Annotated in this window: 80 protein-coding genes, 1 pseudogene and 1 riboswitch; of the genes and pseudogenes, 35 read left to right on the forward strand and 46 right to left on the reverse strand. The window is 68.9% G+C overall.

Translation table 11 applies throughout. From position 1 onward, the window contains the following. Positions 1-185 precede the first annotated feature (185 nt). Complete coding sequence (locus ACWGID_RS00760; RefSeq protein WP_452193102.1) at positions 186-413, forward strand: hypothetical protein; 228 nt, start codon at positions 186-188, stop codon at positions 411-413. A gap of 10 nt (positions 414-423) precedes the next feature. Here the strand turns inward: ACWGID_RS00760 and ACWGID_RS00765 are convergent, their stop codons facing one another. Further along, a complete protein-coding gene (locus ACWGID_RS00765) occupies positions 424-1851 on the reverse strand; it encodes an alpha/beta fold hydrolase (RefSeq protein ID WP_452193104.1) in 1428 nt (475 codons plus the stop codon). A 97-nt stretch (positions 1852-1948) separates the two neighbouring features. On the opposite strand from ACWGID_RS00765, the gene ACWGID_RS00770 reads away from it, so the two are divergent. Both ACWGID_RS00770 and ACWGID_RS00775 read left to right on the forward strand, forming a co-directional pair. Further along, a complete protein-coding gene (locus ACWGID_RS00770) occupies positions 1949-2302 on the forward strand; it encodes a DUF3817 domain-containing protein (RefSeq protein WP_452193106.1) in 354 nt (117 codons plus the stop codon). Then, positions 2300-2392, forward strand: a riboswitch (glycine riboswitch). (Overlaps the previous gene by 3 nt.) Positions 2393-2471: 79 nt before the next feature. Further along, on the forward strand, positions 2472-3845 hold the full coding sequence (locus tag ACWGID_RS00775) for an L-serine ammonia-lyase (protein ID WP_452193108.1): 1374 nt from the start codon (positions 2472-2474) through the stop codon (positions 3843-3845). Here the strand turns inward: ACWGID_RS00775 and ACWGID_RS00780 are convergent, their stop codons facing one another. After that, positions 3846-4541, reverse strand: coding sequence for an SDR family NAD(P)-dependent oxidoreductase (locus ACWGID_RS00780; protein WP_452193109.1), 696 nt, complete (start codon positions 4539-4541; stop codon positions 3846-3848). A gap of 103 nt (positions 4542-4644) precedes the next feature. Here ACWGID_RS00780 and ACWGID_RS00785 point away from each other — a divergent pair, with 103 nt between their 5' ends. Both ACWGID_RS00785 and ACWGID_RS00790 read left to right on the forward strand, forming a co-directional pair. After that, on the forward strand, positions 4645-5475 hold the full coding sequence (locus tag ACWGID_RS00785; RefSeq protein WP_452193111.1) for a helix-turn-helix transcriptional regulator: 831 nt from the start codon (positions 4645-4647) through the stop codon (positions 5473-5475). A 141-nt stretch (positions 5476-5616) separates the two neighbouring features. Then, positions 5617-6228 (forward strand): hypothetical protein, encoded by a 612-nt coding sequence (locus ACWGID_RS00790; RefSeq protein ID WP_452193113.1) that lies wholly within the window; start codon positions 5617-5619, stop codon positions 6226-6228. Here ACWGID_RS00790 and ACWGID_RS00795 read toward each other — a convergent pair. Both ACWGID_RS00795 and lysX read right to left on the reverse strand, forming a co-directional pair. Continuing rightward, complete coding sequence (locus tag ACWGID_RS00795) at positions 6225-7142, reverse strand: hypothetical protein (RefSeq protein WP_452193114.1); 918 nt, start codon at positions 7140-7142, stop codon at positions 6225-6227. The genes ACWGID_RS00790 and ACWGID_RS00795 overlap by 4 nt on opposite strands. A 57-nt stretch (positions 7143-7199) precedes the next feature. After that, positions 7200-10556 (reverse strand): bifunctional lysylphosphatidylglycerol synthetase/lysine--tRNA ligase LysX, encoded by a 3357-nt coding sequence (gene lysX, locus ACWGID_RS00800; RefSeq protein WP_452193116.1) that lies wholly within the window; start codon positions 10554-10556, stop codon positions 7200-7202. A 108-nt stretch (positions 10557-10664) separates the two neighbouring features. Between lysX and ACWGID_RS00805 the strand changes: the two genes are divergently transcribed. The 3 genes from ACWGID_RS00805 (at position 10665) to ACWGID_RS00815 (ending at position 12468) form a co-directional block, all read left to right on the forward strand. Beyond that, the gene (locus ACWGID_RS00805) at positions 10665-11339 is read left to right on the forward strand and encodes a DUF998 domain-containing protein (RefSeq protein ID WP_452193118.1); all 675 of its coding nucleotides are present in this window, start codon (positions 10665-10667) and stop codon (positions 11337-11339) included. Beyond that, positions 11336-12088 (forward strand): alpha/beta fold hydrolase, encoded by a 753-nt coding sequence (locus tag ACWGID_RS00810; RefSeq protein WP_452193120.1) that lies wholly within the window; start codon positions 11336-11338, stop codon positions 12086-12088. The genes ACWGID_RS00805 and ACWGID_RS00810 overlap by 4 nt, the downstream gene beginning before the upstream one ends. A gap of 203 nt (positions 12089-12291) precedes the next feature. Further along, positions 12292-12468, forward strand: a complete 177-nt coding sequence (locus tag ACWGID_RS00815; protein WP_452193122.1) for a hypothetical protein — start codon at positions 12292-12294, stop codon at positions 12466-12468. Between the two features lie 6 nt (positions 12469-12474). Here ACWGID_RS00815 and ACWGID_RS00820 read toward each other — a convergent pair whose 3' ends face one another. After that, positions 12475-13707 (reverse strand): ROK family transcriptional regulator, encoded by a 1233-nt coding sequence (locus ACWGID_RS00820; protein WP_452193124.1) that lies wholly within the window; start codon positions 13705-13707, stop codon positions 12475-12477. Positions 13708-14201: 494 nt separating this feature from the next. Between ACWGID_RS00820 and ACWGID_RS00825 the strand changes: the two genes are divergently transcribed. Further along, the gene (locus ACWGID_RS00825) at positions 14202-15662 is read left to right on the forward strand and encodes an NAD-dependent succinate-semialdehyde dehydrogenase (RefSeq protein ID WP_452193126.1); all 1461 of its coding nucleotides are present in this window, start codon (positions 14202-14204) and stop codon (positions 15660-15662) included. On the opposite strand, the gene ACWGID_RS00830 is transcribed toward ACWGID_RS00825, so the two are convergent. The 5 genes from ACWGID_RS00830 to ACWGID_RS00850 form a co-directional block, all read right to left on the reverse strand. Further along, positions 15649-16320, reverse strand: a complete 672-nt coding sequence (locus tag ACWGID_RS00830) for a polysaccharide deacetylase family protein (protein ID WP_452193793.1) — start codon at positions 16318-16320, stop codon at positions 15649-15651. The genes ACWGID_RS00825 and ACWGID_RS00830 overlap by 14 nt on opposite strands. A gap of 255 nt (positions 16321-16575) precedes the next feature. Continuing rightward, the gene (locus tag ACWGID_RS00835) at positions 16576-19014 is read right to left on the reverse strand and encodes a glycoside hydrolase family 2 protein (protein WP_452193128.1); all 2439 of its coding nucleotides are present in this window, start codon (positions 19012-19014) and stop codon (positions 16576-16578) included. A 72-nt stretch (positions 19015-19086) separates the two neighbouring features. Beyond that, entirely contained in the window at positions 19087-19695 is a 609-nt protein-coding gene (locus ACWGID_RS00840; RefSeq protein ID WP_452193130.1) for an SGNH/GDSL hydrolase family protein, read from the reverse strand. A 10-nt stretch (positions 19696-19705) separates the two neighbouring features. After that, the gene (locus ACWGID_RS00845; protein WP_452193132.1) at positions 19706-20803 is read right to left on the reverse strand and encodes a Gfo/Idh/MocA family protein; all 1098 of its coding nucleotides are present in this window, start codon (positions 20801-20803) and stop codon (positions 19706-19708) included. Continuing rightward, positions 20800-21549: a sugar phosphate isomerase/epimerase family protein gene (locus ACWGID_RS00850; protein ID WP_452193134.1), complete on the reverse strand. Its 750-nt coding sequence runs from the start codon at positions 21547-21549 to the stop codon at positions 20800-20802. The genes ACWGID_RS00845 and ACWGID_RS00850 overlap by 4 nt, the downstream gene beginning before the upstream one ends. A gap of 333 nt (positions 21550-21882) precedes the next feature. Between ACWGID_RS00850 and ACWGID_RS00855 the strand changes: the two genes are divergently transcribed. Then, the gene (locus ACWGID_RS00855) at positions 21883-22899 is read left to right on the forward strand and encodes a LacI family DNA-binding transcriptional regulator (RefSeq protein WP_452193136.1); all 1017 of its coding nucleotides are present in this window, start codon (positions 21883-21885) and stop codon (positions 22897-22899) included. Between the two features lie 41 nt (positions 22900-22940). Here the strand turns inward: ACWGID_RS00855 and ACWGID_RS00860 are convergent, their stop codons facing one another. The 3 genes from ACWGID_RS00860 to ACWGID_RS00870 all read right to left on the reverse strand — a co-directional run bounded on the left by ACWGID_RS00860 (position 22941) and on the right by ACWGID_RS00870 (position 26256). Further along, positions 22941-25028, reverse strand: coding sequence for a molybdopterin-dependent oxidoreductase (locus ACWGID_RS00860; RefSeq protein ID WP_452193138.1), 2088 nt, complete (start codon positions 25026-25028; stop codon positions 22941-22943). 35 nt (positions 25029-25063) lie between these two features. Beyond that, on the reverse strand, positions 25064-25576 hold the full coding sequence (locus ACWGID_RS00865) for an AAA family ATPase (RefSeq protein WP_452193140.1): 513 nt from the start codon (positions 25574-25576) through the stop codon (positions 25064-25066). A 71-nt stretch (positions 25577-25647) separates the two neighbouring features. Next, positions 25648-26256 (reverse strand): TetR/AcrR family transcriptional regulator, encoded by a 609-nt coding sequence (locus ACWGID_RS00870; protein WP_452193141.1) that lies wholly within the window; start codon positions 26254-26256, stop codon positions 25648-25650. 76 nt (positions 26257-26332) lie between these two features. On the opposite strand from ACWGID_RS00870, the gene ACWGID_RS00875 reads away from it, so the two are divergent. The 3 genes from ACWGID_RS00875 to ACWGID_RS00885 are packed head-to-tail and all read left to right on the forward strand — an operon-like array spanning position 26333 to position 28228. After that, entirely contained in the window at positions 26333-26890 is a 558-nt protein-coding gene (locus tag ACWGID_RS00875; RefSeq protein ID WP_452193143.1) for a 2TM domain-containing protein, read from the forward strand. A 40-nt stretch (positions 26891-26930) separates the two neighbouring features. Then, entirely contained in the window at positions 26931-27572 is a 642-nt protein-coding gene (locus tag ACWGID_RS00880; RefSeq protein ID WP_452193144.1) for a Pr6Pr family membrane protein, read from the forward strand. A gap of 5 nt (positions 27573-27577) precedes the next feature. Continuing rightward, positions 27578-28228: a class I SAM-dependent methyltransferase gene (locus ACWGID_RS00885; RefSeq protein WP_452193146.1), complete on the forward strand. Its 651-nt coding sequence runs from the start codon at positions 27578-27580 to the stop codon at positions 28226-28228. Between the two features lie 148 nt (positions 28229-28376). Here ACWGID_RS00885 and ACWGID_RS00890 read toward each other — a convergent pair whose 3' ends face one another. Next, a complete protein-coding gene (locus ACWGID_RS00890) occupies positions 28377-29024 on the reverse strand; it encodes a transglycosylase family protein (protein WP_452193147.1) in 648 nt (215 codons plus the stop codon). Between the two features lie 281 nt (positions 29025-29305). After that, on the reverse strand, positions 29306-29977 hold the full coding sequence (locus ACWGID_RS00895; protein ID WP_452193148.1) for a DUF5946 family protein: 672 nt from the start codon (positions 29975-29977) through the stop codon (positions 29306-29308). On the opposite strand from ACWGID_RS00895, the gene ACWGID_RS00900 reads away from it, so the two are divergent. Then, the gene (locus ACWGID_RS00900) at positions 29946-30545 is read left to right on the forward strand and encodes a response regulator transcription factor (protein ID WP_452193149.1); all 600 of its coding nucleotides are present in this window, start codon (positions 29946-29948) and stop codon (positions 30543-30545) included. The genes ACWGID_RS00895 and ACWGID_RS00900 overlap by 32 nt on opposite strands. Here the strand turns inward: ACWGID_RS00900 and ACWGID_RS00905 are convergent. From ACWGID_RS00905 to ACWGID_RS00950, 10 genes are all read right to left on the reverse strand, one after another. Continuing rightward, positions 30524-32221, reverse strand: a complete 1698-nt coding sequence (locus ACWGID_RS00905; RefSeq protein ID WP_452193151.1) for an ABC transporter ATP-binding protein — start codon at positions 32219-32221, stop codon at positions 30524-30526. The genes ACWGID_RS00900 and ACWGID_RS00905 overlap by 22 nt on opposite strands. Continuing rightward, positions 32218-33870, reverse strand: coding sequence for an ABC transporter ATP-binding protein (locus ACWGID_RS00910; protein WP_452193154.1), 1653 nt, complete (start codon positions 33868-33870; stop codon positions 32218-32220). Before ACWGID_RS00910 ends, ACWGID_RS00905 begins: the two co-directional genes overlap by 4 nt. Continuing rightward, on the reverse strand, positions 33867-35699 hold the full coding sequence (locus tag ACWGID_RS00915) for a prolyl oligopeptidase family serine peptidase (protein WP_452193156.1): 1833 nt from the start codon (positions 35697-35699) through the stop codon (positions 33867-33869). Before ACWGID_RS00915 ends, ACWGID_RS00910 begins: the two co-directional genes overlap by 4 nt. Positions 35700-35876: 177 nt before the next feature. Next, entirely contained in the window at positions 35877-36014 is a 138-nt protein-coding gene (locus tag ACWGID_RS00920) for a SapB/AmfS family lanthipeptide (RefSeq protein ID WP_130387812.1), read from the reverse strand. A 4-nt stretch (positions 36015-36018) separates the two neighbouring features. Beyond that, positions 36019-38574: a class III lanthionine synthetase LanKC gene (lanKC, locus tag ACWGID_RS00925; RefSeq protein WP_452193157.1), complete on the reverse strand. Its 2556-nt coding sequence runs from the start codon at positions 38572-38574 to the stop codon at positions 36019-36021. A gap of 624 nt (positions 38575-39198) precedes the next feature. Further along, positions 39199-40134: a hypothetical protein gene (locus tag ACWGID_RS00930; RefSeq protein WP_452193159.1), complete on the reverse strand. Its 936-nt coding sequence runs from the start codon at positions 40132-40134 to the stop codon at positions 39199-39201. 43 nt (positions 40135-40177) lie between these two features. After that, positions 40178-41266 carry an ABC transporter ATP-binding protein gene (locus tag ACWGID_RS00935; protein WP_452193161.1) on the reverse strand — a complete coding sequence of 363 codons (1089 nt, stop codon included), beginning with the start codon at positions 41264-41266 and terminating at the stop codon, positions 40178-40180. After that, positions 41263-42069 (reverse strand): molybdate ABC transporter permease subunit, encoded by an 807-nt coding sequence (modB, locus tag ACWGID_RS00940; RefSeq protein WP_452193163.1) that lies wholly within the window; start codon positions 42067-42069, stop codon positions 41263-41265. Before modB ends, ACWGID_RS00935 begins: the two co-directional genes overlap by 4 nt. Further along, complete coding sequence (modA, locus tag ACWGID_RS00945; RefSeq protein WP_452193165.1) at positions 42066-42860, reverse strand: molybdate ABC transporter substrate-binding protein; 795 nt, start codon at positions 42858-42860, stop codon at positions 42066-42068. The genes modB and modA overlap by 4 nt, the downstream gene beginning before the upstream one ends. Further along, a complete protein-coding gene (locus tag ACWGID_RS00950; protein WP_452193167.1) occupies positions 42860-43255 on the reverse strand; it encodes a TOBE domain-containing protein in 396 nt (131 codons plus the stop codon). The genes modA and ACWGID_RS00950 overlap by 1 nt, the downstream gene beginning before the upstream one ends. Before the next feature lie 99 nt (positions 43256-43354). Here ACWGID_RS00950 and ACWGID_RS00955 point away from each other — a divergent pair, with 99 nt between their 5' ends. Next, positions 43355-45277 (forward strand): acyl-CoA dehydrogenase family protein, encoded by a 1923-nt coding sequence (locus tag ACWGID_RS00955; RefSeq protein ID WP_452193169.1) that lies wholly within the window; start codon positions 43355-43357, stop codon positions 45275-45277. Then, positions 45270-45893: a hypothetical protein gene (locus ACWGID_RS00960; RefSeq protein ID WP_452193171.1), complete on the forward strand. Its 624-nt coding sequence runs from the start codon at positions 45270-45272 to the stop codon at positions 45891-45893. The genes ACWGID_RS00955 and ACWGID_RS00960 overlap by 8 nt, the downstream gene beginning before the upstream one ends. Before the next feature lie 487 nt (positions 45894-46380). Here ACWGID_RS00960 and ACWGID_RS00965 read toward each other — a convergent pair whose 3' ends face one another. Continuing rightward, the gene (locus ACWGID_RS00965) at positions 46381-48948 is read right to left on the reverse strand and encodes a bifunctional FO biosynthesis protein CofGH (protein WP_452193173.1); all 2568 of its coding nucleotides are present in this window, start codon (positions 48946-48948) and stop codon (positions 46381-46383) included. A 91-nt stretch (positions 48949-49039) separates the two neighbouring features. On the opposite strand from ACWGID_RS00965, the gene ACWGID_RS00970 reads away from it, so the two are divergent. Together ACWGID_RS00970 and ACWGID_RS00975 are read left to right on the forward strand one after the other, a co-directional pair. Further along, on the forward strand, positions 49040-49594 hold the full coding sequence (locus ACWGID_RS00970) for a TetR/AcrR family transcriptional regulator (RefSeq protein ID WP_452193174.1): 555 nt from the start codon (positions 49040-49042) through the stop codon (positions 49592-49594). A gap of 103 nt (positions 49595-49697) precedes the next feature. Next, entirely contained in the window at positions 49698-51524 is a 1827-nt protein-coding gene (locus tag ACWGID_RS00975) for an ABC transporter permease (RefSeq protein WP_452193176.1), read from the forward strand. On the opposite strand, the gene ACWGID_RS00980 is transcribed toward ACWGID_RS00975, so the two are convergent. Continuing rightward, a complete protein-coding gene (locus ACWGID_RS00980; RefSeq protein ID WP_452193178.1) occupies positions 51481-51978 on the reverse strand; it encodes a DUF2867 domain-containing protein in 498 nt (165 codons plus the stop codon). The genes ACWGID_RS00975 and ACWGID_RS00980 overlap by 44 nt on opposite strands. A gap of 10 nt (positions 51979-51988) precedes the next feature. Next, positions 51989-52519, reverse strand: coding sequence for a TetR/AcrR family transcriptional regulator (locus ACWGID_RS00985; protein ID WP_452193179.1), 531 nt, complete (start codon positions 52517-52519; stop codon positions 51989-51991). Between the two features lie 160 nt (positions 52520-52679). Here ACWGID_RS00985 and ACWGID_RS00990 point away from each other — a divergent pair, with 160 nt between their 5' ends. Continuing rightward, positions 52680-52865: a hypothetical protein gene (locus ACWGID_RS00990; protein ID WP_452193181.1), complete on the forward strand. Its 186-nt coding sequence runs from the start codon at positions 52680-52682 to the stop codon at positions 52863-52865. Between the two features lie 99 nt (positions 52866-52964). On the opposite strand, the gene ACWGID_RS00995 is transcribed toward ACWGID_RS00990, so the two are convergent. The 7 genes from ACWGID_RS00995 to ACWGID_RS01025 all read right to left on the reverse strand — a co-directional run bounded on the left by ACWGID_RS00995 (position 52965) and on the right by ACWGID_RS01025 (position 62010). Next, a complete protein-coding gene (locus tag ACWGID_RS00995; RefSeq protein ID WP_452193183.1) occupies positions 52965-55385 on the reverse strand; it encodes a GH116 family glycosyl-hydrolase in 2421 nt (806 codons plus the stop codon). A 104-nt stretch (positions 55386-55489) separates the two neighbouring features. After that, the gene (locus ACWGID_RS01000) at positions 55490-56704 is read right to left on the reverse strand and encodes an MFS transporter (protein WP_452193185.1); all 1215 of its coding nucleotides are present in this window, start codon (positions 56702-56704) and stop codon (positions 55490-55492) included. Continuing rightward, positions 56701-57147 carry a MarR family winged helix-turn-helix transcriptional regulator gene (locus ACWGID_RS01005; RefSeq protein WP_452193186.1) on the reverse strand — a complete coding sequence of 149 codons (447 nt, stop codon included), beginning with the start codon at positions 57145-57147 and terminating at the stop codon, positions 56701-56703. Before ACWGID_RS01005 ends, ACWGID_RS01000 begins: the two co-directional genes overlap by 4 nt. Positions 57148-57219: 72 nt before the next feature. Continuing rightward, entirely contained in the window at positions 57220-57831 is a 612-nt protein-coding gene (locus ACWGID_RS01010) for a hypothetical protein (protein WP_452193188.1), read from the reverse strand. A gap of 107 nt (positions 57832-57938) precedes the next feature. Next, on the reverse strand, positions 57939-59258 hold the full coding sequence (locus tag ACWGID_RS01015; protein ID WP_452193189.1) for a glycosyltransferase: 1320 nt from the start codon (positions 59256-59258) through the stop codon (positions 57939-57941). After that, positions 59255-61465, reverse strand: coding sequence for a glycoside hydrolase domain-containing protein (locus tag ACWGID_RS01020; RefSeq protein WP_452193190.1), 2211 nt, complete (start codon positions 61463-61465; stop codon positions 59255-59257). The genes ACWGID_RS01015 and ACWGID_RS01020 overlap by 4 nt, the downstream gene beginning before the upstream one ends. 248 nt (positions 61466-61713) lie before the next feature. After that, positions 61714-62010, reverse strand: coding sequence for a hypothetical protein (locus tag ACWGID_RS01025; RefSeq protein WP_452193192.1), 297 nt, complete (start codon positions 62008-62010; stop codon positions 61714-61716). 173 nt (positions 62011-62183) lie between these two features. Here ACWGID_RS01025 and ACWGID_RS01030 point away from each other — a divergent pair, with 173 nt between their 5' ends. After that, positions 62184-63344 carry a cation:proton antiporter gene (locus ACWGID_RS01030; protein WP_452193194.1) on the forward strand — a complete coding sequence of 387 codons (1161 nt, stop codon included), beginning with the start codon at positions 62184-62186 and terminating at the stop codon, positions 63342-63344. Here ACWGID_RS01030 and ACWGID_RS01035 read toward each other — a convergent pair. The 3 genes from ACWGID_RS01035 to ACWGID_RS01045 are packed head-to-tail and all read right to left on the reverse strand — an operon-like array spanning position 63333 to position 65322. After that, the gene (locus ACWGID_RS01035) at positions 63333-63749 is read right to left on the reverse strand and encodes a lasso peptide biosynthesis B2 protein (protein WP_452193196.1); all 417 of its coding nucleotides are present in this window, start codon (positions 63747-63749) and stop codon (positions 63333-63335) included. The two genes, ACWGID_RS01030 and ACWGID_RS01035, sit on opposite strands and share 12 nt — an antisense overlap. Next, positions 63746-63997, reverse strand: coding sequence for a lasso peptide biosynthesis PqqD family chaperone (locus tag ACWGID_RS01040; RefSeq protein ID WP_452193198.1), 252 nt, complete (start codon positions 63995-63997; stop codon positions 63746-63748). Before ACWGID_RS01040 ends, ACWGID_RS01035 begins: the two co-directional genes overlap by 4 nt. Further along, a complete protein-coding gene (locus tag ACWGID_RS01045; protein WP_452193795.1) occupies positions 63994-65322 on the reverse strand; it encodes an asparagine synthase-related protein in 1329 nt (442 codons plus the stop codon). Before ACWGID_RS01045 ends, ACWGID_RS01040 begins: the two co-directional genes overlap by 4 nt. Between ACWGID_RS01045 and ACWGID_RS01050 the strand changes: the two genes are divergently transcribed. After that, positions 65243-65581 carry a hypothetical protein gene (locus ACWGID_RS01050; protein WP_452193199.1) on the forward strand — a complete coding sequence of 113 codons (339 nt, stop codon included), beginning with the start codon at positions 65243-65245 and terminating at the stop codon, positions 65579-65581. The genes ACWGID_RS01045 and ACWGID_RS01050 overlap by 80 nt on opposite strands. 109 nt (positions 65582-65690) lie before the next feature. Here ACWGID_RS01050 and ACWGID_RS01055 read toward each other — a convergent pair whose 3' ends face one another. Next, positions 65691-65819 (reverse strand): keywimysin-related RiPP, encoded by a 129-nt coding sequence (locus ACWGID_RS01055; protein WP_452193201.1) that lies wholly within the window; start codon positions 65817-65819, stop codon positions 65691-65693. Between the two features lie 98 nt (positions 65820-65917). After that, on the reverse strand, positions 65918-66454 hold the full coding sequence (locus ACWGID_RS01060; RefSeq protein ID WP_452193203.1) for a hypothetical protein: 537 nt from the start codon (positions 66452-66454) through the stop codon (positions 65918-65920). Between the two features lie 150 nt (positions 66455-66604). On the opposite strand from ACWGID_RS01060, the gene ACWGID_RS01065 reads away from it, so the two are divergent. The 3 genes from ACWGID_RS01065 to ACWGID_RS01075 are packed head-to-tail and all read left to right on the forward strand — an operon-like array spanning position 66605 to position 69138. Further along, positions 66605-67207 (forward strand): TetR family transcriptional regulator, encoded by a 603-nt coding sequence (locus ACWGID_RS01065; protein WP_452193205.1) that lies wholly within the window; start codon positions 66605-66607, stop codon positions 67205-67207. After that, positions 67204-68814 (forward strand): MDR family MFS transporter, encoded by a 1611-nt coding sequence (locus ACWGID_RS01070; RefSeq protein ID WP_452193207.1) that lies wholly within the window; start codon positions 67204-67206, stop codon positions 68812-68814. The genes ACWGID_RS01065 and ACWGID_RS01070 overlap by 4 nt, the downstream gene beginning before the upstream one ends. Positions 68815-68838: 24 nt before the next feature. Further along, the gene (locus ACWGID_RS01075) at positions 68839-69138 is read left to right on the forward strand and encodes a thiamine-binding protein (protein WP_371405488.1); all 300 of its coding nucleotides are present in this window, start codon (positions 68839-68841) and stop codon (positions 69136-69138) included. Here ACWGID_RS01075 and ACWGID_RS01080 read toward each other — a convergent pair. Beyond that, positions 69127-69867: an SDR family oxidoreductase gene (locus ACWGID_RS01080; RefSeq protein ID WP_452193210.1), complete on the reverse strand. Its 741-nt coding sequence runs from the start codon at positions 69865-69867 to the stop codon at positions 69127-69129. The genes ACWGID_RS01075 and ACWGID_RS01080 overlap by 12 nt on opposite strands. 99 nt (positions 69868-69966) lie before the next feature. Here ACWGID_RS01080 and ACWGID_RS01085 point away from each other — a divergent pair, with 99 nt between their 5' ends. The 5 genes from ACWGID_RS01085 (at position 69967) to ACWGID_RS01105 (ending at position 75588) form a co-directional block, all read left to right on the forward strand. Then, positions 69967-70833 (forward strand): helix-turn-helix transcriptional regulator, encoded by an 867-nt coding sequence (locus ACWGID_RS01085; protein WP_452193212.1) that lies wholly within the window; start codon positions 69967-69969, stop codon positions 70831-70833. Between the two features lie 43 nt (positions 70834-70876). Further along, complete coding sequence (locus ACWGID_RS01090) at positions 70877-71761, forward strand: ThuA domain-containing protein (protein ID WP_452193214.1); 885 nt, start codon at positions 70877-70879, stop codon at positions 71759-71761. A gap of 155 nt (positions 71762-71916) precedes the next feature. Then, a complete protein-coding gene (locus tag ACWGID_RS01095; RefSeq protein WP_452193216.1) occupies positions 71917-72987 on the forward strand; it encodes a WD40/YVTN/BNR-like repeat-containing protein in 1071 nt (356 codons plus the stop codon). Between the two features lie 94 nt (positions 72988-73081). Beyond that, entirely contained in the window at positions 73082-73906 is an 825-nt protein-coding gene (locus tag ACWGID_RS01100; protein WP_452193218.1) for an endonuclease/exonuclease/phosphatase family protein, read from the forward strand. Positions 73907-74163: 257 nt separating this feature from the next. Continuing rightward, positions 74164-75588: a C40 family peptidase gene (locus tag ACWGID_RS01105; protein WP_452193220.1), complete on the forward strand. Its 1425-nt coding sequence runs from the start codon at positions 74164-74166 to the stop codon at positions 75586-75588. A 56-nt stretch (positions 75589-75644) separates the two neighbouring features. On the opposite strand, the gene ACWGID_RS01110 is transcribed toward ACWGID_RS01105, so the two are convergent. The 4 genes and pseudogenes from ACWGID_RS01110 to ACWGID_RS01125 form a co-directional block, all read right to left on the reverse strand. Continuing rightward, a complete protein-coding gene (locus ACWGID_RS01110; protein WP_452193222.1) occupies positions 75645-76031 on the reverse strand; it encodes an SDR family oxidoreductase in 387 nt (128 codons plus the stop codon). 136 nt (positions 76032-76167) lie between these two features. Then, a pseudogene (locus tag ACWGID_RS01115) lies at positions 76168-76314 on the reverse strand (NAD(P)-binding domain-containing protein); the annotation flags it as partial. A gap of 85 nt (positions 76315-76399) precedes the next feature. Further along, positions 76400-77290: a LysR family transcriptional regulator gene (locus ACWGID_RS01120; protein ID WP_452193223.1), complete on the reverse strand. Its 891-nt coding sequence runs from the start codon at positions 77288-77290 to the stop codon at positions 76400-76402. A gap of 37 nt (positions 77291-77327) precedes the next feature. Beyond that, the gene (locus ACWGID_RS01125; protein ID WP_452193225.1) at positions 77328-78290 is read right to left on the reverse strand and encodes a quinone oxidoreductase family protein; all 963 of its coding nucleotides are present in this window, start codon (positions 78288-78290) and stop codon (positions 77328-77330) included. 87 nt (positions 78291-78377) lie between these two features. Between ACWGID_RS01125 and ACWGID_RS01130 the strand changes: the two genes are divergently transcribed. Next, positions 78378-78809, forward strand: a complete 432-nt coding sequence (locus ACWGID_RS01130; RefSeq protein WP_452193226.1) for a MarR family winged helix-turn-helix transcriptional regulator — start codon at positions 78378-78380, stop codon at positions 78807-78809. 4 nt (positions 78810-78813) lie between these two features. On the opposite strand, the gene ACWGID_RS01135 is transcribed toward ACWGID_RS01130, so the two are convergent. Continuing rightward, complete coding sequence (locus ACWGID_RS01135) at positions 78814-79302, reverse strand: inorganic diphosphatase (protein WP_452193228.1); 489 nt, start codon at positions 79300-79302, stop codon at positions 78814-78816. A gap of 50 nt (positions 79303-79352) precedes the next feature. Between ACWGID_RS01135 and dacB the strand changes: the two genes are divergently transcribed. The 5 genes from dacB (at position 79353) to ftsH (ending at position 85851) form a co-directional block, all read left to right on the forward strand. Continuing rightward, entirely contained in the window at positions 79353-80729 is a 1377-nt protein-coding gene (dacB, locus tag ACWGID_RS01140) for a D-alanyl-D-alanine carboxypeptidase/D-alanyl-D-alanine endopeptidase (RefSeq protein WP_452193230.1), read from the forward strand. A gap of 202 nt (positions 80730-80931) precedes the next feature. Beyond that, on the forward strand, positions 80932-82026 hold the full coding sequence (locus ACWGID_RS01145; RefSeq protein ID WP_452193232.1) for a zinc-dependent metalloprotease: 1095 nt from the start codon (positions 80932-80934) through the stop codon (positions 82024-82026). A gap of 43 nt (positions 82027-82069) precedes the next feature. Next, positions 82070-83086 carry a tRNA lysidine(34) synthetase TilS gene (gene tilS, locus ACWGID_RS01150; protein ID WP_452193234.1) on the forward strand — a complete coding sequence of 339 codons (1017 nt, stop codon included), beginning with the start codon at positions 82070-82072 and terminating at the stop codon, positions 83084-83086. Between the two features lie 5 nt (positions 83087-83091). Beyond that, positions 83092-83643 carry a hypoxanthine phosphoribosyltransferase gene (gene hpt / locus ACWGID_RS01155; RefSeq protein WP_452193236.1) on the forward strand — a complete coding sequence of 184 codons (552 nt, stop codon included), beginning with the start codon at positions 83092-83094 and terminating at the stop codon, positions 83641-83643. A gap of 174 nt (positions 83644-83817) precedes the next feature. Then, positions 83818-85851: an ATP-dependent zinc metalloprotease FtsH gene (gene ftsH, locus ACWGID_RS01160; RefSeq protein ID WP_452193238.1), complete on the forward strand. Its 2034-nt coding sequence runs from the start codon at positions 83818-83820 to the stop codon at positions 85849-85851. Positions 85852-85943 lie beyond the last annotated feature (92 nt).

Here is an 85943-nt window from a genome sequence, read left to right on the forward strand (position 1 = left end):
AAACAAAAATCACCCCACACCACAAAAAACCCCCCCCCCCGCCCCCACTTTCTACCGGGGGGGGGCGGCGCCCCCGGGGCCGGGCGCGGGGCGGGGGGGGGCCCCCCCCCCCCGCCCCCCCCCCCCTCGGCCCCGACTGGGGACCACGGGGTACTCAGGAACCCCGGGTACGGGGAGCAGTCAGCATGAATCTTCGAGTCCGAGTGGTGCACTGCGGACACCGGCACTGGTACGCCGACATCGACGACGCCGACGATCCGCAACCGGACGATCCGTTCTGGTACGTCGACAACTGCCGGACCCAGGCGCAGGCGCTGGAGACCGCCTGCGCCGAGCTCCGGCTGCTCGCGGGCCGACTGGTCCGCGGCGACCACCTGGACCGCGTCCTCGACGTGATCGGCGTTCCGGTCTGACGCCGGCTCGTCACCCCGCCGGCGGTACGGCGGCACAGGTGCTGCCGCGCGTCGGTACCTCCCGGGAGATCAGGTAGTCGTCGATCGTGCCCTGCATGCACGGACTCTTCGAGTAGCTGCCGTGTCCCCAGCCCTCGTAGGTCAGCAGAACGCCGTACCGGCCGAGCTGGCGCGTGACGCTCTGGGCCCAGGGGTAGCCGGTCGCCGGGTCGTGGATCGCGTTCGCGACCAGCACCGGTGTCTTGAGGCCACGGACCTTCAGGTTGTGCTGCGGGTTGTTCGCGGGCGGTGCGCCGAGACAGATCGACACGGCCATCAGCGGACCCGGGTAGCGCATGTCCGGGTTGTTCCGCGCGACCCGCTGCAGGTGGGCGGCGTACTCGCGATAGTCGCGCACCGGCAGGTTCCAGTCCTGACAGAACACCGCCAGCGGGTACGACGTGAGCCCGGTCGCGGCGGCTGTCTTCGCGGGCGCACCGGCGGCGAGCGTGTCGGCGAGCGCGGACCACTGCGGCGCGTACAGCAACTTGAACACGGAGTAGCTGAGCTTGAACGGATCAGCCGACTTGGCGAGCAGGTCGGCCCACAGCGCGCGGACGTCGCGACCGTGCAGTGCACAGCTCGTTGTCGCGTCGCACCACTTCACGAACTCGTCGAACGAGTCCTGCGCCGCGGCGGCCTGGTCGTCGATGAATCCTCGGGTCGTGGCCGTGGCGTGGTCGATCGTGCTCTCCAGCACCATCGCGCGCACGCGGTCCGGGTACGTCTCGGCGTACTGCCCTCCGAGCAACGTGCCGTACGAGCTGCCGTGGAACGAGATCGTGGACTCGCCGAGCGCCCGGCGGACCGCGTCCACGTCGCGGACCGTCTGCCAGGTGTCCAGGTGGTCGTAGACCGGGCCGGTGTGTTCACGACAGTCCGTGGCGAGCTGGCGGTTGTACGTGAGCGTCGTACTGAACTCGGCCGCGCTCTTGACGATCGGCGAGGGTTGCTTCGCGACGAGGTCCGCCGAGCACTTCACCGGGTTGCTGCGGGCCACGCCGCGCGGGTCGAAGCTGACGATGTCGAAGCGGTCCTGCAGGTCGGTGCTGAACCGGCTGATCCCGGTCTTGATCCGGTCGACGCCGGAGTCGCCGGGACCACCCGGCCCGAACACCAGGACGCCGACGCGCTCGCCGGGCGCCTTCGCCGTACGGCGGGCGATCGCGAAGTCGAACGTCGGACCGCCGGGGTTTCGCCAGTCGACCGGCAACTGGAGCGTCGCGCACTGCGAGCCCTGCACTGCGGCGGGATCGTCCTTACCCTCGGGTTTGCAGTCGGACCACTGCACCGTGCTCGGTGGTGCGGCGGTTGCGGGCAGTGTTGTCAGTGTTGGCAGTCCGGCGGCCGCGACGCCGAAGAGTGCAGCGCCGATGACGGCGCGTTGGATGAGAACCATGCCGACGATCCTTCGGCAATCGCTTGCTTGCGGCATCGGGGAGCAGCCCCGCAGGACCCCGAACCCGGCTTGGGGGGCTTGTTAGGGTCGGGCATTGATGAGTACCAAACATGCGCAGTGGTTCCGGGTCGTGGCGATCGCCGAGGCGCTCTCGTGGACCGGACTGCTGATCGGGATGCTGTTCAAGTACGTGCTGTCCGACAACGAGATCGGGGTCAAGATCTTCGGCCCGATCCACGGCGGCATCTTCGTCGCCTACGTGATCACCGTGCTCGCGGTCCGCGGCCCGTTGCGCTGGTCCTGGCCGGTCACGCTGGCCGCGCTTGCCGCCAGTGTTCCGCCGCTGTTCACCTGGTTCTTCGAGCTCTGGGCAGTGCGCACGGGCCGGATTGACGCCGGGCGTGAGACCGCCGTACCGTCCACAGCGGAAGCTAACTCAACAGCCGCATGAACCCGTGCGGGAGAGACCCGGACCTGATCCGGGCGCCGTAGGAGCAACTCTCCCCAAGAATCTCTCAGGCACCTTCACCGTACGGGCGAGGCACCTCTGGAGGGCATCAGCCTGACAGAGCGGGGAGGACACCACTCGGTCAACGACGACCGGAAGGGACCTCCACACAATGGCGATCAGCGTCTTCGACCTGTTCAGTATCGGGATCGGCCCGTCGAGTTCCCACACCGTGGGACCGATGCGAGCGGCCCGCACGTTCGCGCTCGGCCTCGCCGCCGACGGTCTGCTGGCCGCGACGACGACCGTCGAGGCGCAGCTGTTCGGCTCGCTCGGCGCCACCGGGCACGGCCACGGCAGCAACAAGGCCGTCCTGCTCGGTCTCGAGGGTGCCGACCCGGAGACCGTCGTCACGCATTCGGTCGACGCCCGCGTCGAGACCATTCACGAGCGCGGCCGGATCCTGCTGGCCGGGACCCACGAGATCGCGTTCGACGAGAACACCGACCTGGTGATGCACCGCCGCAAGGCCCTGCCGTACCACCCGAACGGGATGATGTTCGTCGCCCGGGACACCACCGGCGCCGTACTGCGGGAGCGCACCTACTACTCGGTCGGTGGTGGCTTCGTGGTCGACGAGACCGCCGCGGCCGGGGACCGGATCGTCCCGGACACCACCCCGCTGAAGTACCCGTTCACCACCGGCGCGGAGTTGCTCGACCGGTGCCGGGAGTCGCAGCTGACGATCAGCGAGGTGATGCTCGCGAACGAGCTCGCCTGGCGCACCGAGGACGAGATCCGCGACGGCCTGCTGCACATCTGGCAGGTCATGCAGGACTGTGTCCGTGAGGGCTGCGAGACCGAGGGCATCCTGCCCGGCGGGCTGAAGGTGCCGCGCCGCGCACACTCCCTGCACCGCCGGCTGAGTGCCGACCCCTGGTCCGTCGATCCGTTGAAGGTGATGGACTGGGTGAACCTGTTCGCGCTGGCGGTCAACGAGCAGAACGCGTCCGGCGGCCGCATCGTCACCGCCCCGACGAACGGTGCCGCCGGCATCATTCCTGCCGTACTGCACTACTACCGGCGGTTCGTGCCGGGGTCGACCGACGACGGCGCGGTGCGGTTCCTGCTGGCCGCCGGCGCGATCGGCGTGCTGTACAAGGAGAACGCGTCGATCTCCGGCGCCGAGGTCGGCTGTCAGGGCGAGGTCGGCTCGGCCTGCTCGATGGCGGCGGCCGGCCTCTGCGAGGTCCTCGGCGGGACGCCGCAGCAGGTCGAGAACGCCGCCGAGATCGCGATGGAGCACAACCTCGGCCTGACCTGCGACCCGGTCGGCGGCCTGGTCCAGATCCCGTGCATCGAGCGGAACGCGATGGCGTCGGTGAAGGCGATCAACGCGGCCCGGATGGCGATGCACGGCGACGGCGTCCATGTGGTCACCCTGGACAAGGTGATCAAGACGATGCGCGAGACCGGCGCCGACATGAAGATCAAGTACAAGGAGACCTCGCGCGGCGGCCTCGCCGTCAACGTCATCGAGTGTTGATCACCACGGAACGGTGCCGTGGATGCTCAGGTACTCCGCGGTCGGGCCGTCCTGGTCGATCGTCGCCAGCCGCACGATGATCTCGGCGCCTTCCTCGACGGTCTGGTAACCGCTGCGTCCGTTGAAGTCGGTCGCGGTGTACCCGGGGTCGACGGTGTTGATCCGCAGGTTCGGCAGCTGCTTCGCGTACTGGACCGTCAGCATGTTCAGCGCCGCCTTCGACGCGCCGTACGCCGGAGCCGGGACCCACACCGGTACGGCGCCGGTGTGCGCCGCCGGGTCCACCGCCGTGGCGATCGAACCCAGCCCGCTCGACACGTTGACGACCGCCGGGTTGGCGCTGCGCTCGAGCAACGGCAGGAACCGGCGGAGCATCCGAACCGGTCCGTACACGTTCAGGTCGAACACCTGGTGGAGGTCCGCGGCGGTCAGGTCGCGCGCCTCCTTGCGCGGCCCCGGAATGCCGGCGTTGTTGATCAGTACGTCGAGCGCGTCGAGCTGTTCCGCGGCCGCGTCGACCGATTCGTCGCTGGTGACGTCGAGCGGCAGGTAGTGCGCGCCCAGATCGCTCGCCGCCTGCTTGCCGCGCTGCGGGTCCCGGGCGCCGATGTACACGGTGTGTCCGGCCTCGACCAACTGGCGGGCCGTTTCGTAGCCGAGGCCTCGGTTGGCCCCGGTGATGAGTGTCGTGGTCATGGGTTCACCCTCTCGCCGCGGTGGTCGACCAGGTAGTACCCACGATGTCCTAGGGAATGGCAGTACCAGGCTGGGACACGGCGGACGCGGAATACTGGCAGGTATGGGTGAGCTCGGGAGAACGCTGCACGCCTGGCGCGATCGGGTGACGCCGGAGCAGGTCGGCCTGCCGGCCGGCGGGAATCGGCGCGCTCCGGGGCTCCGGCGCGAGGAACTGGCGCAGCTGGCCGGGCTGTCGGTGGACTACATCGTCCGGCTCGAGCAGGGCCGGTCGGACTCGCCGTCCGTGCAGGTGCTGACCGCGCTGGCCCGGGCGCTCCGGCTGTCCGATGCCGAGCGCAACCATCTGTTCGTGCTCGCGGGCGAGGTCGAGCCGACGCCCGGCCGGATCTCGGCGTACATCCCACCGGGGGTGCAGCGCATCGTGGACCAGCTCGAGGGCGCGCCGCTGTGCGTGTGTGACGCGGCCTGGACGATCATCACCTGGAACCCGCTGTTCGCGGCGGTGATCGGCGACCCGTCGCCGTGGCACGGGCGCGAACGGAACATCATCTATCGGCATTTCGCGGCACCGGGCGACCGAATTGTCCAAACTCCGGAACAGCGACGAGAATTCCGGAACGCAATGGTAACGGATTTGCGTGCGGCGCTCGCCCGCTATCCGCACGACCCGGACCTGAAGGCGCTGATCGACGAACTGCGGGCCGGTGACGACGAGTTCGCGGGACTGTGGGACCGGCCGGTCGTCGGTTTCCACCGGTCCGAACGGAAGACCATCCGGCATCCCGAGATCGGTGACTTCGGCATCGATTGCGACGTTCTCGCCGTACCGGGCAGCGATCTGCGGATCGTGGTGTACACGGCGGCGCCGAACACCGAGGCCGCGGAGAAGCTCCGGCTGTTGTCGGTGATCGGGCTGCAGGCGTTGTCCTGAGCAATCAGCTAACGCAGTGCATTCCTACCCTCGCGTAATGCTGTATTCACCTGACTAATGATTTCACTTCGGCGGGGAATTTCTTCCAGGGGCTGTTTCAATCGGTCCACGAGCCGATACCCTTCCGGACTTGTGAGACCGATGTCTGCCACGGCTTCCCGCCGCCCGCCCTGGCAGCACGCGCGGCGGCTCCGCCAGGCCGCCACCGGCGCCGGCGTTCTGCTGCTCGGCTACCTGGTGCTGGTCTTCGTCGGCCTGCCCGGTGGTGGCCCGAAGCCGACGGTGCCGATCGCCGGTCCACAGCCCGGCCAGCCGACCCAGAACCTCCCGATCGGCATCCGTAGGACCACGACGGCACCGGCCACCACTCCCGCCCCGACGCCGGGTGTGACCACCGGGCCCACGACGTTGCCGACCGCAACGAAGCCGGGAGAGCCGGTCGATCGCCCGATGACGCCGTACCCGACCGGGACGCCGTACCCGACGGGTACGCCGACGCCGCAGATCGTCGAGACCACCGGGCCGACGATCCCGGTGGTGACCGATCGCCCGCCCACCGACCGGCCTGTCGTGCCGCCGCCGGCAACCCCGACCGTCACCCCCAGCGGACGGCCGACCACGACGGCCACGCCCACCGAGCCGCCGCCGACCACCACCACGCCGAGCACCCCGACGACACCGCCGGACGACCCTGACAAGCCTCACGGCCTGGGTGGGCTCCTGGGCTCGCTGCTCGACAAGCTCGGGCTCTAGTAGGCCTCGACCTCGGTCGTGTCGGCGTTGCCGCCGGTCATCGGCTGCAGGTTGACCTTCCAGCCCTGGTTGCGGCCGAACGTCTGGTCGAACTTGGTGAACGAGCAGTCCGACTGGAACTTCTGGTGGTCCAGGTCCCAGTCCGCGCCGCTCTTGTAGTAGAGGTGGTACGCGCCGCCGATCCGGTTCACGGTCGTGCTCTGCTTCGCCCGGACGTAGACCATCACCTGGGGTTGTCCCGGCGGTTGACCGTCGCCGACGATCGAGACCGCGACGTCCTTCGCCGTACCGTTGGTGATCTTGAGCTGGCCCAGCCCGTTGGAACCCCGGCGGAGCAGTACGTCACCGCTGTCCGGGCGGACCGATGCGGGCGCGGGACCTGGGTCGGGCAACGTCGCACCGAAGGTCAACTTGAGGCGTTCCAGCTGGGCGAGCGCCGCGTCGAGATCGGTCCGCAGCTGACGCTGCATCTTCTGCGAGGTGAACGCGACGCCACCGCACCGCGCGTCCTCCTCGGACCTCGCCTCGGTGCTCGTCAGCCGCAGCGCCGCCACCCCGACCCGCTCCTTCAGCAGCTCGTGTACGGCGCTCAGGCGCGACGTCACCGAGAGCGCGGCCAATCGGACGTCGATCGTGTTGAGCGACTCGGCCAGCGTGCTCATCGCCTCGGCCAGCCCCTCGGCCGTCCGTACGCGGGTCAGTTTCCGCGCCGGTTCCGACAACACCTGATCGATCCGCGTCAGCTCGGCCTGGTACGCGCCCAGGCCCAAGGGCGCCGCCGCCGAGACCGACTGTGCCGGCGCCGGCACCGCGCTACTGGACGCCGGGGCAGACGGGATCGACGGAGTGTCCGGCTTCGCACCGCACCCCGCCAGCAGCCCGATCCCTGCGCACAGCACAACCCAGCACTTCATCCCCACCCCCTGGGTTCCCCAACCCGTGAGCTGCCAAGGGTATGTCATCGCGGCGGGTCAGTCCCGCGGGGCGGGCCTCACGAACGGGAACGCCAGCGTGCTGCGGATGTTCTGCCCGGTGAGCATCATCATCACCCGGTCCACGCCGACCCCCAGACCGCCGGTCGGCGGCATCGCGTACTCGAGCGCGGACAGGAAGTCCTCGTCGAGCGACATCGCCTCGGGGTCGCCGGCCGCGGCCTTCAGCGACTGCTCGGTGAGCCGCCGGCGCTGCTCGACCGGGTCGACCAGCTCGGAGTACGCCGTCCCGATCTCGGCACCGAAGGCGACCAGGTCCCAGCGTTCGGCGAGCCGTGGTTCGGAGCGGTGCGTGCGGGTCAGCGGTGACGTCTCGAGCGGGAAGTCGGTGTAGAACGTCGGGAGCGTGGTGTTCGGCTCGACGAGTTCGTCGTACAGCTCCAGCACCAGTTCACCGGCGGACATCTCGAAGGTCGTGTGGACGCCGTGCTCCGCGCAGAGCTCGCGGAGCCGCTCGAAGGGCGTGTCCGGGTCGATCGCCGTACCGGCGGCGCGGCCGACCGCGTCGTGGACGGTGATCACCGGCCACTCGCCCGAGATGTCGATCTCCTCACCGTCGCGGCGTACCACCGGCTTGCCGTGTACCGCGGTCGCAGCCTCGATCAGCAGTTCGCGGGTGAGCTCGCGCATCACGTGGTAGTCGGCGTACGGCTGGTAGGCCTCGACCGAGGTGAACTCCGGGTTGTGGGTCGCGTCGGCGCCCTCGTTGCGGAAGTTCCGGTTCAGTTCGTAGATCTTGCCCATGCCGCCGACGCTGAGCCGCTTCAGGAACAGCTCCGGCGCGATCCGCAGGAACAGGTCGGTGTCGTAGGCGTTGATGTGCGTGAGGAACGGCCGCGCGTTCGCGCCACCGTGCACCGCCTGCAGCATCGGCGTCTCCACCTCGATGAACCCGCGGGTGTCGAACCCGTTGCGCAGTGCCCGGACGGCGGCGCTGCGCTGCTGCATCATCCGCAGCGAGTCCGGGTTCGTCACGAGGTCGATGTGCCGCTGCCGGACCCGGGCCTCGGGGTCGGTGAAGCCCTTCCGCTTGTCCGGCAACGGGTGCAGGCACTTCGCCGCCATCGTCCACGACGTGGTCGCGATCGACAGCTCGCCGCGACGGCTCGTCACGACCTCACCGGTCACACTCACGTGGTCGCCGATGTCGACCAGCCGCCGCCACTGCTCCAGCGGTACGTCGCCGCAGCTGTCCGCCGACAGCATCACCTGCAGCTGGGTGAGGCCGTCCTGCAACTGCGCGAACGCGAGACGTCCGTGGTTGCGCATCCGCATCACCCGGCCGGTCACGGACACGGTGTGGCCGGTGTGGTGGTCCGGCGGGAGGTTCGGGTAGAGCTCCCGCACCCGCTCCAGCGTCTCCGTGAGCGGCACGCTCACCGGGTACGGGTCGATGCCCGCGGCAACGAGCTCTGCGAGTTTGGTACGTCGGATCTGCTCCTGCTCGGTCAGTTTCCGGGTCGGCAACGCGGGCCGCAGCAGCTCTTCCTCCTGCTCGCGGACGGCGGTCGCGAACGCGCGCCCGTCCGCCGAGATGATCGCGTGCCGCTCGGCAGTCACCGCGACGTCGACGCGGGTCCACGGGCGCGGTGCCGGCAGGAAGCCCTCCGCCGTACCGGCTGCCAGCGCCACGTGGGCCAGCGATGCTCCACGCGAGTAACACATCAGTCGGGGTGACCAGCGCGGCAGATACTTCTCGTTCGACTGGTACAGACTCTCCAGCTGCCAGAAGCGCGAGGCCGCGGTCAGCAACGCGTTCGTCATCCGCAGCACCGGCCCGGCGCCGACCCGCTCGGCGTCGCTGAAGATCTCCCGGAACATCGCGAAGTTCAGCGAGATCCGGTGGATGCCGAGATCGCCGCCGGCGTCGATCAGCGACGTCACCATGAACTCCATCAGGCCGTTCACGGACTCGGGATCGCGCCGCATCAGGTCCAGCGAGACGCCGCGCACACCCCACGGCACGAACGACAGCAGGCCGCGGACGGCGCCGTCGGCGTCCCGCGCGATCACCATCACGCACCGGGCGTCGGCCGGATCGCCGAGCCGGCCGAGCGCCATCGAGAACCCGCGCTCGGTCCGCGCGCCACGCCACTTCTCCGCGAGTTGCACGTACTGCGCCAGCGCCTCGGGGGACAGGTCTCCGTGCCGCACGACCTCGGCGTGGTAGCCGGCCCGCTGGACCCGGGTCACCGCCTGGCGCACCGGTCGCATCGTGCGGCCCTCGAGGGTGAAGTCGGCGACGTCGATGATCGCCTCGTCGCCCATCGACAACGCGCGCAGACCCGCCTCGACGTACGCCTCGGCGGCCTCCTCGCTGGCCGAGATCACGGCCGGCGACCAGCCGTAGAGCCGGGCCTCCGCGAGCCATTGCTGGATGGCCCCGGGCCAGGCCACCGGGTCGCCGAGCGGATCACCACTGGCCAGGCTGACGCCGTTCACCACCCGGTACGCGATCGCGGCATTGTTGTCCGGGGCGAACACCACCGCCTTGTCGCGGCGAGTGGCGAAGTACCCGAGGGAGTCGCGTTCGCCGTGCAGCAGCAGCAACCGGCGTACTTCGAGCTCCTCGGGCTGGGTCAGGTACCGGACCCGCTGGACGGAGCGGAGGAAGATCCAGAACGCGACCACCAGCGATGCGGCCGAGATCGCGCCGACGCTGAGGCCGATCCAGCCGTGGCCGTCGTGGCCGCCCATCTTGCTCCGGGACTGGCCGAGCGCGGCGATCACGGCCCAGCCGATCTTCTGCCGCTGACCGGTCAGCGTCTTCGGGAAGATCTGCGTCAGCGTGATGCTGACCGCGATCGAGATCAGCATGCCGGCCACCAGCGCGCCGATGGCGAGCCGGCGGGTACCGGGTGCGAGCCGCGCCGGGAAGGCGCCACGGATCTTCCACAGCAGCACGATCAGGCCGGCGACCACGACCCACTGGACGATCGCCCACTCGAGGTCCGCCACGGTGGTGCGGTCCAGGTCGGCCAGCCACTCGGTGCTCTTCGGGCTGCTCAGCCGCACGGAGCTGAACGCGATGTACCCGGTCAGGCCGAACAGCCAGAGCCCTTCGAACACCCACAACACCCAGAGCAGGGCGGCCCGCTTGCCCCGCAGCAGGGCGCTGCCGACCACCGCGAGGTACACCGCGGAGAAGATCGTGTGCCCGGCCGGGATCCCGATGAAGTCGAACACCATGTCGACGTGCTTGACGAACAGCGGCGCCGGAACATGCAGTGGAATGGCAAGGAACGACCACACCGAGGCGAGTACGACGACGCGGCCTACCCACACCGCGGCGCGTTGCTGCCAGACGGGGATCACTGCTGTTTGTTCCGACCGCACCAGCCGATCATCCCATTAGTTCGCTGAGAGGTCGGTCGACCTAGCACTACCCTGACACTACAGCTGACGCCACAGTCAACGGGTCGGTTGTCATGCCACGCTGCCTGCATGGCCGCCGTCCCGTACCGCCTGCTCCGCAACCTCATGCTTGCCGCCGGCGTGCTCTACTGCAGTCTGTTGCTGGAGGCGGCGGCCGGTTTCCCGCTTGGCGTTCACGACTCGTTCCTCAGCGAACTGGGCGCGAGAGACCAGTCGACCAGCCTGTACGCGCGGGGGATGGACCTCACGACCGGTGTGCTCCTGCTGGTCTCTGTCGTGCTGGCGTGGCCGGCTGGACGAGCACAGTGGCAGCTGAGCGGTCTCCTGATCAGTACGGCGGTGTTCGGGCTCGGCACGCTGTTCGACTCGTTCTCACCGATGGACTGCGCGCCATCGACCAGCGCGGCGTGTCGGGCCGCGGAGGCGAACGGCCAGACCGGTGTGGCGCTCGTGCTGCACGAAGTGACCTCGACGCTCGCAGGCGTCGGCAGCATCGCCATGGGGGTCTTCGCGGTGCTGGTGATTCGGCGCTGCGGCTGGGGCGGTACGTGGAGCAAGGTGGTCGCCGTACTCGCGGGGGCGGTCGCGGTGACGCAGACGTGGCTGGGGCTGCAGACCGGGCGTGATGTTCTCCTGGGTGACGAGCTGGATGCGCCGGGCATTCTGCAGCGGGTGTCGGTTTTGCTCGTCTGCTTAATGTTGGCGACAGTGCTACCGGGGCTGAGGCAGGCTTTCTCTCGATGACCGTGACATGGATCGTGGTGCCCGGCCTGGCCGAGACTCCTGAGGAGTTCGCCCGGGTCGTCGAGCTGTTGCCGGATCACGACATCCGTGTCATCGATCCGTGGAGTACGCCGGTCACCTCGGACGTCGACGTGCTGCGCGCGGCTGCCGACGTACCTGCTGACGCGGAGATCGGACTGGTCGGTCATTCGATCGGTGGGCTGGCCGTACTGCGCTGGGCGCTGACTCGGCCGCTCGAAGTGAGCCGTCTGGTCCTGGTCGACAGCAGTCTGACGTCGGAGACGGGCTGGCGGGAGTTGTACCCGGGAACGCGGGGTGACCGGGCGATCCGCGCGGTCGTGCGGTTCCTCGGGCGCGTCGGCGTACCGCAGCTGATCGGTCCGGCGATCAGGCGGCTGAGCGTGCGGCTCGGGAGCCGGTCCAATCACGACCTGCTGTCGAAAACGACGGCACAGGCCCGGTACGGCGCGAAGACGTCCTGGTTGCTGTTCTGGGACGAGCTGGCGAGTAGCTGGGAGCTGGCGGCCGAGTTGGCGAAGCTGATCACCGGTCCGGTCGCTCACGTCGCTCCGGCCACGCTGCTGGTCGCCACGGGCGGTAGCTCGCGCTTCACCGCCGACCGCTGGCTCGCCGGTCAGCAACGCCTCGCGGACGCACTCGGTGGAACGGTAGAGGTACTGCGGGACTCCGCGCACCTCGTGCACCTGGACCGCCCCGACGCCATCGCCACCGCGGTCCGCCGCGGATAACCCCTTCCACTGACGGACCGGGGTGCCGTACGCTCACTACTGAAACAGTCGTGGCAGTATCTTCCGTAGTGGAAGTGCACAATGAGTGATCGCATAGTGATAAGCCGCAGCCTGTGGTGGAGATGGTTCCTCGATGACGCCCGGACCCACTGGCGACTGATCTGGCGCCTGTACGTCGACCGCGCCTACCGCTGGCACCGGCGATGATCGTCGTCACCTGCTCGGTGTGTGACCGGCGCACGCTGCTGCCGATGAGCATGGTCACCGGCCTGGATCGCCGGATCGACCTGGCGGGTCAGGTGCTGTACGAACTCACCTACACCTGCTGGTGCGGTGCGGCCGGTGTGAAAGTGGTGAAGGGTCCGGCCCTGGCCAAGTAGTGCTGGTCAGGACGTGGTGCTGGTCATCGCCGGCGTCGGGAGCTTGCGCTGCCAGACCTCGTCGAGAGCCATCCGCATCGCACCGGTGACGACCGCGTCCTCGGCCAGCGCGGAGAGCTCCAGCTTCGGGTGGTTGAGCGTCAGAAGCCGGAGCTGGTCCGAAATGGCGTCCAGCAGTACGGCGCCCGCGCGCGCAACGCCACCGCCGATGACGACGGCCGTGGGGTCCAGCACCAGGATCGACGGCGCCAGAGCCCGCGCGAACGATCCAGCGACCTGCTGTACGACGGCCTGCGCGACCGGGTCACGCTCCGCGGCGGCGGCGAAGACGTCCGCAGTGTCCAGCTGATCGCCACCGAGCTCGGCCAGCCGTGACTCGGGGTTGTCGAGCGCAGCCTGACGTCCAAGCGCCGCGATCGCCTCTGAGCCAACCGCACGCTCCAACGGGCCGCGGCTGTCCTCGGGGTTGATTACGTCGTCGGGGCCAGTGGCGATGAACCCGATCTCACCAGCCGCACCGGTGCCGCGGTGCAGTCGGCCGTCGATGACGATGCCGGCGCCGAGACGCTCACCCCACTGGACGGCCAGCAGCGTGCCAGTGCCACCCCGGGCGGCGGCGATCGCCAGCGCGGCCAGGTTGGCGTCGTTGTCCAGCATCACCGGGCAGTCGAGCAGGCCGCGGACATGCTTGATCAGGTCGATCGCCGACCAGCCGGGCACACTCGGGACGAGCTGGACCCGACCGGTGTGCTCGTCGACGATGCCCGGGCTCGCGGCGACCACGGCCGCGACGTCTTCGGCTGGTACCTCTGCCTCGGCGAGCGCCTCGTTGATCACCTCACCGATGACACCGAGCAGCTCCTGTGCGGTCCAGCCGGGGCCGGAGCGGCGTACCAGGGACAGCTTGCGGCCGGCCAGGTCGGAGACGCCGACGGTGACCCGGTGCGGGCCGACGTCCAGCCCGAGCACCGGCGCCGCACGGCCGCGCAGCGAGACGCGGATGGCGGGGCGGCCGAGTGACCGGTCCGCGGAGTCCGGCCCGTGCTGCTGCAGCCAGCCAGCGTCGAGTAGCTCGTCAACGGCCTGCGCGACCGTCGGCCTGGCCAGACCGGTCCGCTCGACCAGCTCGGCGACGCGCAACGGTGCGGGCGCGGACCGACGGACCGCATCCAGGACCGAGGCGACATTGATCCGCCGCAGCATCGTCGTACCGCCGCCGCCGACCGTTCCCTTGCTCATGTCCGACCCCTTGCCTGCCACTCACCCAGTATAGATAGCGAGCGTTCATAAATACCGTCCATGGTCACACCGATTGGCGGGTACCGGTGCGTGAGTCGACAACTATCACCCATCAGGCACCGGATGTTCCAGCACACGCACCCCTGCCCGGAATCGGGCCGGTCCCCACACCTCAGTCTCGCAGGGCAATCGCACAGGGCAATCTCGTAGGGCAATCTCGTAGGGCAGTCGGACGGGCTTCGCGCCCAGCGCCGCATCTGCCGCCGGTCCGTGCCGGACCCAACCGCTGGCGCCTGTGCCTCACGTGACATGGATGCTGGAGACAGCGGTCCCTGCAGGGTCTCTACCGGCGGCAGATGCAGACCTCCAGTATCTCGGTCAGGTCCCGCGCCGGGGATTGCGGCGATGGCTGTAAAAGCTGCAATGGCTGCAAGTGGCCTGCCCGCGGCCACCACCGCCTACTCTGGGCTTGCCGACTAGTGAGAGGCAGCGTTATGGGACGCGAGCGGGACGTCGTCGAGGCTTGTCCGACCGAGCTGTTCATCGGCGGCAAGTGGGTCGCCGCCGAGGGCGGCAGGACCCTCGCCGTCGAGGACCCAGCCACCGGTACGACGCTCTGCGACGTGGCCGATGCGAGTCCGGCGGACGGCATGGCGGCGCTGGACGCGGCCGTCGCGGCGCAGGCCGACTGGGCAGCGACCGCGCCGCGGGAACGTGGCGAGATCCTCCGCCGTACCTATGAGCTGATGACCGAGCGGGCCGACGACCTCGCGCTGCTGATGACGCTGGAGATGGGCAAGCCGGTCGCCGAGTCCAAGGGCGAGATCGCCTACGCGGCCGAGTTCTTCCGCTGGTTCGCCGAGGAAGCGGTGCGGATCGACGGCGGGTACCAGATCGCGCCGAACGGGTCCGGCCGGTTCCTGGTGATGCGGCAGCCGGTCGGGCCGTGCCTGCTGATCACGCCGTGGAATTTCCCGGCGGCGATGGGTGCGCGGAAGATCGGTCCGGCGGTCGCGGCCGGCTGCACGATGGTGATCAAGCCGGCCGCCCAGACGCCGTTGTCGATGCTCAAGTTGGCCGAGCTTATGACCGAGGCCGGTCTCCCCGCCGGTGTGCTGAACGTGGTCACCACGCAGGACGCCGGCGGCGTGATGGAGCCGCTGATCCGCGACGGGCGGGCCCGCAAGCTCTCCTTCACCGGGTCCACTCCGGTCGGCCGGCGGCTGATCGAGCAGGCCGCGGAGCAGGTGCTGCGGACCAGCATGGAGCTCGGCGGCAACGCCCCGCTGCTGGTCTTCGAGGACGCCGACCTGGACAAGGCGGTCGACGGCGCGATGCTGGCCAAGATGCGCAACGGCGGCGAGGCCTGTACGTCGGCCAACCGGATCTACGTGCACTCCTCGGTGATGGACGAGTTCGCGTCCCGGCTGACCGCGCGGATGGCGGCGCTCAAGGTCGGCCGCGGTACCGAGGACGGCGTCGACGTCGGGCCGCTGATCGACGGCAAGCAGCGGGACAAGGTGGCGGACCTGGTCGCGGACGCGATCGCGCGCGGCGCTCGGCCGCTGACCGGTGGTGCGATTGCCGAGGGCAACGGGTACTTCTACCAGCCGACGGTGCTGGCCGACGTACCGGCGACCGCGCGGTTGCAGAAGGAGGAGATCTTCGGGCCGGTGGCGCCACTAACCGCGTTCGAGACCGAGGACGAGGCGGTGCGGATGGCGAACGACACCGAGTTCGGGCTGGTGTCCTACCTGTTCACCCAGGACGTGAGCCGGGCGCTGCGGGTGTCCGAGCGGCTCGAGGCCGGGATGATCGGGCTCAACCAGGGCATCGTGTCCAACCCGGCCGCGCCGTTCGGCGGCGTGAAACAGTCCGGCCTCGGCCGCGAGGGCGGCAGCGTGGGAATCGACGAGTACCTGGAGATCAAGTACGTCGCTGTCAATGTCGACTGACCAGCTGGGTCACCGTGACCAGCTGGTAGCCGCGGGCGCGTAGTTCACGGACGATCGGGCCGACTGCCTGAGCGGTGTACGGCGCGTTGTCGCCGCCGTGCATGTGGAGTACGACGATCGACCCGTTCTGCACGTGGTCGAGTACCTGCTTGATGACCGGCTGCGCTGACTTGGCGAACCCGTCCGCACCAGGAACGTCCAGCCCGACCGCAGTGACACCAGCAGGCGCCAGCTCGTGCAGCGCGGTCGCGTCGTAGCACCCGCCCGGGAAACGGAACCACCTGGTCGCATGCGGAGCCAGCTTGTCCAGGTCGACGATGGCCCGCCGTACGTCGGCCAGCATGTCCTGCTTCGGCACCGTGCCCAGCGTGTAGCAGTGCTTGGTGAAACCGCGGTGGTCGTAGGTGTGCGTCCCCAGCTCGAACAGCGGGTCGTTCGCCAGCTCCTTGGTGATCTGCGGGTACTGCTCCATCCACATCCCGGTCAGGAACATCGTCGCCGGCACGTGCAGCGTGCGCAGCTCGTCGATCAGCGCCTTGTTGTAGTACGACTTCACCGTCCCGGCCACCAGGCGCCGCCGCATCAAGGCGGTCAGGTCGGCGTCGAACGTCAACGCGACCTGCTTCTTGTCCCGCGGCCCATGGTCCAGCACGGGCATCACCGTCGCGTTGCTAGAGGCACCGGGTTTGGCCTGCACCGGAGCCAGCGTGGGCCGGACCGTACGCACCGGAGCCGCGGGCGCACGTGTCTGCGGAGTCTCGGTGACCACTCCAGCCGTCGGTGTGCTGTCACTACACGCCACAAGCGTCAGCGCCAGGGCGCCAACCGCAACACACTTCCCCCAGGTCACGCCGCCCACTCTACGGTCTGGGCGGGACCCTGAAATCGTGGGTCCCGCCGCGTCGTTGGGAGTTCAGTTGACCAGGTCGTTCGCCGAGCGCAGGACCGGTACGTCGACCTGCTCGGGTGCTGCCGCGCCGGTGACGTGGAACGTGTGGCTCTCGCCGGCGGACAGGGTCACCAGACCCGAGTCCACCCGCGCCGCCGCGTCCAGCCGGTCCGGGAACAGCGCGAGGTCCTTGGCCAGCGCGGTCGCCGTCACGGTCACGTCGTACCCGCTGTCGGTCGGTGCAACGGTGGCCGAGTAGGCGTCGTCCGCGAGCTGCAGCGCGGTGTCCTCGACGAAGTACCAGTCCGCCGTCGTGCCGTCGGCCGCCCGTACCTCGAGGTACTCGGACGACTCCTTCGTGGGCACCGCGACCGACTCGGGAAGCCCGTTGACGACGGCCGAGCGAGCCGCGATCTCCACCGCGAACGTCTCGCGGGCGAGCACCTCACCACCCTTGCCGGTCGAGCGCCGTGTCACGGTGATCTCGGTCGACCACGCCTCGTCCGTGTCGTTGTGAGCGACAACGACAAGGTCGTCTTCCCGAGGCTGGACGGTCAGCAGCCGGTCGGCGTACACCTGCTTGAGGGCGAACCACAGAGGCTTGCGGATCCCGTGCCCGTCCACGGCGGCCCAGGAAACCACCGGCCAGTTGTCGTTCAGCTGCCACACGACGGCGCCGGTGTTCAGCGGGAACAGGCTGCGGAAGTGCTCGATGCCGTAGGCAACAGCGCGGGCCTGGTTCAGCTGCGTCGTCCAGTGCCAGTCGTCGATGGTCTTCCAGAGCGGCAGGTGCTCACCGAGTCCACGCTCCAGCTTGAGGTTGCCCTCGAACGCCTTCTGGTGCACGAGCATCTGCCGGCCGTACGGGTCGAGTGGCTCGTCGTGCACGACCGACGTCAACGTCGACCAGGCCGGCGGCCCCTGGAACCCGAACTCCGACACGAACCGCGGCTTGTACTTGCGGTACGTCGTGTAGTCCACCTGGTTCCAGACGTCCCAGATGTGCATCGTCCCGTGCCGCTCGTCGTTCGGGTGGATGAACTGGTCGTAGGAGTACGGGCTACCGGCGGAGTACGGCGTCCGCGGGTCGAGCTCGGCGACGATCTTCGGCAACAGCTCGAGGTAGTACCCGGCACCCCACGGCCGTCCGGCCAGCGGGACCCGCCAGCTCCACTCGACGTACCCCCAGATGTTCTCGTTGTTGCCGTTCCAGACCGCGAGGCTGGCGTGCTTGCTCAACCGCGTGACGGCCTCCCGTGCCTCGGCCTCGACCTCGTTCCAGAGGTGCTCCTCCTCGGAGTACGCCGCGCAGGCGAACAGGAAGTCCTGCCAGACCAGGATTCCGAGCTCGTCGCAGATGTCGTAGAAGTCTTCGCTCTCGTAGATCCCGCCGCCCCACACGCGCAGCAGGTTCATCCCGGCGTCGATGGCGTCCTGGATGCTGGTCCGGTAGGTGTCGGCGTTCAGTCGGGTCACGAACGCGTCGTCGGGGATCCAGTTCGCGCCGCGGACGTAGATCGGCTTGCCGTTCACCGACAGCACGAACGGCGAGCCATCGGTGTCCGGGGCAACGTTCGTGGTGATGGTCCGGAAGCCGACGCGCCCGGTCCACTCCTCGTCGGTCAGCTTCACCACCACGTCGTACAAGGGCTGCTCGCCATGACCGCGCGGCCACCAGAGGTCCGCACCGGTGACAGTGTTGGTGAGGACAACGGTGTCCCAGCCGGGCTTCACGGACGCGGTCTGCGTTGTGCCGCCGACCTCCACCGTGACGGTCGCGTACTCGTTGGCGGTGTCGCTCCAGGCCAGCGAGACATGGGTGTTCAGTACGCCGTCGGCGCCGGCCAGCGGGCGGACCGAGGAGATCCGGACGCCGGACCAGGACTCGATCCGCATCGGTCGCCAGATGCCTGCGGTCGCGACGTCCGGACCCCAGTCCCAGCCGAAGTTCGAGGCCATCTTGCGGAGCTCGTTGTACGGGTGCAGGTTGGTGTGCGGCCAGCTGCCGACCTTCGCCCGCTCCGCCTCGGCCGCCGCGACCGGACCCTCGAACTCGATCACCAGTTCGTTGTCGTCGTCGACCAGGATGCCGGTGACGTCGAAGCGGTACGAGCGGTGCTGGTTCGCCGTCCGGCCGAGCTCCCGGCCGTTCAGCGTCACCGTGGCGACCGTGTCCAGACCCTCGGCGACCAGCTCCTGCCGGTCGTTGCCGTCAGCAACCCACGAAAACGTGTTCCGGAAACTCCAGCGGGTGCGGCCGATCCAGTGCAGCTTCGACTCGTTGTCACCGTCGAAGGGATCCGGGATCTCGCCCGCCGCGAGCAGGTCGGTGTGCACCTCACCCGGAACGGTCGCGGCGATCGTCCGGCCGACCAGGCCGTCGGGCACCGGGCCCTCGACCGCGTGCACGGTCCAGGCGGCACCGCCGGCGGTGGTCAGGTCGAGGGTCTTGAGTGATGTCACGTCTGGCTCCAGGGAGATGAACCGGTTTAGTGGAACGGCAGAACTCCCCACGGTGCAGGGGGAGCGATGCCGTCAGTCGTTCAGGACGTACCGTCGCCACAGATCGGCGAGGGCACGGTGTCCGGTCGCGGACGGGTGCACGCCGTCGCCGGCGAGCGCCGCCGGCCCGACGGAGGCGGCCTGCTTGGTCAGCTCGACATCGGTCGGCACCAGGAGCGCGCCGTACTCGACGGCGAGTTTCCGGACCACCTCGAGCTTCGGGTCGAGATCCTCGCGCCAGGTGTCCTGTCCGTCCTTCACCGGCAGCAGGAACGGCTCCATCAGCACCACCGGGCAGGACAGTGAGTCGAGCAGGACCCGGTACGACGCCTCGAAGGACTCCGGGGTCGTCGGGTCGTTCTCGTCGTACCGCCGCCAGACGTCGTTGATCCCGATCAGGATCGACACCAGCGCCGGGTCGTGGGCCAGCACATCGGTCGACCACCGCGCGGCCAGGTCGGCCGCCCGGTTGCCACTGATGCCGGCGTTGACGATCGTCGGCCGGCGTTCGCCGAGATCGTCGTACAGGTTGCGGACGTAGCCGTCCCCGAGCCCGTTCGGGTCGGTACGGCGTCCGCAGTCGGTGACCGAATCCCCGGCGAACACAACGGTCCGCCGGGGATCGAGAACGATCTTCCTCACAGTGCCCGCTTCACAGGGTCGCCGCGGTGACGTCCCAGTCGTCCGGCAGGATCGCCGCGACCTCCACCGTGCTCTTCACGTCGACGAACGCGCCGGTGTCGATCGAGTCGGTGATGGAGGCCATCACGTCGACGATGTGGAACGCCAGCGCCCCGGTCGCCCGGTGCGGCCGGTCGGCCCGGATCGCCCGCGCCATCTCCAGCACACCGGTACCGCGCTGCGCGACCGCCTTCGTCTCGGCGATCGTCTCCCAGTCCTCGGCGCCCCGGCGACGGATCTTGATCGCACCGTCGAACCCGTTCGGGTCCGGTACGGCGAGGGTCGCATCGGAGCCGGTGATCTCGACGAACCCGGCCCGCCCGAGCGGCGAGTCGAAGCTGAAGATGCTCTGCGACGACTGTCCCGACTCGAACTTCGCGATCGTGCTGACGTGCGTCGGCACGGTCACGTCGAAGTCGGTCCCCGCCAGCGGACCGGAGCCGATCGTGCGCTTCTCCTTGGACTTCGACCCGATACCCGCGACCGCGGCCACCGGACCGAACAGCTGCACCAGAGTGGTCAGGTAGTACGGGCCGATGTCCCACAGCGGGCCCGCGCCCTCCTGGAACAAGAACGCCGGGTTCGGGTGCCAGGACTCCGGGCCGGGGGACTGCATCAGGGTGAGCGCGGTCAGCGGCGTACCGATGTCACCGCGCTCGATGATCCGGCGGGACTCCTGCAGGCCCGGACCCAGGATGGTGTCGGGCGCGCAGCCGAGCCGCACCCCCGCGTCCTGCGCCGTGGCCAGCAGCTTGAGGCCGCTCTCCTGGTCCAGCGAGAAGGGCTTCTCGCTCCAGACGTGCTTGCCGGCGGCAACCGCAGCGAGGGCCACCTCGACATGCGCGATCGGGATGGTCAGGTTGACCACGATCTCGACGTCGGGGTTGTTCAGGACGGCCTCGGGCCCGCCGTGCGCCGCGATGCCGTACTGCTCGGCCTTCTCCTTGGCGGCTTCCGGCCGGAGGTCGCCGATCGCGACGACGTTCAGGTCCGGGAAGCTCTGCATGCTCTTGATGTAGGCGTCGGAGATCACTCCGGCGCCGATCACACCTACCCCGACAGTGCTCATGCAGGAGCGCCCTCTCCGGTGAGGAACGCGTAGCTGCCCTCGACCGCGTCGAAGATCTCGCCGGTGAAGTCGTCCAGCTCGACGACCCGGAGCGCCTGCGGCGCCGCGGCCAGGATCTCGGCGATCGCGATGGTGCCGTCGCCGACCGCGACCTGGGCCTTGTTGTTCAGCGTCCCGTCGCCGTCCTTGACGTGGATCGCGGTGACCCGCTCACCGAACTTCTTCAGCAGCGCCGGTACGTCGGCACCGCCGACCGCCGCCCAGTACGTGTCGACCTCGACGATCACCTCGTCGGACAGGTTGTCGACGAGGATCTCCAGCCCGTGCGCGCCGCCGATCTTCGACTCGAGCTCGAACTGGTGGTTGTGGTAGCCGACCGTGATGCCGTGCTCGGCGGCCTCCTTGGCGGCCTGGTTCAGGCCGTCCGCGATCACCTTGATCTCGTCGGCCGACTGCCAGCGGGCCGCGTCGGTGTGCGGGTCGATCACGGTGCTGATCCCGAGCCGCTTCGCCGCGGCGAGGATCTCGGCCTTGTCGTCCTTGAGCAGGCCGGCGTGCGTGGTCGGGGCCGAGAGACCGTGCTTGGGCAGCGCCTCGGCCAGACGGTCCGCGAAAGCGGTCACACCGAAGGGTTCGACCTTGGTGTAGCCGATCTCCGCGATGCGGGCCAGGGTGCCGTCGAAGTCCTCTTCGAGCTTGCCCCGGACCGTGTACAGCTGGAGGGACAGGTGGTCCTTTGCGACCATGGTTTCTCCTTGTCGGCGGCGCGTTCACCCGCTGCCCTGGGGTTTGCGCCGTCTGATAAGCCGAACCGGTTAAGTAACGAAGGAAACCGTATCCCACCGGGCCCCGGCGGCACCACCCTCCGCCCAACGACTGGGCGGTCACCTGAGAGACCGCCCGGGCTTTGTGACAATGCCGCCCCTCCCGTGACCGATCGCCGGAATCCGGCCCTGTCGCTGCATTCAAACGGTCACTTTGGGTCGGGTGTTGATGACACAGAGTTGAAGGCGGGGGCACACTGAAAGTGACCGGACCGTCCGTCAACGGTTCGGGCACTCGTGAGGAGGGGTTTCGTCGTGTCTCGAGTGACCATCAAGGAGATCGCCCGGCGCTGTGGGGTCTCCCAAGGAGCCGTGTCCTACGCGCTCAACAATCGGCCCGGGGTGTCGGAAGCCACCCGCGCTCGCGTACTGCGAGTCGCCGCCGAACTGGAATGGATGCCGAACCGGGCCGCCCGCCAACTGTCCGCGGCCCGCAGCGAGACGTTCGGGCTCGTGCTGGCCCGGACCGCACAGACGCTGATCGAGGAGCCGTACTTCATGGGCTTCGTCGGCGGGGTGGAGTCCGTGCTTGCGGAGAAGTCGTACGCGCTCGCACTACAGGTCGTCGCGGACCTCGACGAGGAGCTGGCGACGTACCGGAAGTGGGCGGCCGAGCGGCGGGTCGACGGTGTGATCGTCGTCGACCTCCGGGTCGCCGATCCCCGCATCCCGGTACTGCGGAAGCTCGGGCTGCCGGCCGTTCTCGTCGGCGACCCGGCGCTGGCCGACGGTATGCCGTGCGTCTGGACCGACGGCACGTCCGCGATGAACACCGCTCTGGACCATGTCGCGTCGCTGGGACACCGGTCGATCGCACGGATCGCCGGGCCGCCCGACTTCGGCGACGTCTTCATCCGCGACCAGGCCTTCGACCTCGCCGCCGCCCGCCTGGCGCTGTCCACCATCACCTGCCATACCGACTACTCGGCCGCCCAGGGCGCTGCCGCGACCCATGAGGTCCTGGCTGCCGAGCCTCGGCCGACCGCGATCCTCTACGACAACGACCTGATGGCGGTGGCCGGCCTGGCCGTCATCCAGGCCCTGGATCTCCACGTTCCTGATGACATCACGCTCGTCGCCTGGGACGACTCGACGCTCTGCCGGATCACCCACCCGACCCTGACGGCGCTCAGCCACAACGTCGTCGGGTACGGCGCCGAGGTGACCCACCACCTGCTCGACCTGCTTTCGGGTGCCGAGCCTCAGCCCCGTCTCTACTCCACGCCGCTCCTGATCGTCCGCGAGAGCTCGGCCCGCCCCGCTTTCCAATAGTTGGCCGCCCGCGCCCGAGTGCCTGCTCGGGCGCGGCTGGCTCACGTCGCGGTGACTGTGACGGGGACTCCGTTGACGACCGCGGTGCCGGAGACCGGGTCGGTGAGTGCGGTGTCGGTGATGTCGTTGGCGCTCGGACCCGGGACCTGGTTGGCGACGGTGAGCCGCGAGCCGGGGCGGTTGTGGCCGAAGCCGTGCGGCAGGCTGACCACGCCGGGCATGATGTCGTTGCTGGAAGCAACTTCTACGGCGATGGAGCCGGCCGCCGAGGTGACGGTGACGAGCTGGCCGTCGGTGAGTTCGCGGTCGGCGAGGTCGGCTGGATGCATCAGCAGGTGATGGCGCGGCTTGCCCTTCACCAGCCGGGCGGAGTTGTGCATCCACGAGTTGTTGTTGCGCAGATGCCGCCGGCCGATCAGCAGCAGTTCGTCGGCGGACAGCGCCGCCAGCGAATCCAGACGCGGCAGATCGTTCAGGATCATCCGCTGCGCCAGATCGATCCGCTTCGACTTGTGGTGCAAGGCAGCAGGCAACGCGGGCTGCAGCGGCCCGAGATCCACTCCACCTGGCGATCGTCGTACCTTCCCGAGCGACAACCGGTAGGGGCCGATCCGCAAGCCCAGATCCACGATCCGCCGCGGCGACATCCGCAGCCGCGCCATCACCTCGACGCGGCGCCGGCTCCACGGAGTACGGCGTACCAGGGCCAGGCCGAGGTCGCGGAAGATCTCCCAGTCGTGCCGCGCGGAATCGGGTTTCGGCAGTACGGCGTCGTTCCAGCGCGCCGTGTTCCGCACTGCCAGCTGGTGGAAGATCACGTCGTAGTGATCGCGCTCGAGGGGCGGCGCCGGCGGCAGGATGACGTCGGCGTGCCGGGTCGTCTCGTTGATGTACGGATCGATCGCGACCATGAACTCGAGTGTTCCGAGGGCGGCGTCGAGTTTCCGTCCGTTCGGCGTCGACAGCACCGGGTTTCCGGCGACCGTGACCATCGCCCGGATCTGGCCCTCACCCGGCGTCAGGATCTCCTCGGCCATCGTCGAGACCGGCAGCTCACCGCCGAACTCCGGCAGTCCGCGGACCCGGCTCGTCCAGACCCCGAGATGCCCGCGGCCGAGCCCGAGCAAGGCGTTCACGGCCGGCCGCGGAAACATCGTTCCGCCCGGCCGGTCCAGGTTTCCGGTGATGATGTTCAGGACCTGGATCGCCCACTGGCAGATCGCCCCGAACTGCTGCGTCGACACCCCGACACGCCCGTAACAGGCCGCCCGGTCCGCCGCGGCGAAATCCCGGGCCACCTGCCGGATCTCGGCGGCGGAAATTCCGGTGATTTCCGCGGCACGTTCCGGCGTCCATCCCTCGACCGCCGCCTCCACTTCCGCGAGCCCGTCGACGTACGCCGCCGGCCGGGCCGCCCCGTCCTCGATCACCTGATGAATCAGGGCGAGCAGAAACGCCGCGTCCGTTCCGGGCCGGATGAAGTGATGGGTGTCGGAAACCGCTGCGGTTTCGGTCCGTCGCGGATCGATCACGACCAGTTTTCCGCCGCGTTTCCGCAACTCCTTGAGCCGCCGTCCGAAACCGGGTGCCGTCATCATGCTCCCGTTCGACGCCAGCGGGTTCGCCCCGAGCATCAGCAGGTACGACGTCCGGTCGATGTCCGGCACCGCCACCATCAGCTGGTGCCCGTACAGCAGGTACGACGCCAGCATGTGCGGCAACTGGTCGATCGACGTCGCGCTGAACCGGTTCCGGGTCCGCAGCTGCTTCACCATCGTCGGCATATGCGTGAGCGCGCCGAGACTGTGCACGTTCGGGTTTCCGAGGTAGACCCCGACGGAGTTCCGCCCGTGCTCGCGCTGGATCTCGGTGAGCTTGCCGACGACGAGTTCGTACGCTTCGTCCCACCCGATCGACTGCCAGCCGTCCGAGGTACGGCGTACCGGTGTGGTCAACCGGTCGGGGTCCTCCTGGAGGTCGCGGAGGGCGACCGCCTTCGGGCAGATGTGACCGCGCGAGAGCGGGTCCGACTCGTCACCGCGGATGTCGGTGACCCGGCCGTCCTCGACGGTCACGAGCACTCCGCAGATCGCCTCACACAGATTGCAGGACGTGCGCCGCACTGTCATCTGGTCAAACTACCCTCGGGTAGCCAACCGCGTCATCAGTCGAAGCGTGCCTCGTCGAGGCGGCCGAGGATCGCGTCGACGGTCTCTCCGACGCTGAGGTCGGAGTTGTCCAGCCACAGCCCGCGCCGTGGGCTGAACGCGTGCAGTTCGTAGTCGAGCTCGTCGACCAGATGCCGGGCGCCGCCGATCCGGCTGGAGATCACGTCGGGCCGCGGGGTCAGGACGACGAGGTAGCGCGGCCGGGACTCGATGCCGTCCAGGAACTCGCGCAGCAGTTCACCGATCACCACGTCCTGCAGTACGACGGTGAATCCCGCGCTCGCGTACTCGTCCGCGGCCTTGCAAGCGAGCCGATAGCGCAGCTGCAGTTGGCGTTGTGCCTCGAGTACGTCGTCGGCCATCGAGGCCTGGCCGCTGACGATCATTCGCCGGAAAACGTCCCCCCGAAGATGCACGCCGTACTGGAACCTCTCGGCGAGCATCTGGGACACCGACGACTTCCCCGCCGCCATGATTCCACTGACGACGATCACCCCCTCGGACTCCATGCGGTGATCGTGCCACGCGGTGCGCGGTTTTAGTCCGGCGTCGGCGATTCTTGTCCGAAAACCCCGATTTCTCAGGGGTTTCCGGCGGTCAGCGTGTCCAGATGATGGCGCAGCAGTTGCCGGATCCGCGGCGCCGTACTGCGGTCCGGCTGGATCGCGGCGTGCAGTGCGAGACCGTCGATCAGGGCATGCAGGCTTTCGGTCTCGCGCCGCAGGTCGAGGCCGTCGCGTAGTGCGCCGGCCTCGGCGAGCGAGTGCAGCAGCGACTCGCACAGGTGCCGCAGTCCGTTGTGCACGGTGTCGACGTGTTCCTGCAGCGTTCCGGCGCCGGTCTCGGCCCGTGCCTGCGCCATGAATGCCAGCCAGACGTCGAACTCCGCGCGCCGCTCGGCGTCCAGCGGGAGCGCTTCCTCGAGGTAGCGCAGTGCGATCGTGGTCGCGCTGCCCTTGGGCTCGATCGCGCTGACCCGATCGCTGACTCGGCGCGAGACCAGGTCCATCGCGAAGCTGAGCAGACCGTCCTGGTCCGGGAAGTAGTAGCGGACCGCGCCCGCCGACCAGCCGGCCTCGGCGGCGATCGTGCGGACGGAGGCGGCCCGGATCCCGTCCCGGCGGACCACCCGCCACAGCGCTTCGGCGATCTCCTCGCGGCGGGCGGCGTGGTCGACGATCTTCGGCATGTGGTCCTTTTTAGCACAGATGTGTTAGTCTCGTTTCACAACACGGTCGTGTTGAAAAACTCGGGAGGGGAACACCGTGCTGCTCGCTGTGATCGCCGGGTGTGAGATCGGCTTCTGGGTCCTGCTCGCCGCCGGCCTCGTGACGCGCTACCTGCTCCGGCTGCCGAAGGTCGGCCTGGTGCTGCTGGCCGCGGTGCCACTGGTCGACGTCGTGATGCTGGTCGCGAGCGTCCTGGACATCCACCGCGGAGCGGAGCCCGCGTTCAAGCACTCACTGGCCGCGATCTTCATCGGGGTCAGCGTCGGGTTCGGGCACCAGACGCTGAAGTGGGCCGACGCTTGGGCCGCGCACTTCATGGCCGGTGCGCCGCGGCCGCCGAAGCCGCCGAAGAAGGGCCCGGAGCGCGCCCGCCGCGAGCGCGCCGGCTGGTTCCGCCACCTGTTCGCGTACATCGTCGGCGTCGGCATCATGATCGCTCTCGGCCTGCTGTCCGGCCGTGGGTACGACGCCGTACTGGCGCCCGCGTGGACCTGGACGATCGTGCTGGTGATCGACGCGGTCGTGTCGTTCAGCTACTCGTTCGACCGGGCCGAGCCTTCGGGCCAGGCGCCGCGCGAGAAGGAGTCCGTGTAACGTCCGCGGTTCGCGCGGTCACTCGTCGTACATTTCCAGCATGACGACGGTTGGGCGGGTCTGGGCGGCGGTCACCGGGCTGATCGTGGTGGCCGGGATCGTCATCCAGTTGCTGGTGACGGGCGGCGGGCACGAAGGGTTCTTCCCGGACAATCCGGAGCGGGTCCTGAACGTGTTCGCGTACTTCACGATCCAGTCGAACCTGCTGCTCGGCGGGACCGCGCTCGTCCTCGCGGCACAGCCCGACCGGCCGGCGAGCAAGCTCTTCAAGACGCTCCGGCTGAACGGCGTGCTCTGCATCGCGGTCACCGGGATCGTCTACCACGCCGTCCTCGCGGGGCTGGGGGAGCTGCAGGGATGGGCGGAAGTGGCGAACTTCCTGCTGCACACCGCGGCTCCGGTCGCGGGCGTCGTCGGCTGGTTGTTGTTCGGGCCGCGCGGGCTCACCGACTGGTCGATCGTCCGGTGGTCGATCGTGTATCCGCTGCTGTGGCTGGTGTTCACGCTGATCCGCGGCGAGTTCGTCGGGTTCTATCCGTACCCGTTCGTGGACGTCGACGAGCACGGGTACGGACGGGTGCTGCTGAACTGTCTGGTGGTGGCGGTACTGTTCCTGGCTCTGGCGGCCGGTGCGACAACTCTGGACCGCCGCCTGCGCCGGAAGACAACCGTCGAAAGGTAAGACCAGTGCTGGTGACCTCGCGCTCGTACGAGGAGTACGAAGCGATGTTCGACCTGAAGGAACTCCCGGACTCGGTGCTCGACTGCTGCGCCGGGGGTGCCGGCTTCACGGCCGAGGCCGCGGCCCGTGGCGTCGACGCGATCGCCGCCGACCCGGCGTACGAGCTGGAGACGCCTGAGCTCGTGGACACCGTCCGGCGCAGCCTGCCGGCGACGTCCGAGATCATCGGCGAGCACGAGGCGAGCTTCGTCTGGCACTGGTACGGCTCGCCGGAACGCAAGGACCAGTACCGGATCGAGGCGGCCGACCGGTTCCTGCAGGACGTGATGGAAGCACCCGAGCGGTACGTCGCCGCGGGGCTGCCCGAGCTGCCGTTCGGCGACCGTCGTTTCGAGCTGGTGCTCTGCTCGCACCTGCTGTTCACGTGGGCCGACAAGTACGACCGGGGATGGCACGAGGCCGCTTTGCGGGAGCTGATCCGGGTCAGCAACGCGGAGGTGCGGATCTTCCCGTTGGTGCAGCAAGGGGCGGGTGCGTCGATCCCGTGGATGCACGAGCTGCTGGACTCGCTCGAGGGTGTCAGTTACGAGATCCGCAAGGTGCCCTACGAGTTCCAGGTCGGGGCCAACGAGATGCTGGTCCTCACCCGCCGCTGACCGCTTGGTGCTTCCCGCTCAGCGCGCTCACGGATGAGTTGCGCACCAACCCGCCACGATGAGCGGGAAGCGGTCCGGAGTGCCGGGCAGTGATGGGAGGACGGTCACCACCACCCGCCCGGCAGTGTCGGGGTCAGCGGCCCCGAAATCAGCGCAGGTACTTGCCGCAGACCGGCCACGGGGAGGCGCCGCGCTGCGAGTAGAGCTTCTTCGCGCGCATCAGCTGCTCGCCGGCCGACGCGTTGGTCGGGTTGCCGGAGCCACCGACGCTGCGCCAGGTCTGCAGGTCGAACTGGAACAGTCCGTAGTAGCCGCCGCCGTTGACCGCGCGCGGGTTGCCGCTGGACTCGCAGTTCGCGACCTTGGCCCAGGCGCCGCTCAGGTTGGCCTTGCCGCTGCTCGCCTTCGGGCGGCTGGTGTCCCGGCTGGACCGGTTGTCGCGGTGGACCTTCGAGGACTTCTTCTTGACCTCGGACTTCCGCGGCTGCGCCTGGTCCTGCTCGGCGACCCTCGGGGCGGCGGCGGACTTCTTCACGCCGTCCAGCGTTAGGCTCTGGCCGATCAGGATGAGGTTCGGGTCCTTCAGGTTGTTGATCCGGGCCAGCTCGTGCCAGTCGGCACCGTTGGCCGCCGCGATCTGCGACAGGGTGTCGCCGGACTTGACCGTGTAGTCGGACGACGCGAACGCGGCTCCGGCTCCAGCGGCGGTGATGCCGGCTCCCAGACCGGCGATCGAGAGGGTTCGGGCCACCCGGCGAGTGCTTCGCCGGGCGCGCGCATGTCGAGCCTTGGACATCAGAAAAGCGCTCCTTGTGAGCTTGGGCATGGTGGAACTATCACCAGGCCCCCCGTGCAGGGGAGGGAGGGGGCAATCGGACAGGTCACAGGGCGGCGTCCGAATGGTCACGCCCCGGTAACGACGCGACCTGAGTCATCCTCTGTGAGGTTCGCCGGAAACGCAACCCCAGATCGTGATCTGCCCCGAACTTTTTCCGGCCGCTAACCTTCCGAAACCCCAACAACAGAACGGTTTCCGGCCTCGACACGCCGATCGTCCGGAGGGTGGAACTGATCGGTTTAACGGGTCCGGAAAAAGCGTTCCGGAACCAGTTGCACGGTCAGTTCCCGAATCGTCGCGCGGTCGTCCTCGGGCCACGCCTCCCAGACCTGGCGGGCCCACCTGAGCAGGGTCGACTCAACCTCGTCGACGCCTCCGGCAACGAGCACGTCGTACGCCGTGAGCTCGCCGGCCCGGGCGGGCGGGACGAGTAGCGGCCAGTCGTCGTAGGAGTTGGCCATGATGCCGTGTGCGGTCCGGACGTCGAGGTTGCCGGAGCCGCGTTCGAGGAACATGTAGAGCCCGTTCAGCGCGAACACCGGGCCGATCCGTGGGCCGTCGGGGTTGACGTGCTGCGCGCCGTACGCATCGATGCGGAGCTGATGCAGGTGGCCGAGCCGGGCCGCGTTCCGCACCTCGAACCCGAGCAGCTCACCGGCCACCTCCGCACATTCCCTCGAGGCGTTGTACTTCGACGTGCCCGGCCACCGCGAACTCGGCAGAACCGCGGCGCAACCGGGGCAAGTTGTCGTGTCAGGCGTGTCATCCGGTGAGTTCACTCGTTGATCGAAGCACGGGCACCGTCGTCCGGCAGCTGCTTTCCGCTGGGGGCGTGGGTGAACGGCGGATGAGGCAACGAATGTGATGGGGGCAGGAGCGGTGATCCGAGTGGCTCTCGGCCATCGCGGCACATTGGTGCGTGGTGCACTGGCCGCGGTGCTGGCAAGGGAGAACGACCTGGACGTGGTGGCCGAGGTGGACCGCGCGGAGGAGGTGCTCCAGGTGGCCGGACGGCGCCCGGACGTCTTCCTGCTCGACCCGCAGCTGCCCGGCCGGATCCGGATCGATGAGCTCTGCCGGAAACTGGTCGGTCGCGGCGTGCTGGTGCTGATCGACCACGAGGCGATTGCGGCCACCAGCCTGGCGCTGGTGAAACAGGCGCCGCGGATCGGCCTGATCGCGAGCGATGCGACCACTGACCAACTGGTGCAGGCGGTGCGCGACGTGGCGAAGGGCCTGCCGGTGGTCGACGTACGGCTGGCGGTGGCCGCGTTGAAGGCCGGTGACAACCCGCTGACCGACCGCGAGTGCGAGGTACTGCGTCAGGTCACCACCGGCGCGACGGCGCAGGAGATCGCGCGGACCCTCAGCCTGAGCGCGGGGACTGTTCGCAACTACCTGTCCCGCATTCTCGCCAAGACCGGTTCCCGCAGCCGGATCGAGGCGATCCGCAAGGCTCAGGACGCGGGCTGGATCTGACCGGTCCGGCTTTGGTTGGGTGTCCAGCTGCCGTGGAGATCGCGGTACATCCGGGACGTGCGCATCAGGCCGGCGTGGGTGCCCAGGGTCGCTTTGTTGCCGTCGAGCACGAGAATGCGGCGCGCCCGCAGCGCCGAGCTGATCCGGTGGGCGATCACGACGAGAGTCCCGTGGCGTTGGGCGAACGCTTCCTCGGCCCGACGTTCGGCCTCCGGGTCGAGGAAACAGGTCGCTTCGTCGAGGACCACGAGCGGCGCGGGCGACAGGTAGGCGCGGACCAGCGCGAGCAACTGCTTCTCGCCTGCGGACAGCTGCGCCGGCTTCACCTCGGCGTGCAGTCCGCCGATCCGGTCGACCAGTGCTCCGGCACCGATCGCCCGTACTGCTTCGGAAATCTGATCATCCGTTGCGCTGGGCAACAAGTAGTTCAGGTTGTCCCGCACGGTGCCGCTGAAGACGTAGGCCTCTTGCGGGATCAGCACCCGGGTCCGCGCGAGCAGTCCCGTGGCGAACTCCGTCGGTGGCGCACCGCCGAGCAGCACTCGGCCGCCGGTCGGCGCGAGCATCCCGCAGACCAGCCCGGCCAGCGTCGACTTGCCGATACCGCTCGGCCCGACAACGGCGAGGTGTTCGCCTTCGGGGATGCTCAGCTCGAGGCTGTCCAGCACCGGCTCGGCCTTGGGGCCGTAGGCAAACGTCAGGTGGTTCAGCCGGACCTGGTAGCCGTTCACCGCGTCGACCGGCCTGGGCTGTGCTGCCGCAGTGGACGTGTCGAGGATCCGGCCGAGGGTGATGACGTACCGGAGGCCACTGTCGCCGAGCGCGTTCATGACGGTGTTCAGCGCCGGTTGTAAACCGATCAAGACATACGTGAGTCCGCCCAGCAGCGTGCCGGTGCTCACGCCACGCCCGACCAGCCACGGTCCGGTCGCGAGCAGGATCAGCAACGGCAGCCAGCCGCCCACCGCGAAGCACAGGGTCCGCAGCGCCGACACCTTCGCGAGCGCGCGCTCCGCCGCCGCATGCGCCGCGATCGGTTCGCCGACGAGCCACTCGGCGTACTCCTCGGTCCCGGTCGCGGTGATGTCGCGCACGCCGCCGAACACCATGCCCGCCGATGCCGCGAGCGCCTCGTCCGCCGTCAGTGACGCCCGCACCCGATCCGCGGCCATCCCGAGCACCGCCAGCGACAACGCGAACCCGACCAGGAACGGTGGTACGACGAACGCGGCGACGAGCGGAGCGAGCGACAGCAACCCGGCCAGTACGCCGAACAGCGTGACCGCGAAACTCCGCAGTACCAGGACCAGTCCGGCGAAGGTGTCGCGAACAATCTCCACCTGCCGGTTCAGTCGCGCGACGGCGCTGTCGTCGCCGGACCGGAGCGCGCCGCCGACGACCCGGCGTACCAGATCGTCGCGGAGCGGCTCGACCAGATCACCGAGCCGGCCGTAGACCTGCCGTGCTCCCGTGGCACCCAAGCCCGCGGTCGCCACCAAGCCACCCAGCCACGCGATCCCTTGCCACGCGTGCCCGCCGAGAAAGCTGTCCGTCGCCCGCGCCACCGCGATCCCGTAGACCGCCGTCGGCAGGATCTCCGGAATCGACCACCCGATCAGCCCGACCGTGGCCCGCTTCCGCAACGCGACAGCACCGAACGACAACTCGCGCTTCATCCGAAGACGGCTCTATAGGACGGGTTGTGCCAGAGGTCGGCGTGGGGGGCGATGGCGCGGACCTGGCCCTGGTCGAGCCAGATGACCAGGTCGGCGCGGGCCGCGGTGGCGGGGCGGTGGGTGACGATCAGGCGCGTGCGGTGGTGCCGGTCCTCGGTGAGGGTGCGGCTGATCTGGCGTTCGGTGGCGGTGTCGAGGCTCGACGTGGCATCGTCGAGGACCAGCAGCCGACGGGCCGACCAGGCGCGGGCGAGGCCGAGGCGTTGCCGTTCGCCGCCGGACATCGGTGCCTTGCGCAACGAAGTGAAGTAGCCGTCGGGAAGGCGGCTGACGAAGTCGTGCGCGTGCGTGGCGCGCGCCGCGGCGAGCGTGCGGATCGGGCTGACCGCGTGCGGGTCGAGGGACTCACCAACAGTCCGGCCGACCAGCTGCGGACGCTCGAACGCGCACCCGACCGCGCTCCGCAGCGCACGCCGGCTGACAGCCTGCAGCGGTACGCCGTCCAGCGAGACCTGCCCCGTCGACGGGTCCCGCAAGCGGGCCGCGACCGCCGCGAACACGGACTTGCCGGCGCCGCTCGGGCCGACGACCGCGATCGTGCGGCCACCTGGCAGGTCGAGATTCACGTTGTGCAGCAGGACATTCCCGTCCGCGACGACGCTGACGTTGTCGAACGTCAGCTGCCCCGGCCCGGCCGGCAACGGCAGCGTGCCGTGCGCGACCGTCTCGATCGAGATCACCTCGGCGGATCGCTTCACGCCGGCCTTGGCGCGGGCGATCTCACCCAGGACACCGGTCAGGTTGCCGAGACCGGCCCCGAGGACGGCGTACTGCGAGGCGGCGAACAGCTCGCCGGCGGTGATCCGGCCGGCGACGAGTTGCAGTCCACCGACCGCGAGGACGGCGACCAGGACGAGCGGGCCGACGACCGCGGCCTGCGCGCCGGAACGGGCCAGGATGCGCCACGTGACGACGCCGTGCCGGTGCAGTTCCGGGAGCAGGCTGAGGATGCGGGTCTCTTCGCGGTCCGTCGTACCGGCGGAGGTGATGGTGCGGATTCCGGTGAGGGACTCCGACAGCAGGGCGGCGATGCGGCCCTGGGTCTCCTGGTAAGCCAGGCTGACGTCGGCGGTTCGTTTCGCGAACGTCCACAGCACCAGGATCACGAGGACGACGCCGCCGAAGAAGGCCGCGGCGAGCCACGCGTCGATGACCGCGAGCAGAACGAGACTTCCGAGCGGCGGCGCGATCGCGGCGATCGCCGTCACCGCGGCCGGACCGGCCTGGGCAGCGTCGGTGGCGTTCGCTGAGACGCGCGTGACCAGGTCGCCGGTCTCGAAGTCACGCGTCCCGTCGGGACCGCCGCGGACGACGTGCCGGACCAGGCGACGCCGAAGCCAAGCTGTCGTTTCGGCGACGCACGCCGCGCCTGCGAACGCGTCGACGATGCTCGCCGCGATCCCGAGACCGATCAGCGTGGCGGCGGTGATCAACCAGCGGGTGTAGCCGTCGCCGGCAACGATCGCGTCGACCGAGCGGCCGAGAACGGTCGGCAGCGCAAGCGTCACCCCGCTGCCGATCAGCGCGTTCACGCCGATCAACGGCAGCCAGCCCCGGCCGCGCTTCGCCACCTCTCCAAAGGTGATCATCGGTCCAGGCCCGTCTGATCGGCGAGGAACGCCAGCATGTCGGCGGCCAGCGCGATGCCGCCCGTCGCGTGACCGGCGTCCGGCTCGTGCCTGAGCAGCACCGGTCGCGCGCTCGCCGTCGCGTGCTGCAACGCCGCGCACAGTTTCCGCGTGTGCAGCGGATCCACCCGGGTGTCGTTCCCGAACGCGGTCAGCAGCACGGCCGGGTACTTCACGCCATCGGCGACGCGGTGGTACGGCGAGTAGGAGAGCAGTGCGCGGAAGTCGTCGGCGTCCTTCACCGTCCCGTACTCCGCGGTCCAGCGCTCGCCTAGACCCGAGAGTTCGTAGCGGATCATGTCGGTCAACGGCGCCGAGCAGACCGCGGCGGCGAACAACTCGGGTCGCTGGGTGAGCGCGGCAGCGGTCAGCAGCCCGCCGTTCGACTCGCCGCAGATCGCGAGCTGGTCCGGCGTCGTCCAGCCTTCGGAGGTGAGGTGCTCCGCGGCCGCGATGAAATCGTCGAACGTGTTCTGCTTGGCGTGGCGGACGGCTGCCTTGTGCGAGGTCGCGCCTCGGTCGCCGTCGCCCCGGACCGTCGCGGTCACGAACGAGCCACCCGCTTCGACCCAGGCCAGCGCGAAGGCGGAGTACGTCGGAGTGAGCGATTGCCCGAATCCGCCGTACCCGTAGAGGATCGTGGGGCGTGGGCCTGGTGTGCCGATCACGCGGAGCTCGACGCCGGAGCTGGTGTGCAACGTGTGTGTTTCGAGGTCCGGGCGGGTCTGCGGCCGGTCGCCGTAGCGGTAGACCGTCGGCGGCGTGATCGCGTCGGTGTACGTGTACCAGGCTTGGTTGCCGTGGGCAGTGAGTGAGCCGACGGACCCGCCGGCGAGGTCGAGAGTGTCGAGGAGCCGGCCGGTCTCGCGGTCGTGCTCGGTGATCTTGTCGGCAGTACTCACCAGGACGCTGTCGTCGAGGATCGCGAGGCCGGTGAGAGGTGCGTCCGGCCGGATGTAGTCGCGCCAGACGGTCGGCTCGGTCGGGTCGCCTACGCAGATTCGGCCGGTGGGTGCGTCCTGCGTCGTGACGACGTACAGCCGGCAGTCGGGGCCGACGGACATGATCGTGGTCGCGTCTTGCGGGAGGTGGGTCAGCGGGGCATCCGTCGACAGGTCCGCGAGCCAGACGTCGGTCGGCGTACAGATCGTCAGCCAGTGGCCGCTGATCTCCAGCCCGTACGACGCTTCGTCGGCGAGGATCGTGGTGTCGTCCGGATCGCCCAGCGTATGACGGCGTACCCGGCGGAATCGGACGTAGTAGAAGGCGGTGCCATCCGGGAGCCAGGCGACGGGCGAGTAGCGGCAGCCGTCGAGTGGGCCGTCGATCAGCTGCCCGGTCGCGATGTCGAGGACCGAGAGCGTGGACTGCTCGTCGCCGCCGCGGGAGAGCTGGAACGCGACCTTCGTGCCGTCCGGTGACGGTTGCCAGGCGTCGAGCGTGGTCACACCGGTCGGATCGAGCTGCTTCGGGTCGATCAGCGGCGTCTCGTCGACGAACAGTACGGCGTACTGCCGGTCGGCCTCGCGGCGCAGGGTGAAGCAGCGGTCGCCGCGCCAGACGGGCGGGGACACGCTGCTGACCTCGGACAACTGGCGCACGCGGTGCTTCCAGCGGAAGCGTGTCGTCAGCGAGCCGGCGTACGTCAGCCACAGATCGTCCTGGTCCCGCAGCCAGCGCTGCGTGACCGGGTTTTCGGCGTCCTCGAGCCCGCGATACGGGTCGGCGACGGTACAACCGTGCACCTGCTCCACGAGCGTCAGACGCTCGGCGCATGGATAAGACTGCACGGAAAGATCACCTCACTCTCCTTCTGTCCCACCCACACAACGAGCGCGGCGCCGCCGGGCTACCCGCCGGCGACCGAGGCGAGTCGGTCACCGGCGTGAAACAGGTCGGCCCTGGGCGGGTATGCCGCCCACCCAGGGCCTCTACCTGGCATAACAGGTGATGTCACAACTGCCGCATCAGTGGCAGAGCAGCAGGCTCAGGTTGCTCGGGGTCTGCGAAGCGCAGCCCAGCACGGTCAGCGTGGAGCCGCCGTGGTGGTGGCCGCCGTGGCCGTAACCCGGGGTCTCGAGACCCTGAAGGTCGAGAAGTGCCATGTGTTTACACCTCCTTCGATGTCGTTCGTCGGGACAGGGACTCGGACCACTGGGGAGGTCCGAGGAACGGGAGGGTCGCCGGCGCGTCGTGCAACGCCGTACCCAGAGCCAGCAGGACGCCGGCTGATCCGGTCGCCAGGTCCATCGAGAGCCGGAGCAGCTGGTTGCCGGGGAACGCGAGGCCGCCTTCGAACGGCATCGCGTGCCAGCCGAGGCCGTGGATCAGCTCGTCGACCTCATCGCCGAGTGCGGCTGCCGTGAGGAGCAGACCGGCGCGACCCATGAACAGCCCGGGCTGGACGTAGTAGGAGCAGTGCGTGACCCGCATCAGCTCTTGGAGCGTGACGGCGAGCTCTTCGGACGGACGGTGGCGCAGGTACCGCTCCAGGACCAACGCGATGCCGGCCGAGCCTTCTTCGAGGTACGGCAGCGTTCGCCAGCCCTGGTTGATCTGGCGCATCCCGTCCTCGGTGAGCACGGTCCGCTTCAGATCCTGCCGGATCGCGATCTCCGCGAGGTCGAGCAGACCGGTGTCACCGAGCTGCTCGAAGGCGTTGAGGAACAGCAGCGCGGGTCCGGACGATCCGTACATCAGACCGGCCCGCGGGTACTGCCCGCCACTGATCTCCGGTACGTCGGCGTGCAGGCGATCCGCGACGAGATCGAGGACCCGGACCGCGCGCGCTCGCAGCGTCGACTCGGTGTCGAAGTGCAGGAGGTTCAGGCCGATGCCCGCGAGACCGGAGTGCAGACCGAGCTCGCGGGAGCTCCAGTCGTCGGCCAGCGTGCGGTCGATCAGGTCGAGTGCGTCCTGCCGGTAGCCGAGTTCGTCGAGGACATGCGCGACACCGTGCAGACCGTCGTACAGACCCGGTCCGGCGGGGGCGTCGACGGCCCGCTTGCGCAGCCAATCGTCGTACTCCGGGAATCGTCCGGCGCCCGTCTTGGCCAGCGCGTAGAGGACACCGGCCGCACCGGTCGCGAGATCGAGTCCGCCGCCGTCGCGGAACTGCGCGATGTCGCCGGGGAACAGGCGGTCGGTGCGTTCCGGAGTCGCGCTGGCGACGATCGCCGTGGCGAGCGCCGCGCGGACCTCGGTCCAGTCTGCCTTGCCGGGGAGCGGCAGGTCGTGGAGGTCGTTGGTCGCGGCGGCGCCGACGATCGTGGTGACGGCCTCGTCGAGCTCGGCGCGCGGGACCGGGAAGGTCTCGGCGATCATGTCGGCGAGCTGGAACGCCTTACCGGGATGGAGATTCAGCAAGATCGTCGCCTGCGGCGCATAAACGCTCAAGGCGATACAAGCGAGTGCGTACCGGTCGACGTCGATGCCCTGCCGGTCCGGCGGAGCGGCGTACCCCGGATGCGCGAGGGTCGAACGGGCCTGGTCCTCGGCCTTCGTCGCGACCTCGAAGTCGATCAGGGTCAGCTTGCCGTTCACATCGAGCAACAGGTTGTCCGGATGCAGGTCGCAGAACACCACGCCGCGCTCGTGCAACTGCCCGACCGCCGCGCCGACCTTGGCCACCATCGCGGTCGCCCATTCCGCGTACGCCGCCTTGTCGGCCTCGGTCGCGTCCGGGTGCGTCAGCGGATAACGCCGTACCAGCTCGCGTTGCAGGGACACCGAGTCGATGTGTTCCTGAACGAGGAAATGGTGGTCACCGAGCTGCAGGTAGTCGTGCGTCCTCGGTACGGCGTCGAGTCCGTCGAGCTGCTCGAGGATGTCGCGCTCGTGAGCGATCCGCGTCACCGCGTCCCGGCCGGCCATGTCGAGACCGGCGTACGGGCGTCCCTCCTTGAGGACCACGCGGTCGCCGGACTCGGTGTGGTGACCGAGGTACACGCCGCCGCCGTTGGAGAACTGGATGACGCCGTCGATCGTGTACGCGAGGTCGTTCGTGGTGACCGCGTTGCGGGCGTCGAGATGCGGCTGGAGGAACTTGGGGAGCTCGACCCATGGCGGTGTGACGAAGGTCGGTCCGCGGTGGTCGGGGACCAGGGTGCCGTGCGGGCCCTCGAGGGCGAGGACACGCTCGCCGGCCTGGTTGAGGCAGTACCTGCTGACGAAGGCGCCGTACCTGGTGAAGAGCGGGCCGTCCGCGTAGCGCAGGTCGCTGAGGATGTACGGGCCCTCGACGCTGTGGAGGATCTCGTTGAGCTCCTTGAGGACGAGCTCGAGCTGGGCGTCGTCCGTCGGGTAGATCGTCACCAGCTTGCCGCTCGACCCACGGGGAGCGGCCTTCGAGTTGACCATCACCAGGACGGCCTCGTTGCGCAGGAACTTGAAGGCGATACCGCGTGGGACGCAGTACTCCCAGACCGCCTCGAGGGTGCGCTCGACATCTTGCAGGCGGGCGGACACGTGGATCTTCCAGCCCTGCTTGGCGAGCTCCAGGTCCTCGGGCGCGTAGTGCATCCACTGCTCGCCCGGCACGTGCTGCCAGTGCTCCGGCACCGGTCGCTGCGTGATCGCGAAGTCCGGGTGCTGAGCGCCGCGGTTGGCCGGCGTCTCGTAGAACCGCCGATCCGCAAGGCAGTAGAACTCGTAACTCTCGTGCATGACTGTCCGACCCCCCTTTCGTGGTGCCCAGCCACATCTTGGGCGGCACCCGAGGGACCGGCGTAGTGCACGATGTCATCACTCTCGTGTGAAGAACACATGCACTACGAGTGAGTAGCTAAACACTCTTCGTTACCGCACCGCGCATTCTGAGCGTGATTCCCCCCGTTACAACATGTCAATCCGTCCCGAACCCATCACAACCCGTAACCCCACCCGAGGTGCGTCGTACCGCGATCCTCCCCGCGCACGCGTATGCGGCCGCTTCCTTCGTCGCGCCGCTCCTCAGCGCGCCCGCTCCGCGAGCTCCCACCCGCCCTGTAGCGACTGCTCAGCCGGTGACCCTCATCGATCGGGCTGTGTTGACGGGCAACTGTGGTTCCCACGCGCGTTACGCAGCGCTTCCGTCGTCGCGGCGCTCCTCAGCGCACCCGCTCAGCGTGCTCCCGCCCCGCTCCGGGATGGGTTGTACCTCGTCCGTGCCCGGGCCACCTTGAGCCCCCACCAACCACTTCACCCCGTCCCAAACGGTTGGCGCGAACCCAAAGACAGCCGCCGGCGATCTGCGAGCTCCCGCTCGCGGGCGACTGCGACGCAGCTGCGCGACGCCCTCGTGTCGATGGCTTACATCGATTGCCCGGAAGCCCGGCGTGGGGTCGGGCGAGTAGCGCGGTGTGCCGCGCCGTCGGTTGCTTGGGTCGCTTGTGTCTGGGTGTCCTGTGCCGCGGGCAGGACGGCGGCCGGATCGGATTGCTCGAGTTTGGTGGACAAATCGCCGATCGAGGTCTCGGTCACCCTGAAGAGGTACTGGAACTGGTTGGTCTGCTTGGCCGGCGAGCCGTCGATCATTTCTTCGTGCAGATGCCGTGCCAGGTCGGCTGTGCGGTCTTCGGTCGACCGGTCCCTGTCCGGTTCGCCAATGATCCGGACAGGCTCCGGCACCCTCGACTCGGGGTCGGCGACAGACTTCGCCTCCGAAGTGACCTTCTCGAAACCGGCGCGCAGGCCGGCGAGGTCGTCCACGCGGCTCTGGAGAGCGGTCTGCAGCCGATCGAACTGCGGGCGCAGGGCTTCGTTGGCCGTGCCGGCGGCGTCGCTGAGCGTCTCTCGGGCACTCCGTAGCTGCTCCTCCAGCGGCTTGAACGCCTGTGCGGCCCCTTCCATCCGCTCTCCCCAGTCGCCGACGGTCTCGCGGAGGTGCTGCGTTGCCCGCTCGCCGGCTACGTGCGTGCCCGCCACGATCTCGGCACGAGTGGTAGCCACTGCCTCGTGGAGCTCTTCCTCGGTGGGCGCCTGCGTTCCGATCTCGGTCAAGCCACCGCGCACAGAGGCGACGGTGTCTCGGGCGGTGTCGATCGCCTTGACGAGTGCTTGCTTGTCCCGCGCGGCCTGCTCCGCGGCGGCTGACTTCGCCGCGGCCTCCTTCTCAGGCTCGGCCTGAGGCTGCTGTGTCGTCGTCTGTTCCAGGTCCGCGATCGGAGCGCGCCGCGGAGGACTACCCACACCGCTCATTGCGACCCTCATGACACGCCCGAGTTCAACATCGTCTTCCTGCGCCACGTGTACACCCACTCGGTAGTGATGGGATGGTCAGTCCCGAACCCTAGGTGGACGAAGGGGCCACGCCTGGCGATACCGGATAGGTGTGGACCTCGGTGGCTTTGAGGGTGGCGTGGAGGTGTTGGGCGGGGGAGAGGTGGAGGTCGGCGACGGCCGCTGGGGTGATGTCGGCCAGTAGGTCGGCGGGGCCGGTGGGGGAGGCGTCCAGGCGGACTCTGACCGTGTGGGCGTGCTGTTCGATGCCGGTGACAACCGCCGGCCAGGTGTTGCGCGGGCTGCCGGATGGGAGGTCGGGATACAAGCTGACCGCGGTGGGCGGGAACGCGACGTGGACGCCACCAATCGCCGGTTCGGCCAAGGTGATCTTGCTGCCGTCGTTCAGTACGACTGTGGTGCCGGACGCCGTGCCTCGGTAGAGGTTCAGACCGACCAGCTGGGCCACGTAGTCGGTGCGTGGCCGGCGGGCCACCTCGGTTGGTTTGCCTTCCTGCACCACCTTGCCGTTCTCGATGATGACCAGACGGTCGGCCAGGACCATCGCGTCCAGCGGGTCGTGGGTGACCAACAGAGTGTGGCCTTCGAAGCGGTCCAGGTGCTGGCCCAGTTCGGCGCGGACGTGCAGCGTCGTACTGGCGTCCAACGCGGCCAATGGCTCGTCCAGCAACAGGAGGTCGGGCTCGGTGGCCAGAGCTCTCGCCAGTGCGACGCGTTGGGCTTGACCGCCGGACAGTGCGCGGGGCCGTGAGCGCGCGTATTCGGACAGGCCGACGATCTCGAGCCAGCGGGCGGCTTCGCGGCGTGCTGTGGGTTTGTCGACGCCCCGAGCGCGGAGACCGAACGCCACGTTCTCCAAGCAGCTCAGGTGGTTGAACAGCAGGTAGTCCTGGAAGACCACGCCGATCGGCCGCTGGTCAGGGGTGCTGAATGTACGTGGTGGTTCGTCCCAGACGGTGGAGTCCAGTGCGATGCGTCCGCCGTCCAACGCGAGCAGTCCGGCGATCGCACGGAGCGCAGTGGTCTTGCCAGCACCATTAGGGCCCAGAAGGGCTACTACCTCACCCGGCTCGACAGTCAGGTCCAGCGACAGGTCGAAGGAGCCCCGGCTCACGCGAAGGTCGGCGTACAGAGTCATCGGAGCCCACTGATCCAGCGCTCGCGGAGAGACGCCAGTACGACGACGGACACGAACAGGAGCACCAGACTCAGTACGACGGCCACGTCGGGATCGGTCTCCAACGCCAGATAGACAGCCAGCGGCATAGTCGTCGTACGGCCCGGGAAGTTGCCGGCGAACGTGATGGTGGCGCCGAACTCGCCCAGTGCGCGTGCCCAGCACAGCACCGTCCCGGCCACGATGCCCGGTGCGATCGACGGGAGCGTTACGCGCCGGAACGTCATCCACCGACCCGCACCGAGTGTTGCGGCCGCCTCCTCGTACCGCGGGTCGGCCGCGCGCAATGCACCCTCCACCGAGATCACCAGGAACGGCATGGCCACAAAGGCCTCCGCCACGATCACTCCGGCGGTTGTGAACGGCAGCGAGATCCCGAACCACGTGTCGAGGTGCTGACCGATCAGACCGCGTCGCCCGAGCACCAGGAGCAGCGCCACGCCACCCACCACCGGCGGCAGCACCAGCGGCACCGTTACGAACGCTCGGATGACACTCCGCCCCGGCAGGCCGCCACGAGCGAGCAACCAGGCCAGTGGGACGCCCAGCACCAGACAGACCGCAGTAGCAGCGGTCGCGCACACCAGAGACAGCCTCAGCGCCTGCCAGACGTCAGCACTGAACAGTCGAGAAGGCAAGGTCGACCACGGAGCCTTCGCGAGCAGACCGACGACTGGGACGAGCAGAAACGCCAGACCGAGTAGTGCAGGCAGCAGGAGTACGAGAGGCAGTCGCCCGCTCGTACTCCTGCCACGACGACTCACGGTGCGGTGAATCCAGCTGCGGTGAGGACGGTCTTGCCCTTGTCGGACAGGACGTAGTCGACGAACGCCTTGGCGCCGTCAGCGTTCGGAGCCTTGGTCAGCGTGGCGATCGGGTACTCGTTGACCGCCTCCTTCGCCTCGGGGAACTCGATGCCCTCGACCTTGTCCTTCGCGGACAGTACGTCGGTCTTGTACACCAGCGCCGCGTCGACCTCACCCAGGCTGACCTTGGTGAGCGCCGCCTTCACGTCCTGCTCGAGGCTGTCCGGCTTGGCGGTGATCCCGGCCGCCTTGAAGACCTTCTCGGCCGCCGCGCCACACGGCACCTGCGGCGCGCAGATCGCGATCTTCTTGCTCTCGTCGGCGAAGTCCTTGATGCCGGTGATCTTGCCCGGGTTGCCCTTCGGTACGGCGATCTCCAGCGTGTTCGTCACGAACGTCGTCGGCGTGTTCTTGTCCTTCACGTCGTCCATGTTCTTCGGCGCCGCGGAGGCGAACACGTCGGCGGGCGCACCCTCGTTGATCTGCTTCGCGAGCGCCGAACTGCCGGCGAAGTTGAAGGTCACCTTCACGCCGGGGTGCGCGGCCTCGAAGTCCTTGCCCAGCTGGGTGAACGTGCCGGTCAGCGACGCGGCGGCGAACACCTGGACCTGGCCCGACAAGGTCGGCGTACCCGAGCTGCTCGGGGAGGACGACGACCCGGCCGGGGAGTCGCTGCCACACCCCGCCAGGGCGAGCGCTGCGACGGCGGCGAGGGCGGCGAGGGCGGCGAACGCGGCACGGCGGAACATCAGGCCTCCGGGATTTCGACGACGACATGGGTGGACTTGATCGACGCGACGGCCACCACACCGGGCTCCAGCCCGAGCTCGTCGGCGGCCTCGCGACTCATCAGCGACACGACGCGGAACGGCCCGGCCTGCATCTCGACCTGGGCCATCACACCGTCCTTGAGGACGCGGGTGACGATCCCGCGCATCCGGTTGCGCGCCGACGCGGCCGTGGTGGCGCCAGGCTCCGGCGAGTCCGCCAGCTCCTGGGCGAACGCGGCGAGCGCTCCCCCGTCGACGGCCATCCGGCCGCCCTCCTGTTTGGACTGCAGCCGGCCCTGGTCGATCCAGCGACGCACCGTGTCGTCACTGACCCCGAGGAGCGCGGCCGCCTCACTGACCCGCAAGTTCGGCACGGTAGACAGCATACTTCCGCAGATACGGATTCATGCCAGCTTTTCCACAGTCACGAAGAGGTGACGGAAAGTGCCCACGAATCCTCGTAAGTTAAGGGTATGAGCACATCGGGGATGCGGGACTACCTGGACGGGCCGCACAAGGCGGCGCGGGATGTCGTGCGGGCCGAGTTGGCCGCGCACGCCGAGATGGCCGACCTGGCGGTGCGGCTGCCGCGGGACGAGTATCGGGACAAGGTGCTCGAGCTGCTGCTGGAATCGGCGGCGGACGGGCTGCCCGCCCGTGGGTACCCGAAGGAGTATGGCGGCGCGGCGGACCTCGGTGGGTTCATCGCGGGGTTCGAGACGCTCGCCTTCGGTGACCTGTCGCTGATGGTCAAGGCGGGTGTGCAGTTCGGGCTGTTCGCGGGTGCGATCCAGCATCTCGGGACCGAGCAGCACCACGAGCGGTACCTCGCGGACGCGGTCAGCGGGCGGCTGCTCGGGTGCTTCGCGATGACCGAGACCGGCCACGGGTCGAATGTGCAGGCCCTCGGCACCACGGCGACGTACGACGCCTCGACGGACGAGTTCGTCGTCCACACACCGACCGAGGCGGCGCGGAAGGACTACATCGGCAACGCGGCGCGCCATGGGCGGATGGCAGCCGTGTTCGCGCAACTGGTCGTCCGTGGCGAGACCCACGGCGTGCACTGCCTGCTGGTGCCGATCCGCGACGACGACGGTGCGGCGCTGCCGGGCGTCACGCTGACCGATTGCGGGCCGAAGCTCGGGCTCAACGGTGTCGACAACGGTCGCATCGTGTTCGACCAGGTCCGAGTGCCCCGCGCCGCTCTGCTCGACAGATACGCGCAGGTCGATGCTGACGGCAACTACACGAGTCCGATCGAGAACCCGGACCGGCGCTTCTTCACCATGCTCGGGACGCTCGTCCAGGGACGGGTCTCGGTCGGCGGCGCGGCGATCAACGCCAGCAAGGTCGCCCTGACGATCGCGATCAGGTACGCCGCTCAGCGCCGCCAGTTCGGCGCCCCGGGGAGTGCTGACGAGGCACTGCTCCTCGACTACCGGATGCATCAGCGACGACTGCTGCCGCTGCTCGCCCGGACCTATGCGCTGCACTTCGCGCAGGCGGAGCTGGTCGAGGAGTTCGCCCGGGTGTTCACCGACGACCGCGACGAACACGACCGCCGCGCACTGGAGGCGCAGGCCGCCGGGACGAAGGCGCTCGGCACCTGGCATGCGACCGAGACGATCCAGACCTGCCGCGAGGCGTGCGGCGGCGCCGGCTACCTCGCGGAGAACCGGCTGGCGACGCTGAAGGCCGACACCGACGTGTTCACCACGTTCGAGGGCGACAACACGGTCCTCCTGCAGCTCGTCGCGAAGGGTCTGCTCACCGACTACCGCGAGTCGTTCGGCAAGCTGGACCCACTCGGTACGGCGCGGTTCGTCACAGCGCAGGCGGTGGAGATCGCGGTCGAGAAGGCGGCACTGCGTCCGTTGATCGAGCGGCTGCGCGACGCCGTACCGAATCGGAGTGAGACGGCGGATCCGGATGCGGGGTTGCGGGACGACGACTACCACTCGGGGCTGCTCCGGTTCCGGGAGGAGCACATGTTGTCCGGGGTGGCGCGGCGGTTGAAGGGCGGCGTCGATGCGGGCGACGAGCCGTTCGACGTGTTCAACCGGTGCCAGGACCACGTGATCGCGGCTGGGCGGGCGCATGTCGACCGGGTCGTCCTGGAGGCGTTCCAGTCCGCTGTGCGGAACGCGCCGGCTGACATCCGGCCGCTGTTGCAGGACGTGTACGACCTGCACGCGCTGGTGACGATCGAGTCGGAACGCGCGTGGTACCTCGAGCACGGGCGGCTGTCGCCGGGCCGGTCGAAGGCGATCACGGCGCTGGTCAACGAGATGTGCGCGACCGTCCGGCCGGCGGCGTTGGAGCTCGTCGACGCATTCGGCGTACCGGGCGCGGCAGTGGAGGTGCCGATGGTTGTACCGTCGCAGCATGAGTGAGCCGATCGAACCCGCGTCGGCCGCCGAGGCCGCCCGTGAACTTGCCCGGGTGTTGCTGGAGCAGGCCGACGCTCTGGACCTGCACGACTTGCGGGCCACCGGCGCGATCGAGAACGTCCGGGTCCAGTCCCGGGCGCTCGCGGACGCCGTCCACGAACGGGGGTGGGGTGACATCTTCCTCGGGATCGACTCGTACGACCCCGACGAACTGGACGACCTGCCGCTCGGGCCGGACGACTTCGACGATCCCGCGGACTATCGGGAGATCGTCGAGAGTGGCCTGGACGACCTCGAGGAGCTCGAGGAGCCGCTGCTGCCGGAGAACGGGGTCCGGCTCAGCTACCAGGCGCGTTACGACTACGTGGTGACCGACCCGGAAGCCTTCGTGCGGTACGTGCGGAGTCGGGCCGACGAGGCCCAGAACGACGACGTGGTCGACGACATCGAGGACGCGCAGTCCGCGTTCGAGCTGCTGTGCTACCTCGACGGACTGGGCTCGAAGGAGTACGAGTCGTTCGGGCTGGTCCCGGGCGGTGGCGAGGAATCCCACAAGGTCGTCAAGTTCTCGCTGTGGGACCTGGACCCGACTCGCCGCGACGACACCTACCCGTACTGACAGCGAGCCCCCCACAAACGAGCACCCGGCAACGAGAGCTTCCTCGCTGTACTGGTCCCCAGCAGCACCAGTACAGCGAGGAAGACTCCAAGAGAAACGCCGACCGTGCCGGGCGTTGGTCGCCACCTCACTGGCGACCAACACCCCACCGACACGGCCGGCGTCCTGCTGTTGCCCCGAGAGGGCATGGCCCGAAGGAGGGTGGCCCGAGTCTCATTCCGCGGCCGGCAGGGGAGGTACAGTCCGGTCGCGGACGGGAATCCCTGGAACCACCTGGACCCAGTGCCGGCGACCCGTCCGTCGCCGACAACTGAACGTTGTCACGCAGGCCTACTGGCCGGGAACTCCCGGGATCAAACATTTGCATTGCCTTTGAAGTAGGCAACGCTGAGTAAAAGGTCCTTCACTTTCCGTAGAGACGTTGCCTGCTGCAACAACTACCGACGGCCGGAATAGTCCGATCCTCAACAACTTTCGGCCGGTTTGCTTACGTGAGCTCGAGTGCCGGGCGGCTCGGAACCTCGCCGTACGTCGTGGTGCGCTGCCGGGCCGGGCGGCCTGCGGCGTCCGCCATCGCGGTGAGTTCGGCGATCGACTTGCGGCTGCCGTGCTTGGAGCCCGCCATCCGGCTGATCGTCTCCTCCATCAGCGTGCCGCCGATGTCGTTGACGCCACCGTTCAGCACCGCGACGCAGCCGTCGACGCCGAGTTTCACCCACGAACACTGGATGTTGTCGATCCGCCCGTGCAGCATGATCCGCGCCATCGCGTGCACCGCACGGTTCTCGTCGTACGTCGGACCCGGCCGGGCGACGCCGGCCAGATAGATCGGCGAGTTCTGGTGGATGAACGGGAGCAGCACGAATTCGGTGAAGCCGCCGGTCTGGTCCTGCACCGCGGCGATCGTTCGCAGGTGCTGGACCCAGTGGTGCGGTGCGTCCACGTGGCCGTACATCATCGTCGAGCTGGACGGCAGACCGACCTTGTGCGCGGTGCTGATCACCTCGATCCAGCTTGCCGTCGGCAACTTTCCCTTGGTGAGGATCCAGCGCACGTCGTCGTCGAGGATTTCCGCGGCGGTGCCCGGGACGCTGTCCAGGCCGGCCTCCTTGACCGAGATCAGGAACTCCTCGATCGACAGACCGGTGCGGACCGAGCCGTTCACGATCTCCATCGGCGAGTACGCGTGGACGTGCATGTCCGGGACCCGGTCCTTGACCGCGCGGACCAGGTCGGCGTACGCCGTTCCCGGCAGGTCGGGGTGGATCCCGCCCTGCATGCAGACCTCGGTCGCGCCGATCACCCAGGCCTCCTCGGCGCGCTGGCCGACCTCGTCCATCGACAACGAGTAGGCGTCGGCGTCGGTCCGGCGCTGCGCGAACGCGCAGAAACGGCAGCCGGTGTAGCAGACGTTGGTGAAGTTGATGTTCCGGTTCACGACATAGGTGACGTCGTCACCGACCGTTGCCTTGCGCAAGTTGTCGGCGATCCGCGCGAGCTCGTCCAGGGCCGGCCCGGTCACGGTCATCAGCGTCAACGCCTGCGCGTCCGACAGGCCCGCGGGATCCCGCTCGGCAGCGGCGAGCGCCGCCTTCACCTCGGCGGAAATCCGCTCGGGGGAGGTGGTGCCTGCCGCTCCGGTCCCGCCGGCTGTTGCCTCGGCCGCGCGCCGCGCCGCGACGTCCTCGCGCAGCACGTCCCAGTCGCCGTACGCCGCGTCGAAGTCCGAGCGGGTCTCGGTACGGCGGCCCTCGGTGTCGATCGCGGTGTGCAGGTCGGTGCGCCCGACGCTGTCCCATCCGCCGTCCGGCTCCTGCCACGGCAGCCCGACGGGCATGGCGTCCTCGTTGGCCAGCCCGGTTTCCGGGTCGAGCAGCGCCTCCACGTGGGAGATCAGCCGCGGGTCGAGCCACGGCTCCCGCAGGTACTCCGGGTGCGCGGTCAGACGCTCGCGCAGGACGAATCCCGCATCGGCGGTGACCTTGACGAGGTCGTCGATCTGGGGCCACGGGCGTTCCGGGTTCACGTGGTCAGGCGTCAGCGGCGAGACTCCGCCGAAGTCGTCGATCCCCGCGTCGAGAAGCGCGCGGCACTCGGCCAGGTCGACCAGGTTCGGCGGCGCCTGGACGCGGACCCGCGGTCCGAGCACGATCCGGGTGACGGCGATCGCGGCCAGCCACTCGTCCAGCGGAACATCGGCGTCGTTCCGCATCGCAGTGTCTGGCTTCACCCGGAAACCCTGGATGATCAGTTCCTGGATGCCGTTGTACTGCCGCGCGATTTTCCGCAGCGCGAAGATCGAGTCGGAACGTTCCGCCAGCGTTTCCCCGATGCCGATCAGCAGTCCGGTCGTGAACGGGACGTTGGACCGTCCGGCGTCCTCCAGCACCCGCAGGCGCACCGCCGGGTCCTTGTCCGGCGACCCGAAATGCGGCTGCCCCTTCTCCTCGAACAACCGCCGCGACGTGGTCTCGAGCATCATCCCCATGCTCGGCGCGACCGGCTTCAACCGCTGCAGGTCCTGCCAGGACATGACGCCCGGGTTCAGGTGCGGGAGCAGGCCGGTCTCCTCGAGCACCCGGATCGCCATCGCCCGGACGTAGTCGAGCGTGCTGTCGTACCCGGCCTCCTCCAGCCACGTCCGCGCCGCGTCCCACCGGTCCTCGGGCGCGTCGCCCAGCGTGAACAGGGCCTCCTTGCAGCCGAGCGCCGCTCCTTGCCGCGCGATCTCCAGCACCTCGTCCGGCGAGAGGTACGGCGCGTGCACCCGGCCGGGCGTGGTCGCGAACGTGCAGTAGTGGCAGCGGTCCCGGCACAGCCGGGTCAGTGGGATGAAGACCTTCTTCGAGTACGTGACGACGCCGGGTCGGCCGGCGTCGGCCAGGCCCTGGTCGCGGACCCGGGCCGCGGTCGCCATCAGAGCGGTCAGCGCGTCGCCGCTCGCGCCGAGCAGCACCTCCGCTTCCGCCGCGTCGAGGGTCTTGCCGTCGGCTGCGCGCTTGAGTGCGCGGCGCATCGCCGTACCGATTTCTGCTGCGTTTTCCGAAGGGGCCACGGAATCCGAGCCTAAGTCGCGGAAACCGGTCGATCTCGCGATTCCGGAGACCAAAATCAATCCGTACAGACGTCCTGATAGTTTGCTGTTCGTGCAGGTCAGCCGGGGTGCCGACGGTCGCCGGGTCCGTGGTGAGCAGCGCCGGAACGAACTGCTCGCGGCGACCCTGGCCGTGATCGAACGCGACGGAGTCGCAGGTGTGAGCCACCGTGCGGTGGCCGCGGTTGCCGACGTTTCCGTCGCGTCGATCACCTATCACTTTCCGACACTGGACGATCTGCTGATTTCCGCGTTGCGGTCCGCCGCGGAGGACCTCGCCGTCGAGTTGCACGGTCGGGGGAGCGAGCTCGGCGCGCGACCGGCCGACGAGCTGGCGCGGCTGATCGAGCACAGCGTCGTACGACGGCGCGGGCGGACGCTGGCGCTCTACGAGCTGTACCTGTACGCCGCTCGGCGGCCGGAACTGCGGGAGACGGCCGGGGCGTGGCTTGAGCCGCTGACGGAGATCGCACGAACCTTCACTGGCGATCCGGTGAAGGCGCGACTGCTGGTCGCCGCGCTCGACGGGTTGCTCATGCAGGCGCTGATCGGCGCGCGCGAGGTCGACCGGGGAGACTTCGCTGCCCTGCTCGAGGTGCTGCGGTAGAGCGCGGGAGACCTCGCCGCGGCGCTTGAGGTAGCGCGCGAGCTACCCACGGCCGGGTGTGCGGGCCAGAGTCAGCCGCGCTCGTAGCCGGTTGGCTGGGCACATGCTGAGGTTGTCTGTCGGGGCGCTGCGGACCAGGTGGCAGCTGTTCGCCGGCGCCGTGGTCGCTGTCGCGCTCGGGGTCGGGTTGGTCCAGTCGGGTCTGCAGATGCTGGCCGCCACCGACCGGCCGGTGCTGCCTGCCGGGTTGTCGGCGTACGACCGCGCCAGGGTCCGGGAGGGGTACGTTGGCGCGGCGACGCTGCTCGGGATGTCGGTCATGCTCGCGATGTTCCTGAGCGTGTTCATCGTCAGCACGACGTTCGGGTTCATGACCGTGCAGCGCCGGCGGGAGTTCGGACTGCTGCGGCTGGTCGGGGCGCAGCGGGGCTACCTCTGTCTCATGGTGGTGACCGAGGCAGGTCTCCTCGGGATCGTCGGCAGTGTGGTCGGGCTGCCGCTCGGCGCGCTCGCGACCTGGGCGCAGTCGTGGTTGCTCATCCGGTTGGGAATGCTGCCGAGCTGGTTCGATGCGCCGTGGGATCAGGGCGCGGTCTGGGCGGCAATGCTGGTCGGCGTGTGTACGGCGCTGGCCGGGGTACTCGCCGCGGCCTGGCGGGCGTCGCGGGTGAACGCGCTGGAGGCGGTCGTCGAGGGGCGGGCCGCGCGGCAGGTGATGACGGCCTGGCGATGGTTCTGGGGGCTGTCGGCCGCGTTCTGCACGGTCGTGCTGGTGATCGCGGCACAGGCGGCGCGGGATCTCGTGGCCGGGTTGATGATCGGTCTCGTCGTGATGATCAGCGGTTCCGTGGCGTTGAGCCAGCTGAGCCCGGTCGTCGTACCGCTGGTCGGTCGCGTTCCCGCGCTCGTTGTTCGAGGCAACTTGATCGCGGACCTCGCGCGAGCCGGCGTCCTGCACGCGGTACGCCGGAGCGCGGCGACCGCGGCGCCGTTGATCGTGCTCGTCGGGCTGGTGATCGGGTTGTGGGGAACGTTCGGGTCCCTGGCGAAAGCGGTCGGGGTCGAGCAGGAACGGTTGATCACGGCGGATGTCGTGGTCGACCATGTGGTCGCGCCGGGTCCGGAAATCGTCGTCGCCTCGGCGCAGACCGCCGTTCCGATCGCCATCACGCGCGGAAGGAAAACGGTGTACTCCGAGGCGATCGGGATCGATCCGGTGGCGTACCAGCAGACGCACAAACTGCGGCCGCGGAAGGGTTCGCTGGATCGCCTCGCCGGCCGGACGATCGCGATCGGGCCGGGGATGGCGGTCGAGGGGTACAAGCTCGGGTCGACGCTCACGGTTGCGCTCGGCAACAGAAAGATCGCGGTGCGGGTCGTGGCGATCATGCCGGAAACACTCGATGTCAGCGAGAACTTCTTCATTCCGCGGAGTCTGCTGCCGGCCGGCGGGCGGACCGAGACACTGGTGAAGCTGGCGCCGGGCGCGACGATGGACGGCCAGTCGGTCGAGGAGTGGGCGGCCGCGCGTGGTGAGGTGCAGCAGCGCAGCAACTCGGGGCTGTTCGCCGCGCTGATGGGCCTGGCCGGAATCTTCACCGCGGTGGCGGTCGTCAACGCGGTCGTGATGTCGACGGCCGATCGGCGGCGCGAGTTCACGCTGGCACGGATGGCGGGGTTGACCCGCGGTCAGGTGGTGACGGTCGCTTTGGTGGAGTCCGGGACCGTTGTGGTGGTCGGTGTCCTGCTCGGCGGGCTGGTCGCCGGGGCCGCGCTGGCCGGGATCGCCGCAGGCCCGTACGGCCTTGCGGCATTGGCGATTCCGTGGGGGTTGCTCGGTCTGATCTTCGGTGCTGCCCTGATGGTAGTCGGGCTGGCGGCAGCGCTCACTGCCTATCGCGCCACGTCTCACCGGCTCGGCACATACTGAGCATGATCACGTGGTGGAACGGCCTGATCAGGTTGTAGTAGAACCGCCCCGCGGGCCGCAGGAACTGGATCAGGGTCACGACCTTGAACGTCGCGGGCCGCTCGTTGTCGGTGAAGAACGCGAGGTACCCGTCGAGGTGGTTGTCGGAGATCTTCAGCAACAGGTAGCGGTCCTCCTCGCCGCGCACGACGGTGAAGAACGCGTCCTTCTCGCCCGGAGTGAAGCTCACCGTTTCCGGTCGCAGTTTCCGCGTTTCCGGAATGCCGGTGGTCTCGAGCCGGAGTACCGCGGCCACGGCCATCCGAACGGCGAACAAGGCCTTGACCCACAGCGGACTGTGGCCCAGTGCGCCCGCGATGAACTCCCGTAGCGTCACGTCGCCGTGCGCCGTTTTCACGTCCATCTCGTCCACAACCGGCACCAGATCGTCGAGCTCGTGCAGAGTGGTCGGCATGCGCGCTCCTCTAGTCGATGAGGCGGAGCGTCAGGTCGTAGATCTCCCGCAGCCCCTCGTGGTCGATCGGTGGCAGCACCTGCTCGGCCCCGATCAGGATCAGGTACAGCAACTGCGCGAACCGGTCCGGATCCACGTCCGCGTCCAGCCCACGACACAACTTCTTCAGGTACTCCGTCCGCGCCACGTCCACCCGCTGCTGAGCCGCGCGTACGACGGCATCCTGCAGCGCCCACGCCCGTACGGCGATCTCCAGTGCAGCGTTGTCCGGATCGGCCAGGACCAGCCGCAGCAGGTGCCGGAGCTTGTCAGCCGGGGGCGCGTCGTCGGCATCGATGACGTCGATCAGGCGGGTCGTGTACTGCGCCTCGAAGTGCTCCAGCAGCGCGGTCTTGAACCCGCTCGCACTCTTGAAGTGGTGGTAGTACGAGCCCTTCGTCACCCCGAGCTCGGCGGTCAACCGCTCGATAGTCACCGCCGGCGCCCCCTCGGCCGCCAACAGTTCGAGTCCCGCGTCCAACCACTCCACCCGCTTCACCACGCTCAAAACATACCATACCGTTTGGTATGGTCGACAGTCATCGCGAGACCGCGACCGGAGCGCCGAGGCGGGCGGACCTGCAGCACTCACCAACTGTCCCGGTCGGACCGGCCGTACGCGGGTGGCGCGCTCTGCGACCTGCACCGCGCAGCGTTGGTGAGTGCCGGAGATCCGGCGCCGAGTCCCGCGGACGAGCCGGCCGGCGACCGCACCGCGCGGCAACCGCACCGCGCGACGACCGCACGACGCGACGACCGCACCGCGCGACGACCGCACCGCCCGCGGCGGGGCGGACCTGCAGCACTCACCAACCGTCGCGGCCCGACCGGCCGTACGCGGGAGATGAGCTCTGCGAGCTGCGTCGGAACGAGTTGGTGAGTGGTGGAGGTCCGGTGTCCAGTCCCGCCGATCGAGGTGGCCGCGGTCGGGGAAGGGACGGGGCGGGTCAGGTGAGGTGTGGGGTGATGGGGGTGCCGTTGAGTTCGACTGTGTGGATGGGGGCTTGGCCTTCGCGGATGGTGAGTTCGTGGGTGGTGGTGTTGAAGGTGCCGAAGGCGTTGCCGGTGGACCAGAAGAGTTGTTCGGCGTCGGGTTGGCGGGGTGCGAAGCGGAGGGTGCCGGTGCGGGCGTCGTAGTCGAAGCCGGTGAGCGCGATGACGGCGCCCCAGCTGGCCATGGCGCGGGCGTAGTGGTGGCCGCACTCGGCTTCGTCGAAGGGGTTGCGGCGTTCGCCGTCGTAGCGGTTGCGGATGTCGGTGATGACCGCCAGGCCTTCGTCGACGAGGCCCTCGGTGATGAGGCCGACGGCGAGGATGTGTTCGAAGCCCGTCATGACCTCGGTGAAGTAGGGGAACGGGCGCTCGGGGCGGTTGCCGCGCGGGTAGCTGCACATCAGTACGGCGGATTCGTCGTCGCCGAGCACGTAACTGCGCATGTGGTTGAAATGACCCGTGAACCCGGACAGCCCGTTGTGCTTCAGGATGCTGCGCAGCGTCGTACGGACGCGGTCCTCGTCGAGCAATGTGCCGAGCTGGGTCAGCCGGGCGAGGTGTTGCCCGACGAGTTGGTCGACCAGGCAGCCGTCGCCGAGTTGCAGCACGGGATGGGTCGGATCGGCGGCGCCCATCGTCTCGCGCAGCCCCGCGGCCATGTCGTCAGCTGATGCCGGCGGTCGGATCTCGTGCCGGTAGTACTCGCCGTTGAACAGGTTCGCGTCCATCCACGCGCTGCCGTGCTCGAACAACTTCCGGCACTCGTCGGCGAGGTCGTCGCCGAGGTACGTCGCCATTTCCTCGCAGGCCCGTAGCGCGGCCAGGTACCACGACTGCATCTGCGGGTTCGGACCGTAGTACTCGACGTCCATGGTGTTGTGCTGGCAGCCCTCCATGACGCCGTCACGGTCCGCATCCCAGCCGCCGGGGATCCAGCAGAACTCGAGTGCGCGGCGAGCCGCAGGCCAGAGCGAGCGCAGCAGGTCGTCATCGCCGCTGAGCCGCCAGTCGCGGTACAGCTTGACGAGACAGCCGAGCTGCCCGTCCGCGGCCGCGACCTTCCAGTCGCGGGCGTTGGTCTCCAGCGGCAGGCCGACGCGGAAACTCATCAACCCGTTCTCGTCGGTCGCGTGGGCGAACTCGATCTCGCGGAGTGAGCGCGCGATCTCACCGAAGAGGAACGGCGTGGCCTGCTCGTAGTTCCACACGTGCGTGCAGTTTCCGAAACAGCTGCCCTCGTGGTCGGAACATCCCTCCCAGCCGAAGAAACGTCCGTCCGGGGTGCGGAAAACGGTTTGCGTGCGGAGCGTGCTGAGGTTGAAGAGCGCGGCTTCCTTGACCTGTTCCGGCAGGTCGCTCGCCAGGAAATCGTTGACGAAAGCAACGGTGCGGCGTTCCAGGTCGGCGAGCTGCGGCGCGAACCGGGTCAGCGCGTCCCACGCATCGGCGTACAGCGTCGTGTAGTGGTTTCCGACAGTTTCCGATTTCTCCCACGCGCGCCGGTTCGGAAAATGCCAGGAAAGCAGAAACGTGAAGTGCTCGGTGGCACCCGGAGCGACGGTACGGCGGTCCGCGACGGAGGCGACCGGTGTCGGCGACTCGCTCTCGCGGTCGTCGAGCCGGCCGTCGGCGGTGAAGTCGTCCCAGAAATCGAGCAGGCTGTCGCCCCAGGTGCGATCGGCCCAGCCGGTCCGCCGGGAGACATCCTGTCCGTCGAGGACCGCGAGCGCCATCGATCCGAACTGTTCGGCCTCGGGATCAACACCACGACTACGAAGCAGCACGCCTACCGACCGACCGGGCTCACCCTCGGAAAGCGTGTTGTAGTTTCCGGCGGCTACGTCGGTGGTGCCGTCGCGGCCGATGAAGTTCTGAAGCGCGCCGGCGACGGAAACGGTCTGGATTTCCGTGCCGTGGTTGGTCACCGCGAACCGGAGTACGGCAACGGGCCAGGAGCTCGCGGCCACGTCCGTGGGGACGAAGGGGTTGAACGCCTCCAAGTCGACGGAAACCGGAACGTCGGTATCGCGGAGCTCGAGGCGCCCGAACGGATACGCGGTGGCGAACGTCGCGTCCCGGAAACGCGGAAGACCGTGATTCTGCGCGCCGCTGCCGTGCGCGCCCTCGTACTCGCTGAGATCCAGCGGGCCTTCCACCGCGCGGGCTGTCACGGCACCCGACGGCGACTCGGTACGGATCGCGAAGAACGCCGTACCGGGGCGGAATCCTTTCGCTGGGCGGTTCACGATCTCCCAGTCGCGGAGGTTGCCGCGGCCGCCGAGGCTGACCGTTCCGGTGCCGATGCCGCCGAGCGGCAGGGCGATCCGGCGGAGCTGGCGGCCGGTGTACGTGCGCAGGGTGGGCCAGGTCGTCATACTCATCGACCCTAAACGCGAAGACCCGCCGGAGAAATCGATCTCCGGCGGGTCGGGTAGACCAATCAGGCCAATCCGGCCGATCAGGCGCTGGCCTCGGCCGATCAGGCGTCGGCGACGGTGAGCGCCTCGGCCTCGACCTCCGAGTGGTTGGCGGGGACCCGCAGGTGTGCCAGCGGCTTCCACCCCGTGGCCAGTACGCCGACCGCGAGCAGCACCGCGAACGCGCCGACGTAGAACGGCAGCTGGACGTTGACCTCCTCGCCGAGCTTCCCGGCCAGCCACGGCGCGACCGCACCGCCGGAGAACCGGACGAAGGAGTACGCCGCGGACGCCGTACCGCGCTCGACCGGGGCGGCACCCATCACGGCCTCGGTGATCAGCGTGTTGTTGATGCCCAGGAACAGCCCGGCCACGACCACACCGATCGCGAGCACCGGCTTGTGGTGCGCGTAGACGCCCATCACCGCGAGGTCGACGGCGAACAGGAACAGCACCGTCATCGCCACCGGAAGCGTACCGAACCTGCGCTGCAACCGCGGCGCCACGAACACCGACGTGAACGCCAGGCACAGACCCCAGCCGAAGAAGATCAGCCCGATCTCCCGCGCCGACATCGCCAGCGGGAACGGCGTGAAGGCGAGCAGCGTGAAGAACCCGAAGTTGTACAGCAGCGCGGTGACCGCGACCGTCGCGAGCGACCGGTGCCTGAGCGCCTTCAGCGGCTCGAGGATCGACGTACGACGGGCCTCGGGAGGTGACGCGGGGAGCAGGAACGCGGTCGCGGCGAGCGCGATCGTCATCAGGACGGCGACGCCGAAGAACGGGCCCCGCCACGAGATGGTGCCGAGCTCACCGCCGACCAGCGGGCCGGCCGCGATCCCGACGCCGAGGGCGGCTTCGTAGAGGATGATCGCCTCGGCGACCGAGCCGGCGGCCGAGTTCACGATGGTGGCGAGGGCGGTTGCGATGAACAGTGCGTTCCCGAGGCCCCAGCCGGCCCGGAAGGCGACGATCATGCCGATGCTGTTCGACAGGCCGGCCAGCGCGCTGAACACGACGATGATGGCCAGGCCGATGAGCAGGGTGCGCTTGGCGCCGATGCGGCTGGAGACCGCGCCGGTGATCAGCATCGCGACCCCGATGACCGCCATGTAGCTGGTGAACAGCAGCGAGACCTGGGACGGGCTCGCATGCAGTTGCTCGGCGATCGGCTTGAGGATCGGGTCCACCAGACCGATGCCCATGAAAGCGATCACGCAGGCGAACGCGACCGCCCAGACGGATTTGGGCTGCTTCAGGAACGACGAGTTGCTCACCGGGGCGTGTCCTCCAATGGCTCGAGGGTGAGAAGTTTGTGGATGACGGTGGCGGCGGCCTCCAGGGTGGCGAGGTCGTGCGCGGGGAGTTGGCCCAGATGGGCCGCGAGCGCGGCGCCGGCCTGGTTGCGCGCGTTGCGCAATTCGGCGAGACCCGCGTCGGTGAGGCTGATCAGGCTGGCGCGGGAGTCGGCGGGGTCGGCGCTGCGCCGTACCCAGCCCTGCTCCTCGAGCCGTTGCACGAGGTTGGACATGGTCGGCTGGGAACACCGGTCGGCCTTGGCCAGCTCACTGATCCGGGCCTGACCGAGCTCGTCGAGCCGCCCCAGCACCCGCATCGCGGCGTGCGGCAGCGTGTTCACGTTCCGGGTGGCGAGCCGCGACAACCTGGTCGATGCGACCACCAGCTGCTCACCGAGCTTGGTCAGATCCGTAGCAATCACACCCACAAATATACATAGCTTTGCTATGTATCTCCACAGAAGTGAACCAGCTCACGGCGGGCCGTGACGGCCTCAGGTGAAGACGTTGACGGCTCGGGCTACCACGAGGCCTACGACGGCCAGGGCGATCATCGACTGGAGGCCCATGGCGAACTTGGCCCACAGGGCCAGGGGCATCACGTCGGTGGGGCTGAAGGCGGTGGAGGTGGTCAGCCCGAGGTAGAGGTAGTCGCCGAACCCCGGGCGCCAGTTCGGCGGAGCGAGCTCCGGGCTGATCTGCTGTGTGAAGGCGAGGTCGAGGTACTGCGGCATTCGATGGGCGCGGTTGGCGGCGCCGCCGGCGTCGAGCTCCCAGTACAGCAGCGCGAACGAGAGCAGGTTCGACAACCACACGACGGCGCCGGCGATGAGCAACTTGCTCGGTGAGTTCGTCACCGACCCACCGTGGATCAGCGCCGCGACCAGCCGCACGGTCGACCCCAGCGCGTCCAGCACGAGCAACCCCGTGACCGTGATCGACACCCCGCGCAGGAACGACGACCGTTTGTCGATCCGCCCCGGGTCCCGCACGATCAGGACCGTCAGCAGCACGATCTCGACCACCGGCAGCACCCACAGCGGCAGCAGCCGTACGTCCTTGGGCCGAACCAGCGTCAGCAACATGGCTACCACCACGGCCGTCACACTCGGCCACCGTGGCTCTCCCCGCACAGGTCCGGAATCCCCACCCCGAAGACCACCCACGTTCACCACGGTACGCCCGCGGGCCGGCGGTCCGGGCGCCTCGGATCTCAGACGGGTACGGCGGGTGGCTCGGCCAGTGCGAAGACGCGGGCGAAGAGGCGGTCGAAGACTGCGAAACGGTCGAACTGCAGGGCGTAGGCGCGTGCACGTTGCTCCGCGGCAGACCGTTGTTCGGGGGTCCAGTCGCAGACGACCTCGTCGAGAACGGTTCGGAGGGCGGCCGGGTCGCGTTGCGGGACCAGGAGGGCCGTGTCACCGACGGCCTCGGGTACGCCGCCGGTCGCGCAGGTGATGACCGGACCGCCGCCGGCGAGGGCCTTCTCGACCAGCGCGATCCCGAACGTCTCCACGAACTCCGGCTGCTCGCGCGTCGGCAGCACGAACGCCGCGCTCCCGGCCATCAGCGCCGCCTTCTCCGCGTCGTCCACATCGGTCAATACCCGCACCCGCTCGCCCAGACCCGCTGCAGCCACGCGCGCCACCACCTCGTCTTCCTGCGGCCCACGCCCGGCCAGGACCAGCTGGACCCGCTCGGCCGACCGCGACCCGGCGTACGCGTCGATCAGGTCGTCGATCCCTTTCGCCGAGGCGATCCGCGAGAGGAACAGCACGTAGCCGTCGCGCGAAAGGCCACGCCTGGCAAGCGTTTCGTTGATCCTGTCATCGGTCAGCGACAGGTAGGGCCAGGAGTCGACCGCCGGGTACGAGATGGCGATCCGCTCCCGGCACCGCTGCGCGAACGTCGTACCGTGCATGCCGTCGAGGGTCGCCGCCGACGCCACGATCAGGTCCCTGGTGTACTCCGACACCGCCACGCAATGGTCCGCCGCCAGATAGACCGACAGGATGTGCGCGGCCGCCCCGAACCGGCCGGTGTCCACGCAGTCGCGGACCACGTTGGTGATGTCGGACCCCACTGCCTCAGCCACCGTGATCACCCGCGCAGGCCCGATCCGGCGCGCGACCTGGGCGGCCTCCTGTACGGCGATCGCGTGCGGGCTCAGGTACAGCGACATCGCCACCGTCGGTACGCCGTCGCTGAACAGCTCGACCAATCGCCCGATCAGCCCGGACAGATAGCGCCCGTCCGGGACCCGATAGTCACCGACCGGACCGGGCCGCTCCACGGTGATGCCAGGGCTGTACGGCAGCACGCGATCGAGCGGTTTCAAAGGCAGCCGAGCCGCCTCGAGTGCGTCCAATGGCCAGGTCACGATCCGTACGTCGTCGTACCCGCGGGTGAGCGCCACCTCGGCGAGGCACCGTGCCTCACCGGAGTGTCCGCAGATCACCGGGTCGGCGCGGACGACGATGACCAGGCGGCGACTGGGTAAGGACGGTACGAATGTGTCGTCGGCGATGGTCATGCCTCACCTCCAGTGGCGTCGGATGTGGATGGTGGTCTGATCCGGGTGCCCCAGCCGGACGGCCGCGGGCCGAGCTCGATGTGCAGATTGCGGATGCGCCGTAGTTCCCGGCCGGAGATCCACGGGCGTTCGAGCGCCTTGCCGTCGACCGCGACGGACTGGACGTACGAGACCGGTCCGCCCGCCTCGACCGGCTCGAATCCTGTTGTCGTGATCGACAGCTCGCCGTCCGGCAGCTGGGTCGTGGACTCCGCAACAGCCGGTGCGCTCAGCAGGAACAGGTTCTGACCGGCCACCGGGAACAGCCCGAGCGTCGCCCACACGTACCAAGCAGACAGTCCGCCGGAGTCGTCGTTACCGGGCAGCCCGCCCCGTCCGGTGCCGAACTGGTTGGCGATCGCCGCATGCACCACCTCGGCGGTTCGGTCGGGCCGTCCGGCGTAGTGGTAGGACCACGGCGCCTCGTAGTCCGGTTCGTTGTTCAGTCCCTCGAACCGGCACAGGTCGTACCCGGCGTTCATCTCGGCCACGCTTGGCGCGACCCCCGGTTGGATGACCGGTGCGGCGTCGTACCCGAAGAACCGGTCGAGCAGGCCCACGAACGCCTCGTCGCCGCCGGCGAGCGCGATGCGGGCGCGCATGTCGTGCAGCAGCCGGAACGAGTAGTTCCACCGGCCGCCCTCGTAGAACGTCGAGTCGCGCAGCAGGCCGGTGCCCGGGTCGTACGCCGCCTGCCAGCCGTGCGCGAGGTCACGCATCTGCTGGGCCAGCGGGCGGTCGCGCACCTTGTCGGCGATCGCTGCGGTGCAGTTGTAGGCGTACGCCAGGTCGAGGGTGTGGCTGATCGGGTGCGCCACACCGTGTACCAGGTAGTCCTCGCCGTACGTGCGACGCAGGTCCATCTCCAGGTGCACCATGGCCCAGTCCCAGTCGATACCCGGCAGATCCAGCTGGCACAGGTCGGCGAGGAATGTGTGCGCGAGCGCGCTGCCCTGCCGGGAGAACCGGTCGGCGCCCTTGGCCATCCGGTAGCCGATCGGCAGGTTGCCCTCCTGCTCGCAGATCGACAGCAGCGCGCCGGCCAACGCGACCGAACGCTGCGGGAACAGCGTGGTCATCAGCGGCAGCTGGGTGCGGTAGATGTCCCACATGGTGCAGATGTCGAACGCGTACGGGCCCTCGGTCGTCCACGACGGGCTCTCGTCCGGGGCGAAGCACGGCTTGACCAGCGAGTGGTAGAGCGCCGTACCGAAGATCGTTGCCTGGTCGTCGGATTCCGCCTTGATCTCGACCTTGCGGAGGTGGTCGCGCCAGGTGGCGGCCGTGCGGTCGCGTCGTCCGGCGAAGGTGGCCTGGGCGCGGCCGACGTCTGTGTGCAGGTTGTCGCGGGCCGTCTCACACCCGCGCAGGGAGAACCCCAGTCGTACTTCGACGGTCTGCTCGGCGCGCGAATGGCCCATGAAGATCAGACCGAACGGCCGCAGCGTGGTCGGCCGGATGTAGTCGAAGTCGAGGCGAGTACCGCCGGGCATCAGGCGCCGGTCGTACCACAGCAGTTGCCGCCAGCCGGGGGCGTCGACCTCCAGGTGTACAGCGAGCGGCACACCCTCGACGTGGATCTCCCCTTGAGCAACGCCCGGCTCCAGCATCGCCAGATGCGCCTTGAGCGGCACGGTCCGGCTGTGCGGGATGGCCAGGCCGCCGGTCGAGGCGTCGATGACGATCCGGGCGGCGTCGTGCGCCGGAAAGGTGTACCGGTGGACGGCCGACTTGGGGCCGACCGTCAGCTCGCAGCGCACCCCCGAGCTCAGCGTCGCCGCGTAGTAGCCGGGCTCGGCCACCTCGTCCAGCAGGTCCCACGTGGTGCCCAGGTCGTCGAGCGGCCCGAGCATCGGCGTGACCCGGAAGTAGTTGTAGTACTTGCGGATCGCGCCGGTGCCGGACTGCTGGAAGTGGGTGAAGCCGGAGGCGACCGGGCGGTCGTACAACTGGCCGGGCACGCCCTCGGTGTTGAAGTCGTACTGCCCGTAGCCGGTCGGATAGGCGCCCGAGTACGGGCAGGCCGACACCATCCCGAAGGGGTACAGGGCGCCCGGGTGGGTGTTGCCGACCTGCGGCTTGGGCCACCACCAGGTCCCGGCCAGGCCCTTGGGCGTGGGCAGGTCGGTCGCGCCGGTCCCGATGAACGGGTCGACGTGCTCGTACATCGGCTCACCGCCTCGCCCGGCTGACGTGGGTTCTCAACGTAAGAAGCGCGTGTTTCAGCCGCGTGACCGTGGGAGACGCGCAGGTTACGACCGGGCGGGCCGCAAGGGCTACATCGGATGGGGTTCGGGCATCGGCAGCGGTCCGCTGTGTTCAAGGCGTTCGTGCTCGACGCCTGAGCGTGCCGACCGGGGCGGGCGTCCGCGCCCGCCCCGGCTACGCGCCGGTCCCGGTTAAGCGCCCATCCTGGTTAAAAGCTGAGGCCGCGGTACATCGCCGTGACCGGAGAGCGGCTCGGATACGGGCCGCCGGCGTACCGGTTGAACTCGACAACGTTGCCATCGGTGTCACGGATGATGTGGCACTGGCCGTTCCACCGGGCGACCTCCACCCCGACCGCGATCATCCGCGACCGGCTCGGGCCGGACGCGAACGGTTCGGGGTCGTCACACCGACGGGTGTGCCAGGACCCGTCGCGGTAGAAGGTCTCCACATCGGCGTGCAGTGTGACGCCGTCGGAGATGATCATGTCGTCGCGTACTGTCATGCAGGCTGACCTTTGCTCGCTGATTCGCGGGCCGCCCCCCAGATCTGGCCCCCCTCGAAACTCCCATCTGACTCTGCCGCAGGAAGTGCTCCAGGGCATGGGCCAAAAGTCCCGTCTTGCGGGCCCTGTGCAGGTCGTAGGCACAATGGCGGTCTGGTGAGAGGAGCCGCGCGGTGAGTTTCACGATGCTGGCCGTGGTCGTCGCGGTCGGTCTGATCGGGCCACTGCTCGCGCTGCGGCGCGGCTGGCACATCCCGGTCGTGCTCGGCGAACTGGTCGCCGGCGTCATCCTCGGCAAGACCGGGATCGGGTACCTCGTCGCCTCCAATGTGGAGTTCAGCTTCCTCGCCGAGATCGGGTTCGGCCTGGTGATGTTCGTGGCCGGCACCCACGTTCCGGTCCGGGACGAGAGCCTGCGGCGGGCGATCCGCCCCGGCCTGCTCCGCGCGGTGGTGACCGGCATCATCGCGACCGGTCTCGCGTTCGTCCTGAACGCGGTGTTCGAGACCGGTCACGTTGCGCTGTACGCCGTACTCATGGCGTCCTCGTCCGCGGCGCTGGTGTTGCCGATCGTCGACTCGCTCGGCCTCGGTGGACGGCCGGTGGTCGAGCTGCTGCCGCAGGTCGCGATCGCCGACGCCGCTTGCATCGTCGCGCTGCCGCTGGCGATCGATCCAAAGCACGCGGGCCGGGCGGCGCTCGGTGCGCTCGTGGTGATCGGGGCGGGCGCGGTGGTGTACGTCCTCCTGGACCGTGCCGAGCGGTCCGGTATCCGGCGGCGGACACATCGGATCTCGGAGGACCGGCGGTTCGCGGTCGAACTGCGGTTCAGTCTGGTGGTGCTCTTCGCGCTCGCCGGTCTCGCGACCGCGATGCATGTGTCGATCATGCTGGCCGGGTTCGTGCTCGGGCTGGCCGTGGCGGCGGTGGGCGAGCCGCGGCGGCTGGCGCGGCAGTTGTTCGCGCTCACCGAGGGCTTCCTCGGGCCGGTGTTCTTCGTCTGGCTCGGGGCGTCGCTGGATCTGCGGGAGCTCGTCGACAAACCGGAGTACATCGGTGTCGGTCTGGCGCTCGGAGTGGGCGCCGTGGCCAGTCATCTGTCGGGGATGCTGTCCCGGCAGCCGATGAGTATCGGTGCGTTGTCGGCGGCCCAGCTCGGGGTCCCGGTGGCGGCGGCCACGGTCGGCGAGTCTTTAGGCGTTCTCCAGCCGGGCGAGCCGTCCGCGCTGATCCTCGGCGCGCTGGTGACGATCGGCGTCAGCGCGGTCGCGGGCGGCGCCGCCGTACGCCGTGGGCTGGTCAAGGAGAAGTCGGCCTCGGGCTCAGCCGACTGAGAAGAGTTTCGCGTGGTAGCTCGGGGGATGCGGTTCCCCGACCGGATCGCCTTCGGCTTCCACCCAGGCGTGCGCTCCGAACGGGGGATAGCGGCGTACGCCGACGCACCAGGTGGGCCAGCGGCCGTGGAGTCTGCAGTACAGCGCGGTGGCGATGGATCGGGGCAGGCAGCCTTGCGGACCCGCGCACGTCAGACTGACGGCGACGACCGCGGCGCGAGCGCGGGAAGCGAGTTGGGCGTCGGCCGGACGGGTGCCCTTCGCAAGCACAGCCATCAGTCGGCGGAGCTGCGCGGGCGGCCGCGTGGCCAGGAGCCTGGCTAGCGGTACGACGATCCGTACGGCGATCCGCTGCCGCCGCGGTACTGCTCGTGGGTCGTGGGTGACGACGCCCGTGATGCTCACATCGTCACCAGCTTCGCCTGCTCGAGTTCGCGCAGGAGGTCCTCCACGTCGGCGCGGGCGGTCGCGGCGTCGACGGCGTACCGGGTGGTGATCTGTCGCACCGCGTCGTCGAGGCCGGCTCCGTCGAGGAGGGCCTGGACGGCGAGCACGCCCGTCGGGTTGAGGCTGAAGAACTCGCCGGCGCGTTCGTCCAGGAGCACCCAGCCGTACTCCGTCTCTACCAGGGTGACCGCTGCGCTGAGCTTCATCCGGATCCTTTCGTTGCCGTTCGCAACCATGATTCGAGGTCGAGGATCTGGCGGACCGGGCCGCAGCTCGCCGCGTCGTACGGGCCCGCGCAGATCCGGCGTACCGCGGCCGCGTCGATCAGGCCGAGTCGCGCGAGTTCGGAGTCGTCGACGAGGTCCATCAGCTCGGACCGATGCGTGGCCCACCCGCGGCCGACGGTCATCGAGATCTCGGACTTGCTCGCCCGGTTCAGCGTCCGCGACGGCAGGACGCCGGTCATCGCGGTCACCAGCTGTGGTTTGTAGCGCGCCGGATCGATCGCGTCCTCGGGGCGGATCGCCAAGCAGGCTTCGAGAACGCGATCGTCGAAATACGGGAGCGCGACCGGCATCCCGTCCGCGGCGCCGAGCTGCGCGATGTGCCGTGCCGCGAGCGCGCCGGTGTGCACGACCTCGAGCGTCGCGTGCATCCCCCGATCAGCAGCCAGCGCGGTGGCCGTCGTACCGGCGATCGCAGTGCGCACCAGGTCGACGGCGTCCGCGGTCAACCAGTTCGGGAGCGCGGGCGGGATGCCCCAACTCATCGTCTGCCATTCGCCAGGCTGACGACCATCGAGACAACCGGCGAACCACTCGGGGTACGTCGTCCGCGCCGCGACCATGCCCGCGATATCGGCGGCCGAGAGTCTGTACTTCGCTTGCACGCGCCGCGCCAGCCGTGCCGCGCGCAACGGATGCCGGCGTGCGATGTCGGCGAGCCACACCGGCGGCGGCATCAGCACCTCGTCTCCACCGTGCCCCGCGAAACGCAGGCTCGCCCCAAGGGCGGCGGCCCGCGCACTCGTCGTACCGATCCGGGCGCGGTACGACGAGACCCAGGTCGGCTCGTCGAACGGGCCGGCGTCGTCGCGCAACCCCTGGAACGGGAGCGGAGCGTCGGCGGCCGGGAGGACGTCGTGAGCGGCGCCGACTGACTCTGCCAGGTGGCGCGCGTACGGGACGTCCTCGTCTCCGGGATCGTCGGCCTCGTAGGTGAGTCCGACCACCGGCCCGCGCTGGGCGGCGAGTCCGAAGAGCGAGCTGGAGTCCAGTCCGCTGAGATCGCACGCCACCAGGTCGTGGTCGCCTCGGTCGACCGCGTTCTCGAGGGCCGTTCGTAACAGCCGGCCTGCTTCCGCGAGTGGAAGGTCGGGTGCGGGCGGCGTCCACCAGCGTTCGTACGCGGCGGTGTCGAGATCGAGCCAGTGCCCTGGCGGGACCGCTGCGATGTCGCGCCAGACCGAGTGCCAGGTGAGGGGCCAGGGTGCGTTGGGGCGAGAGCAGGCGCAGTACGAGGCCGGAAGGATCTGGCGTGGATCCGATCAGGCGGGCGAGTGCGTCGGCGCGGTCGGCCGCGAGCGTGACGTCGTACCTTGTGGTGTGGAAGAGGCGGTGCAGGCCGGACGCCGTACCGCGTGCACGCGTCCGGCCGTTCTTCGAGGTCAGGTGGTGGCCGCCGATGGTGATCGTGACTTCGTCGCGGGACTGGAGGACGGTGGCGTTGTCCCAGCGGCCGAGGACGAACGGTCGGCCGGACGGATGGTTGATGGCCTGAGCGGCTGGTAGACGGTCGACAACTGTGGCGGCTCGATCGGGCAGTACGACGAACCATGGGTGCGTGACAGCAGCCCGCCCGCGATCGCGGACGGGCTGCATCTGGCTGTCGCTGGTCAGCTCACAGCCCCAGGCGTCCGCCGGAACCGTCTTCCCACTTGCCGGTCCGGCCTGCGGTCACCCGCTGGAAATCACCCTGTCGCGTCAGGGTCGGGCGTTCGTAGTCCTGCTTGTCCGTCTCTTCGTGCATGGGTGTCTCTCCCATCTCCGGCGATCTGGTCCTTACCAGTTCTACGTGGCGCGACGGCCGTGCGCACGACCTTTCAGCGGCGCTCGAAACCCTTGTTCTCAGCGCGCTTCGGTGCCGTCCGGGGTACGGAACAGGCGCACCGGGATCGGACCGCGGTGCAGGATGTGCGGGATGTCCGCCCAGGGGTAGAGGGGCTCGGTGGCGTTCAGATTGCGGAGCCGGTGCAGCGCCCGCTCCGACGGTACGGCGAGCTCCGCGACCGCGGCCGGCGAATACGGGATGAAGTCCTCGGGCGGCTGCGGCCGCATCTCGGGGTCGTGCCGTTTGAGCAGGATGCAGGTGACGGCCGGGTCGAGCAGGTCTGCGTCGAGGGTCCAGTAGTCGATGACGGCCGGACCGATCCGGCCGGACTGTTGCAGGGCCTCGAAGATCGGGGCCGGGTGGACGGGGGACAGGAAGACCACGTCGCCCCAGGTGCAGTCGAGGGGATGGACCGGCGTGTTCACCCGGCCCGGGCGCGCGGCGTACTTGCGGAAGTGGCGTTCGTACAGGTCCGGGTAGCGGTCGCGGAGCTGGTTGAGCGGGAGGATCTCGTCGCCGAGCACTTCGCCGGCAGCCTTGTAGAGAAGAGTCATGAAAAAAGCCTCCGACCGCGGGTATCCGCGTCAGAGGCTCCTGTTGATTATACGCCAGGGGCAGGGGCGAGCGGGCAGGTCCTGCAGGGGATGCAAAGTTGCAGGATTAATAGTTTGCACTGAGTGCAAGTTTGTTCTTAGCCTGGATCCGTGAGGCAGGTCGAGGGTGGGTTGCGGGAGCGCAAGAAGCTGCAGACGCGGGAGGCACTGGCCGACGCGGCGCTGCGGCTCGCGCTCGAGAAGGGGCCGGACCACGTCACCGTCGAGGAGATCGCCGAGGCGGCCGACGTGTCGGTGCGGACCTTCTTCAACTACTTCCCGCACAAGGAGCACGCGATCCTCGGGCGCAACCCCGAGCATCTCGAGCGGGCGCTGGAGCGGATCCGGACGGCACCGGACGACGAGTCGCCACTCACCACGCTGCGCCTGATCATCGGCGACGTCCTGCACGACCTGCTGAGCGAAGGTGAGCTGTCGCGGCGCGGCGAGCTGATCATGAGCTCGCAGTCGCTGCTGTACCACCTGATGCTGCTGAGCCTCGACGACGAGCGGCAGCTGTCCGCCGCGCTCGCCGAGCGGATCGGCGACCAGCTCCGGGCGAGCCTGATCGTCAGCGCCGCCGGGACCGCCTGCCGGGTCTGCGTCGAACTGCACAAGACCGCACCGGACAGCTCACCGGCCGACCTCGTCGACGCCGCGTTCGAACTACTTGCCCAGGGCATGGACCCTGACTATCAGAAAGGCCGCACATGACGACGACCTCGTCACCCACACCGGAACCGGTGGGTGAGGTCACCGCCTCCGAACCGACGACTCCCGAAGCGGACGCGGCGGCTGCCGCGGCGCTCACCCCACGCCAGACCGTGCAGGCCATCTCCGGCCTGATGCTGGGCATGTTCGTGGCGATCCTGGCCGGCACCATCGTGTCGACCGCGCTGCCGCGGATCATCAGCGACCTGCAGGCGAGCCAGTCGTCGTACACCTGGGTCGTCACGCTCGAGCTGCTCACGATGACGGCCACGGTGCCGTTGTGGGGCAAGCTCGCCGACCTCTACAACAACAAGCTGCTGGTCCAGTTGTCGCTGGGCTTCTTCGTGATCGGCTCGCTGGTCGCCGGCTTCGCACCGAACATCGAAGTACTGCTCGGCAGCCGTGTCCTGCAGGGTCTCGGCGCGGGCGGTCTGACCGCGCTCGTGCAGATCGTGATGGCGGCGATCATCCCGCCGCGCGAACTCGGCCGGTACTCCGGCATCTTCGGCGCGATCTTCGCGTCGGCGACCGTCGGTGGACCGCTGCTCGGTGGCTTCCTGGTCGACTCGCCCCTCGGCTGGCGGGCCTGCTTCCTGGTCGGCGTGCCGTTCGTGCTCGCCGCGATCGTCCTGCTGCAGCGCACGCTGAAGCTGCCGACGGTTCGCCGGGAGGTGAAGATCGACTGGCTGGGCGCGGTCCTGATCATGGGCGGCGTGAGCACGCTGCTGGTCTGGTCCTCGTTCGCCGGCAACAAGTTCGACTGGGTCTCGGGCTGGAGCTTCACCCTGGTCGCGGTCGCCCTGGTCGCGCTGCTCGCCGCGGTGCTGGTCGAGCGCAAGCACCCGGAGCCGATCATCCCGATGGACCTGTTCCGCAACCGCACCGTCACGCTGGCGATCGTCGCGAGCGCGCTGGTCGGTGTCGCGATGTTCGGTGGCTCGGTGTTCCTGGCGCAGTACTTCCAGATCGCGCAGGGGTACTCGCCGACCAAGGCCGGGCTGATGAGCCTGCCGATGATCCTCGGCATGATGACCGCGTCCACGATCGCCGGTGGACTGATCACGAAGTACGGCAAGTGGAAGATCTACCTGGTCGTCGGTAGCATCCTGCTGCCGATCGGGCTGGCGCTGTTCGGCACGATCGACGCACACACCTCGAAGTACATGCTGTGGGCCTTCATGATCGTGCTCGGTGTCGGCATCGGCCTGGTGATGCAGAACCTGGTCCTCGCCGCGCAGAACGACGTACCGGCGCGCGAGCTGGGTGCGGCGACCTCGGCGGTGAGCTTCTTCCGGAGCATGGGCGGCACCATCGGCGTCAGCGTGCTCGGGGCGATCCTGGCGAACAACGTCGCCAAGACGCTGAACCCGGGCGGTGCGTCGTCGGGTGGCGGGAACGCCGTACCGAACATCGCGAAGCTGCCGCCGGAGGTGCGCTCGATCGTCGAGAACGCGTACGGCGCGGCGACGGCGGACCTGTTCATGATGTCGGTCCCGTTCGCGGTCCTCGCCCTGATCGCCGTCCTCTTCATCAAGGAGAAGGCCCTCCTCACCACCTCAGGTGCAGAGCGCCGCGCCGCAGAGGAACCTGACATCCCTGCCTCCCACTGACAACGTCCGTGGGAGGCTGGATGCATGATCGTCGCATTCAGCATCAGTCCTTCCGCAGGTGACGAGACCGGGGGCGTGAGCGAGGCGGTGGCCGAGGCCGTCCGTGTCGTTCGCGCCTCCGGTCTTCCCAACGAGACCAACGCGATGTTCACCAACATCGAGGGTGAGTGGGACGAGGTGATGGCGGTGGTGAAGCAGGCCGTGGACGCCGTCGCCGCCGCTTCACCGCGGGTCAGTCTGGTGTTGAAGGCCGACATCCGCCCTGGCTACACCGGCCAGCTCACCGCCAAGGTCGAGCGGATCGAGCAAGCGTTAGTGGACTGAGTTGAGTACGCCGAGCACCTGGTCGTAGCGGTTCTCGCGTTCGGCGTCGCGGAGGAAGCGGACGCGGTCGACGAGGATCTCGTCGGCCTCGGGCTGCCGCTGGAGCAGGGTCATCGTCTCGTCGATGTACTCGTCGAGCGGCATCGCGCGTTCGTCGTTCTCCTGGTTCAGGAGCGTGGTCCGCACAGCCGGCGGGACCAGCTCGATCACCTGGAGCTTGGTGTCGGCGAGCTGGATCCGCAGGCTCTGCGTGTAGCTGTGGATCGCGGCCTTCGTGGCGCTGTACGTCGGGGTGACGGTCAGCGGCACCGAGGCGAGACCCGACGAGACCGTCAGGATCGCCGGATCGTGCCGCTCGAGCAGGTACGGCAGGAACGCCGCGATCACGCGGATCGTGCCGAGCAGGTTGATGTCGATCGTCTGCTCGGCGGTCGCGAGGTGCTCCGGATCGCGGAGGTCCTCGACCTGCATGATGCCGGCCATCGTGATCAGCACGTTGACCTCGTGGGTGCCCGTCACCTTGTCGAAGGCCGCCGCGATGGACGCCGGGTCGGCGACGTCGAGCGTGACGCCCTCGATCCCGTCCTCGGCGGCGATCGTGTCGAGCAGGTCCTGGCGCCGGCCGCTGATGATCACGGTGTTGCCGAGGTCCCGGAACCGCCGCGCCAGCTCGAGGCCGATACCCGACGTACCGCCGGTCATGAAGATCGTGTTGCCTGTGGTTTTCATGACTCCAGCCTGTGGCCGGATGCCCACGGCAACCAGGCTGCGCTCAGCCACTGCTCGGCAAGCAGTGGCTAACGACCGCACGCCGTGGACACTGGAACCATGGAGTACGCCGACCTGTCCGATTTCCTGCGCAAACGCCGCGAGGCCCTGCAACCCGAGGACGTCGGCATGCCCCGCGGACGTCGCCGCCGTACGCCGGGTCTGCGGCGCGAGGAGGTCGCCGCGCTGGCATCGATGTCGGCCGACTACTACAGCCGGCTCGAGGGCGGCCGCGGACCGCAGCCGTCGGTGGAGATGCTCACCGCGATCGCTCGCGCGCTCCGGCTGACCCTCGCCGAGCGCGACCACATGTTCCTGCTGGCCGGCCACGGTACGCCGCCGCGCACCACGCGTCCCGACCACGTCGACCCGGGCATGCTGCGGATCCTCGATCGCCTGCAGGACACCCCGGCGCTGCTGCTGAACCGCCACGGCGAGACCCTTGCTCAAACGCCGGCTCATGTCGCGTTCGCCGGCGAGCAGACCAACTACGACGGGCTGGAGCGCAGCGAGGTCTACCGCTGGTTCGCCCATCCGGAGACCCGGGCGCTGTACGCCGAGCCGGAGGTCGGCACGCACAGCCGCGTCCTGGTCTCGAAGCTGCGAACGGTCGCGACCGTCGACGGCCCGAAGTCGTACGCCGCCTCGATCGTCAGCGAGTTACAGAAACTCAGCCCGGAGTTCGCCGCGATCTGGGACGCGCATGAAGTCGTGGACGGGCACAGCAGGACCAAGCGATTCCGGCATCCGGTGGTCGGCGAGCTGGAGCTGTACTGCGAGCTGATCGACAACCGTGATCAGCAGCAGACGCTGATCGTGTTCACCGCGGAGCCAGGCAGCGAGAGCGCCGAGAGGTTGCGGTTGCTCGGCGTTCTGGGAAGTCAGGCGATGAACTCTGGACAGGGTTTTGATCGGGAGTTAATTTAAGTCCTGAAATTTCATAAAGGTTCTGACGGAAAGGTCCGCCCCCATGCTTTCCGATCGATTTCGCCTGCCCACAATCCTGTCCACTCGCCTACTCACTGGCCTGCTGGCGCTGGTCCTGCTGATCAGCGGGCTCACCTCTACCGCGGTCGCCACGGTTGACGCGACCTTCAAGGTGCTCGCGTTCTACAGCGGGACCTGGGACGCCGCCCACATCGACTTCGAGAAGGAAGCGAACCAGCGCTTCCCGCAGTTCGGCGCCGACAACGGTTTCTCCTACACGGCCACCAACAACTGGGATCAGCTGAACATGCTGAGCGCGGCGCAGTACCAGGTGGTGATGTTCCTCGACGACTCGCCGCACACCGACGCGCAACGCAACGGGTTCAAGCACTACATGGACAACGGTGGTGCGTTCTTCGGCTTCCACGTCTCGGCGTACAACGACGCCAGTGGTGGGTGGCCGTGGTTCAACAACACGTTCCTCGGCACCGGCCGGTTCCAGTCCAACACGTGGGGACCGACCGCGGTGACGTTGCGGACCGAGAACCGCTCGCACCCGGCGCTGGTGAACACCGGCGCGACGTTCCGCTCGTCGGTCAGCGAGTGGTACAGCTGGCAGAACGATCTGCGGAACAATCCGGACATCCAGATTCTGGCGTCCGTCGATCCGTCCAGTTTCCCGGTCGGGACGGATCCGAACCAGACCTGGTACAGCGGCTACTACCCGATCATCTGGACGAACAAGAACTACAAGATGATCTACGCGAACTTCGGCCACAACGCGATGAACTACGAGACCAACACCCGACTCTCGTCGACCTTCGACAGCCCGGCCCAGAACCAGTTCGTGATGGACGCCCTGAAATGGCTGGGCGGCGCCGGAACGACTCCGCCGGTCGACCAACCCGCACCGACGCGACCAAGGTGATCGACGTGACCGGAGTTTCCGCCGCGGACAGCACGCAACTCGTCCAACTCACCTGCGACGGTGGTCCGGCGCAGTCCTTCACGCTGACGACGGCCTGACTCGCGGCCGGGCCGATCGAGCTGCGGGCGGCCTGGGCTGCGGTTAGATTGCGGCGCATGAGAATCCTGCGTGTGGCCGCTCTCGCGGCAGGAGGTCTGTTGGTGATGTCTCAGGTTCTTCCCGCCCAGGCGCACGGCGGATCGTCGTACCGCTGGGAAATGACGCCGACCGGAAGTACGGCGCAGTTCCGCGGTCTCGCGGCGGTCAGCAAGGACGTCGCCTGGGTGGGTGGGACCGAAGGGACGGTGCTGCGGACGATCGACGGTGGCAAGCATTGGCAGAACGTCAGTCCGGCCGGTGCGGAGAAACTGCAGTTCCGTGACGTCGAGGCGTTCGACGCGCAACGCGCGGTCGCCCTGACGATCGGCACCGGCGAGGACTCCCGGGTCTACCGCACGGCCGACGGCGGAAAGACCTGGTCGGAAACGTTCCGGAACACGGACCCGAACGCGTTCTACGACTGCTTCGCTTTTCATGACGGAAAGCACGGTCTGGCGCTGAGCGATCCGGTGGACGGAAAGTTCCGGATCGCCGCGACCGCCGACGGTGGAAAGTCCTGGAAAGTCCAGCCGGCCGACGGAATGCCGGCCGCGCTCCCCGGTGAGTTCGCATTCGCCGCGAGCGGCACCTGCCTGGTCGCCGGTCCTGGCGGTACGGCGTGGTTCGCGACCGGAGGCGGCGATCGGCCGCGGGTGTTCCGGACCATCGACGGCGGTCGGCACTGGAAGGTCGGCGATTCGCCGATGGCCAGTGGCGAGGCGGCTGGAATCTTCAGCCTCGCGTTCCGGAACCCGTTGTTCGGTGTCGCGCTCGGCGGTGATTTCACCAAGCCGACCGAAGCGGTGAACGCGGCCTCGGTCACCTACGACGGCGGCCGGACGTGGACGTTGGTCGCGGCGGACAAGGCACCGAAGGGGTACCGGAGCGGTTCGCACTTCGTGCCGTGGTCGCCGTTGACCGTCGTGGCGGTCGGTCCGTCCGGGAGCGACGTGAGCCTGGACGGCGGGCGGAGCTGGACGCAGTTCTACGACGGCAGCTTCGACAGCGTCGAGTGCGCCGGTCACGGCGTTCAGGCCGGCTGCTGGGCCTCCGGCGCGAAGGGTGCCGTCGGCCGGCTCGTCCACTAGACCCCAGACGTAGAACCCAGACGCCCGCTCGCGTTCAGACCGGCGACACTCGCTTGTTGAGCGGGTGTCGCCGGTTTTCCGGAAGGATGGTCACATGCGTAAATTGCTGACGGTCCTCGTGGGGTTCCTGATGGTGGTGCCAACGGTCGCGGCGGCCCAGCCCGACACCCGGCCGGACGCGGGTCGCCCGGATCGGCCGCTGACGGTGATGACGTACAACATCCACCACGGCGCCGGGATCGACGGCGTCCTCGACCTCGAGCGGATCGCGGTCCTGATCCAGAAGTCCGGCGCCGACGTGATCGGGCTGCAGGAGGTCGACCGGCATTGGGACGTCCGGAGCAACTGGGTCGACCAGCCGGCCTGGTTCGCGCAGCGGCTCGGGATGCACTACGCGTACGCCGCCAACCTCGACCTCCCGCCGGTGAACCCGGGGGAGCCGCGGCGCCAGTACGGGACCGCGATCCTGTCGAAGTACCCGATCCAGGACTTCGAGAACACGCTGTTGCCGAAATACCCGGCCGGTGAGCAGCGCGGTCTGGCGGTGGCGGACCTCACGGTGCGCGGCGCCAAGCTGCGGTTCGCGAACACGCACCTGACCAGCAACAACAACGCCGAGCGGCTGGAGCAGGCGCAGAAGGTGGTCGAGCTGCTCGGCGGTTCGAAGACCCCGACCCTGCTCGTCGGCGACCTGAACGCGATCCCGACCGCGCCGGAGATCAAGACGCTGACCGCGGTGTACGACGACACCTGGGTCGAGGTCGGCGAGGGCCCCGGTTACACGATCGAGGCGGACAACCCGACCAAGCGGATCGACTTCCAGCTGCACAGTGCGGGCCTGCGCCCGACGAAGGCCGCCGTACCGGTGACGCCCGCGTCGGACCATCTGCCGGTGGTCGCCTCGTTCGTCCTCAGCTGAATCACACCTGCACCACCAGTCCCACACATCGCCTCTCCGGCTCCGGCCGGAGGGGCGTTTTCGTGCGCCCACCTGCAGGTTCGCGGAATTACAAGCTTGTAGTTTGTCAAGTCGACACACGGGTGAAATAAAGATACTTGTGTGAAAGCTGTTCCCAATGGGGCTGCAGGCAACTAGTGTCACCTATGTGGTCCAGGAGGACCAAAAGTTCACGAACCCTGGGGAAGGGGTTCGTGACCGGCGGAAGGAACGACCCGATGCGGACGCCCTCGAGGGCCACGTCCGGTGAGCGGGTCGCGAGTACTGGGAAGACCGGCCGGGCAGGCAAGGTCCTGCTCTCCGGTGTGCTCGCGATCTGTCTGGCCGGCTCCATGGCCGTCCCCACCCTCCCGGCGGAGGCGACGAAGCCGAAGCCGCCGGTGATCCCGTCCAAGGCCGCCGTGGAGCGCGCCAAGCAGGCCGCCGCCTCGAAGGCCGGCCAGGTCGCCGCGATCGAGCGGCAGCTCGCCGCGGCGAACGCCCGGCTCGAGCAACTCGGCATCCAGTCCGGGATCGCCGACGAGGCCTACAACGGTGCCGTGTACCGGCTGCAGCAGGCCAAGGCCGATGCCACGGCCGCCGCTGCCCGCGCGGCCGAGGCGCAGAAGACACTGACCACCCAACGGCAGCAGATCGGTCGCTTCGCCGCCGCGTCGTACCAAGGGGGTGGCGACGTGGCGAAGATCGCGCCGCTGTTCACCGCCGAGGGGCCGCAGCAGCTGCTCGACTCGGCCGGTGCCGCGCACTCGGTCTCGGCCGCGATGCAGGGCTCCTACCTGCGGTACTCCGCGACGCAGGTGATGACGAACCTGTTCAAGGTGCAGGCCGACCAGGCGGTCGTAAAGGTGAAGCACGCGACCGACGAAGCCGCGAAGGCGAAGAAGGCGGCCGAGGACGCGGAGGCCGCGCAGGCGTCCGCGGTGACCGCGATGGGGGTGCAGCGCACACAGTCGATCGCGCAGCTCGCCACCCTGCAGAACATCTCGGTGAAGGTCGCCGCCCAGCGGCAGGCGGGGCTCGAGGAGCTTGCACGCCAGCGTGCCGCCGCGCTCGCCGCGAAGAAGGCCCGCGAGCTGAAGGCGCGGATCGCCGCCCGGGAGGCCGCCGAGCGGCGCGCAGAGGCGGCCGAGCGGGCCCGGGAAGCGGCCGCGCAGGCGCGCGAGGAGCGCGAGGAGAAGGAACAGGCGAAGCAGAACCACGGCAAGAAGCCGAAGCGCCACAAGCCGTCGACGCCCACCCGGGACAACGACAACGGCGGCAGCAGCCACGGCTCCCGGAAGGGTTCGCGGGCGGCGATCGACTTCGCGATCAAGCAGCTCGGCGACATGTACCTGTGGGGTGCGACTGGTCCGAACCGCTGGGACTGTTCGGGTCTGACGCAGGGCGCCTGGGAGAAGGCCGGTGTGCAGCTCCCGCACTACAGCGTCGCGCAGTACGAGCAGATCCAGCACATCCAGGAAGACGACCTGCGGCCGGGCGACCTGATCTTCTGGGCGCTGAACCCGAACGATCCGGGCACCATCCACCACGTCGCGCTGTACCTCGGCAACGGGCAGATGATCCACGCGCCGCGGACCGGGAAGCCGGTGCAGATCGACAGCGTGTACTACTGGGTCCCGCCGAACTTCTTCGGCCGTCCCTGATCGTTGTCCCCGGCACCAATGCCCTGGTGCCGGGGACACTTCTTTCTCAGACCCTGTCAGACCAGCCGGTGTCCGCCGTCGGCGTGCAGAACGGTGCCGGTGATGAAACCATTGCGGAGCAGGGCGATGATCGCCGCGGCGATGTCCTGGGTGCGGCCGATCCGGCCGACCGGAAGGCGGGCCGCCATCGCGGCCAAGGTCTCCGGAGCGGCGTCGCCCGCGACGTCCTGCCAGATCGGGGTGTCCACCCAGCCGGGTGACACCACGTTGACCCGCAGCGGAGCGAGCTCGACCGCGAGCGCCGCAGCCAGCGAGGCCAGTGCTCCGTTGAGTGCCGCGAGCAACGAAGCCCGGGGCCCCGGACGGTACGCCGCGATGCCCGACGTGAACACGAACGAGCCGCCGGGTTCGAGCAGCGGTGCGCCGTGCTTGGCGAGCAGCAATGGGCCGAGCAGCTTGGAGTCGAACGGCGGATCGGGCCGCGGGGACGTCGTACTCGCTGATCGGCTGGTAGGCGCCGCGGACGTCGGCGGCCGTGCTGACGATGTGGCTGACCTTGCCGGTGGTCGCGAACAGTCGTTCGATGTCCTGCTCGACGGCGAGGTCTATGGCGACGGTGCGGACGCCGAGCTCCCGACGTACCGCGTCGAGCTTGTCGGCGGAGCGGCCGGCGACGGTGACTTCGCTGCCTTGGGCAACGAGTTCGGCCGCGAGGGCGCGGCCCATGCCCGAGCTGCCGCCGACGACTACTACGTGTTCGTGCACTGAATCTCCTTCGGTGGTTGACGTTTCGAGCCAACCACCGGGAGTGTCAGTCCACCACGACTTGCTCGCTAACGACCGTTAGGCCGGGACTAACAGTCATTGCCTGGAGTACCGGATTGTTCGAGTCGGTGCGCCAGACCGCGGCGTACCGGGCGACCAACGGGCGGCCTTCGAGCGGTCGCCAGACGACCTCCGGTGTCGCGGCCCGCCGGGAGCCGAGACTGATCGCGGTCCGCCGGACGAGCAGGGCCGAGCGCAGCTGCGAATGACTCATGCTGATGTCGCTGAGCCGTACGCCGCTACCGATCCGGCGCAGCGTGTCGTCGTGGAACTCGGGCGCGGCGGACCGTGGGATCCAGATCAGCTCGAGGCCGGTCAGGTCGGACAGTGTGAGCTGAGGCCGGGCGGCGAGTGGGTGGGACGCGGTGAGCAGTACGCCGAGCTCCTCGGTGGCGAGATGCTCGGAGGTGATTGCCGGGGGCAAGGTCAGTGGCGTGCGGACCAGGCCGAGGTCGATTTCGCCGGAGACCAGCATCCGGAGCTGCTCCGCGGTAGTGCCGGCCTCCAGCGTGACGGTGCTGTTCGGGAAGCGTTCGGTGGCGAGCTGTTCGAGGGCGGCCGGGAGCGAGCCCGGGATGCCGTTCAGCAGACCGAGGCGGAGTACCGGCTCGTCCAGGCCGGCGGCCCGGCGCGTGTCCTTCAGCGCCAGGCCCGCCGCCTGGATCGTCTCCCGGGCCCGGGAGAGCAGGACCTGCCCGGCCGGGGTGAGCTCGACGCCGCGGCTGTGCCGGATCAGCAGCGTGGTCCCGATCTCACGTTCGAGCTGCTTGATCTGCTGGCTGAGCGTCGGGGTCGAGATATAGAGGCGTTCCGCGGCACGGCCGAAATGCAGCTCCTCGGCGACGCCGACGAAGTACCGCAACTGCCGAAGCTCCACGCGGCGGATTTTATCCGCAAACGCCTCGCGGCGGTGGCTACGGTACGGCGATCAGCCGGCCGAGGTTGGCGCGGGCGTCGAGCGTCTCGTGGATCCGTGCGACATCCGCGAGCGGATGGGTGGCGTGCACGACCGGGCGGAGCTCGCCGGACTGCCAGCGGCGGGTGACCTCGGCGATGTCGGCGCGTGCCTCCTCGGGGCGGGCCTGCTGCCAGCCCCAGAACGAGACGCCGGTGAGTGAGCGGAGGCCGAGACCGAGTACCGGGACCGACGGGACCTCGGTGGTGATGGCGCCGTAGGAGACCATCGTGCCGAGCGGTTTGACCAGGTCGAGGCCTTGGGCGAACACGGTGCCGCCGACCGCGTCCAGGACGGTGTCGACGCCGTCCGGTGCCAGCGCGCGGACCTTGGCCGGCCAGTCGGGATCGGTGAGGTCGACGGGTTCGGCGCCGAGTTCGCGGATGAAGTCGAGGCGCTGCGCGGAGGACGCCGTACCGATGATCGTCTTGGGGTCGTGGGAGCGGGCGAGCTGGACCGCGAGGTGGCCGATGGTGCCGGCGGCGGACTGGATCAGGACGGTGCCGCCCGCCGGGACGCGGCCGGCCTCGAGGATCCGGAGGGCGAGCGGGGCGGCCAGCGACATCATCGTGGCCTCGCCCGCGTCGGCGTCCTCGGGGATGCTCGCCAGGAAACCGGCGTCGGCGACGGCGTACTCGGCGAAGGCGTCTTCGGTGAGCGCGGAGACGCGCTGCCCTACGGCGACGCCCGGCGGGGTATCGGGGCCGAGCGCGACGACCCGACCGACGATGTCGCCGGTCAAGGTGCCGGGGAGCGGGCGGTCCCAGGGCGAGCCGCCGCGGCGGAGCACGGCGTCGATCGCGTTCGCGCCGATCGCCTCGGCCTGGATCAGCACCTGGCCGGGGCCGGGCTCGGGGATGTCGACCTCGTCGAGCTGCAGGACCTCGGGACCGCCGTGGCGCTGGAAGCGCACTGCGCGCATAGTGGGTACTCCATATCGTGGGTGCTAGAAATAATGGGAGATTCCCACGATATAACCAGAGGTCGAGGTTGCCAATAGAGTTGCGGGGTGAAGAAGGGGACGACGCATCGGCTGTCCGACCGGGTGCTCTGGGCACTGGGGCGGGCCAGTCAGCAGTCCCAGCGGCTGATCCGCCAGCACATGGCGGAGGCCGGTGTCCGGACGCAGCACTATCACGTGCTCGCCAGCCTGGCCGACGACGGCGAGGCGGCGCAGGCGACGGTCGCGGACCGGATCGGGTTCGACCGCAGCGATCTCGTCGGCCTGCTGGACGAGTTGGAGCAGCTGGAGTTCCTGGCGCGCCGGGTCGACCCGGCGGACCGGCGACGCAAGATCATCGCCATCACCCCGGCCGGCGAGCAGCAGCTGGAGGCGATGGACCAGCTGATCTACGCCGCCGAGGCGGACCTGCTCGAGCCGCTGACGGCGGCGGAGCGCAAGACCTTGCTGTCTCTGCTCCGCCGGCTGTCAGGCGACTGAAGGGTCAGTGCCCCTCGGACTTCAGGCGGTTGAACGAGGCGGTGATCTCGGCCTCGGCCTCCGCGCGGCCGACCCAGGTCGCGCCCTCGACGGACTTGCCGGGCTCGAGGTCCTTGTAGACCTCGAAGAAGTGCTGGATCTCGAGGCGGTCGAACTCCGGCACGTGGTGGATGTCGCGCAGGTGCTCCTGCCGCGGGTCACCGGCCGGGACGCAGAGGACCTTGTCGTCCGGGCCCTTCTCGTCGGTCATCCGGAACATGCCGATCGCGCGCGAGCGGATCAGACAGCCCGGGAAGGTCGGCTCCGGCAGCAGAACCAGCGCGTCCAGCGGGTCGCCGTCCTGGCCGAGGGTGTCCTCGATGAACCCGTAGTCGGACGGATACTGGGTCGCGGTGAACAGGGTCCGATCCAGCCGCAGACGGTTCGTCTTGTGGTCCAGCTCGTACTTGTTGCGGGTGCCCTTGGGGATCTCGATGAAGACGTCGAACTCCATACGGCAGATACTGTCACGGTTCCGACCGACCGAATGACAGGAGCAGCCCGGTGGCCCGACCTGCCCGTGCGGCATTCGTCACGCTCCTCACCACGGCGCTGTGCTGCGGCAGCCTGGTGAGCAGCGCGCGCGCCGTACCCGCATCCGTGCAGACCACCCAGCAGACCACGGCGCAGACCATGGGGCAGGCGCCCGCGGTGCTGGCACCCGCCACGACCGAGGGGGCCGCGCCGACGGCCGTCGGCGTCGCCAAGGTGCTCGCGGGGGTCCTCAAGGACCCGTCGCTCGGCACGCACCACGGGGTCTACGTGTACGACGCGTCGCGGAACAAGCCCGTGTTCTCGGTCGGGGCGACCACGCCGTACACGCCGGCCTCGACGCTGAAGCTCCTCACTACGGTGTCGGCGCTGTCGACGCTCGGGCCGGACCACACGTTCGCCACGAAGGTGGTGAGCGCCGGGAAGGGCTCGATCGTCCTCGTCGGTGGCGGTGACCCGCTGCTCGCCACCAAGCCGTCCGCGAGCGACGGCTTCCCGACCCGCGCCACGCTCCAGACCCTGGCCGCGAGTACAGCGAAGGCCCTCAAGGCGCAGGGCGTCGCCTCCGTGTCCCTGGGGTACGACGCCTCGCTGTTCACCGGACCGGCGATCAACGCGCGCTGGGAAGCCAACTACGTGCCCGAAGGCATCGCGGCTCCTACGTCGGCGCTGTGGGTCAACGAGGGCCGTACGGCGCCCGGTATGGCCAAGCGGTCGACTGCGCCGGCACAGGCCGCGGCGCTGGCGTTCCAGAAGCTGCTGACGCAGTACGGCATCAAGGTGCTTGCTACCAAGCCCGCGGTCGCGGCGGCCGCCGCTGCCCCGCTCGCGCAGGTGAAGTCGCCGACACTCGGTCAGATCGTCGAGTACATCAACCTGCACAGCGACAACGACGGCGCCGAGGTGCTGCTGCGGCACGTCGGTATCGCGACCAAGAACGGCGGCTCGTACGTCGGCGGCGTCAAGGGTGTCCGCGCCACGCTCACCAGTCTCGGCCTGGACGTTTCCAAGGCGACGATCTACGACGGCAGCGGTCTGACGCGCGCCAACAAGGTTCCGCTCGATTTGCTGGCCGGTGCGGTCCGGGTGGCCGTGTCGAAGAGCCATCCGGAGCTGCGGCACCTGTTGACCGGGCTGCCGATCGCCGGGTTCGACGGAAGCCTCAGGGAGCGTTTCACGACCGCCGGCACCAGCACGGGCCTCGGACTGGTCCACGCGAAGACCGGGACGCTCACCGGCGTCCACAGCCTCGCTGGGTACGCCCGCGACCGCACCGGCACGCTGCTGGTGTTCGCCGTCGCCAGCGACAGCGTCCCGGTCCCGAAGACCCTCGACGCCCGCGCCGCCCTCGACCGCACCACAGCAGCCCTGGCCACCTGCGGCTGCTGAACAGGCGCGCATGTTGGGACATACCGGGCCATCTCTCCTAACCCCCCGCCTACTGCGCGGCACTCGGCGGGCACCTCGCCGCGCTGGAGCAAAGGGCACGATGAAATCCACATCGAGCCCTCCGCTCCAGCGCACCGAGGCACTCCGCCGAGCACCTGCTCGCGACGGCGGGGGATTAGGAGAGATGGCCTAGGGTCGTTGTATGAGTACGGCGGAAGGCGGGACCACGACCGAGATGGTCGACTGGCAGCTGGCGACCGGTGTGGCGCGGAAGCTGGTGCGCCCGGGGCCGGCGGTCAGCCGCGCGGAGGCGGACCAGGTGGTCGCCGAGCTGCGCCGGTTCGCGGCCGAGTCCGAGGGGCATGTCCGCGAGTTCACCGGTCTGCAGGCCACATCGGCGACCGCACCGGTCGTGATCGTGGACCGGCCGGGCTGGGTGCAGGCGAACGCGGACGGCTTCCGGACCGTGCTGCAGCCGCTGGCGGACAAGCTCCGCGAGAAGGCGAACGGGGCCGCCGGTCTGTCCTCCGCGGTCGGGTCCCGGGTGACGGGGATCGAGGCCGGTGCGCTGCTCGCGTTCCTGTCGTCCCGGGTGCTCGGGCAGTTCGACCCCTTCTACCCGGCGCAGCCCGACCCGGACCGTCCCGGTCTGACCGGTCGACTGCTGCTGGTGGCGCCGAACGTGGTGCATGTCGAGTCCGAGCTGGGCGTCGTACCGCGGGACTTCCGGCTGTGGGTGTGTCTGCACGAGGAGACGCACCGGGTGCAGTTCACCGCGGTGCCGTGGCTGCGGGACCACCTGCGCTCGGAGATCGCGCTGTTCCTGGACCAGGCCGAGCTGGACGCTTCGGCGTACGCCGCGATGTTCCGCGAGGCCGTGCAGCGGCTTGGCCGGTCGGTGCGGGGTGAGGCCGAGCTGAGTCTGGTGGACCTCATGCAGTCCCCGGAGCAGCGTGCGGTCCTGGACCGACTGACTGCGGTGATGTCGCTGCTGGAGGGCCACGCGGACTTCGTGATGGACGGTGTCGGGCCGTCGGTGATTCCGACGGTGGACGCGATCCGGTCGAAGTTCTCGTCCCGCCGGCAGAGCGGCAACCCCGTGGACCAGCTGCTGAAGCGCCTGCTCGGGCTGGACGCGAAACTGCGGCAGTACAAGGACGGAGCCGCGTTCGTACGCCGGGTGGTGGACCGCGTCGGTATGGAGGGCTTCAACCGCGTCTGGACCGGACCGAACACGCTGCCGACCAAGAACGAGATCGCGAACCCGGATGCCTGGGTCACCCGACTCCACGGCTGAGCCGGCTCAGTCAGCTGATTCGGCTGGGTCGGCTGAGTCGGCTATGGAGGAGCTGGTCGAGCAGCGGCGTGGAAAGCTGCACCCCGCCGTCGCCAGGACACGTGAGGCGGTGCGAGCCACGCTGGCCGAGCTGCCGCAGGGCACGACGGTCCTGGTCGCCTGCTCGGGCGGTACCGACTCACTGGCGCTGGCAGCGGCAACGGCCTTTGAAGCGCCGAAGCTCGGTCTGCGGGCCGGTGCGGTCATCGTGGACCACGGTCTGCAACCCGACTCGGCCAATGTCGCGGAGACAGCCGCAGACCAGTGCAGGGCCCTCGGGCTGGACCCTGTCCACGTGCGGCAGGTGACGGTCGGCGTCGAGGGCGGTCCGGAGGCCGCTGCGCGGACAGCGCGGTACGACGCACTTCGCGACGCTGCCGATGAGCTGGGCGCAGACGTCGTACTGCTGGCTCATACGCGGGACGACCAGGCGGAGACCGTGTTGCTCGGGCTGGGACGTGGGTCCGGGGCGCGGTCGCTGGCCGGGATGGCTGCAGTGGTCGGTCTGCTGCGACGGCCGTTCCTCGAGGTACCGCGGGCCACTACAGCCGCCGCGTGCATCGCTGGCGGGCTCCGGCCGTGGCATGACCCGCACAACGACGATCCGCAGTACACGCGGGTTCGCGTACGTCACGAAGTGCTGCCGGTGCTCGAAGAGGCGCTGGGGCCTGGCGTGGTCGAGGCACTGGCCCGTACGGCGGGGCTGCTGCGCGCGGACGCGGATGCGCTCGATCAGCTCGCCGCGGACGTTGCCGAGACCGCGCTGAGCCGCGGGGAAGGTGAAGTACGCAGCGAGATCGCAGTACTCACTGACGAGCCCGCAGCGATCAGGACCCGAGTACTGCGGCAGGCCGCGCTGGAGGCGGGTTGCCGGGCCACGGACCTCACCGCCGGCCATGTGGCGTCCGTCGACGCCCTGGTGACCGGCTGGCGCGGGCAGCGCTGGATCGATCTGCCCCAAGGGATTCGCGCCATCCGCAAGGCCGGATTCATCATCCTCGGGCCGAATGTGACAGGCTGAGCGCCGTGGATGCGGCGGACATCGAGAAGGACCTGACCAAGATCCATTACACCGAGGAGCAGATCCTCGAGAAGCTGCGGGAGCTCGCAGCGCGGATCGAGGCCGATTACGAGGGCAAGGACCTGCTGCTGGTCGGCGTCCTGCGCGGCGCGGTGATGGTGATGGCCGACCTGGCCCGGTCGTTCAGCCGGCACATCGAGATGGACTGGATGGCCATCTCGTCGTACGGCTCCGGGACCAAGTCGTCGGGTGTGGTGCGGATCCAGAAGGACCTGGACACCGACATCACCAACCGGCACGTGCTGATCGTCGAGGACATCATCGACACCGGCCTCACGCTCAGCTGGCTGGTCAGTAACCTGGAGTCACGGAAACCGGCCTCGCTGGAGCTCTGCACGGCGTTCGTGAAGCCGGACGCGGCCAAGATGCAGGTCCCGGTGAAGTACGTCGGTCTGGAGCTGCCGGACGAGTTCGTCGTCGGGTACGGCCTGGACTACGCGGAGAAGTACCGGAACCTGCGGTGCGTCGCGACGCTGGCGCCGCACGTCTATTCCTGACCCGGCCTCTCGGGGCAGACTTGGTGACAGCCTGTACAACAGGTCGTACCGTCGTTCGGTGACCCTCGTGGTCGGCAGGCTTGCCCGGCACGAGACACTTGGACTGGTGTTACCGTCACAAGCCCGCAAACCCGGGCCTGCCGAGCTAGGAGGGACGGGGCCTAGGCCTCGATCATGGACGTGAAGCGCATCTTCCGCGGACCCCTGTTCTGGATCGTCGTCGCCTTCCTTGGCGTCCTGGTGATCGGGCAGCTCCTGACCGGCTCGACCGGGTACAAGTCCGAACCGACCGGCCAGGTCGTGCAGCTGATCCAGCAGGCGAAGTCGTCGAGCGACAAGACGATCAAGTCGGTGACGCTGATCGACCCCGATCAGGAGATCCGGGTCGAGAAGTCCGACGGGTCCAAGATCAAGGCCAACTGGGTGGACGGGCAGGCCGACTCGCTCGGCAGCGACCTGCAGGGGCTCTTCCAGGACGGCAAGATCCAGACCTACAACGTCGAGAACCCGAAGCCGAGCTTCATCGGCCAGGTGTTCTCCACGCTGATCCCGTTCCTGCTGATCGCGGTCGTGTTCATCTTCTTGATGAACTCGATGCAGGGCGGCGGCTCCCGGGTCATGAGCTTCGCCAAGTCCAAGGCCAAGCTGATCACCAAGGACACTCCGAAGACGACGTTCGCGGACGTCGCCGGATGTGACGAGGCGATCGAGGAGCTCGGCGAGATCAAGGAGTTCCTCCAGGAACCGGGCAAGTTCCAGGCGGTCGGCGCGAAGATCCCGAAGGGCGTGCTGCTCTACGGCCAGCCCGGTACCGGTAAGACCCTGCTGGCCCGTGCGGTCGCCGGTGAGGCCGGCGTGCCGTTCTACTCGATCTCCGGTTCGGACTTCGTCGAGATGTTCGTCGGTGTCGGTGCCTCCCGGGTCCGCGACCTGTTCGAGCAGGCCAAGACGAACGCGCCGGCGATCGTGTTCATCGACGAGATCGACGCCGTCGGCCGGCACCGTGGCGCGGGCCTCGGCGGTGGCCACGACGAGCGCGAGCAGACGCTGAACCAGCTGCTGGTCGAGATGGACGGCTTCGACGTCCGCGGCGGTGTGATCCTGATCGCGGCCACCAACCGGCCGGATGTGCTCGACCCGGCGCTGCTGCGCCCGGGCCGCTTCGACCGGCAGATCGCCGTCGACGCCCCGGACCTGCCGGGCCGGACGCAGATCCTCAAGGTGCACGCCCGCGGCAAGCCGATGGCGCAGGACGTGGACCTGACCGCGGTCGCCCGCCGGACGCCCGGTATGACCGGTGCCGACCTGGCCAACGTGCTGAACGAGGCGGCGCTGCTGACCGCCCGCTCGAACGCGCAGCTGATCGACAACCGCGCGCTGGACGAAGCCATCGACCGCGTGATCGCCGGTCCGCAGCGGCGTACCCGCCTGATGTCGGACAAGGAGAAGGTGCTCACCGCGTACCACGAGGGTGGGCACGCGCTGGTCGCCGCGGCGCTGCCGCACTCCGACCCGGTGCAGAAGGTGACGATCCTGCCGCGTGGCCGCGCGCTCGGCTACACGATGGTGATGCCGGACGAGGACAAGTACTCGACCACCCGGTCGGAGATGCTGGACAAGCTGGCCTACATGCTCGGTGGCCGCGCCGCCGAGGAGATGGTCTTCCACGACCCGACCACGGGTGCCAGCAACGACATCGAGAAGGCGACGGCGCTCGCCCGGGCCATGGTCACGCAGTACGGCATGACCGAGCGGCTCGGTGCGATCAAGTTCGGCCAGGAGAGCGCCGAGCCGTTCCTCGGCCGCGACATCGGCAGCCAGCGGAACTACTCCGAGGAGATCGCGGCCGCGGTCGACGAAGAGGTCGGCAAGCTGATCCTGAACGCGCACCAGGAGGCCTTCGACATCCTGGTCGAGAACCGCGCGGTCCTGGACCACCTGGTCGAGGAGCTGCTGGAGAAGGAGACCCTGGACAAGCACCAGATCGCCCGCGTGTTCACGCCGGTGGTCAAGCGCGAGCGGCGGCCGGCCTGGACCGGCTCGTCCACCCGGGTCCCGTCCGACCAGCCGCCGGTGATGCCGATCCCGACCCGCGCGGAGCAGAACGGTTCGCTGTCCGACGTACTGCCCGGTGGTTCCGTCGGCCCGGACGAGGCGATCCGCCCGCCGGACTACGGCAGCGGCCCGACGCCGCCGACCAACCAGTGAGCCCAGAAGTGAGCTGAGACTCCAGGAAACGGGGGGCCCCCGGCGGGGGGGGGGGGGGGTGGTGGGGGGGGGGGGGGGGGGCGCGGGAGGGC

This window comes from Kribbella sp. NPDC054772 (assembly GCF_053611945.1).

Bases quoted from the DNA above. Each gene is read 5' to 3' on its own strand.
- ACWGID_RS01055 (WP_452193201.1), bottom strand. From the start codon at position 65,819: ATGCACGAAGAGACGGACAAGCAGGACTACGAACGCCCGACCCTGACG.
- ACWGID_RS01070 (WP_452193207.1), top strand. From the start codon at position 67,204: ATGACGACGACCTCGTCACCCACACCGGAACCGGTGGGTGAGGTCACC.
- ACWGID_RS00870 (WP_452193141.1), bottom strand. From the start codon at position 26,256: ATGCCGAAGATCGTCGACCACGCCGCCCGCCGCGAGGAGATCGCCGAA.
- ACWGID_RS00815 (WP_452193122.1), top strand. From the start codon at position 12,292: ATGATCGTCGTCACCTGCTCGGTGTGTGACCGGCGCACGCTGCTGCCG.
- ACWGID_RS00805 (WP_452193118.1), top strand. From the start codon at position 10,665: ATGGCCGCCGTCCCGTACCGCCTGCTCCGCAACCTCATGCTTGCCGCC.
- ACWGID_RS00920 (WP_130387812.1), bottom strand. From the start codon at position 36,014: ATGGCACTTCTCGACCTTCAGGGTCTCGAGACCCCGGGTTACGGCCAC.
- ACWGID_RS00765 (WP_452193104.1), bottom strand. From the start codon at position 1,851: ATGGTTCTCATCCAACGCGCCGTCATCGGCGCTGCACTCTTCGGCGTC.
- ACWGID_RS00775 (WP_452193108.1), top strand. From the start codon at position 2,472: ATGGCGATCAGCGTCTTCGACCTGTTCAGTATCGGGATCGGCCCGTCG.
- ACWGID_RS00955 (WP_452193169.1), top strand. From the start codon at position 43,355: ATGAGCACATCGGGGATGCGGGACTACCTGGACGGGCCGCACAAGGCG.
- ACWGID_RS01050 (WP_452193199.1), top strand. From the start codon at position 65,243: ATGTCGCGCCAGACCGAGTGCCAGGTGAGGGGCCAGGGTGCGTTGGGG.
- ACWGID_RS00830 (WP_452193793.1), bottom strand. From the start codon at position 16,320: ATGCCCGTGCTGGACCATGGGCCGCGGGACAAGAAGCAGGTCGCGTTG.
- ACWGID_RS01060 (WP_452193203.1), bottom strand. From the start codon at position 66,454: ATGACTCTTCTCTACAAGGCTGCCGGCGAAGTGCTCGGCGACGAGATC.
- ACWGID_RS00860 (WP_452193138.1), bottom strand. From the start codon at position 25,028: ATGACAGTGCGGCGCACGTCCTGCAATCTGTGTGAGGCGATCTGCGGA.
- ACWGID_RS00865 (WP_452193140.1), bottom strand. From the start codon at position 25,576: ATGGAGTCCGAGGGGGTGATCGTCGTCAGTGGAATCATGGCGGCGGGG.
- ACWGID_RS00825 (WP_452193126.1), top strand. From the start codon at position 14,202: ATGGGACGCGAGCGGGACGTCGTCGAGGCTTGTCCGACCGAGCTGTTC.
- ACWGID_RS01020 (WP_452193190.1), bottom strand. From the start codon at position 61,465: ATGTACGAGCACGTCGACCCGTTCATCGGGACCGGCGCGACCGACCTG.
- ACWGID_RS00785 (WP_452193111.1), top strand. From the start codon at position 4,645: ATGGGTGAGCTCGGGAGAACGCTGCACGCCTGGCGCGATCGGGTGACG.
- ACWGID_RS00975 (WP_452193176.1), top strand. From the start codon at position 49,698: ATGCTGAGGTTGTCTGTCGGGGCGCTGCGGACCAGGTGGCAGCTGTTC.
- tilS (WP_452193234.1), top strand. From the start codon at position 82,070: ATGGAGGAGCTGGTCGAGCAGCGGCGTGGAAAGCTGCACCCCGCCGTC.
- ACWGID_RS00995 (WP_452193183.1), bottom strand. From the start codon at position 55,385: ATGACGACCTGGCCCACCCTGCGCACGTACACCGGCCGCCAGCTCCGC.
- ACWGID_RS01100 (WP_452193218.1), top strand. From the start codon at position 73,082: ATGCGTAAATTGCTGACGGTCCTCGTGGGGTTCCTGATGGTGGTGCCA.
- ACWGID_RS01040 (WP_452193198.1), bottom strand. From the start codon at position 63,997: ATGAAGCTCAGCGCAGCGGTCACCCTGGTAGAGACGGAGTACGGCTGG.
- ACWGID_RS01085 (WP_452193212.1), top strand. From the start codon at position 69,967: ATGGAGTACGCCGACCTGTCCGATTTCCTGCGCAAACGCCGCGAGGCC.
- ACWGID_RS00850 (WP_452193134.1), bottom strand. From the start codon at position 21,549: ATGGTCGCAAAGGACCACCTGTCCCTCCAGCTGTACACGGTCCGGGGC.
- ACWGID_RS01090 (WP_452193214.1), top strand. From the start codon at position 70,877: ATGCTTTCCGATCGATTTCGCCTGCCCACAATCCTGTCCACTCGCCTA.
- modA (WP_452193165.1), bottom strand. From the start codon at position 42,860: ATGTTCCGCCGTGCCGCGTTCGCCGCCCTCGCCGCCCTCGCCGCCGTC.
- ACWGID_RS01105 (WP_452193220.1), top strand. From the start codon at position 74,164: ATGCGGACGCCCTCGAGGGCCACGTCCGGTGAGCGGGTCGCGAGTACT.
- ACWGID_RS01125 (WP_452193225.1), bottom strand. From the start codon at position 78,290: ATGCGCGCAGTGCGCTTCCAGCGCCACGGCGGTCCCGAGGTCCTGCAG.
- ftsH (WP_452193238.1), top strand. From the start codon at position 83,818: ATGGACGTGAAGCGCATCTTCCGCGGACCCCTGTTCTGGATCGTCGTC.
- ACWGID_RS01015 (WP_452193189.1), bottom strand. From the start codon at position 59,258: ATGACCATCGCCGACGACACATTCGTACCGTCCTTACCCAGTCGCCGC.
- ACWGID_RS00960 (WP_452193171.1), top strand. From the start codon at position 45,270: ATGAGTGAGCCGATCGAACCCGCGTCGGCCGCCGAGGCCGCCCGTGAA.
- ACWGID_RS00905 (WP_452193151.1), bottom strand. From the start codon at position 32,221: ATGAAGCGCGAGTTGTCGTTCGGTGCTGTCGCGTTGCGGAAGCGGGCC.
- ACWGID_RS01135 (WP_452193228.1), bottom strand. From the start codon at position 79,302: ATGGAGTTCGACGTCTTCATCGAGATCCCCAAGGGCACCCGCAACAAG.
- ACWGID_RS00910 (WP_452193154.1), bottom strand. From the start codon at position 33,870: ATGATCACCTTTGGAGAGGTGGCGAAGCGCGGCCGGGGCTGGCTGCCG.
- lanKC (WP_452193157.1), bottom strand. From the start codon at position 38,574: ATGCACGAGAGTTACGAGTTCTACTGCCTTGCGGATCGGCGGTTCTAC.
- ACWGID_RS00795 (WP_452193114.1), bottom strand. From the start codon at position 7,142: ATGAAGTGCTGGGTTGTGCTGTGCGCAGGGATCGGGCTGCTGGCGGGG.
- ACWGID_RS00935 (WP_452193161.1), bottom strand. From the start codon at position 41,266: ATGACTCTGTACGCCGACCTTCGCGTGAGCCGGGGCTCCTTCGACCTG.
- ACWGID_RS01145 (WP_452193232.1), top strand. From the start codon at position 80,932: ATGAGTACGGCGGAAGGCGGGACCACGACCGAGATGGTCGACTGGCAG.
- ACWGID_RS00820 (WP_452193124.1), bottom strand. From the start codon at position 13,707: ATGAGCAAGGGAACGGTCGGCGGCGGCGGTACGACGATGCTGCGGCGG.
- ACWGID_RS01095 (WP_452193216.1), top strand. From the start codon at position 71,917: ATGAGAATCCTGCGTGTGGCCGCTCTCGCGGCAGGAGGTCTGTTGGTG.
- ACWGID_RS01080 (WP_452193210.1), bottom strand. From the start codon at position 69,867: ATGAAAACCACAGGCAACACGATCTTCATGACCGGCGGTACGTCGGGT.
- ACWGID_RS00880 (WP_452193144.1), top strand. From the start codon at position 26,931: ATGACGACGGTTGGGCGGGTCTGGGCGGCGGTCACCGGGCTGATCGTG.
- ACWGID_RS00810 (WP_452193120.1), top strand. From the start codon at position 11,336: ATGACCGTGACATGGATCGTGGTGCCCGGCCTGGCCGAGACTCCTGAG.
- ACWGID_RS00780 (WP_452193109.1), bottom strand. From the start codon at position 4,541: ATGACCACGACACTCATCACCGGGGCCAACCGAGGCCTCGGCTACGAA.
- ACWGID_RS00790 (WP_452193113.1), top strand. From the start codon at position 5,617: ATGTCTGCCACGGCTTCCCGCCGCCCGCCCTGGCAGCACGCGCGGCGG.
- ACWGID_RS00980 (WP_452193178.1), bottom strand. From the start codon at position 51,978: ATGCCGACCACTCTGCACGAGCTCGACGATCTGGTGCCGGTTGTGGAC.
- ACWGID_RS00845 (WP_452193132.1), bottom strand. From the start codon at position 20,803: ATGAGCACTGTCGGGGTAGGTGTGATCGGCGCCGGAGTGATCTCCGAC.
- ACWGID_RS00760 (WP_452193102.1), top strand. From the start codon at position 186: ATGAATCTTCGAGTCCGAGTGGTGCACTGCGGACACCGGCACTGGTAC.
- ACWGID_RS00890 (WP_452193147.1), bottom strand. From the start codon at position 29,024: ATGTCCAAGGCTCGACATGCGCGCGCCCGGCGAAGCACTCGCCGGGTG.
- ACWGID_RS00770 (WP_452193106.1), top strand. From the start codon at position 1,949: ATGAGTACCAAACATGCGCAGTGGTTCCGGGTCGTGGCGATCGCCGAG.
- ACWGID_RS01025 (WP_452193192.1), bottom strand. From the start codon at position 62,010: ATGACAGTACGCGACGACATGATCATCTCCGACGGCGTCACACTGCAC.
- ACWGID_RS01075 (WP_371405488.1), top strand. From the start codon at position 68,839: ATGATCGTCGCATTCAGCATCAGTCCTTCCGCAGGTGACGAGACCGGG.